Genomic DNA, 112,718 nt, shown 5'->3' with positions numbered 1-112,718 from the left:
CATGCTGGCCACCATCCACCTCAACCACCAGCCCATGCTCCAGGCAGACAAAATCCAGGATGTAAGGACCCAGCGGATGCTGTCTGCGGAACTTGGCGCCCGCCAGCTGGCGGTTGCGCAGGTGGCGCCACTGCAGTTGTTCTGCGGTGGTGGGGGATTGGCGCAGGGCGCGGGCCTGCTGCAGCCTGACATCCGCCCTCACCCCTGCCCTCTCCCGCTTGCGGGAGGGGGGGTTGGAGAGCAGGGCGTTGTTATGCATGCTGGGCCTTAATTGCGGACCGGCTTGCCGGTGTTCAGCATGCCCAGAATGCGCTCCTGGGTTTTTTCCTTCACGATCAGGTCGGTGAAGGCCTTGCGCTCCAGCGCCATCAGGTATTCCTCGTTCACGAGGGTGCCGGCATCCACGTCGCCGCCGCAGACCACATCCGCCATGTGGCTGGCAATCAGCATGTCGTGCTCGCTGATGAAGCCGCCTTCGCGCATGTTGACCAGGGTGCTGCGCAAGGTGGCTGCGCCACTGCGGCCGGCCACCGGGAAAGGCTTGCGCTGCGGTGGGCGCCAGCCCGACTGTGCCATGGCCTTGGCCTGCGTCAGCGCCACAAACAGCAGCTCGTCGCGGTGGGGCACGATGACATCATCGGCCTGCAAGTAGCCAATGGCCTGCGACTCCAGCGCGCTGGTGCCCACGGTGGCCTTGGCCGCTGCGGTAAAGCCGTTCGCCAGGAAGGGCAGCAGATCCGTGCCGGTGGAGTACTGCGCATGGCGCGCGGCCTGGTAGGCCACATTGGTGAGGCCGCCGGCGCCGGGCACCAGGCCCACGCCCATTTCGACCAGGCCGATGTAGCTCTCCATATGGGCCACGCGGCGCGCGCAGTGCAGCAGCAGCTCGCAGCCGCCGCCCAATGCCATGCCATGCACAGCGCCCACCACAGGGATCTGCGCATAGCGCACCGACAGGAAGAGCTGCTGCATCACCTGCTCGATCTGGTCGATGGCCATCGGGCCTTGCAGCGCAAAGGCCGGCATCATCGCCTGCAGATCGGCGCCCACGCTGAAAGGCGCATCGCCCGACCAGATGACCATCGCGTCAAATTCCTTCTCGGCCAGCGCCAGCGCGGCCTGCAGGTCTTCCATCACATCGGGGCTGATGGCGTGCATCTTGGTCTTGATGCTGAAGACCAGCACCTGGTCATCCAGGGTCCAGCTGCGCGAGGCCTTGCTCTCGGCCAGGGTACGGCCTGCCGTGCGCCAGTCCTGCGCGGGTGCGCTGGCCTCGCCGAGCACGCGTTCGGGGAAGAGCTGGCGCGCATACACCGGCAGATCGCGGCGCGGTACAAAGCGGTTCTCGGCCGCGCTCCAGGAGCCCTGCGCGGTATGCACGCCGCCAGCCTGCGCGACGGGGCCTTCAAACACCCACTGCGGCAGCGGCTCGGTGCTGAGCGCCTTGCCCGCGTCAATGTCTTCCTGCACCATCTTGGCCACCTGCAGCCAGCCGGCCTCTTGCCACAGCTCGAAGGGGCCTTGCTGCATGCCAAAGCCCCAGCGCATGGCCAGATCCACATCGCGGGCATTGTCGGCAATGTCCTTCAGGTGCACAGCGGCGTAGTGGAAGCTGTTGCGCAAGATGGCCCAGAGGAACTGGCCTTGCGCACCCTCGCTGTTGCGCAGCAGCTGCAGGCGCTCGCCGGCGGGCTTTTTCAGCATGCGGGTGTAGACATCATTGCCCTTTTCGCCCGAGGGCACATAGGCCTGGTGCTCGGGGTCAAAGCGCTCGATACCCATCTTGGTCTTGCGGTAAAAACCCGCCTTGGTCTTCTGGCCCAGCGCGCCATCGGCGATCAGCTTGGTCAACACCGCCGGCGTGCTGTAGCTGCCATAGAACGAGTCGCTCTGCGCGGTCAGCTGGGTCTGCATCGTCGCGATGACATGGGCCAGGGTGTCCAGGCCCACCACATCGGCAGTGCGGAAGGTGCCCGAGCTGGCACGGCCCAGCTTCTTGCCAGTCAGGTCGTCGACCACGTCGTAGCTCAGGCCAAAGCGATCGGCCTCGGCCATGGTGGACAGCATGCCGGCCACGCCGACACGGTTGGCAACGAAGTTGGGCGTGTCCTTGGCGCGGACGACGCCCTTACCCAGCTGGCTGGTGGCAAAGCTTTCGAGCTGGTCGAGCACCTGGGGCTCGGTCGCTGCGGTCGGGATCAGCTCCACCAACTGCATATAGCGCGGTGGGTTGAAGAAGTGGATGCCGCAGAAGCGGTGGCGCAGCTGTTCGGGCAGCGCCTCGGACAGCGCCGTGATCGACAGTCCCGAGGTGTTGGACGCCAGGATTGCATGGGACGCGACGAACGGCGCGATCTGGTGGTAGAGGTCGCGCTTCCAGTCCATGCGCTCGGCAATCGCCTCGATCACCAGGTCGCAGTCCTTGAGCTGCGCCAGGTGTTCTTCGTAGTTGGCCGGCGTGATCAGATCGGCTTCTGCCGCCACACCCAGCGGCGAGGGCTTGAGCTTTTTCAGGTTGGCAATGGCCTTCTGGGCAATTGCGCTTTTGGGGCCTTCCTTGGCCGGAAGGTCAAACAGCACCACCGGCACGCGCACATTGACGAGGTGGGCCGCAATCTGCGCCCCCATCACCCCGGCGCCGAGCACCGCCACTTTTTTCACCACAAATCGGGACATGGTTACTCCACTTTTGAGAGCCGCCAGCGCTTCTAAATTACAGGCTGGCAGCCAGTTTCAGTCAAACCTATTCGACGCGCGACCAGGTCTGCGTGCGGCCAAAGGGGCCGATCGATCCGCGCACATCGAGCTTGTTGCCGTTGTCGGCAGGCGTGAGCTTGAGGCTGTAGGTGCTGCCGTTTTCGGGGTCGAGGATCTTGCCGTCTTCCCAAACCGCCTTGCCTTGCGCCTGCTTGGCACCCCGGATGATCTCCAGCCCCACCAGCGGCTGGCCCTTGCGGTCATCGGTGCAGCGGTCGCAGACGGCCTGCGGATCAGCGCCCTTGCGCAGCAGCTTTTCCACCTTGCCGCTGAGCACCCCGCCGCTGTCGCTGATGCGCACCTCGGACTTGGGTTCACCGCTTTTCTCGTCAAAGGTGCGCCACAGGCCCACCGGCGACATGTCCGCAGCCAGCGCTGGCAGTGCCACCGCCAAGCTGCCAGCCACCATCAGCACAGGTTTCAGCAAGGTTTGCATCACGGTCTCCTCGGGTCGTTTTCGGCAGCACTGTAGGTGTCAAGCCAGCGCAGCGTCGGTGTTCATCAAGAGCTTGCTGCCGGTGCGCATGGTGCGCACGCGCAGGCCCGCCTCGGGGAACAGGCGCGCAAAGTAAAAGCGCGCGGTCTGCAGCTTGCCTTCATAGAAGGTCTTGTCGGCCACATCACCTTCGGCCAGTGCGCGCAGCGCGGTCTGGGCCATGCGTGCCCACCAGTAGCCCATCACCAGGTGGCCCATCACGCAGAGGTAGTCGGTGGCCGCAGCACCCACTTCGTCGGGGTTCTGCAGTGCCTTGAGGCCCAGCTCGGTGGTGATCCCGGTCATCTGGCCCGCCAGCTGCGCCAGCGGGTTGATGAAGTCGGCCATGCGCTCGTTGACGCCCTCTTCCTCCACGAGGCCCTGCACCAGCTTGCCCAGCGCCTTGAGCGCCGCACCCTGGTCGCCCAGCACCTTGCGGCCCAGCAGGTCCAGCGCCTGGATGCCATTCGTGCCTTCGTAGATCATGTTGATGCGCGCATCGCGCACCAACTGCTCCATGCCGGTTTCGTGGATGTAGCCATGGCCGCCAAACACCTGCTGGCACAGCACGGTCACCTCAAACCCCTTGTCGGTCAGAAAGGCCTTGAGGATGGGGGTGAGCAAGGCGACCTGCGCGGCATGGGCCTTGCGCAAGGCTTCATCGGGGTGGTTCAGCTCTTCGTCGACCAGTGCCGAGGTGGCGATCATCATTGCCCGGCCGCCTTCGCTGTAGGCCTTGGCGGTCAGCAGCATGCGGCGCACATCGGGGTGCACGATGATGGGGTCGGCCGGCAGGTCCTTGGCCTTGGTGCCCGAGAGGCTGCGCATCTGCAGCCGGTCCTTGGCATAGGCCAGTGCATTCTCGTAGGCCACGGCCATCAGGCCCAGCGACTGGTTGGCAACGCCCAGGCGCGCCGCATTCATCATCACGAACATGGCCTGCAGGCCCTTGTTGGCCTGGCCCACCAAGGTGCCCACGGCGCCATCGATGGCGATCTGTGCGGTGGCATTGCCATGGATGCCCATCTTGTGCTCCAGGCCCGAGCAGCTGATGGGGTTGCGCGCCCCCAGCGAGCCATCGGCGTTGACGAGGAACTTGGGTACCAGGAACAGGCTGATGCCCTTGCTGCCCTTGGGCGCATCGGGCAGGCGGGCCAGCACCAGGTGCACGATGTTGTCGGTCATGTCGTGCTCACCGGCGCTGATGAAGATCTTGTTGCCGGTGATCTTGTAGCTGCCATCGGCCTGGGGCTCGGCCTTGGTGCGCAGCAGACCCAGGTCGGTGCCGCAATGGGGCTCGGTCAGGCACATGGTGCCAGTCCACTCGCCGCTGGTGAGCTTGGGCAGGTAGAGCTTTTTCTGCTCGTCCGAGCCATACACATGGAGCGCCTCATAGGCGCCGTGCGACAGGCCGGGGTACATGGCCCAGGCCTGGTTGGCGCTGTTGAGCATTTCATACAGGCACTGGTTCAGCACAAAGGGCAGGCCCTGGCCGCCATAGGCGCTGTCGCAGGACAAGGCCGCCCAGCCGCCTTCCACATACTTGGCATAGGCCTCTTTGAAACCCTTGGGCGTCGTCACGCTCGAATCGGCCGGGTTGCGCGTGCAGCCTTCAGCATCGCCAGACAGGTTGAGCGGCTGCACCACTTCAACCGCGAACTTGCCGGCCTCTTCCAAGATCGCATCCATGGTGCCGCTGTCGACGTCGGCATAGGCGGGCAGCTGCGCAAAACGGGCGGGCAGGCCCAGCACTTCTTGCATGAGGAACTGCATGTCGCGCAGCGGCGGGGTGTACTGAGGCATGGAAAGTCCTTTGGAAAAATGACGAGGTCAAACAGAAACGGAAGCGGGCGCAGCCGCATCGGGCTGCGCCGCCAGGCAGGGGGCGAGCGCGGCATCGATCAAGGCAGCCTCGCGCTCGGGGTGGACGGCATAGCGCAGCAATACGCTACGCAACGCGGTGGCGGCATGCTTTAGCGCCAGCGGGCCGTGTAGAAAACGGGTTTCGTAGTGCAGCGACAAGATGATGCCGTGCAGCTCGAACAGCACCTGGTCGGGCGCTACATCGCTGCGCAGCTGGCCTTCGGTCTGCGACTGCACGATCGCCCGGCGCATCGCATCCATCCAGATGCGCACCGATTCGGACAGCGCATCGCGCACATCGCCAGGCCGGTCGTCGAACTCGACCGCGCCACTGATGTAGAGGCTGCCGTAGAGGCGGCTGGCGTCATTGGGCTGGGCGGTGCTGCCCATCCAGCCGGTGGCCATGTGCAGCAAACGGGCCAGCCCGCGCGGCACCTGCAGCGCCGGCACAAAGATTTCGCGCTCAAAGCGCTCGTGGTACTCGCGCACCACCGAGCACTGCAATTCCTCACGCGAGCCAAAATGGGCAAACACGCCGGACTTGCTCATCCCCATCGCCAGCGCCACCATGCCCAGCGACAGGCCATCGAGCCCCTCTTGCGCGGCCAGGGACAAGGCGGCATCCACAATCGCAGCACGCGTCTGGGCGCCTTTGGCCAGCTTGGCCATCTCGGCGGGAGCCGGTGTAGAGGCAAGGGATTTGGTCATAAATCAAAAATAGCACGGTCGTTCTTTTTTTGATTCTTGCACAAACCCAGTGTGCTGCCAACCGCTGCCGTGCAAAGCAAGGGTAAACCACGGCATGCGCAGACCCGCCATGAAAAAAGCTGCTGGCCCGGGCAGGCACAGCAGCTTTTGCGATGGAGTCAGCCGGCGTCAGTGCGCCATCAACGACAGGCAGCTGTCGAGCTGCTCGGTGGGCAGGCGCCGGAAATCAGAACGCGCAAAACGCTGCAGGCGGCCAATCAGGAACGACATCAGCACGCTGGAGCGCACATTGGCATCCACCGTCGGGGTGGCCGAGGCGTCAGCGCCGGGTACCACGCGCAGGCATTGGCGCAAGGTGGTCTCGATGCGCTCGAAGAACTGCTGCATGCGCTGCTGCAGGCGGGGGTTTTCGGACTGCAGCGCATCGCCGAGCATCACACGCACCATGCCAGGGTTGCGCTCGCCAAACTGCAGCACCATGGCCACCACGCGGTGGGCCTGGGCAATGCCATGCTCCACGGTCTTGGCGGGGTCGGGCACATCGCGGCCGGTGATCTGCACGGCCAGGCTGTAGACGGACTGCTCGATGAACTCGATCAGGCCCTCATACATCTGGGCCTTGCTGGCGAAGTGGCGGTACAGAGCCGCTTCGCTGATCGACATTTGCGCGGCCAGCGCTGCCGTGGTGATCCGGTCTGCGCCGGGCTGCTCCAGCATGGCTGCCAGCGTCTGCAGAATCTGGATTCGACGCTCTCCGGGTTTCGGACGTTTACGGGTAGGTGCCGGGTTAGCGGCTTCTAGCGACGCATCGACAAGGTCGGCGGCGAAAGAAGATTCTTGATCAGACATGCGTTGAATATGAGGCTGCACCCGACGCAGTCTCCCAACACCGCCAGGTATTTTTTATTGATAAAAGTAAGGCACTCGCCTCACAGGTTGCAAGCGCAACCCTGGGCCCTCTGTAACATCTTACTGCAAAAGAACTGCAGAAAAATGATAAAAATCATGTGCATTGCCAGATGCGCAACTCAATTACGCAATCAAATGTATCAATAACTACGAATCATTGTTCCGTAGGCCGTATCGGTCAGAATTTCGAGCAGCATCGCGTGTGGAACGCGGCCATCGACAATATGCACCGCATTGACACCGCTCTTGGCGGCATCAATGGCGCCGGCCAGTTTGGGCAGCATGCCGCCGGAAATGGTGCCGTCATCGATCAGCTCATCGATCTGGCGCGAGGTCAACTCGGTCAGCAACTGGCCTTGCTTGTCGAGCACACCGGGAATGTTGGTCAGCAGCATCAGCTTTTCCGCCTGCAGCACCGTGGCCAGCTTGCTGGCCACAACATCGGCATTGATGTTGTAACTTTCGTTGTTCTCGCCAAAACCGATCGGGCTGACCACCGGGATGAAGGCGTCGTCCTGCAGTGCCTTGACCACGCTGGGGTCGATAGACAGGATATCGCCGACCTGGCCCACATCGTGCTCGACCGATGGATCCTTGTTGTCCTTGAGCTTGAGCTTCTGGGCGCGGATCAGGCCGCCATCCCGGCCGGTCAGACCGACGGCCTTGCCGCCGGCCTGGTTGATCAGGCCCACGATGTCCTGCTGCACTTCGCCGGCCAGCACCCACTCCACCACCTCCATGGTCTCGGAGTCGGTCACGCGCATGCCCTGCACGAACTTGCCTTCCTTGCCCAGGCGCTTCAACGCATTTTCGATCTGCGGGCCGCCACCATGCACCACCACAGGGTTGATGCCCACGAGCTTGAGCAGCACCACGTCTTCGGCAAAGTCGGCCTGCAGTTCGGGGTCGGTCATCGCATTGCCGCCGTACTTGATGACCATGGTCTTGCCATGGAACTTGCGGATGTAGGGCAGCGCCTGCGCCAGAATTTCAGCCTTGTCGCGCGGGGCAATGGAGAGAGAAGGAGTCGTCATGGTTGCAGGCCTTTACAGCAGCGGAGAAGATGCAAAACGCGCATTGTGCCCCAAAGTGCCGCCTGCCTGCTGATCAGCGAATCCAGCCCGGCAGCTTGAAGCGCACGATCACCAGATAGGCAGCGACGTAGGAGACACAGAACAGCGCGCAGAAACCGATCAGGATATAGGTGTTGCGCCAGAACAGGACCGCCGGCACCACGGTGAGCATAGTGAACGCCCACAAATACGGAGCGGTCCGGTTATTGCGCCGCAGCATGCGGCGTGCGGCATTTTCATCGAGCACGCTGCGCACGATACGGCGGTAGATCAGCTGGTGCAGGTGCAGCGCATCGGCCATGCCCGGCGAGTCCCCCCGGGCCAGCTTGCGGTAGATGGAGAACATCGTCTCCCAGACCGGATAGATGAGCAGCAGCATCGGGAACCAGGGTGAGACGATGGGGTGGCGCTGCACCAGGGTGATGCTGCAAAAGGCGATCACGATGCCCCAGACATAGGCGCCGCCATCACCGGCAAACAGCTGGCCCATGGGGTAGTTCCAGAACATGAAGCCCAGGGTGGCCGCTGCGGTGATCACCAGGATCGCCGCCAGCTCCCGGTCGCCCAGCTGCAGCGCCACATGGGTGAGCGCCGCGCAGATGATGACCGCCACCATGCCGGCCAGCCCGTTGTAGCCATCGATGATGTTGAAGGCATGCGGCAGGCCCGCAATCGCCAGCACGGCCAGTGCCATGCCCAGCCAAGGCGCGGCACTCAGTGCCGCGTCCATCCAGACCAGGCCCATGCGCGGCACCGTCATGCCCAGCAGGTAGACGGCCAGCAAGCCGGTCAGCAAGGTCAGGATCAGGCGGTAGCGCACGGTCATGCGCTGGGTCATGTCCTCGGCAATGCCGCCCGCCACGGCGGGCAGCATGGCCATGAAGAAGTAGAGCACCCACTGGTTCCAGTGCAATGCATTGCCGTAGTAGCCCCACCAGTTCTGCACCCCGGCGACGCCGACCGTCAGCACCAGGCTGCTGAACATGGCCAGGCCGCCCAGACGCGGGATATGGCCGACGTGGAAGCGCTGGGGCAAATCCTTGCCATAGCGTTTGGCGTGGCCGCGCATGCGGCGCACGATGAAACCCGCGCCAATCAGCGTACAGAGAAAAGCGACCACTGCCAGGAAAATCATTATTCGGTCATCGTGAGTGCTGCGGTGGGGGTGCGCCGGAGCAAGGCCCGGGCGCGCCAGAAAACTGCCGAGGCCCACAGCCGCAGCAAGCTGCGAATATGCCACAAAGCATGGCGGGCCCGGCGGTGGCTGGCCCGCTGGCCGGCATGGCCCACCACACAATCCGCGCGCGCCAAGGTCCAGCCCGCAAGGCGCAGGCGCAGGCAGAGCTCCACATCCTCGCAGTACATGAAGTACGCGGTATTGAGCCCGCCAATGCCCTGCCAGACTGCGGTAGGTAGCAGCCACATCGCGCCATTGACCCACTCGGCGCGGGTTTCCCGCCGTTTGACTGCATAGCGGCGCAGCAAGGACCAGGGGGTGGGCAGCTCCCGCTCGCTGTCCTGCAGCTGGCCATGTTCATCCACCTGCATCGGGTAGGCCAGGCCCACGCCTTGGCGCTGCAGCGCGCGCACCAGGGCCGGAAAGGGATTGCCGCCGCGCAGGTCCACATCGGGGTTCAGCACGCAGACCAATGGCTCGGCCGCGCCAGCCAAAGCGGCATTGTGGTTGGCGGAAAAACCTTGCGGCACCGTGTTGTGGCGCAGCTCCAGCACAAAGGGCCAGCCGCTGGCAGGCGCCACAGGCGCAGGCTCGGGCAGGTTCAAGGTCAGCACCACACGGCTGACAACTGCGCCGCCCGCGCCATGCACGGCCAAGGCATCGAGCAGCTGCTGCACCATCGTGCCATGGCCATGGCTGACCACGGACAAGGCGATGGGCGGGAGTGGAGAGGTGGGGCTGGCGGACATCAGCGGGCATTATCCATCAGCGGTCAGCCCAGAAATCTGCCCGCCGTCCACGTGTAACAGCGCGCCTCAGTACAAACGCAGCGCCAGCAGCACGCGCAGGATCAGCGTGTCGACTGCGCTCATGCGCCAGTAATAGTGCTGGGCCGAGGCGCGCAGCGCAGTGATCCAGCTGCTGCGCGAGCGGATCAGCATGCGCAGCTGGCGGCGCTGGGCATCGGGCAGGCTGGGGCCATGCAGCCGGTCAAACTCGCTCAGCTGGTCGATCCAGCCTGGGCCGGCCTGGCGCAGCCGGCGCCAAAAGCGCTGCACGCGCGCCCACTGGCCGGCCAGGCCCTGCTTTTGCATGCCGATGGTGTTGCTGCCATGCTGGCGGTAGAGGATGTGGCTCTCGCTGTCGAACACCACCCGGCCAAAGGCCGATACCACCAGGTAGGCCCACCAGTCATGCGCCAGGCAAAAGCCCGGGCGCTGGGACAGCAGGCGCTCGCGCGCCGCACTGTTGAGGGCTATCGTGCAACCGGTCGCAATGTTCTGCACCAGCGCATTGCCCCAGCCGATGGCGCTGCGGTCATAATCGGGCGAGGGGCCGATGGGCTGCAGCTCACGGTCCACATACTGGGTGCGCGAGCAGTACAGTGCCGCGCCCTGCTCCGCGGTCAATAGCGCCAACGCGCGGCTCACCTTGCTGGGCAGCCAGACATCGTCCTGGTCGCAGAAAAAATAGAAATCATAGCCCGCGCCCACGTTTTGCAATAATTCGTAAAAACTAGCTACAAAACCAAGGTTCGGCCCTGCCTGGCAATGGATGTTCGGATGGATGCTGGCATAGCGCCGGACAATGGCCAGGCTCTGGTCGCTCGAGCCATCGTCGCGCACCCAGATATCGCAACCTGCATGGCTCTGCGCCAGCAGGGAATCAAGCTGCGCAGGCAGAAACCGTTCGCCATTGAATGTAGACAATAGAATTGCCACACGATTTTGCTTGTCAGTCATTCATTGTTCACCTGCCTGTGCAGGCCTATCCCGGCAGAATTCCTATCCATTCCCATATCCATGACCCGCGAACACCACGTCTACACCCGCCACATCGATCTCCAGCAACGCAGCTCGCTGTCCGTGCTGGCGAACAAGATACAGCCGGGCGCCCGTGTGCTCGATCTGGGCTGCGGCCCAGGTGTGCTGGGCCAGTACCTGCAGCAGCACAAGGCCTGCATCCTGGATGGGGTGACGTTCAGTGCCGAAGAGGCCGCGCTCGCCAGGCCGTATTATCGCGATCTCGCTGTGGCGGATCTGGAACAGATCAACCTGGCTGAGGCTTTTACGCGGCGTCAGTATGACTATATCGTTTGCGCCGATGTCCTGGAGCACCTGCGCCAGCCCGAGCAATTGCTGGCCGACTGCCGCGATCTGCTGGCCGAGAACGGGGAAATCCTGGTCTCCATCCCCAACGCCGGCTACTGCGGTCTGGTGATGGAGCTGATGCAGGGCGAGCTGCGCTACCGCGAGGAAGGCCTGCTCGACCGCACACATCTGCGCTTTTTCACGCGCCAGTCGCTGCTGCGGCTGATGAAAGAGGGCCAGTGGAGCGTGCAATCGCTGGAGACCGTCGATCGCCCGCTCGACGAATCCGAGTTTGCCCGCACCACCGCCGACAGCCTGCCACCCGCGGTGATGCGCTACCTGCTGGCCCAGCCCGATGCGCTGGCCTACCAGTTCATCTGCAGCATCCGCCCCAGCAGCGATGCCGCCGCCGCCCAGGCCCATGCACTGCTGGCGATCGAGAGCGAGGCCAACACCGCACATGCCAGCTTCACCACCAACCTGTACTGGGCCGATGCCGGCCAGTTCAGCGAGTCGCACAAGCTGATTGCCAAGGGCCAGATCGGCGCGCTGCAGCAGAACATTCGCTTTGCGCTGCCTCGCTTTGAAGGCGCCCAGCCGAGCTTGCGCTGGGACCCGGCCGACCGCCCCGGCTTTTTGCACCTGCACGCGGTGCGCCTGTATGACGCGAGCGGCGCGCTGCGCTGGCGCTGGCAGGCGGACCAGCCCGAAGCCCTGACGCAGGTGCCGCACAGCCAGATCAGCTGGCAGCCGGCCCCCGCCACCGCGCCGGGCAGCACCTTGCTGTTGCTGACCGGCGACGACCCGCACCTGCACCTGCCGATTGCGCCGGCGCTGCTGCAGGACTGCTTGCAGACGGAAGGTGCGGTGCTCGAAGTCAGCCTGGGCTGGCCCATGTCCGCCGACTATGCGGCGCTGGCCGATAGCGCCCAGGAACTGCAGGCCCGCATCCGCCATGCTGACACCGAGGTGTTGCGCGCGCAGCAGGCCCAGGCCGATGCCCACACGCAGCTGCGCCAGTTGCAGGCCCATATGCAGGACCAGCGCCAAAACCTGGAAGAAGCCATTGCCCAGCAGCAGGAGCACATCCAGGGCCAGCAGACGCATATCAACAATCTGCAAACCCATCTGAGCAATATCGAGGCCTCGGAGGCCTACCGCGTCGGCCAGAAACTGGCCAGCGCCAAGGCCCGGCTGCGCGGCCGGCCTGCGCCCGCCCCGCCCGTCGTGCATGTGCCCGAGCCCGAGCCTGTGCAAGCAGTGGAGGCATTCGATGCAGCGGAGGTGAGCGCTGAGACGCAGGATGAGGCGGTGCCCGCCATCGTGGTCGAGGAAGCAAGTCCCTCTGAAACGCTGGCCGAACCCGTGCGCCCGCTGGCAGCAGCCCAGCCCGCGACCATGGTTGACATCATCGTCCCGGTGTACCGGGGCCTGGGCGATACGCAGCGCTGTCTGCAGTCGGTGCTGCAGGCGGCCACGCAAACCAACAGCCAGCTGGTGGTGATCAATGACGCCAGTCCCGAGCCGGAGCTGACCGCCTGGCTGCGCGAACTGGCCCAGCAGGACAGCCGGGTGCACCTGCTGGAAAACGACAGCAACCTGGGCTTTGTGGCCACCGTGAATCGCGGCATGGCGCTGAACCCCAGCCATGATGTGCTGCTGCTCAACAGCGACACGGAGGTGTCCCACGAATGGCTGGACCGCCTGCACCGGGCGGCCTACAGCGCAGAAGATGTGGGCAGCGTCACGCCGCTGTCCAACAACGCGACGATCTGCAGCTACCCGCGCTTTTGCGAAAAGAATGCGTTGCCCGCAGATGCCGACCTGCTGCGCCTGAACCATCTGGCTGCCAGCGCCAATGCCGGGCAGACGGTCGAGGTGCCCACCGGCGTCGGCTTTTGCATGTACATCCGCCGCGACTGCCTGGCGCAGACCGGCCTGTTTGATGTGGCGCATTTCGGCAAGGGCTACGGCGAAGAAAACGACTTCTGCATGCGCGCCCATGACCTGGGCTGGCGCCATCTGCTGGCGCTGGACAGCGTGGTGCTGCACACCGGCGGCGTCAGCTTCGGCGACAGCAAGACGCCGCGCGAGCAGGCCGCCTACCAGACCCTGCTGCAGCTGCATCCCGCTTACGACAGCCTGGTGCAAGCCCACTTGAAAGCCAACCCGGCCCAGGCCGCGCGCAATGCCATCGACAAGGCCCGCCTGCGCCAGCACCCGCTGCCGCGCATTCTGATGGTGTTGCACAACGCCGGCGGCGGCACCCTGCGCCATGTCAAGGAGCTGGCCCACAGCCTGCGTGACCGCGCGGTATCACTGGCCCTGACGCCGCTGGAAGACAACTACATCCGCCTGCAGTGGCTGGATGCGGCCGAGGGCTATGACGAGGAGTTCCACTGGCCCACGCAATCGGAAGCACTGGTAGCGCTGCTGCGTGAGCTGGGCGTGAGCCATATCCACTTCCACCACCTGATGGGCCTGAACCTGGAAGTGATGCGCCTGCCCGAGCTGCTGGGCGTGCGCTATGACTTCACCGCGCACGATTACTACGCCATCTGCCCGCAGATCAACCTGATGGAGCCCACGCACAATGCGCGCTATGCGGCGCTGGGTGTGGCCCAGTGCCCACAATGTTCGGGGGCCGAGCCCGCGCCCACTGGCGAGTACATCGATGCCTGGCGCATGCGGCACCGCCTGTTCCTGAACCAGGCGCGCTATGTGCTGGCCCCGAGCAAGGATGCCGCGCTGCGCATGCACCATTACTTCCCCGATGCGCCGGTGCGCTATGTCACCCACCATGACATCCCCGATCCAGCGACGCTGCCCGTGCCCAAGGGACAACCGCTGGCGCCCCATGCGCATCTGCGCGTTTTCATCCTCGGCGGCGTCAGCCTGGCCAAGGGAGGCGATGTGATGGAAGCGGTGGCACTGGCTGCTGCCCAGAGCGAAGCGCCAGTCGAGCTGCACCTGCTGGGCTACCCGCACCGCCGCATGCGCACCCAGCCCCATGCCAGCCTGACCATACACGGACCCTACGACGATGCCGACCTGCCCGCACTGATGGCGCGCCTGCAGCCCGATGTGGTCTGGTTCCCGGCGCTGTGGCCCGAGACCTATAGCTACACCTTGAGCGCCTGCCTTCAGGCCGGCGTGCCGGTGATCGCGCCCGATATTGGCGCCTTCCCCGAGCGTCTGGCTGGCCGCCCCTGGACCTGGCTGCGTCCCTGGAGCACGTCGGCCGACGAATGGCTGGCGCTGATGCAGGACATTCGCCAGCGCCAGTACATCGAAGGCCAGCCACCGCTGCCTGCGCCGGCGGCTGCGGTCGACCTGAAGGCCCAGCACCTGCAGCCCTGGAGCTACGGACACGATTACCTGACGGGCCTGCGCCAATCCCCCCATTAAATAAAATGGCCCGATAGTGCTTGCAAATCAAGCACCCCTGCTACAAAAACCAAGAGCCGCTCCTTGTCATCCACTCTCTCTACCTTGCGCAAGCTGCCCCACAAGCTGCGCCAGCTGGCCCGCAGCATGTACCTGCTGGCCGCCGATCCCCGCCAACTGGGCAGCAACAGCCGCCGGCTCTGGCGCGCCTGGCGCACCGGTGGCACCCCAATGCTCAAGCACCAGCTGCTGTCCTTGGGCCACCCTGATGCCCCGACTGTACCGGTCGCCCCCACCGATGCCTGGCAGGACTACCAGCAGCGCTTGGCCAGCGAGGTGCTGCCGGTGCTGCGCGCCGAAATTGCAAGCTTGACGCAGCCGGTCAGCATCTCGATCTTGGTGCCCACCTACAACACCGACCCGGCCATGTTGACCGCGATGGTCGATTCGGTGCGCGCCCAGATCTACCCGCACTGGGAACTGTGCATTGCCGACGATGCCTCCACCCAGCCCCATGTGCGCAGCATGCTGCAAGAACTGGCCGCGCAGGAGCCCCGTATCAAGCTGCACCTGGGCGAGCGCAACCATGGCGTATCGCACGCCAGCAACCGGGCGCTGGCGCTGGCCACCTCTCCCTTTGTGGTGCTGCTGGACCATGACGACCTGCTCCAGCCCCAGGCCATCTACCGCGTCGTCCAAAGCGTCATGGCCGATGACCCGGACATGCTGTACTCGGACGAAGTCCTGGTCAGCCCTGATGGCAAGCAGGTGCTGCAGTACTTCCACCGCCCGGCCTTCTCGCCCGAATACCTGCGCAGCCACCCCTATATCGTGCACATGGTGGGCTTTCGCACGGCGTTGCTGCGCAGCCTGGGCGGCTTTGATGAGGCCCTGGGCATTTCGCAGGACTACGATCTGATTCTGAGAGTCAGCGAGGCGGCCAGCCGCATCGTGCACCTGCCTGAACTCCTCTACCAATGGCGTACCCACACCGGCTCGGCCGGCCACGACAAGATGGCCCAGGTGATGGCCACCTCGACTGCGGTGCTGCAACGCCATCTGGACCGCAGCGGCATCGCGGCGCGCTCGGCCGCCGGCGTGTCCTTCAACTTCTTTGAGACGCAGCACCAGATCGCCGATGGCCAGCGTGTGGCCATCATCATCCCGACCAAGAACTACGGCAGCCTGGTGCGCCAGTGCGTGGACAGCATCCGCGCCACCGTGCAGCATGCCGCCTACGACCTGATCGTGATCGACCATGACTCGACCGAGCAGGCCAGCCTGGACTACTTTGCCCAGTTGCAGCAAGAGGGCACTGCCACCGTGCTGCGCTACCAGGGGCCCTTCAATTTCTCGGCCATCAACAACTGGGCCGTGCGCCAGCTGACCCGCCCCTACAGCCACTACCTGTTCTGCAACAACGACATCGAGGCGCTGGAGAGCGGCTGGCTGGAGCACATGCTGTCGCAGTGCCAGGACCCGAGCGTCGGCATGGTGGGCGCGCAGCTGCTCTACCCCGACCGCACGTCGATCCAGCACGCCGGCGTCTGCGTAGGCGCCTTCGGCATTGCCGAGCACTATGGCAAGTTCTTGAAGCTGCCTCCCGACCGCGTCGACATCGCCTTCATGGGCCGCCTGGTCAGCACGCACGAAGTATCTGCCGTGACCGCCGCCTGCCTGCTGATGCGCAAGGATGCGTTTGATGCCATCGACGGCTATGACGAGAAGCTGGCCGTGGGCTTTGGCGATGTGGACCTGTGCCTGCGCACCCTGCAGCTGGGCTGGCGTGTGCTGTACTGCCCGCAAGCCACATTGATCCACCATGAATCCATCACCCGGGGCAAGGCCGAAGGCTATGACCCGCACCCCGAGGATTCGGCATTGTTCGCCAGCCGCTGGCGCGATTTCCTGGACCAGGGCGATCCGTACTTCCACCCCGCTTTTGAAGTGCGCCACACCTGCTGGCTGGTGCGCACCCCTTTGCACTGCCAGCCCTCGATCAACCGCCGCCTCTTCAGCCGCAGCGGCCTGGGCCAGCGCATGCAGCGTTTGAGCTACAGCGCCAGTGTCTCCGAACCGTTGCAGCACGCAGTGGCTGCGGCAGGCAATCAGCCCGCCGCCTGACGTAAAACGGGCCGTGGCCCTCTACGGGCTGCCGGCCCATGATCAAACGGGACGCTGCAGCAGCAAAAAGATCTCGTTGTTGGTCAGTACCTCGCGCGGGTACGGCGCCAGCAAGACCTCGGGCACCGGCTCGGGCTCATAGTGGCGGCGCTCTTCGCGTGCCACCGTAAACCCCGCTTCCTTGGCCAGCGCCACTAGCTCGTCGGCGGTCAGGCGGTTGAGCTCCTGGTATTCCTTGAACACAAAGCGCTTGTAGCCCTCCGGCCCAAAATCGGCAAAGCCAAAGTCCACCTCATCGGGGCTGAGTTCACCGTCATAGGCTGCTATCACCTTCCAGAGCGCATCCTCATCCACCAGCAGGTGGTGCCAGGCAACGCTGTCATAGCGGCGCAGGTGCGAGCCAAAGGCCGAGTAGAACAGCGGCTCGATCTGCAAGAAGAAATGCCCGCCCGGCTTCAGGCAGGCCAGCAGGTCTTTCAGGATGGGCAGCAACTGGTCGCGCTGCACATGCTCAAAGGTGGACCAGCTCATGATGCCGTCGTAGAGCGGCGCCTGGCCCGCCAGCGGCGCGCTGGGCGTGATCGTCTGAAAACTCAGTGCGGCCGGAATGCGTTGCAGGCCCAACTGCTCCTGCGCAATGCGGGGCAGCTTGGCGTATTCCTGCCGCACATCAACGCCGTGGATGGCCGCAGCGCCATGGCGCAGCACCAGGGCCAGATCGGTGATGCCATCGCCGCAGCCAAACTGCAGCAGGCGGGCGGTGCTCACATCCATCACCGGGCTGAGCCACTGCGCCACCACATCGGATGCGTAGTGGAAGTGGGAGCGGAACCACTCGTCAGTGATCCGGCTGTCGTCAAACGCGGGCAGGCCCAGCAGCTTTTCACGCAATTGCGCCAGGCGGCGCATACGGTTTCCGCGGTTCATGAGGGCTTTCGCAGCACGTACACGTCCTGGTGGTTCCAGAACTGCACGGGGGAGAAATATTCGAGCTTGTCGGCGCCCACGGTCTCGGAAATGCGCGCGCGCACAAAGGCTTCCGTCGTAAAGGCCGTGCCGTACTCGTTCGGATCGATGGCGTTCGATTCGCTCGACGGCGCAAAGAAAAAGCCCTCGTCATCGAGCGGCACGCTGTCAAACCGGGCCGCCTTGATGCCGTGCGTGCTGAACACCAGAATGCCACCCGGAGACACCAGGCTGTACAACACCTGCAGCCAACGGCCCCAGGTGCTGCGCGGCAGATGGCTGAACAGCGACAGCACAAAGACCGTGTCGTACTGGCGCGGGGCCACCAGTTGCTCAGGCACGCTGGCCGAAACGAAGCCCTGCACACCAAAGGTGCGCTGCGCGAAGTCCACCGCATCAGGCACCACATCCGACACCGTCACTTTGTCAGGGCCCAGCAGGTGGGCCAGGTGGCGGGTGAAGCGGCCATGGCCGCTGGCAAACTCCAGAAAATGCTGGCTCTGCACCAGCGGCTGACCGACCCGTTCCATCACCGTCATCAGCTCGGCCAGGGTGCGCCAGCCATCGGCCAGATAATCGCGCAGCGGGTTGTTGCTGCTGGGGTGGCCAGCAAAGAAGCCAAAAATATCATCGGCCGTGGAGATGCTGCAGTCCAGCCCCATGATGTTGCGGAACGAGCCGGTCAGCCCATGCTGCTCGATCAGCGCATGCGCTGCCAGCATCACGTCCTTTTCGGCACGGGCACGCAGCAGCAGGCCCGAGGCCGCTTCAAAATTGCCATTGGCCAGCATCAGCTGGGCTTCGGCCAGCAACTGCTGGCCCTGGCTGGTCGCAGAGGGAGAATTCGTGGTCATAAATCTGGGGGCGGTGGGCACGCCAGCGCAGACGCTGGCGCGCTCGTTTCCTGGGGTTCAAGCGGTGCACGCGCTTGCGCGCAGCCTCAGCTCCAATGGTGGGGCAATCGTACCAGTCCAGGCAGCGGCTTGGGGTAGATAAAGCGGAAGACGGTGTACTGGAACCATTGGTCGTAAACCGCCAGACCCGAGCCATCGAACAAAAAGGCGCTGACCACATAGTCACCGCTGTGCAAAGGCAGGTCCGGAAAGCTCAGCACCGACTGCCAGCTGCCATCGGGCAACTGCATGGGCACAGCGCCCTCTTCGTGCGTGGCCAGGCAGGCAATGCCCACGCCCCGGTTCTGCTCGATCATGAAGCCGATATTGGGCCGCTCGGCCCCATTGCCGCGCGCCTTGATGGTGACGACCAGGTCCTGGCCTTGCAACACCGGAGGCTCGCCCGGGCTCAGGTTGGCAATATCCACCGACAGAATGCAGGCGTTGCCAGCCTCTTCGGATTTGGGCAGGTTCGGCGGCTCCACGGCATAGGGCTCGGCCAGCGGATCGACAGGCTCTGTGGCGATCGCCGCTGCAGCCACATCGGCCAGGGCAGCTGGCGCAGCAACTGCCGCGTCATCCCCCCACTGCTGCCGGTCCTTCTCGTCCTGCTTCTGGCGCGTGCGCACATCGTAGGCCGCCAGCACCGCCTCGGTCTCGCCAAACATCTGCACCTGGCCCTGCTCCAGCCACAGCGCAGCATCGCAGAGATGGCGAATATGGTAGGGACTGTGCGAGCAAAAGAGGATGGTGCAGCCCTTCTGGCGAAAGTCCAGAATGCGCTCGATGCATTTCTTCTGAAAGCTCTGGTCACCGACGGCCAGCGCTTCGTCGACGATCAGCACATCGGGCTGCACGGCGGTGACCAGCGCAAAGGCCAGGCGCACATTCATGCCCGAGGAATAGGTTTTGACCGGCCGGTCGATCGCATCCTGCAGCTCGGAGAAGGCAATGATCTCCGGCTCCAGCTTGCGCATCTCCTCATGGCTGATGCCAATCAGGCTGCCGGCAAAATACAGGTTGTCGCGGCCGCTGAAATCAGGGTGGAAACCCGCGCCCAGCTCCAAAATGGCGGTGATGCGGCCGGAGCGCTCAATGGTGCCGGCCGAGGGTTGCATCGTGCCTGCCAGCAATTTGAGCAACGAGCTCTTGCCAGCCCCGTTGTCACCCACTACACCAATGCATTGGCCGCGCGCCAGGCTGAAGCTGACATCGCGCAGCGCCCAGTGGCTGCGGTGCATGGCCCGCCCCGTCAGCAGCGCCTTCACACGCTGGCGTGGGGAGTCATACAGCTTGTATTCCTTGCCCAGGTTCTTGACCACCAGCACGGCCGCGGTCTCTTGCGTCTTCGCCATCTGCACGCCCGTCATAGCCAGTCCACCAGCTGATCGCGGCTGCGCCGCACCAGCACATTCACCACCACGGCAAGCACTGCAATCCACACAGCGCTCACCACCCAGACTTGCAGCTCCGGCCACTGGCCCTGCAGCAGCGCAGACTGGTAGCCCATGACATAAGAGGCCATCGGGTTCAACCACAGCAGCCAGCGCCAGCCCTGCGGAAACATCGTGATCGGAAACAGGATCGGCGTCAGGTAGATACCCACCGACAGCATAAAGCCCACCAGCTGCACGGTATCACGCAAGGCCGCCGCAAAGATTGCCAGCGCATATGACAGCAGCAAGGTCATCAGCAACTGCATGGCCATCAGCGGCAGCAAGGCCAACACCCCCCACTGCATATGGTGCACAGGGATGTAGCACAGTGCCAGCAACAGCATCAGCGGACCAAAGATCCAGGAGCTGGCCAACACCGATCGCACCGGGAACAGCACCGGCGGCAGCGGGTTCTTCTGCAAGATGGATCCTGCCTCCAGCAGGCTGCCCATGCCGCGCGAGACCGCATCGCAAAACGCCATCCAGGGCAGCGCCCCCACAATCAGAAAGGTACCCACCGCATGGCTGGATGCGCCCTCACCCAGGCGCATCGCGAACACGATGTCGAACACGAGGTAATAAGCCGCAACGGACAGCAGCGGCTGGAGATAGGGCCAGATGACGCCCAGCGCAGTGCCCGCATGGCGTGCAGCGACCTCTCGGCGGGTCATCACGCCGACCAGGGCGCGACTGGCGACCAGTTCGCGGGTATTTTTTATCAAGGAATCCAGCATGGATGGGGAGAGCCTATCTGTGAGCGAGCCGAGCCTATCAGGCATGACATAAACAAGTCGAGGAGGCCTGGCCTCCTCTTTTGTTGCTTGCCTTAACAAAGGCTATTATTTTTGCGCCGCGAACTTGGCAGAGAATGCCTCCAGATTGGCGGAGTCGGCCTTGGTCTTCTCGTTGATCTTTTCAATCTCAGCCTTGCGCGCCTGCTGGATCGCCTGCTGGACAAATTGCTTCTCCAGTTGCGGCTTCACCTCTTCCAACGACATCGTACGCGCAGGCTTCTTCTCGATCAGCTTGATGATGTGGTAGCCGAACTGCGTCTTGATTACGGGGCTCAGTTCGCCCGGCTTGCTGAGCGCAAACGCAGCGGTTTCAAATTCAGGAGCGGTTTGACCCCGGGGTATCAGGCCCAGATCACCGCCTTTGAGCGCCGAGCCTGCATCGGAGGAATTGGTCTTGGCGAGTTGGGCGAAATCGGCACCGGAGGCCGCTTCTTGGCGCAGCTTCTCGATCTGTGCCTTGGCCTTTGCATCGTCCTGGTTGGCAATCAAGATATGCGCTACATGCGCCTGCTCAGGCGCTTGGTACTTATCTTTGTTGACCAGGTAAGCTGCGCTCACTTGCGCATCGACCACCTTCTGATCAGGTGTATGGTCCTTGTCGAATTTCACCAGGTATGCGTCTGACAGCACCTTGTCCGTCGCAATTCTGACAGCCGCCGCTGTCTCGGGCTGCTTGTCCATCTGCTCCTGGCTCGCTCGCAAGGCCAACACCCGGCGAACATAGATCGCATCAGCCATCTGGGCCACGCTTTCCTTGCGGGCCAAGAACGAGGCTCGCATTTCTTCCGGCATACGCTTGGCATCGCTCAAGATGTCACTCTCACGAACTGCAACACCATGACCTTCGATCAGCACCGGATCTGCCGCCTGTGCCATGACGGCCACACTGCTGGCTCCGAGTACCGCTGCCGCTCCAAGAGATGTCAACCAACTACGCATCTAGCATTCCTCAGCTCAAAAGAAGCAGCATAGCAAAGCTATGCGAATCATTCATGGATGAACCCCAGCGAAAAGCACGGGCATCCGGCATCATCCAAAAAGAAAAAAAGGACAGAGATCACTCTCTGTCCTTCGGTCTAGGCTAGAACTTTAGCTTATCGCTAGATTTACTGAGCAGCCACTGGCTTGGCGAAACGGTGAGGCCAGGTGATACCGTAGGTACCGCTGAAGCCGTTAGCTGCGCCACCGCTGTTCATCAGCTTGATGAACGAAGAACCCACCACTGGCAGAGCCTTGGTGTAGCTGATAGCGCCCCAACCGTTTTCGTAACCAACTTGCACGTTGGTACGAGCAACGGAAGCACCCAGCACCGAGGTACCAGCTGCGTCGTTGAACGACAGCACGTTCACTTCGCCGCAGAAGTCCAGACCCTTCAGGGTGCTTGGAGAGATCACAGCGCCGTTGCGCTTGGAGGTCTCTTCGCGATCCCAGAAGGTGTACGCGTTGGTGTTTGCGCAGATCAGGCCATTCGCGGTGTTCACGTAGGTGTTTTCTGGCGTGAAGTAACGGGCAGAAGCCAGATCCACCACGCCGGTGTTGAACACACGGTAAGCTGCATCGGTAGGCTTCTTCGTGTAGTCAGCACCCACGCTGTAACGGCGGGTAGGCATCGACAGCACCCAGTCGGTCTTGGCAGCAATCAGCGTGTCCAGCGCGAACTGGTTCGACACACCGTTGTTAGCCACAGCTTGCGTCAGACGCGAAGCTTGGGCTTCTGGGTTGGCAGTGGTAGCCAGGTAAGGGGTCGACAGGTCAGGGAAGTCGAAGTTCACTGGCTTGACGATGTTGCCCTTCAGCAGTGGGTCAGCGGTCAGCGAAGCTGCATTGCCCGAAGTAGCTGCGGAGTTGGTTTCGTCTTGTGGGAACAGCACGAAGTTACCGCGGCCATTGCCACCGGTAGCAGCGATAGCGGTAGCAGCACCGGAGAACGTGGTAGTTTGGTTCACGTTCAGGATGTACCAGTCAGCAGTCAGCTTACCCGATGGGGTATCGAAGCCCAGAGCAGAAGCTGCGGCCACGCTGGTGGTGCTCAGCGGGTTGATGTTCAGAGTTTGGTCCAGAACTTCAGACGTGCAAGGTGCAACGCCGTTCTTGTGCTTGGTAGCAAAGTAGATGGACTTTTCATCAGTGCTAGGCTTGATGTCAGCCATGTTCAGGATTTCAACGTAGCCTTCCTTGGTCTGAGCAGCGGTTGCATCAGATGGCAGACGGTCGGTCACGAATTGAACTTGCTGACCACGGATGTCAGGCAAGGTGCAGCTCTTGTCGTTCGTCAGGAAGGTAGAGCCTTGCTCGTTGCCTTGCACCGAACCAGTCCACACGTCGCCAGGCGACAGGAACACGGTGAAGTCCAAGATATCGTCAGAGTTGGCAGCGCCACGGAAACGAACCTTCAGAGCCTTGCCGTTGACGGTGTCAGTGTTCACCACGTGGAACACGGACATGTTGTCGTTTTGCGAGGTGAAGTAAGGCACCACCAGGATGTGGCCAGCGCCACCTTCGCTCTGCTCCAGAGTGGCAGCGGTAGCGGGGGTCATGCCGGTGTTAGGGAACACTTGAGCAGAAGCGGCGCCTGCAAAACCACCAATCATGGCAGCAATGCTCAGTGCCAGAACATTTTTCTTCATAAACACACTCCAGTTAAAAAAAGTTAGTCAGCGCAACTACCACGATTGTTTACGCTAAGAAATAATAGCATAGCGCTCACGGGGTATGCAAAGCTAGCAGCCTGTTTTTTTTAGTCGATTGTTGAGAATTTACAACAACCAACCATGCACAGTGGCTCGCGCGCACCCCTGTCAGCATCAAGGTGCCTGGTAGAGGTTCCACCGACCGTCTTCGAGCAACCAAGTTTGCTTCGAATACATGTCAATGGTACCCATTTTTCGACCGGGAATCGGAGGATTGACGCTCAAATTCACGCCCACCTCGCACTTTTCAGGTTCACAGGTGGCCTTCTGTACCTTAGCGGCTACAGCAAAAGTCGCCATGTAGTTTCGGGCGAATCGCTTGTCATCCACCGCAAGGCGAAAAGCCTCATTCATATAGCTGCGGGTCTTTTCTGCATCACCTTGAAGCCTTGCATCCCAATAGGCTTGCGCGCGCTTCATAACAGCTTGCTCGGGGGGATCTGGCTGAAAGCTGGCGCAAGCCACCAGTGAAGCGGCAGCACCGATTGCAAACAAAGCTTTCGCGGATTGGATCATCAGGTTAGAAGTCATTTTTCAGTATCTCTACAACATAGTTCTTTACTGCGCTTGCACCGGTTGCACCGGGGCAACACGGGATGCAGGGGCGGGGGCATTGTTGGCACGCATCAGCAGATCATCATCGTTCAAGCCGCGCAGGCGGTCACGCAGCTCCTCACTGACTTCGCGCACATCCACATCAGTACGCACCACACGAGGTGTCATCACGAGCAAAAGTTCCGTGCGTCTTGAGTTTCTGTTGGTGGTGCTGAAGGCTTTTCCGATGATCGGAATGTCTTTCAGCAAAGGAATGCCAGAGTCATTATTTTCAGTACGGTCTCTGATCAAGCCGCCCATCACGATTGATTCACCCGAGCGCACGGCCAGCTTGCTGGTCAATTGGCGGTTGGAGAATTTGGTCTGCTGCGATGCGGCATCGAGACCCGCGTCATCGATCACCGACTGGTCGATCTGCAAACTGACCATATTGCCGGAGTTGACGGAAGGCGTGACATTCAAGATCACCCCGGTGTCCTTGAGCTGGTAGTTGTCTGACAGAAAGCTGGTCGACGTGATGGTGCTGCTGACCTTGACCGGAATTTGCTCGCCCACCGAAATGGAGGCGGGGTGGTTGTCCATCACCATCACCGAAGGGCTGGACAGCATCTTCACTTGCCCCTGCCCCGCGACGGCACTCAAGCGAGCCGCGAGATCACCACCACTGTTGAACAGCGAATAGGTAAAGTTGCCCGCTGCCGCAGCAATAGGGCTAGTGGTCGTGTTGTTCAACGTGCCAAGGCTGCCGGTGCCCGAGAAATTGCGCCCTCCGATGCCGCTGTTACGGAACAACCACTCCACACCGTACGCCAAGTTGTCATTGAGTGTCACCTCAATGATGCTGGCCTCAATCAGCACCTGGATAGGCGCCACATCCAGGCGCTTGAGTGACGCCTCGATCTTTCGGAACTGCGAACCCGTGGACCAAACCAGGATGGTGTTGTTGAACTCGTCTGCCACCACGCGGATATCACCAATCGCAGTGGCAGTGATCGTTGGCGTGCCGCCTTGCTGTTGGGCGGTGCCGGTGTTGCCAAAACGGTTGGAATTATTGTTGCCAAACCCGGAGGAGAAACCGGAGGTGCTGCCAAAACTGTTGAAACCACCACCAAAGCGGTTGTTGTTATTGTTGTTGACGCCGTTCAGCCCGGGCGCTACGCCGGAAGTCATGTTGCCGGCGGCACCTTGCTGGCCACCAAAGATGCCATTGAGCACCTGGGCCAGGTACTTGGCATTGCCGTTCTGTACGCGGTAGACATACAGTTCAGGCTCGCTGCCCCCGTAGCCGGGCACATCGAGGCGGCGAATCCAGCGCTCTGCCTCATCCAGGTAGGAGGCGCGCGGCGTGATCACCATCAGCGCATTGAGGCGCGGGATCGGCAGCACCCGCAAAGCACCGAACAGGGGGTTGGAATCGCCCAGCGAGGTCAGCAGCGCAGCCGCCGCTGCCGCATTGCCACTGAGTTGGTTATTGCCGCTACCGCTGGCAGCAGCACCGGTTGCCTGGCCGGGACGGCGTTGCGCGGCAGCGCTGGCCGCTCCACCCGCAATACCCGCCGACGCTGCAGCGCCCTGCCCTTGCGCCGCCTGGCCGCCGCCACCATTGACCATTTGCAGCGCCGCACTGACTTCTTCGATCGAGGCGTGCTTCAGCGGGTAGATGCCTACCGACATCCCCTTGAGCAGGTCCACGTCAAAAGTCTTGACCATCTCCATCCAGCCTTCGGACTGGGTGCGCGTACCCTGCATGATCAGCACGTTGCGCACGGTATCGACCTTGATCAACGCTTCGGCCGGAATGATGGGCTTGAGGATGTTGGACATCTCGGTGGCGCCAATGTATTGCAGCGGCACCACGATCACACCGTAGCCCGGTGCCATGCTGCCCGGCGCACCAGCGATGCGCACATTGCCGACCAGGCTGCGCAGCACCTCGGGCTTGCCGACCTGGTAGGTGCCGCGGGCATCGCGCACCATCGCCAGACCATTGGCCTGCAGCGCCGCTTCCAGCAGAAAGACGGCCTTGTCCGGATCGATCGGCTTGGGCGTCGTCAAAGTCACCGTGCCCTGCAGCGGCGGGTGCATCACATAGTCGATCTTCAGAATATCGCCCATCACCGTGCGAACCACCTCGGCGACTGGTGCTTCCTCGAAACGGAAGCTGACCGGCGCGCCACCGGTGATAGGTGTGGACTTGTCAATATTCAGCAGCTTATCGGTGCCGCGCATCACACGCGGCTCGGTCGATTGCTCTTCCTCATCACTACCCATCTTGGGGGAGATCAGGATATTGGGCGCCTGCAGCACAGGCGGCTGAGCAGCCACTTGGGCTGCAGGCTGTGCCGCAGGCAGCGGTGCTGCAGTTTGCGCCTGCGCCGGCAGCAGCATGCCGATCTGGCCCAGTGCAACTACCAGCGCCGTGTTGAAAAATACGGGAGACTTCATGGTTCTAACCCTAGGATCTATCTATTTATAGAGATTGCCACGCTCAGGGGCGCTGGGCAGCGGTAGAGCCGCCGAGGCTTGCACGGCGACGCGGTGGGAGTGTATCGGCGCCTGCAGGCGGCTGCCCGATTTGGGCGGGCATAGCTCTTTGCGGCACATTGGTCTCTGTCGCGGGACCGAAGCCTTGCTGCAGCTTGCCTTTTTGCAAGGCAATTTCCTTGGTCACGCCAGCGCGGGTGAAATACACCCGGTTTTCCGCTACCGAACTCAGGGTCCAGCCATCGAGCAAGCCCTGCAATGGCAAGGATTTGTCCTTGCCCTGGAACTTGATAATGATCCCGCCGGTCTTGCCATCCTCGCTGATATAGACACCACTCAGCACCGCGTCCGCCAGATAGTCGGGAGGCGGGGGCGGTGCTTCTGCGGCCGCTACCGGAGGCGGAGGCGGCGGGCGGCGGGTGGGGGAGAACAAGGGACGGTCCAGCATCGCCAAAAACTGGCTGTGATCCATCGGCTGCGCCTTGCCCAAATGGGGCACGATACCATCCAGGTTGGACTTCTGGCCTCGGGGCATCGCCCAATGGGTATTTTTCAACCCGCCACTTGGACTGAGCCACATCCAGACCAAAGCCAGCGCCAACACCATATTGGCAGCTATCAGAATGACACTTATATAGCGCTTCATGGACGCTCCCTCAACACGCTCAAGGTCATCTGGAGACTCAGACGAGGCGCCATCTTGTCATTCATCACTTGCAAAGTGCCCTGGTTTCTGACTTCCACGTCGGCCAGCAACATCACCGGCAGTTGCTCATTCAAGACAGCCAGTGCGCTGTCCACTGCAAGCAGATCCCCTTCGGCCCGTACCGACAACGGAATGCGGTCAAAACCTTTTTCTTCTTTGGCAGGCAGCACCTGGCTGCTCACCACAGTCAACCCTGCCGTGGTCAGAAGGCTACGCACCTTCTGTTGCACCGCGTTGCCCGTCTGTGCCACATCCTGGTTCGCGGGGTAAATATACTCGGCGCGGATCTGCAGGGCACGTTCCAGCGACTGGTCGATCTCCTCGCGCTGCAGATCCAGGCCACGCAGTCGCGCATAACGGGGTTCAAACTCCGATAGGCGGGCCTGCGCCCAAAGGTGCTTGCTGGCGACATAAGTGCCAAGACCGATCAAAGGCAGCAGCACCAGCAATGCAGTGGCGACCAGGATCAGCAGTTCTTTGCGGTTGGGACGGGTCACGATCATGGCTGTTTCCCTCCAGCTTCAGCGGGAGGGGTTACGGATCCTCCCAAACTGGCTCTCGGCTTCGTACTGCCACCCAATGTGGCTCGGGACGCAGGGCGTGGGGCAGAATCCGGGACGGCACCTGCTGCCGGGGCACCGGCGGCGGCAGGAACAGGCGCAGGGGCAACGGGGGCTGGAGGTGCATCCGCGCCAACGGGCGCACCAGCAGCAGGCTCTACAGGCTGCGGTTTAGCGGCAGCTTCCACTACCGTCTTAGGGCCAAAAACCTTGGCATCCAAACCCAGCTCGATGGTGAAACTCTCTTTATTACCGCCACCCATGCGGGTAGCAGCACTGGGTGCACGCACATCCTTGACGCCCTCTTGGTTGCTGAGCTTTTGCATCAGGGCCGAGGCATTCTCAGTCAAGCCGGAGATCGTCACCTTGCTGCCCTGGATACGCGCTGATTGCAAGGCCGTATCGTCAGGCAACACATTGGTCAGCATGCTGAGCACCTGGACCCCATCAATGCGCTCGGCCAACAGCTCTGACAGACCAGCGACCTTGTCGGCACTCTGAATCAGCGTATCGCGTTTGGCGACTACATCGGCGGTCTTAGCGGCCATACCCTCATAGGCATGGGTGGCCTCAATCGCACGCATTCGCAACTGTGCAGTAGGAGTAGCGGCAATCGCAGCGAGCAGCAGCACAGCAAGCGCCACCCCAGCGACATTCCACCACAGCCGCTTGCGACCCAGTGCATAACGGGCTTGCTCACCAAAGCCCTGGAACACCACCGGCCTGCGTTCCGGTGCAAACACCCAGACTTCGGGCTGCTCCAACGACTCGGCCTTGGATTGGCCCTTGAGCGTCTGCAGATGCAGTTGCTGGGCCACCTGCGCCTGCAGATAGGGCTCGGTCTGCGCTCGGGAAGCCAGCACCACCAGCAATTTGACCGCCTTGCTGCTGCGGCTCAACTCGGTATAGCCCCAGAGAAGATCATCGGCAGCAAAAGGGCTGATCGCCTGCACTTCCAATTCAGCAGCGCTGGCGCAATCCTGAGGATCCAGTGCAGGCAGGGCCACTGTCTTGCGCAGCACCATGTGCTCGGGCAGTTCCAACGCCCAAAACACAGGCTCACGCCCAGGTTTAAGCACCGGCTCGCCGCTTTCCCACACCACGGTAGGGACGCCCTCTGCAGGTACCAGCCGCAGCATTTGCGCGGGCCGCAGCCATGACAGCGGCGGCCACTGCGGCGCCCTGCGCCAGGTTTTTAAAATATCGGCCTTGAGCTGGTTCAGATCCAGCCCAAAAAAGCGCGATTCAGTAGAAATTGCCATAAGGGTGCTTTGCTTCGATCAGGATGCTGGCTTCAGCATCTGGCGCGCTTCAAACGTATACCAGGGCAGGCCGTCTCTCGTTCTGGCCCCGAAGTACACACTGCGATCTACAAGAAAAATCCGTCCGTCCGCCATCGGCACCTGGGCCGTTATGCGGTAGCGGCGCTGTGCGCCGCCAGGGCGCGCCAAGTTGGCGTCCAGGCCAGTGGTGTCCAGCCCTGGCTGACCACGCGATGCAGCGATACGGGCTGCAATGCCCTCATCTCCGTTAGCCAGCACCCGCAGCACATCCGGAGGCGACGCCAACGGATTGACCGTGGCGCCTCCTGAGCCGGCGGTCGCCGCCGTGATCAAGGGCGCGAGTCTAGCATAGAGGTCGTAATCGATTCCGGGCACCTGCATCAGGTCTTCTATCGCCTCAAAACGCTCCGGCCGGCGGCCATCGAGCGAAGAGCGCTCCCGGCGATCGAGGACCGCTACCGCAAGCTCCTGGGCGGCGCCTTCCGGCAATCCCCCGCCCACGCTCATCAGCGCCGTCAGCAGCGGCAACGATGCGCCATTGATATTGATCAGGCCGTTGAGCGGCATCACACTGACCGCTACCTGGGTACCCTGGTAATTGACCGAGGTCTCGGTGGTCTCCTGCAAAATGGTGCGATCGGCCGCCAGCTGCTGCAGCACCATGACCACGGCCGCATCGCCCACGGCCTGCGCGGTCACCTTGTCCTTGGCCACGCCAATCATCTTGGCTTCCTGGCGCACGACGCCGCTGACGCCGGTCACCATCAGGCTGAGCGCAGCCACCAACCAGAGCACGGCGATCAAAGCCATGCCTTGTTGCTGAGGTCCGGCCTGCGTACGGTGTTGAAGAGGTGCTCGCATCATCCCAAGGAACCTCCCAGGCTCGCACCACCACCACCGCCGCGTGGGTCGCCAGCAGGCATCACGCGCAACTGCACCACCACCGGTGGCAGCACCGAGGTGTCGGTAGTCATCACCACCTGCACCGCCTGGGGAAGCCGGTCGACCGCCCCCCAGTCGCTGCCCCATTGCGGCGGATCGATCGCGCCATCCAGGTACTGAAAAGACAAACCGGTCGCATGCGTCAGCAGCGGATACGTCTGCGCCGCACCCCAGTCGGGCAGCGTCTGCGCATCGGTCCAGGGCAAATAACTCAGCACAATGGCTGGTGCGCCGTCGTAGCTGCCCATTGCCAGCCGGAAATGGTAGCGGCCACCCACGCCATAACGCGCAGGCATCACCCCTACCCAGGTCATCGACTGGCCAGCGCCTTCAAAGAAAAATGCCGAAGGCGCGGCACTGAGCATGCCCTGCTGCTGCAAGCCCTGCACGCGTTTGGCAGAGATACGGCCCAGCACGGCGCGCAAAAAATCGGTGCTGGCACGCGACTCGTCCATGCGTTCGAGCCGGTTGTCGATACTGGTTTCGGTGCGGCCCATTGTTCCCATGGCGCCGGCCAGACCCAAGACGATCAGCGACAGCAAGGACATGGCCACCAGCATCTCCACCAGCGTGAAGCCGGCGGCCGTGCGGCGTGGGCATGGATTGCCATGCGTCCATAAAGAAGTACGAATGCGGCTCATCCTGCGGGCACCACATTCTCAGCAGGATCGGGTGGCCTGCGCTGTGCACGCAAGGTGGTGAGCTCGAACACACGCGGGCGGTCGCCCTCCGCCCAGTTCACGCTGATATGCACCTCATGGAGCACGGGGATGTTCGGGCTCTCGTCCACCCCGGTCTTGAACGGTGCGCTCTGCACGCTCCATTGGTAGCCATTGCTTTGGCCGGACTCGTTCCAGCCGCTTTCATAGACCGAATCGCGCGAGTCCATGATGGACTGCGCCAGCTGCACCGCATATTGGTAACGATCGAGATCGCCGACGCTGCGCGCATTGCTGCCGGTGGCCCGGTAGATCATGCCCAATGAGATCGCCATGATGGACAGCGCCACCAGAATCTCCAGCAGGGTCATGCCACGCTGGCGCCGGGTCCGCCGGGACAGGGACGACTGCCGCCTCATTGGAACAAAGGCTCCTGGGTGACCCGGCCCGACAGCCAGTCCACCCGCAACCGCGTGCCGGCACCATTCTTGCGCAGAATCTCCACACTGCCGCCGGTCGAGCCGCCCGAGGCCAGGAACACGATCGAGGCCGAACTGTTGGGCACAAACTCGCGATCTGCCACCGTGGTGCGCAGATCCACGGTCTCTGGAATGTCCTTGACCGAGCCCGCATAACCGTAGTGCCGGGTCTGCAGGTCGACGGTAAAGCGCACTGGCTCACCTTGGGACACCGCAACGTACCGGGCCGAACGTAGTTGGCTGATCATTGTGCGCACGGTGTCACGGTACTGCACCCCGTCCTTGAGCCGGTCATAGGCGACCGGCGCCATCGCCACCACCAGGGCCATGATGGCGAACACCACCATCAGCTCGATCAAGGTAAAGCCTTGATGGGCTGCTGGGCGCTTTGCGGCGCGCGGGTGTCGGCTCAGCCATGGCAAGGCAGTCGGCACGGGGAGTTCCTGGTCAAACCTGAGAAGAAACGCAGGCCGGGTTACTGCGCGTTGCGCACATCGGCAGCTTCGCCTTCACCACCAGGCTGACCATCGGCGCCCAGCGACAGGATCTCCACCCGGCCACCGTTGTAGCTGTAACGGTAGGGATTGTTCCAAGGGTCATTGGGAACGCCGCCCGACAGATACGGACCGTTCCAGCCGCGCACATTGCCCGGCTGCTTGGCCAGCGCATCCAGACCTTCTTCGGTGGTCGGGTAGCGGCCGGTGTCCAGCTTGAAGATATCGAGTGCCTTTTGCAGGTCAGCAATCTGCACGCCCGCAGTCTTGGACTTGGCGCCGCCCAACTGGCTCAGCACCTTGGGGCCGACCAGACCGGCCAGCAAGGTCAGGATGGCCAGCACCACCAGCAGTTCGATCAGCGTAAAACCACGGCTCTTGCGTGGCGTCTTTTGGGTGAAAAAGGCCTTCATGGCGGGCTCTCCTTGCAGTATAAAAATTAAGCAGCCAGATCGTTGACGGACAGAATGCCCATCAGGATCGACACAATGATGGAGGCAATCATGATGCCCAGGACGAGGATCAGCACAGGCTCGATCATCGTCAGGGCGCGTTTGATGCCGGTTTCCACCTCGCGGTTCAATATATTCGACAGCTCCAGCATCATCGAGCCCAGGCGCCCGGTCTCTTCACCGACGCGCACCAGGTTCACCGCCAGCGGCTCGAACACCGTCGTGGTGTTCATCGCCTGCACCATCTTTCCGCCTTCCTTGACGATGGGCGGAATCTTGGCCAGCTCCGCCTGGATCAGGCGGTTGCTGACCGTATCGGTCGCAATATGCAGTGCCGTCAGCAACGGCACACCATTGCCCAGCAAGGTACCCAGCGAGCGCGAATACAGGGTCAGCTGGTACTTGAGCGCCAGGCGCCCCAGAATCGGCATGCGCAGCAACACGCCCTGCCACCACAACCGGCCCTTGGGCGAGCGCAGCCAGCTGCGCAGCAGGTAGACCACCGCCGCGCCACCGAGCAACACCACCCAGCCGTTCTTGCGGAACACCTGGCCAATGGTCATCACGATCTTGGTCGGCGTGGGCAGCGCATCACCCATGTCAGTGAACAGTTTCTCGAACTGCGGCACCACAAAGCCCAGCATCGCGATCAGCGACAGAATCGCGACCGCCACCAGAATCATCGGGTAGATGGTGGCCGAGACCACGCTTTCCTTGAGCGCGCGCTGGCGCTCCAGATGCTCTACCAGCCGCTGCAACACGGCCGACATCTGGCCGCTGGCCTCACCCGAGCGCACCATATTGATGTAGAAATCGCCAAACAGCTCCTGGTGCACCATCAGCGCCTTGGACAGCGGCACCCCGCCCTTGACCGCTTCGAGCACGCCGGTCAGCAGCTCGCGCATGCTCTCCTTGAAGGCCATGTCGATCAGCACGCGCAGTGCATTGTCCAGCGCGAGGCCGGCTTTGAGCATGATCGACAGCTCCGAGGTCATCGCCAGCACATCGGCGGCCTTGGCCGGGCCCTTTTGCGACTTGGTCGCCTTGGCCTTGCCAATCGCGCTGGCCGCAGCGGCCGGCTTGGCCCCTGCTGCCTTGGCCCCCGCGGGCATCAGTGCAGCAGCATCTGCCCCGTCGACAATGCGCACCGGCGTGAGCTTTTGCGCACGCAGGTGCTTTTGCACTGCCGCCGCATTGGGCGCTTGGAAAGTGCCGCGAACCTGCTCACCCGCAGCATTGATCGCGTGCCAGGCAAAATCAGCCATCGATCTGGTCCTGGGTGACGCGGGCGACTTCGTCCAACGTGGTCATGCCGGCGGCCACCTTGCGCAGGCCGTCCTCGTGCAGACTCAGCATGCCGGATTTGGCCGCCAGGTTGAACAGCTCGTTCGAATCCTTGCCCGCATTGATGGCATTGCGCATCGGCTCATCGAGCACGAAAAGCTCATGGATGCCGGTACGGCCCTTGTAGCCGGTCTGGCGGCAGGCGTTGCAGCCCACCGCACGGTAGATGGGCTGGCCCACTTCGCTGAAGCGCGCCAGGCCGGAGCGCTTGCGCACCTCCTCGCCAGGCTCGTAGGCCTCCTTGCAATTGCCGCACAAGGTGCGCACCAGGCGCTGGGCCAGCACGCCGTTGACAGAGGAGGTGATCAGGTAGCTCTCCACGCCCATGTCCTGCATACGAGTGATGGCACCGGCAGCGGTGTTGGTGTGCAGGGTAGACAGCACCAGGTGACCCGTCAGCGCGGACTGCACGGCAATCTGCGCCGTTTCACCGTCGCGCATTTCACCGATCATGATGATGTCCGGGTCCTGGCGCAGGATGGAGCGCAGCGCGTTGGCAAAGGTCAGGTTGATCTGGGCATGCACCTGGATCTGGTTGATCCCTTCGAGCTGGTACTCGACCGGGTCCTCCACGGTGATGATCTTGTTTTCCAGCGCATCGATCTTGGACAGCGCCGCATACAAGGTAGTGGTCTTGCCCGAACCCGTGGGCCCGGTCACCAGCAAAATGCCGTGCGGGCGGGCCAGCAGGTCGTTGAACTTGGACAGCGTGTCCTTCGCAAAGCCCATGGTTTCCAGCTGCAACCGCACGCTGGCGCGGTCCAGCACACGCATCACGATGCTCTCGCCATGCACGGTAGGCACGGTGGAGACCCGCAGGTCGAGCTCACGGCCCTTGACGCGCGTCTTGATGCGGCCGTCTTGCGGCAGCCGGCGCTCGGCAATGTCCAGATGCGCCATCAGCTTGACACGCGAGCCTACGGCCGCGGACAGGCGTGGCGGCACCAGTTCACCGGGGTGGATCACGCCATCGACGCGGTAGCGCACATGCAGGCCATCGTCAAAAGGCTCCAGGTGAATGTCAGACGCACGCAGATCGGTCACCTTGCCGATGATGCTGTTGACCAGGCGGATCACCGGCGCCTCGCTGGCCAGGTCCTTCAGATGCTCGACAAAGTCGCCGACATCGGAGCCGTCGCCAAACATGTCATCGCCGTCTTCCTCTTCGGCTTCCGGCTCAGGCTCCTGCAGCGCTTTTTCAATATCGGCCTGCAGTGCCAGATGCGGGCGAATCTGCAGACCGGTCGACATCTGCAGCGCCTTGATGACGAACGGATCCTGGGGCGAAGCCATCGCCACGTCCAGCACACCATCTTGCAGTTGCAACGGAAAGACGTGCTGCGACTGCTGGAACTCGGGCATCAGGCCCGGCACGCTGATCGCCTCGGCCGGAAAATCCGTACCCAAGGTGAAAGGAATCTGCAGCTGGGTGGCCAGCGTCTGCATCAAATCCGGCTCGGAGACCAGGCCCAGCTGGACCAGCACCTGGCCGATGAGGCTGCCCATCTCCTGCTGCGCCTGCAGCGCACGCTCCAGGTCGCGCGGCGACAGCTTGCCGGCCTGCACCAGCATCTCGCCCAGCAAAGGGCGGCGCCCGGACCCAAGGGCCAGGGCTGCGTCGCTGAAATCGTCAATGGTGCTGGTGCTCATGCGTCTATGGTCTCTGAAGCCTATGGCAGGCGTGGTATCCATCCCCTTAGCCTATAGGGCACCCAGTGTAGGGGCCAGGCATGGGAGACATTTGGTAGGAAAGGCAAACTCAGGCAAAAACATCGGCCTCGGCAAAGGCCTTGCCCTGCTGGTCCTTGGCCGACAGCTGTGGCTCCAGGCCGTTCAACTGCCAGTCAATCGACAACTGTGCATCATTCCAGATAATGCAGCGTTCGTGGGCCGGCGCGTAGTAATCTGTTGTTTTGTATAGAAACTCGGCGGTATCACTGACCACCACAAATCCATGTGCAAAACCGGGCGGCACCCACAGCTGGCGCTGGTTGTCTTCGCTCAGCTCGACGGCCACCCAGTGGCCGAAAGTCGCCGAGCTTTTGCGGATATCGACGGCCACATCAATCACCCGGCCTTGCACCACCCGCACCAGCTTGCCCTGCGCTTGCTCCAGCTGGTAGTGCAGGCCACGCAACACACCCCGGCTGCTCTTGCTGTGGTTGTCCTGCACAAAGTCATAGTGCCGGCCCACGGCGGCATCAAAAGCCCGCTGGTTGAAGCTCTCGTAGAAAAAACCGCGCGCATCGCCAAACACCTTGGGCTCGATGATCTTGACGTCCGGCAGTGCCGTATCAATCGCTTGCATGGCTTTACTCCCTGGGCTCCAGCAACAGCCGCTGCAGGTACTGGCCGTAGCCGTTCTTGGCCAAGGGTTTGGCCAGGGCCGCCAGTTGCTCGTCCCCGATATAGCCGCTGCGCCAGGCGATCTCTTCCGGGCAGGCAATCTTCAGGCCTTGGCGGCTTTCCAACGTAGCGATGAACTGGCCTGCATCCAACAGGCTGTCATGCGTGCCGGTATCCAGCCAGGCATAGCCCCGGCCCATGATCTCCACACTCAGCTGCCCCTGCTCCAGGTACAGGCGGTTCAGGTCGGTGATCTCCAGCTCGCCACGAGGCGATGGCTGGAGGCTTTTGGCCAGATCCACCACCTGGCTGTCATAGAAATACAAGCCCGTGACCGCGTAGTTGCTCTTGGGCTTGGCGGGCTTTTCCTCCAGCGACAACACCTTGCCCTGCTTGTCAAAGTCGGCCACGCCATAGCGCTCGGGGTCGGTCACATGGTAGGCAAAGACACTGGCGCCCGTATCACGCTGCATCGCGCTGGCCAGCAGCGTGTGGAAATCATGGCCATAGAATATGTTGTCACCCAGCACCAGCGCGCTCGGCGCACCGGCCAGAAAGTCCTCGCCAATCAGAAAGGCCTGCGCCAGCCCATCAGGGCTGGGCTGCACGGCGTATTCCAAGTGGATGCCCCACTGGCTGCCATCGCCCAGCAGCTGCTCGAAGCGCGGGGTGTCCTGCGGCGTGCTGATGATCAGGATCTCCTTGATCCCCGCCAGCATCAAGGTGGTCAGCGGGTAGTAGATCATCGGCTTGTCGTACACCGGCAGCAGCTGCTTGCTGACCGCCAGGGTGGCCGGGTGCAGGCGGGTGCCGGAGCCGCCCGCCAAAATGATGCCTTTGCGTGCTTGCACTGTCATGTTCAGAGAATCTCCTGCAGCATGCGTTGCACGCCGGTCTGCCAGTCGGGCAAATCCAGCGCAAAGCGCTGCTGCAATTTGTGGGTGTTCAAACGGGAATTGTGGGGGCGGCGCGCGGGGGTCGGGAAGGCCGAGGTGTCGACCGCCTGCACCTCCTGCGCGGTCAAATTGAGCGCCGGGTTGATCTTGCGCGCGGTTTCCAGCACAAAGCGGGCATAGCGGTTCCAGGTGGTTTCGCCACCCGCCACCAGATGGTAGATGCCGCTCAGGTCTTCGCCCGACGCCATGGCCGTGCGCAGCGCATGCGCGGTCACATCAGCGATCAGATCAGCACCGGTAGGCGCTCCCCACTGGTCATCGATGACGGCCAGCTTGTCGCGCTCCTGCGCCAGGCGCAGCATGGTCTTGGCAAAGTTGCCGCCGCGCGCTGCATACACCCAGCTGGTGCGAAAGATCAGATGCTTCACGCCGCTGGCGGCGATCTGTTGCTCGCCTTCGAGCTTGGTCTGGCCGTAGACCGACAGCGGGCCGGTGGCCTGGTCCTCTTGCCAGGACTGGTTGCCACCGCCATCGAAGACATAGTCGGTGCTGTAATGCACCAACCAGGCGCCCAGTGCCTGGGCCTCACGCGCCAGCACGCCCACGGCCTCGGCATTGATGGTACGAGCTGCCCCGGGCTCGCTCTCGGCCTTGTCCACGGCGGTATAGGCAGCCGCATTGACGATCACATCGGGCGCCAGCGCCCGCACGGTCTCGGCCAGTGCCCCGGGGCGCAGCAGGTCACCGCACAGCGGGGTGCTGGCACGGTCCAGCGCCACCACTTCGCCCAGTGGCAGCAGGCTGCGTTGCAGCTCCCAACCGACCTGGCCGTTCTTGCCCAACAACAGTATTTTCATCGCATCGTCCTGTAAGGCGCCCTGGCACGCAGCTGCCCGGCACGCCTGCGTCCCGCCGTCAGGCGTACTGTTTGCTGACCCAGTCCTTGTAGTCACCCGACTGCACCTGGGCCACCCAGTCCTGGTGGTCCAGGTACCACTGCACGGTCTTGCGGATACCGCTGTCAAAGGTTTCTGCAGGCTTCCAGCCCAGCTCCTTTTCCAGCTTGCGCGCATCGATCGCATAGCGGCGGTCATGGCCGGGGCGGTCCTTCACATAGCTGATCTGCTCGGCGTAGGAGCGGCCATCGGCGCGTGGGCGCTGCGCATCGAGCAGGCTGCAGACATGCTTGACGATGTCGATATTGGGCATCTCGTTCCAGCCGCCCACGTTGTAGGTCTCACCCGGACGGCCCGCTTCCAGCACGCGGCGGATGGCGCTGCAGTGGTCCTTGACGTAGAGCCAGTCACGGATCTGCATGCCGTCGCCATAGACCGGCAGGTGCTTGCCGGCCAGCGCATTGACGATCATCAGCGGGATCAGCTTCTCGGGGAAATGGTAGGGGCCGTAGTTGTTCGAGCAGTTGGTGGTCAGCACCGGCAGGCCGTAGGTATGGAACCAGGCGCGCACCAGGTGGTCGCTGGCGGCCTTGCTGGCGCTGTAGGGGCTGTTGGGCTCGTAGTTATGGGTTTCGGTGAAGGCCGGGTCGTCCTTCTCCAGGCTGCCGTAGACCTCGTCGGTCGAGACATGCAGAAAGCGGAAACCGTCCTTGCGTTCACCTTCGAGGCCACTCCAGTAGGCGCGCGCGGCTTCAAGCAGGCGCAGGGTACCGACCACATTGGTCTGGATGAAATCTTCGGGGCCGTGGATCGAGCGGTCCACATGGCTCTCGGCCGCAAAGTGCACGATGGCACGCGGCTGGTGCTCGGCCAGCAGGCGGTCGAGCAGTGCGCGGTCACCGATGTCGCCATGCACAAATTGGTGGCGGCTGTCGCCCTGCAGGCTTGCAAGGTTATGCAGATTACCCGCGTAGGTCAGCTTGTCGAGATTGACCACCGGTTCATCGGAACCCGCCAGCCAGTCCAACACAAAATTCGAGCCGATAAAGCCGGCGCCTCCGGTGACGAGAATCATGGTCAGTACAGGTAGTTCAACAAATAACCGTCCATTATCGCATTGCCCTTCCGCCACACCGCCGGGCCTTGGCCCATCCAGGGGCTATCGCTGTAACCGCATGTGGATAAGTGTCAGGCCGCCGAACCAAAACGGCTGCGGGCAATATGCAGCAGGCCGTCAAAAATCAGGTTCTCGACCAGTTCAAAGGGCCGGGTCATGCTCGGCATCATCTTCCAGCCCGCACCGCCTGTCATCACACAGGCAGGCTCCTGCCCGCAGTGGGCGGTCACATGCTGCACCATGCGTTCGACCGCACCAGCGATCGCATAGGTGCCGCCGCTGGTCAGCGCATCGCTGGTATTGGTGGGGAACGGCCGCACCTCGCCGGTAGGCACATGCAGCCCGGCGGTGCCCGACTCCAGTGCCTTGAGCATGATGCCGTGGCCCGGCAGGATCAAACCGCCCAGAAACTTGCCATCGGCATCAATGGCTTCGACAGTGACCGCCGTACCCACCATGACCACGACCACCGGGCGCTGGCGCCCCTGGGCCAGCACATGGTGCCAGGCGCCCACCATCGCCACCCAGCGGTCCGTGCCCAGGCGGCTGGGGTGGTCGTAGCCATTGGTCAGGCCCGCCTCGGCGTTGGAGGACACCACCCAGTTCGGCGCCAGATCCCAGATGTCCATCTGCGCCTGCACGCGGCGGCGCACCACATCGCCAGCTACCACGCAGCCGAGCATGTGTTGCGGCTCCGGCAACTCGGCCCAGCTGCCCTCGGCCAGACGCTCGATGTTGTCCAAAAACTCCACGCCATGGGCCAGCACAGCGGCGCCAGGTTGTGCTGCGTCATACATCGCCCACTTGAGGCGTGTGTTCCCTACGTCGATGGCCAGAAAATGCATGGGCGGCATTATCGGCCTTTTTAGCCGCCGGCCTTGTTGCCCGTGCAACATCCGCGCGGCGCCAAGGATGAACGGCCTCTGCACTGTGAATTTTTTTCAAGCGGTTCTGTCCGACTTCATACCTTTGCCATTCCCCTATATATTGAACGCTTCCTGTAACCAACCCTCTAGGAGTCACCATGGGACTGTTCAGCTTTATCAAGGAAGCCGGTGAAAAATTGTTTGGCGGCAAAGAAGCTGCTGCTGCGAGCGCACCGCAAGACCTGAACGCGGCGGCAGGCGCGGCCATCGAAAAATACATCGGCACCCAGAACCTGGGCGTCTCCGATGTGAAGGTCGCCTTCGACGCTGGCAAGGTCACCGTGACGGGTGTGGCACCCACCCAGGCTGCCAAGGAAAAGGTCACGCTGTGCTGCGGCAACGTCTCCAGCGTCAGCGACGTGGATAACCAGATGACCGTCACCAACCCCGAGCCAGAAGCCAAGTACTACGATGTGGTCTCGGGCGACACGCTGTCGGGCATCTCGAAGAAGATGTACGGCGATGCCAACAAGTACATGACCATCTTTGAGGCCAACAAGCCGATGCTGAGCGACCCCAACAAGATCTACCCCGGCCAGAAGCTGCGTATTCCTGCGCTGTAATCCAGGCCCAGCCCTGAATCGAAAATCCCGCACACGGCTCGGCCGGTGCGGGATTTTTTTATCCAGGCTAGCAGGTCAGTGGCCCTGCGCCTGCTTGAAACGATCCACCAGCTGCCGCAAATCCTGCTCCGCCTTGTAGATGACGGCCAGGTATTCGTGGTTGTTGATGCCCCAGAGTGAGGAATCCATATCGGTGGTGTGGGCCACCAGGAAAGGCAAGGTAGTGACGACCCGCATCTGCGCGCGGCCCTGCAGGTAGCTGTCGATGGTGTTGGTGTGCGGATCGCGCATCGACGAATCCCACTGCGCCAGTGCCTCCAATGCAGGCTGCGCGTAGATGTTGTGCACCATGCTGGTCATGCGGTCCAGCACCACAAAGGTCTCGCCGTCCTGCTCCTGCACCTCCAGCACCTGGGTACCCGGGTGGATCTTAGCGATCAGGCCGGCAAAGATATCCCACTCGCCAGGATGCGCGTCCAACCAGCCATCAATGCGTGCCCGGCGCTGGGCATAGTCGGGCGGCATCTCGACATCGTCTTCCATGATCTCCAGCTGCGCCACCCCGGTCTGCAAAGCCTTGCGTGCCAGATACTGGTAGCTCATGGCACAGCCCAACCAGCCAGGGCTGTAACGCACGCCGTCAAACACTTTCACCTCCGTCTGCAGGCCCGGCAGGGTCTGCTCGATGAAATGCGCACGGCGGCGCACGGTCTCGGGCATGCTCAGTACCATGCAGCGGCCTGGCAAGGGTTGCGACGAGGTCAGCGCCTCCCACTGTGCGGTGTCAATCCGTCCCAGCGCATAGAGGGCGCGCAGCACCATGAATTCGAACTGCTGGCCGCTGCGGGCAAGCTCGTCTGCCAGCCCACGCTGCACCTGCCCGGGCGCCTGCGCTTGCAGCTGCAGCATCTCCTGCACCGCCTGCACCATCGCCTGGGCATCGCCCACCGGCGTCACCCGCAGCGCGGGGTTGTCCAGCAAGGCCGCATGCTGGTGGATATCGGCACTGCTCTCGGTCACCACCGGCGTGCCCAGGCTCAGGCACTCGTAGACCCGGGTGGTCTCCAGCAGCGCACCTTCGTAGTAGTGGATGTTGACGACCACCCGCGCCTGGCGCACCGCCTGGCGCAAGGCATCGCCAAACAGATTGCCTTCGATGCGCACCGAGAACTGGCGCTGCAGCGCCTGCAGCATCTCCTGGCGGCGCGGGGCGTTGACATCGCCATAGAACAGCACGTCGCAGCCCGGTTCCACCTCCGGCAAAGCCGGCTCGCCGCAGTCCTGCAGCAGCTGCGAATACGCGGCGACGCCACCGATCGGCACCAGGAAGGTGTGCGGGTAACGAATTCCCTTGGTCTCCAGAAAGGCCAGATTGGCCGGCGCATAGTCCCAGGCGGACAGCGAGTTTTCCAAAATCGCCAGGTACTCGTCAGTGAACCAGCGCGGACTCACGCTTTGCTCCATCTGGAAGACGATACGCCTCTCCCCCGGGGGCAGCTGCTTGAACATCTGTGGGCAGACCACGATGTACATGTCCAGCCCAAAGCCTTCGGGGGGCACATCCTGGAACAGGCTCACCTCAAAGCCCGCCTTGCGCAGCACCCGGGCCAGCGCATGCGCGACAAACTGCGTGTGCGCTGTCGCCAAAATGCCGTAATGGCGGTTGCTGCCGGGCAGCAGTGCTACTGCGGGTATAGGCGCGCCACCGGCCTGGCGCATCTTGCGGCGCAGCGCGTGGCGCACACGCCGAACCATGGCGGGCTCATAGGGCGCCAGTTTCTGCTTGATGCGGAACACGGCACGCTTGCATTTGCGCAGCAAATCGGTGAGCCGCCACAGCGGCGACAGCTGGCGCGCCAGCGCCTGCATCTGCTGGGTCTGCTGCTCGATCTGCCACTGCTTCTGGGTGAGGTCCTGCTGCAGTGCCAGCAGCTTGATGTCTTGCTGCTGCTGGCGCGCCGTCAGCCACTGGGCCTGGGCCTGGGCTTGCTCCAGCGCATTCTGGCTGTGCTGGGCCTGGGCCTGGGAGCCCTCCAGATGCGCACGCAGCTGCTCGCGCTCCAGCTCCAGGCTGCGGATATCGCCATCGAGCTTCTCGATCCAGCTGTGGCGCTGCTGGCCGGCCGTTTCCAGCGTCTGGATATGCTGCTGCCGATCACCCAGCGCATGCTGCAGCGCCATCATCTCGGCCTTGACCTCCAGCCGTGCTCCCAGCGCCGCAAACACCCGGCAGACCTCGCGCTGAAACACCGCATCACCGCGGTCACACAGCCGGCGCAGCAACGCAGGCTGCTGCGCGCCCACCAGCAGCACGCCCAGGCCATTGCTGTGCGGAAAGTGCAGGCTCGGGTAACGCCCCTCCAGCTCCGCCCAGAGCTGGTGCACGCCAAAGTCATCACGGTGCACATTGCTGTCGTGAAACAGCACCACGCCGCGCTCGCTCAGCTTGGGCAGCCAGGTCTCGAAATCATGGCGCACTGCCTCGTAAGTGTGCAGGCCATCGATATGCAGCACATCGACACTGCCATCGGCAAAGCTGGGCAGGGCTTCGTCAAAGCGCATGCGCATCAAGGTCGAGAACTGGGTGTAGTGCGGGTCATGGGCCTGGCGCAGGCTGGCATAAATGCGCTCGCCGTAGGCGCCGGCATGCGCATCGCCCTCCCAGGTGTCGACCGCATAGGCGCGCGTCATCAAGCCTTGCTCGGCAATGGCCTGGCAAAAAGCCAGGTAGGAGATGCCGGAATACGCCCCCAACTCCACCAGACTGCGCGGCTGCGCCACCGCCATCAGCCATGCGGCAAACGGAATATGCCCCGCCCAAGGCGCGGGGTGGGTCAGATGGTAGGGCTCCAACAAGGCGGCGGGAAGCAGCCAATCATAGTCGGCGCGTGCCTGCACCGGGAAGTCTGTCATACGGTTCATGGGGAAGAGGTTTCCTGTTGCGCCTGGCCGGCCTGCAGCACGATGGACCGCATCGGAATGCCAAGCAGACCGGTGGCCATGTTCGTGGATTCGGACTTGAAGTGCAGCGCATCCTGGATCCAGTGTTGCTGCACATGGTCGTGCTGCGAGCCATCGGCCAGCGCGACGTCGATCGCGTAATGGCCCACCGGCATCCGGGGCATGTCAAAACTGAACTCGGCCTGCAGGACCTGGCCGCTGCTACAGGCCACGGGCTGGCCCAGATAGCTCAAATAGCTGTTGTCGCCAAAAACCGCCTGGCCGGTGCGGTCCTTGACCACAAAGCCGACGATGGGCGAAGCCAGGGGCTGGTGGCACTGCGCCTGAATGCGCAAGACCACCGGCTCACCCCCCACCACCCAGTGCAAGGGTCGCTGCTGCGTATCCATCAGCCAGGCGCCAGTGATGCGAGCGCCACCCAGGCCGAACGAAGGCGCCTCGGGGTTGAAGCGAAACACCTCAATGTCATTGCGCAGCGGCTCTGCGCGGAAGAAATCGCGCCGCTGGTCATGCCAGGGCAGGCTGGCGTCGAACACAGGTGCTGCTGGTGGCGCTGCTGCCGCCGGGCCACTGCCCTGCTCGGCCTCATAGCAGGCCTGCATGTAGCGGTCGCAGACCTCCTTGGTCGGTCCGATCTGCATCACCTGGCCCTTGTCGATCCAGACCACGCGGTCGCACAGGCTCTTGATGGCAGCCGTATCGTGGCTGACAAAAAGCAAGGTGCCCCGCTCCATGAAGCTGCGCAGAAAACGCATGCACTTCTGGGTGAACACCGCATCGCCCACCGCCAGTGCCTCGTCGACCACCAGGATATCGGCGTCCACATGCGCAATCACCGCAAAGGCCAGCCGCACATACATGCCGCTGGAATAGGTCTTGACCGGCTGGTCGATGAACTCGCCAATATCGGCAAAGGCGGCAATCGAGTCAAAGCGCTCGGCGATCTGTGCATCGCTCAGCCCCAGCAGTGCCGCGTTCATCACCACATTGTCCCGGCCCGAGAACTCGGGGTTGAAGCCGGCGCCCAGCTCCAGCAGCGCGGCGATGCGGCCGTGGGTGGTCACCGCGCCGCAGCTGGGCGCCAAGGTGCCGCAGACCATCTGCAAGAAGGTGGATTTGCCCGAGCCATTGCGGCCGATGATGCCAATGGTCTCACCCCTGGCCACCTGCAGGTCCAGCCCGCGCAGCGCCCAAAACTCCCGGTGGTAGGGCTTGGCCTCACGCCCCAGCAGGCGCGAGAGGCGCGGCATCACAAACTGCCGCAAGCGGTCGCCGGGCGCGTCATAGATATGGAAGCACTTGCCCAGGCCCTGTACGTCCAGTGCCAGAGATTCAGAGGACATCGGCAAATCCCTTGCGCGTCTTCTGGAACCAGGCGAAGCCCAGCCAGGCCACCAGGCTGCAGGCCAGCATGCTGATCGCCCAGCCGGTCCAGTCCGGCATGCGGCCCCAGATCAGCACGGCGCGCGTCTGTTCAATGAAAAAAGTCAGCGGATTGAGCCACATCGCGGTTTGAAAGCTGGCAGGCAGTGCATGCACCGGGAAGAAAATCGGCGAGATGAACATCAGCATGGTCGTCATCACGCCGGTGATCTGCTTGAGATCGCGGGCAAATACACCCAGCGACGCAAAGAACCAGCCCACGCCGACACTGAGCAGCACCAAGGGCATCCAGACCACCGGCAGCAGCACGGCGGTCAGCGGGATCTTGCCATTGAGCACCAAAAGCGCCACCAGCAGTACCGCAAGGCTGGCCAGCGCCTGGAACAGGGCCGAGCAGACGGCCACCACCACCAGAATCTCCAGCGGGAACACCACGCGCTTGACGTAGTTCACATTGGCCAGCACCAGATGGGGCGCGCGGTTGAGCACATCGGAAAACAGTCCGTAGACGATCAGTCCGGCAAACAGCACCATCGCGAACTGGGTCTTGGACTCCGGCCCCTCACCCCAGCGCGCCTTGAACACCACGGAGAACACGAAGGTGTAGATCACCAGCATGGACAGCGGTATCAGCACCGCCCACAGCCATCCGCCTAGCGATCCCTTGAAGCGCTCACTCACTTCACGACGCGTCATCTTGACCACCAGCGGCCAGTGCACACGCACGCTATCCACCAATGCGCGCGCAGAGGCGGCGCTGCCTACACCGACAGTCAATGTGTCACTCCATCCATCATGAGGCGGACAAGTTTACAGGGTCAGCCGTATTCCGACTGCCTCGCAAGCAGCCCGGTTACAAGCAGCGACGATTACGGCGCTCATTGGGACCAGGGCAAACCCTGGTAACGCCAGCCCCCGAGCTGCCCGCGTTGACCTTGGGCATTCGCATCGCCCTCAAAGCCCTGCAGGATGTTGTAGGCCTCCAGCCCCAACTGGCTGGCGCGCTGCGCCGCCGCTACCGAGCGCACCCCGCTGCGGCACAGCAGCACGATCTTGGCGCCCGGCGCCCGCTGGGCCAGTGCCAGCAGTTGGGCATCGAAATCGGGGTTCATCGCCATATCCGGCCACTGCTTCCAGGCAATGGCTACGGCGCCGGGCACCTGCCCGACCCAGGCACGTTCTGCATCCGTGCGCACATCGACCAGCACGGCCTGCTGGTTTTGCACCCAGTGCCAGGCCAGCCGGGCACCAATATCACCGGCATAGCCATTGGCAGGCACGATGGTCTGCTGTTCTGCGGTCAAGCTCATAGACACCTCTTCAATAGTGCGGGTAGGTCCAGCCCCGCTACGCTGCCCGGTCCCAGGGCGGGGCCGGCATGTCCTTCAGTTGCTGGCGCAGCGCGCGGTGGTCAGGCACCACCTCGGCCACGGTGTCCCAAAAACGGGGGCTGTGGTCCATCACCCGCAAATGGGCCAGCTCATGGGCCACCACATAGTCGATGACGGCCGGCGCATAGTGCATCAGCCGCCAGTTCAGCCGGATCGATCCATCGGACTTGGCGCTGCCCCAGCGCGTCTCGGCACTCGACAGGCGCAAGCTGGTGTAGTGCACCCCCAGCAGCGGCGCAAAATGGGCCAGCCGCGCCAGGAAATGCTGACGTGCACTCTGGATGAACCAGGCCTGCACCAGATCACGAATCTGCGTGCGCCCCGCACTGGGAGGCAGCGCCAGGTACAGGCGCGAGGGCGAGCCCGGCACGTCTTCCTCGACCCGCCAGACCGCCCCCGAGCGCGCCACGCGCTGCTCACTGTCCACCACCAGTTGCAGTGGCTGCCCTAGAAACGGCAGGCTGGCGCCGTCTTCCCACTGGATGCTGGCGCTCAGGCTGCTGGCACGCCGCTGCTGCATTTCGGCGATCTTGCGCACAATCCAGCCGGCCTTGTCCTGCAGCGCTTCGTCAATGCCCGGTTGCGTCACCCAGCGCGGCGCACGCACGACCAACCCGTCTTCGCTCACCACAAAGCCAATGCTGCGCCGCTTGGCGCGCTGGAGCAAGTAGGCCACCCGCTGGCCTTGCAACAGAATGCTGCGATTGGCAGCGGGGTGCGCCTGCAAGGAGGCCGGTGCTGCCGGGGCTGCGGGGCGGGCGACCGGTGCGGGAGGCGGCACTGGCAGGCGCAGCGGAGGCGCCGCAGGCGCGGAATCGGGCAGTGACACCGGCCTGGCATCCGCTATCGCCGCGGCCGCTGGAGGCGGTGGCGGCACCGGCGCTGCAGCGGCAGCCGGCTCGCTGCGCTCCCACAGGTCCAGCGCCATCTGCACCAGGCGACGCACATCAACCATGGCCATACCCCGTTCTGCGGCAGAACCTCAGCAAGGCGCGCTCAGCGGCGGACACAGCAGCCATTGTCCTTTAGTGGGCGGCCGCACCCGGCCCGGCAGCTGCGGACGGTGCCGCCGCCACTGCCGTTGCAGGCGCCTGCAGCGCAGGCTTGCCCACATAGGCCTCCGGGTCCAGGCGGCGCATTTCGGACTCGATCCAGTACTCCACCTCCGCCATCAACTCATCATGCTTGCGGCCCTGGCTGTCGATAGGCTTGCCGACGGACACATCGACAATGCCTGGCGTCTTGACAAAAGCCTTGCGCGGCCAGCATTTGGCAGAGGTCACCGCAATCGGCACCACCCGGGCACCGGCCATGATCGCCAGGCGTGTCGCGCCCGTCTTGTACTCGCCGCTTTCACCGCGAGCAATGCGCGTGCCTTCGGGGAACATAATCACCCAGATGCCCAGGCCCAGCAGGCGCTTGCCCTGCTCCACCACCTTGTGGAACGCGCGGCTGCCGTCCTTGCGGTCGATATGGATCATGTCCAGGCTGCCGATGGACCAGCCAAAGAAAGGAATCTTCAGCAACTCCTTTTTGAACACATAGGCCAGCGGCGTCGGCATGATGGCGGGCATCAGAAAGGTCTCAAAGGTCGACTGGTGCTTGCACAGCAGCACCACACCCTTGTCACTGCCGGGCTGGCCGGCGACGGGCAGATTCTCCATGCCCTGGGTGCGCACCCGAATGCCGCAGAACCAGCCAGCGCTGTCTGCCGACAGCTTGAGCCAGCGGCGCGCCACTGCATAACGGGCCCGGCTGCTGGCACCGCACACCCGCAGCAGCAGGATGGTCAGGGTGTAGGGGATCACCGTCAGGCTCATGAAGAGCGTGTGCAGAATCGATCGGATCAGAGACATGGAGCAAGTAGGAAAGCAGGGAGAACGCAAAAAGTCGGGACTTCGGCTGGCAATGTCGGCAGGCCCAACTGCAAGCCAGGAACCGGCGCAGCTGCATCATGCAGCAAGCGCTGGACCGATGCGTTGGCACGTGCATCAGCGGGATCAGGACAGCGGTCGGCCCTGCCCGCCAGGGAACGGCTGTGAATCATATCGGAAGCTGAAGCCCCCGTGCGCTGCAAATGCAGCTGACGCGCAGCGCATGCTTGCGGAAGTTCCCGTTGAAGCACTATTTTTTCCAATGCCATCAAAGAATTGCAGTGGATAACTCAGCTGTTTAACGAGAAATTGTGGATAAGCGCAGCGGGGTCTGGATCCCGCTCAGGCCCGGGCACCGCACCGGAGCAAGCACTTATACACACAATGTGGAAAGCAGGCCCTTTAGCACAATATCCTGCGGCTATCGGGCGCATGCAGCGAACAAAAAATATAACCCAATGAAAGATATATATAAAAAAATTTTGCCAGCGCTTATGCCAAGCCATTGGACAATGTGTGGTAATTCTGATCCAGATCAGACAGCCGATATTTCAACAAAGTTATCCACAGAAATCGAAGCCAGCTATTGATTTCTCTTGTGATTTGCCTTGTGTATAAGTTCTTTGGTTTGTTACCGGGTGGCCGTACCCCCGGGCGCAATCAGGATAAACACCGTACTGGAAGGCTCGGGCACCTGTGTGAACTGGGGCAGTGCCATGCCGGGCCAGTCGCTACACTCGGAGCTCCCCCGCACCACCGATCCTTGCGCCTTGATTCTGCTGTCCATCGCCGTCCACACGCCCGCCTACAGCGCCATCAGCGCGGCCAGTGAACTGCTCACCTACTGCGCCGACCAGCCACTGCCCCCCGGCACCCTGGTGCGGGTGCCCCTGGGCAAGCGGGAAGTGATGGGGGTCGTCTGGGGCATCGACACCGCTTTTGCTGGCGACCCGGAAAAGATCAAGCCCATCACCGCAGTGCTCGAAGCCATCGCCCCCTTGCCCGAAAGTTGGCTGCGTTTAGTGCACTTTGCGGCCCGTTATTACCAACGCAGTTTGGGTGAAATGGCGATTGCAACGCTGCCTCCGGCGTTGCGAGACCTGACCGTGGAGCAATGGGCGCGGCGCCTCAAACGCAAGAAAAAGGCTCCGAGCGGTGATATCGCTGCTGACCAAGCCCTGGCCTTGAGCCAGGAGCAGATGGAAGTTTGTACCCAGATAGATAAAAATACAGGACCTTTTCTGCTTTTTGGCAGCACGGGCAGCGGAAAGACCGAGGTCTATCTGCACCAGGCGCAGGCCTTGTTGCAGCGCGATCCCCGCGCCCAGGTCCTGGTGATGGTGCCGGAAATCAACCTCACGCCGCAACTGGAAGCGCGGTTCCAGGCGCGCTTTTCAGCGACGCTGGGCCCCGACGCGGTCGTCAGCATGCACAGCGGGATGACCGCAGCGCAGCGCCTCAAAAGCTGGCTCGCCGCCCACACCGGCCAGGCCCGCATCGTGCTGGGCACGCGCATGGCCGTGTTTGCCTCCATGCCGCATCTGCAGCTGCTGATCGTCGATGAAGAACATGACGCTAGCTACAAGCAGCAGGAAGGGGCGCGTTACTCGGCACGCGACCTGGCCATCTGGCGCGGCCATGACCTGCAAGCCCAGGTGATCCTCGGCTCGGCCACCCCGTCGCTCGAGAGCTGGTGGGCCAGCCGCCCTGCCAGCGGCAAGGATGCGGGCGGCCGCTACCTGCGGCTGGCCATGCCCAGCCGCATTGGCGCCGGGCAGATGCCCCGGCTGCGCCTCGTCGATATGCGCCAGCAGCCGCGCCAGACACTGTTCTCACCCGCGCTTGTGCAAGCCATCACGCAGCGCGTGGAGCGCGGCGAGCAAGCGCTGGTGCTGCTCAACCGGCGCGGATTTGCGCCCGTGCTGTTCTGCGGTGACTGCGGGTGGAAAAGCGATTGCCCGCACTGCAGCGCGCACCAGGTCTTCCACAAGGTGGACCGTACGCTGCGCTGCCACCACTGCGGTTACAGCCAGCGCGTGCCACTGGCCTGCCCCAGCTGTGGCAACCCGGACATCCTGCCGCTGGGCAAAGGCACCGAGCAGCTCGAAGAAGCACTCGAGCGCCTGCTGCGCAATGTGCAGCGCCCCGACAGCCAGCCGGCCCGCATCGCCCGCATCGATGCCGACACCACCAAGGCAAAAGGCGCGCTGGCAGAAAAAATGGCTGATGTGCATGCCGGCGATGTCGATGTGCTGGTCGGCACGCAAATGGTCGCCAAGGGCCATGATTTCCGGCGCGTGACCCTGGTCGCCGCCGTGCAGCCCGATGATGCGCTGATGTCCAGCGACTTTCGTGCGCCCGAGCGGCTGTTCTCGCTGCTGCTGCAGGCCGCCGGCCGCGCCGGGCGCGATGCCGCCTATGTCGCCGCCCAGGGCAGCGCGGTGGAGATGTGGCTGCAGACGCAGCAGCCCGAGCATGCCGTCTACCAGGCCCTGCGCCAGTGGGACTACAGCGGCTTTGCCGCCCAGCAGCTCCAGGAGCGGCGCGATGCAGCCATGCCCCCGTTTGCCCACCAGGCCATCATCCGCGCTGATGCCCGCTCGCAACAGGAAGCCCAGGCCTTTTTGCGCGCCGCTTCGGAGCTGGCGCAGAGCCAGCAGCTGCTGGAAGGCAGCGAGGTCTTTGTCTACCCGCCGATTCCGCTGTCCATGCAGCGGGTCGCCAACGTGGAGCGGGCCCAGATGCTGATCGAAAGTCCGTCACGCAAGGCCTTGCAGCAGTTCCTGCGTGCCTGGCAGCCCTGCCTGCACTGGTTGCGCGCGCACCCGGAGCACAAGGGTCTGGTGCGCTGGCTGGTCGATGTCGACCCTCAGGCCATCTGAAACGCGGCGCAGCGCCCTCAGACCAGCCAGCTGACCGCCGCCGAAAAGCTGACAAAGGCCAGCGCGGTGCTGACCAGGATGATGTGCGCAATGCGCCCATTGTGGGCGCCATAGCGTCCGGCCAGCAGGGTGACATTGCTGGCGCTCGGCAATGCCGCCACCAGCGCCACGACCAGCAACGCAAAGCGGTTGATCGGCAGCCCTGCGGCGATGGCGGCGTGGCCCAGGCCCAGCACCAGCAGCGGATGCACGAAGAGCTTGACCAGCGCCAGCGGCACATAGCTGGCGGGCGTGGCGTGCTCTTCTTCCACCATCTTGGAGCGGGCCAGCACCGCGCCCACGGCAAACAACGCCACCGGTGTCGCAGCGCTGCCCAGCAGGCCAGCGGTCTGGTCCAGCGCCTGGGGCAGCTTCCACTCCATGAACGAGGCCAGCGCGCCCAGCAAGATGGCCCAGGGCATGGGGTTGGTGAGCACGCCTTTGAGCGCCTTGAGCAACGCTGCCCGCGCATTGCCTGCGGCGCCATCCATGCGCGACAGTGCCAGGCACAGCGAGGTGGTGAACACCATGTCCACCAGCATGGTCACGATCGCCGGGCCGGCTGCCGCTTCGCCCAGCAGCGCCACCAGGAGCGGCAGGCCCATGAAACCGGTATTGGGAAAGGCCGTCACCAGGGCGCCAAAGGCACTGTTGTTCCAGTCCATGCCGCGCAGGCGCGCGCCCGCCACGCAGCCGGCCACCAGCAGCAACTGGCACAGCACATACAGCAGCAGAATGGGCAGGTTCATCAGTTGCGCAAAGGGCAGCGATGAGCCGGCCTTGTACAGCATGCAAGGCAGCGCAAAGTACAGCACAAAGGCATTCACGCCGGCAATCGCTGGCAGCGGGAAGATGCCGCGCCGCGTGGCCGCAAAGCCGCACAGCACCAGCGCAAAGAATGGAAAGGTGACGAGGAAGACGGACAGCACAGCTCGATTGTGCCCAGAATGCGCCAGCGCAGATGTAGCGAGAGGGACCGGCAGCGATGCGCCCGCCCCCTAAAAGAAAAGACCGGCCATACGCAGGGTCGGTCTTGTCAGGCGCTGATCCGGCAGAAAGCCGTATCAGCGCCTGGAACGATCTTAAAACCTAGATCGTCACCAGCTTTTCCACTTCCGCGCATTTGCGCCGGGCCAGTGCCAGGTTGCTGCGCTGCTTGTCCAGCACCAGGTACAGGAACAGGCCTTCCTTCTGCGCTACCGGGCGGATGATGTGGTATTGCGAGCCCAACGTGATCAGGATGTCGTCGATGGAGTCCTGCAGCCCCAGCGATTTCATCGTCTTGAGCTTGGCCCGCACCACCTCGGTGTTGCCCGCCGCTGCCAGCTCCAGATCCAGACCGGATCCCGCACTGCCCAGCAGCATGCCGCTGCCACTGTCGACCAATGCGGCGCACATCGCGCCATCGACCGTCAAAAGTTGCGTCAACGCTTCTTGAACCGATGCCATCTCACTCCCCCTTTGCACACTGGCGGATTATCGTGACCACTGCAGGCGGCCAGTGCGGCGCCCCAGCGGTTATCCACAGCCGGGGCCTGGAACGGCCCCACGCTGTCAGACTTTATTCATCTCGGCGCCCACCTCGGCGGCTGCCCACAGCACACGACCGAGGATCGCATTGGTATCGAGCACCATGCACAGGATGCAAGGAAACTCGGAGGTGACCGACTGGAACACGACCACGCCGGTCTCGGTCTCAAAGGTCAGCCGCTTGCAGCCGGTGTGGTTGATCTCCCGGCCCACGGCACGAGCCATCGCCATCAGAGATCCCGCCATCGCCGACAGGCGATTGAGCTGCAGCTCGCTGTTGGTGCGCAACGACGCAATTTCAAATCCATCGGGCGTACTCAGCAGTGCCACGCGTACACCATCAACAGGGCCAATATACCTATCAAGGGCCTGCTGGCCTGCCTTGACGACCTGGGCAGGGATCAGAGGTTGAGATGCAGTCATGAATTCTCGCTTTGCAGAGACAGCATGGAAACAAGGACGCTCATCGCATCCAGCAGCTGCCCACGGTCGCGTGGATCGGCTTCCAGAACGGGAATCACCCCATGGCCCGCAGAATACACGCCTTGGGCGAATGTTTCAATTTGTTGTGTTGTTGCCGGACGTGCGCTCAGCACCAGCGCAACAGGTGGGCGCGGCAGCTGCCGGATTTCGTCCAGGATGCGGTTGGTCTCGGCCAGACTGTTGGGGCTGTTCACATCGGTCATGATGAACACACCCATCGACACGGACAGCACCCATTGGCGCACAAAGCTGAAACGCTCCTGGCCCGGGCAACCGCAGATCTGCACCACTTCGCCACCGCCCAGATCGATCTCGCCGAACTCGGTGCCGACCGTGGTGAGCTCCTTGCTATGGGCGGCCAGATCCAGGTTGCGGACATCGGAGCTGGACATCAGCGCACCGCACAGTGAGCGCACTGCGGTCGTCTTGCCAATGCCCATGGGCCCGCACAGCGCAATGCGCGGCATCTTGTGCGGCCCTGTTCCGCCTGATTCTTGGTTCATCCCGGCTTACCTCCCCCTCGTATCCATCGCCCTAAACGGCTGAGCAATCCTTTGGAGTGTAGCGGCTCGCGGGGATGGGAGGGGGAAGAAGCGGCGGGAATTGCCGGAAGCGCGACGCCGCGCAGTACGCCGCGGCGGCCCAGCTCCACCAGCAGGCCTCGCGCCACCATCGTATCGAGCCCGCTGTGCAGACACAGCTGGGCAATGGACACGGGTTCACGCGACAGCAGGGCCAGCGCACGGATGCAGGCCCCGGTATTGAAAGGTGCGCCTACGGATACCCAGGATTTGAGCTGGTAGCGGAACTCCTGTGGGGTAGCAGCGGCTGGCTGCGCAGCGGCCTGCTCCGACTCCTTGCGCATGACCTTGTTGCGCGCATCCCAGTCGAGCAGGAAGACTGCCGCACGGTCGAACATGTCGATCAGATCGCTCAAGGTGTAGTTCGCATCGAGCCGGCCCACCCAGGTGGCACCGTCGAGCATCGCGGTCTTGACCTGTCCGATGCAGACGACGCAGGGCGCCTTGCCCAGCGACGAGATCGCATCGGCCATGCCCTGGTCCAGCACAATCAGCTGGGCGCGATCCCGCGGCACTTCCTTCCATGGGAGCACCGATTTGCGCGACGCCACGCCATACAGCTGCTCAAAGCGGTGGCGGCTGTTGGGAGTGAGCAATTCTGCGGAAATACCGGCGGTCTGCATGGCGATTAATTTACACTTTTATTGTCTTAATTTATAAGGTTTGCCACTTGGCAGAAGCAATGCTATCGGCATTCTAGAAGCTTGCTCGTCAGACGCAAGCTTTTCTCCGCAGGTTTTACCATCTGCTCTACATTCATTGACAATTACAGGCCGACTGTGGTTTTTTATGTAAGCAAATCTATGAAAACCAAAGGCCTGAATCTGCAGCCGCGCGCAGTTGCGGCTATTCTTCTGCGCTTTCCTTATTGATCTGCAAAGGTTCTTCCGCCACCATGGCCGCTGGTCTCAATCTCGCTCAATTACAAGCCGTGCATTACACCCAGGGCCCCTGCCTGGTGCTGGCCGGCGCCGGATCGGGCAAGACCCGGGTGATCACGCACAAGATCGCCCGTCTGATCGAGACCGGCATGGCGCCCCGCAAGATTGCCGCGATCACCTTCACGAACAAGGCCGCCTCCGAAATGCGCGAGCGCGCCAAGAGCCTCATCGGCCGCCAGGCCAAGGATGTGCTGGTCTGCACCTTCCACGCGCTAGGGGTGAAGATGGTGCGCGAGGACGGCCATGTGCTGGGGCTCAAGCCGCAGTTCAGCATTCTCGACAGCGACGATGTGGTCGGCATCCTCAAGGACGCGGCCGGCGGCACCGCCGACGTGGCCACCGCACGCCAGTGGCAGTGGACCATCAGCAAGTGGAAGAACATGGGCCTCGACTACAAGGAGGCACTGGCCCAGGCCGCCGATGACAACGAGCGCGCCATTGCCGTGCTGATGCAGCGCTATGACGAGCGGCTGACCGCCTACCAGAGCGTGGACTTTGACGACCTGATCGGCATGCCGCTGCGGCTGCTGCGCGACCACCCCGAGGTCCGAGCCAAATGGCAGACCAACCTGGGCCATGTGCTGGTCGATGAGTACCAGGACACCAATGCCACCCAGTACGAGCTGCTCAAGCTGCTGGTGGGTGAGCGCGGCCACCTCACCGCCGTGGGCGATGACGACCAGAGCATCTACGGCTGGCGCGGCGCGACCCTCGACAACCTCAAGAAGCTGCCGGTCGACTACCCCCAGCTCAAGGTCATCAAGCTCGAGCAGAACTACCGCTCGACCAGCGCCATCCTGCGTGCCGCCAACAATGTGATCCAGCCCAATCCCAAGCTGTTTCCCAAGACCTTGTTTTCCGAGCTGGGCGAGGGAGAGCCGGTGCGCATTGTCGACTGCGACTCGGAAGAACATGAGGCCGAGCGCGCCGTCGCCCGCATCCTGAGCCTGCGCGCTGCGGCCAACCCGCCGCCGGACTGGAAGAATTTCGCCATCCTCTACCGCGCCAACCACCAGGCCAAACCCTTCGAGAAGGCGTTGCGCAAGGCCAATGTGCCCTACAAGGTCTCGGGCGGCACCAGCTTTTTCGACCGCGCCGAGATCCGCGACCTCTGCGCCTGGTTCAGGCTGTGGATCAACAACGACGACGATCCGGCCTTTCTGCGCGCGATCACCAACCCTAAGCGCGGCATCGGCCACACCACCTTGGGCCGCCTGGGCGAGTTCTCCAAGGCCCACCATTGCAGCATGTTTGGTGCGCTGTTCAATGCCATGCTGGAAGACGCGATGCCCGCCAAGGGGCGCGAGAGCCTGCTGGAGTTTGGCCGCTATATCAACGACCTCGAATACCGCGCCCGCCAGACCCGGGGGGCCGAGGAATCACTGGCCTTTCTGCTCGACTGGCTCAAGGAGATCGGCTACGAGCAGCATCTCTATGACGCCGAAGACAGCGAGAAGGTCGCTGCCGCCCGCTGGACCAATGTGCTGGAGTTCTGCGACTGGATGGCCCAGCGCGCCGGTGGCCAGACCACGACGGCGGCCGACACCACGACGGTGAGCGAGTCCAAGAGCTTGCTCGAAGTCTCGCAGACCATCGCGCTGCTGTCGACCATCAGCGAGCGCGAGAAGGAGCAGGACATGGTGATCCTGTCCACCCTGCATGCCAGCAAGGGCCTGGAATGGCCGCATGTGATGCTGATCGGCGTCAACGAAGGGCTGCTGCCCTTCAAGCTCGACGATGATGATGGCCGCCAGCAAAAGGTCAGCGACGACACCGCACAGCGCCTGCAGGAAGAGCGCCGCCTGATGTATGTCGGCATCACGCGCGCCCAGCGCTCGCTGGCGGTGAGCTGGACCAAGCGGCGCAAAAAGGGGCGCGAGCTGGTCTCTGCGCTGCCCAGCCGCTTCATCGCCGAGATGGGACTGGACAGCAGCACCGCCCGCGAAGACCCGCGCGAGAAACTGCGCAAACTGCGCGAAGAGTTCGCCGCGCGCAAGGCCCAGAGCAGCGCCGCCACCAGCCCTGATTCGAACTGAGTATCCATGACCAAGACCCTGATCCTGACCGCTTTCTGCGCTGCACTGGCCAGCGCCTGCACCAGCGCCCCAGCCACCCGCCCCGCCTGTCCTACCGCCATGCAGATGGAGCAGCCCGAGCTGCTGGGCCTCTGGCAGGCCGAACTGCCCGGCCTGCCCGGTCCGGTAACTTTGCAGCTGGCGCCCCACCCCGAATGGAACGGCACCGTCAAAGGCCAGATCCAGCGGCCCGGCGGCACGGCCATCGTCGTCGGAGATGTAGACAAGGGCAAGCTGACGATGGAAGAGTCCGCCGATGGCAAAAAAGTATCGGGCACCTGGCTGGGCGAAGTGGTCGACGGCAGCTGCGGCCGCGAGATCCGGGGCGAATGGTTGGATGCCAACGACAACAGCCACGCATTCGTCATGCGCAAGCCATCGAAAACGCCTCAATCGCCGCAATAATGGACAACCGCGCAGCCGTCCCAGCCACGCGTCCTACCTCTCCTTCCTCGACCATGACAACAACAAAATTTCTGCGCTCGCCAGCCCCGCTGGCGGCGAGCCTGCTGATGGCCGGTCTGCCGCTGGGCAGCTTCGCGCAAACCCCGGCCGCTGCCAGCAGCTCGGCGCCTGCCGCAACCGTGTGGCAGCAGTGCACCGCGCTCAGCGACGGCAACGCCCGCCTGGCCTGCTTTGACCAATGGGCGCAGCAGCAGTCGCAGCAGCCCCTGGCCAGCCCGCAAGGGCAGGCCGTGGCCACTACGCCTGCCGCCTCGGCCAATGCGATGGTCGGCCTGACCCCTCCGGCCAGTGCGCTGGCCGCCGCAGACGCACCCGCGCCCGCGCCCATCGGCGGCTGCCGCAACGACGGCTACACCGAGATGTCGCGCTTCTGGGAACTCGAGGCCGGTACCGACTGCGGCACCTTCAGCTTCCGTGGCTACCGCCCTCTGTCGGTATCGTTTGCCGTCGGCGACAAGGTCAACCGCCAGCCCAGCTCGCTCAACCCCGTCAATTCGGCCACGACCGAGACGGACTACCAGAAGCAGGAGATGCGCATCCAGCTGTCGGTGCGCACCAAGCTGGCGCAAAACCTGCTGACGGACCCCAACGGCAAGCTGCGTGATTCGCTGTGGATTGGCTACACGGGCCTGTCGTACTGGCAGGTGTTCAACTCGGACCTGTCGCGCCCTTTCCGCACCACCGACCACCAGCCCGAGATCTTCTACGTCTACCCGACCACCGCCCAGTTGCCGTTTGGCTGGCGCTGGCGCTACAGCGGCATTGGCCTGGAGCACCAGTCCAATGGCCAGAGCGACCCGCTCTCGCGCAGCTGGAACCGCACCTACCTGATGACCGGTTTCGAACTGGACAACCGCCTGCAGCTGCAGGCCAAGATCTGGCACCGCATCAACGAAAGTGCGGAAGACGACAACAACCCCAATATCCAGAACTACATCGGCCGCAGCGAGCTGAAACTGGGCTGGAACGTGAACCAGCGCAACTGGATGGGTGTGACGGCGCGCGGCTCGCTCAACGGCCACGGCAAGGGCTCCGGCCGCGTGGAATGGATGCATACCTTGGGTGATGGCTGGATGGGCGGCAAGAGCAACCTGCGCCTGCATGCCCAGGTCTTCCACGGCTATGGTGACAGCCTGATCGACTACAACTACAAGCGGACGGTGTTCTCGCTGGGCTTCAGCCTGCTGGACTTCTAAACAGGAAACGTCTGCGCTGCAGACGTTTCCTGTTTCCCAAGAGGATCTTCAGGTAGACAGCCGCCGCAAGCGCTGGCACAGATCCGACTGCGGATCTTCCAGCCCGTGCAGCACCGTGAAATGGTCGCAGCCGGCCAGCGCGGCCTGCTCGGCCACATTGCCCGCTGCCAGCCAGGCGCTGTGCATCAGCATTGACTGGCGTTCAAACTCCGTTTGCTCGCGCCCGCCCCAGACCAGGTGCATGGGGCTGGCGCAGCGCCTGGCCGCAAAAGCGGGCGAGTTACGGGCAATCAGTCCCTCATCGAGCTGGATCATCGGCTGCAGATAGCTGTAACGCAGCGGTGCCAGGTCATAGAGGCCACTGACCAGCAGCGCGCCGCGCAGCGGGTCATCGGGCAGGCCATAGTCGCGCGCCCAGCGTGTTTGCAGGCACATCGCACCCAACTGGCCACCGGCAGAATGCCCGCCCACCACCACCCGCGCCGGGTCGCCGCCATAGGCAGCAATGTGGCGCAGCACCCAGGCCAGGCTGGCGCGGCACTGGCGCACGATTTCATCAATGCTGACCTGCGGGCACAACGCATAGTTCACCACCACGGTGCAAAAACCCAGCGCCTGCGGCCCCAGGGCCACGCAGCTGAACTCTTTGGAGGTATTGGCCCGCCAGTAGCCGCCATGCAGAAACACGAACACCGGCGCGGGTGCCCCGTCCGCTGCAGGGAAGATATCGAGCGTCTCTGCCAAGGTCGGGCCAAACGGCACATCCAGCACGCAGCGCAGTTGCGCACGCGCCTGGGCGCTGCGCTCGGCAAAATGCTGGCGGGCAGCCGCCGGGTCGGCCACCGGCCGCGTGGTGTCGTACTGCGCATCAATCTGCGCCTGCGATTCAAAATCGCGGTACAGCCTGGGTGGCGTGCTGGCAGCCATGGTCTGCTCAGCCGGCATCGGGCACCACGGCGGTGACCTCGATCTCCACCTTGGCCCGGTCCTCGATCAAGGCGACCACCTGCACTGCCGTCATCGCGGCGTTGAAGCTGCCAATCAGCTCGCGGTAGGCCTTGCCGATCTCCGCCTGCTGGGCCATATACGCCTGCTTGTCGGTGATGTACCAGGTCATGCGCACAATGTGCTCGGGCTTGGCACCGCCCTCTTCCAGTACCGCCACAATGTTCTGCAGCGCCTGGCGCACCTGGCCGGCGAGGTCATCGGTGTGGAACACCCCTTGCGCATCCCAGCCAATCATGCCGGCGACAAAAATCTGCCGGCCGCTGACCATCACGCCATTGGCATAGCCCTTGGGCCGGGGCCAACCTGGGGGAAGTAGTACTTGCATTGCGCCTCCTTTAGCGAACAAATCTCAGACGGTGCATTCCGCCGCCATCCAGCGCGCGATGCGGGCCTGGATGGCCGGGGGAATGCGGATGGCTTCATGGCTGTCCAGGCTGGTGAACACCAGCACCTGGTGGGCCAGCGCCCGCACCGCGCCATCATCGCCGGCACAGCGCAGCGCCAGCTGCAGCGAGCGGCTGCCCAGCCGCAGCACGGCCAGCTCCAGTTGCACCGCGTCGCCCATGCGGGCAATGGCCCGAAAATCACAGGCCAGGTGCACGATGGGCAGCCCGGTACGCTCGGGCCCCAGCATCTGGGCATAGGGGTAGTGCAGCGCCTGGTTGAACCAGTCCTCCACCAGCGACTGGAACAGCACCAGGTACTGCGGATAAAACACAATGCCTGCCGGGTCGCACTGCGCAAAGCGGATGCCGGTGGCCACGCGGAAAACGGCGCCGTTCTCGGGCCAGGTCAAGGCTGCCATGTCAGACCCCGATATAGCGCTGCCACAGTGCGGGCTGCGCTTCCAGCTGGGCCGAGCTGCCCTGCCACACCACCTGGCCGCGCTCGATCAAGGTGTGCCGGTCAGCCAGCGCCATCAGCCGCTTGACGTATTTGTCGATCACCAAAATCGCCTGACCATGTGCGCGCAAGGCCGCCAGGCACTGCCAGATCTCCTCGCGGATCAGCGGCGCCAGGCCTTCGGTGGCCTCGTCCAGAATCAGCAGATGCGGGTTGGTCATCAGCGCCCGGCCAATGGCCAGCATCTGCTGCTCACCGCCCGAGAGCCGGTTGCCGGGGTTGCCGGCGCGTTCGGCCAGGCGCGGAAACAGCTGGTAGACGCGGTCGAGCGACCAGGGGTTCTCCGAGGCATTGCGGTTGGCCGCAAAGGCCTGCAGGTTTTCCTGCACCGTCAGGTTGGCAAAGATCTGCCGGCCCTCGGGCACCACCGCCATGCCCATGCGCGCAATGCGGTCCGCGGGCAGGTGCTCGATGCGCTCGCCACGAAACCGCACCGTGCCGGCCGACGCGGGGGTCATGCCCAGCAGGCTGCGCACGGTGGTGGTCTTGCCCATGCCATTGCGGCCCAGCAAGGTCGTCACCTCGCCCGCCGCCATGTGCAGGTGCATGCCAAACAGCACCTGGCTGCTGCCGTAGCAGGTCTCCAAGGCTTCCACTTCCAGCAATGCAGTCATCAGGCGGCCTCCTCTGCAGCCTCGTCGCCCAGGTAGGCGCGGCGCACATCCGGGTTGCGCCGTATCTCGTCGGCTGTGCCGGTGGCAATCACCTTGCCAAACACCAGGGTCGAGATGCGGTCCGCCAGGCGGAAGACCGCATCCATGTCGTGCTCCACCAGCAGGATGGTCGTGTCCTGGCGCAGCTGCAGCAGCAACTGCACCATGCGCTCGGATTCGTCAGGCCCCATGCCTGCCATCGGCTCATCGAGCAGCAGCATGCGCGGCCGCGTGGCCAGCGCCAGCGCCACCTCCAGCTGGCGCTGCTCGCCATGTGCCAGCAAGCCTGCGGTCTGCTGCAGCTGGGCAGCCAGGCCCACGCGCTCGGCCACCTCGGCGGCCTGCGCATAACGTGCGCTCTCACTGCGCGCCGGGCGCCAGAAGCGCCAGCTCGATCCATCGCGTGCCTGCACACCCAGTGCAATGTTCTCCAGCACCGTCAGGCGCTTGAAGATGCTGGTGATCTGGTAGGAACGCACCAGGCCGGCCTGCACCCGCGCAGGCATGGGCTTGCGCTCCACCGCCTCGCCGGCAAACAGGATCTGGCCCGCATCGGGCACCAGCGCGCCCGACAGCTGGTGGATCAGGGTCGTCTTGCCGGCGCCGTTGGGCCCGATCAACGCATGGATATGGCCGCTGTGCACCGCAAAGCTGGCATGGTCGGTAGCGGTGAGGCCACCAAAGCGCTTGACCAGGTTCTGCACCTGCAACAAAGGGCTGGGCATAGAGGACATGCTCATCGCTTGCTCCACATGCCGCGCCGCAGGCTCAGCAAACCATTGGGGGCCACCAGCACCACGATCAGCAGCACGGCGCCCAGCCCCAGCTGCCAGTGCACGGTATAGGCAGCCAGCACTTCTTCCAGCAGCAGGAACACCGCTGCGCCCACCAGCCCGCCATACAGATGGCCGACACCGCCGAGGATGACCATGATCAGCAGAATGCCGGACTGGGTCCACTGCAGCATGCCGGGGCCGACAAAGCTGCCCTGGTTGGCCAGCATCGCGCCGGCCAGCCCGGCAAAGGCGCCGGCGAGTGTGAAGGCCACGAGCTTGTAGCGGTAGACCGGAAAGCCAATGGCCTGCATGCGGGTCTCGTTCTCCTTGATGGCTTGCAGCACATGGCCAAAGCGGGCATTGAGCACCCGCGCCATCAGCAGCAGGCTGGTGCTGACCAGCGCCAGCACCACATAGTAGAAGGTGGCATCCTGCGCCAGATCCAGGCCCAGACCCATCTCCGAGCGGCCGGGCAGCGACATGCCGTCATCGCCACCCAGCGATTTGAACGACATGATCAGGTAGTACAGCATCTGCGCAAAGGCCAGGGTGATCATGATGAAGTACACGCCCTGGGTGCGCAGGCTGATCGCGCCCACCAGCAGCGAAAACGCCGCGCCCATCAGCATGGCCAGCGGCCAGGCCAGCCAGGCGGAGGTCACGCCCTGCTGCATCAGCAGGCCCACGGCATAGGCGCCCAGCCCGACAAAGGCCGCATGGCCAAAACTCACCATGCCGCCAAAGCCGAGGATGAAGTTGAGGCTGGCGGCCGCCAGACCAAACACCAGCACCCGGCTGGCCACGCCGATGTAGAAGTCCTCGCCCATCGCCTGGGCGATCAGCGGAAAGGCGATCAGCAGCGCGAGCAAAGGCAGCACCAGCCGGGGCCGCAGCCGGTGGTCGAAGACGCTGGGCTGCGCCGCTGGCGTGGCCTGGGCCGCAGCGGCCTGGGGGGCGGTGGTGTCAGTCATGGGCGGGGAACAGTCCTTGGGGTTTATAGAACAGCACGGCAGCCATCAGCACATAGATCAGGATCGAGGCCACGGCCGGGCCGGCATTGGCCGCCACCTCGGGGCCCAAGGCCCTGTCAAACAACAAGGGCACCAGGGTGCGGCCGGCGGTATCGACCAGGCCCACCAGCAAGGCGCCCAGCAGCGCGCCGCGGATCGAGCCGATGCCGCCAATCACGATCACCACAAAGGCGAGGATCAGAATGCTCTCGCCCATGCCCACCTGCACCGCCAGCAGCGGCCCCAGCATGCCGCCGGCCACCGCACACAGCGCAGCGCCCAGCGCAAACACCAGGGTGAACAGGCGGCGCACATTGGCACCCATCGCAGTGGCCATCTCGCGGTTCGCCGCCCCAGCGCGTACCTGCATGCCAAAGCGCGTGCGGGTCACCAACAACCACAGCAGCAAGGCCACGGCCAGGCCCACACCGATGATCAGCAGCCGGTAGGCGGGGTAGGAAAAACCATCCATCAACATCACCGGCCCGGCCAGCGCGGCCGGCGGGTTCAGCATCAGCGGCTGCGCGCCCCAGATGATGCGCACGATCTCGTTGCTCATCAGCAGGATCGCAAAGGTGCCCATCACCTGCGACAGGTGGTCGCGGTGGTAGAGGCGGCGCAGGATCGTGTACTCCAGCAGCACGCCCACCACCACGGTAGCCAGCACCCCCAGGCCCAGGCCCAGCCAGAACGAGCCGATGGCCTGGCTGAAGCTGGCCACCAGGTAGGCGCCGATCATGTAGAGCGAGCCATGGGCGAGGTTGATCATGTCCATGATGCCGAACACCAGGGTCAGGCCGGCGGCCAGCAGGAACAGCATCAAGCCGAACTGCAGGCCGTTGAGCAGCTGCTCAAGAATCAGGATGGTGTTCATCGATCAGGACGGCATCTTGCAGTCTTTGACGTAGGCGTCCTGGTGGTTCTTGAACACCGTGCCCACCGTGCGGTTGGTCAGCTTGCCCTGGCTGTCCTTGGTGACCACACGCAGGTAGTAGTCCTGCACCGGGAAATGGTTGCTGTTGAACTTGAAGCTGCCCCGCACCGACTCGAACTTGGCCGCCTCGATGGCCTTGCGCAAGGCCGCCTTGTCATCGAGCTTGCCCTTGACATCGCGCACCGCCGCATCCATCAGGCGCGCAGCGTCATAGCCATGCGATGCATACAGCGATGGCATACGGCCAAATTCCTTCTGGAAGTCGGTGACGAATTTCTTGTTCGCGGCATTGTCCAGGTCATGCGCCCACTGCGAGGTGTTGAAGGTGCCCAGCATCGAGTCGCCCACCGCACGGATCACGTCCTCATCGGCCGAGAAGCCCGGGGCGTACAGGGTGATGTCCTTGGACAGGCCGGCACCGACAAACTGCTTGATGAAGTTCACGCCCAGGCCACCGGGCAGAAAGATGTAGACGCCATCGACCTGGGCCGCGCGCATCTTGGAGATCTCGGCGCCATAGTCCAGCTGGCTCAGCGAGGTATAGGTCTCCATGCCGATCTCGCCCTTGTAGAAGCGCTTGAAGCCGGCGATCGAATCCTTGCCTGCCGGGTAGTTGGGCGCGATCAGCGCCACGCGCTTGAAGCCCTTGTCCTGCATGGTCTGGCCAGCCGCCTCATGCAGCGCATCGTTTTGCTGCGAGACATTGAAGAAATACGGGTTGCACTGGGCGCCTGCATACTGAGACGGCCCGGCATTGGGGCTGATGAAGAAGGTCTTGTTCTGGAACGCGGCCGGGCCCACGGCCAGCATCACATTGGAGAACACCGTGCCGGTCATGAAATCGACCTTGTCGCGCTTGAGCAGGCGCTCGGCCGTCTGCTTGGCCACCTCGGGGTTTTGCTGGTCGTCGACCACGACCACCTCGGCAGGCAGGTTGCCGATCTTGCCGTTCATGTGCTTGACGGCCAGCTGGAAGCCGTCGCGGATATCGGTGCCCAGACCCGCGCCGGGCCCGGACAAGGTGCTGAGCAATCCCACCTTGACCTGGTCGGCCGCACTGGCACTGCTGGCGCACAGCAGCGCGATGGACAGACTCACAAGACTGCGATGCAAAGGATGACGCTTCATGCTGGTTCCCTGGTTGGTGTGCCAAAAAAATCTAACGAGCCGCTACTATGCCGGGCTGTGCAGCCGAAACCGTTGTAGTTTTCCCGTAGCCGTGCGCGGCAGCTGCGCGACAAAATCCATGGCCCGTGGGTATTTGTAGGGCGCGACCGTGCTCTTGACGAAATCCTGCAAGGTCTTGACCATGTCCGCATCGGCCGCAAAGCCCGGCCGCAGCACCACAAAGGCCTTAACGATCTGGCCGCGCTCGCTGTCGGGCAGGCCGATCACTGCGCATTCGGCCACCGCCGCATGCGCGAGCAAGGCGTCTTCGACCTCGGGCGCGGCGATGTTGTAGCCCGAGGAGATGATCATGTCATCGGTGCGGGCCTGGTAAATGAAATAGCCGTCCGCATCCATCACATAGGCGTCACCGGTCAGGTTCCAGCCTGCATGCACATACTGGGTCTGGCGGCTGTCGTTCAGGTAGCGGCAGCCGGTGGGGCCCTGCACGGCCAGCTTGCCCACCGTGCCGGCCGGCACTTCCTGGCCCTGCTCATCGACCACCTTGGCACGGTAGCCGGGCACGGCGCGGCCGGTGGCGCCAGGCCGTGCCTCGTCCTCGCGGTGCGAGATGAAGATGTGCAGCATCTCGGTCGAGCCGATGCCGTCGATGATCTCGATGCCGGTGGCGGCTTTCCACAACGCACGGGTCGAGGCATTCAAGGCCTCACCGGCTGACACGCATTTGCGCAGCCGGGTCTGGCGCAACCGCTCGCCCTGCTGGGCCATCACGCGGTACGAGGTCGGCGCGGTGAACACCACGGTGGCGCCAAATTGTTCGATGCCATCGACCAGCTGCGCCGGTCCCGCCTTCTCCAGCAGCGCCATCGAGGCGCCAATCGCCATCGGGAACAGCACCTGTCCGCCCAGGCCAAAGGTAAAGGCCAGCGGCGGGCTGCCGATGAACACGTCATCGGGTTCGGCCCGCAGCACATGGCGGGGCCAGCAGGCGCAGATGGCCATCACATCGCGGTGAAAGTGCATCGTCGCCTTGGGCACCCCGGTGGTGCCCGAGGTAAAGCCCAGCAGGCAGGTGTCGGTCGCCGCCGTCTGCACCGTGTCAAAATGCGGCGAGGCCTGGGCCATCAGCGGCTCCAGCGCCTGCGCAGCCGGCAGGCCACTGCCATTGAAGTAGCGCACCGCCTGCAAACGCGGGTTGGCCACCTGCGCCGCCTGCACCTCGGCCTGCAAGGCCGCATCGCACAGCGCATGGCTGATCTGGGCGATCTCGATGATGGTTCCCAGCTCCTTGGCGCGCAGCAGCGGCATGGCCGCCACTGCAATACCGCCCGCCTTCACCACGGCAAACCAGCTCGCGACCATCATCGGGTTGTTGGGCGCGCACAGCAGCACGCGGTTGCCGGGTACCAGGCCCATCTGCGCGGTCAACACGTTGGCGATGCGGTTGGCCTGGGCCTGCAGCTCGGCATAGGTCCAGCGCACACCCTGGGCCTGCAGGCACAGGCGCTCGCCCCGGCCTTCGGCCACATGGCGGTCCAGCAGCTCGGTGGCGCAGTTGAGGCGCTCGGGGAACTGCAGCTCGGGCAGGTCAAAGTGGTACTCCGGCTGCAGCTCGGGCGGCGGCAGATGCGTGGCGGCAAAGCGGTCGATATGCGCGGTATAGGGCGTGGCAGACATCTCGCAAACTCCAGGCTGAAAGCAGAAACGCGGAACGGTGTCCAGGTGCTCGGCAAGGGTCAAGGCGCGGTGGGCGCCACTTGTTTGAGCAGCTCGCGGGCGATGATCAGTTGCTGCACCTCGGTCGCCCCTTCGTAGATGCGCAGCGCGCGGATCTCGCGGTACAGGCGCTCGACCGGCTGTTCGCTGACAACGCCCAGGCCGCCCCACATCTGCAGCGCCGCATCGATCACCTGCTGCGCGTTCTCGGTCGCGGTCATCTTGGCCATCGCCGCCTCGCTGGTCACGCTCTGGCCCTGGTCGCGCTGCCAGGCGGCGCGGTAGGTCAGCAGCGCGGCGCTGTCGATCTGCGTGGCCATCTGGGCCAGCTTGGCCTGGGTGAGCTGGAAATCGGCCAGCACGCCCTGGAACATGCGGCGGCTGGTGGCCCGCTGCAAGGCCTCGTCCAGCGCACGGCGGGCAAAGCCCAGCGCTGCGGCCGCCACCGAGGTGCGGAACACATCCAGGGTGCGCATCGCCAGCTTGAAGCCCTCGGCCGCCGCGCCAAGGCGCTGGCCCACCGGCACGCGGCAGCCGCTGAAGCGCAGCCGCGCCAGCGGATGCGGCGCGATCACATCGATGCGCTCGGCAATCTCCAGGCCGGGCGTATCTGCATCCACGATCAGCGCGGAGATGCCGCGCGCGCCCGGTGCCTCACCGGTGCGCACAAACACCACATAGAAGTCGGCAATGCCGCCGTTCGAGATCCAGGTTTTTTCGCCGTCGATGACATAGTGGTCTCCGTTCAAGCGGGCCGTGCAAGCCATCGCTGCGACGTCCGATCCTGCATCGGGCTCGGACAGCGCAAAGGCCGCAATGGCCTCGCCCCGTGCAACCCGGCCCAGGTAGCGCGCCTTCTGCGCCTCCGTGCCTGCCAGGCTGATCGCGCCCGAGCCCAGCCCCTGCATCGCAAACGCAAAATCGGCCAGGCCGTTGTGGCGCGCCAGGGTTTCGCGGATCAGGCAGATGGCGCGGGTGTCGATCTGGGCGGCCGCGTCGCCATGCGCCTCGCCCGCCACTGCATGGCGCAGCCAGCCCGCCTGGCCCAGCGCCTGCACCAACGCGCGGCAATCGCCGTCAGTGTCACCGCTGTGCACATGGGCTACATGCCGGGCGGCCCAGGCATCGAGCGTCTGCGCCAGCGCAGCGTGGCGCGGCTCAAAAAACGGCCACTGCAGGTATCGGGTGTCAGCCATGTCAGTTCCCCTGGAATTGCGGCTTTTGCTTGGCCACAAAGGCCTCGTAGGCGCGCTTGAAGTCTTCGGTCAGCATGCAGATGGCCTGCGCCTGCGCCTCGGCCTCGATCGCCTGGTCAATGGTCATCGCCCATTCCTGGTGCAGCATGGTCTTGGTGATGCCATTGGCAAAGCTGGGGCCAGCGACCAGGTCGGCGGCCATCTTCTGCGCCTGCTCCAGCAGCGCTTCGGGCTCGGCCAGGCGGTTGAAAAAGCCCCAGCGCTCGCCCTCTTCGCCGCCCAGACTGCGGCCGGTGTAGAGCAGCTCGCTGGCGCGCCCCTGGCCGATGATGCGCGGCAGAAAGGCGCAGGCGCCCATGTCGCAGCCGGCCAGGCCCACGCGGTTGAACAGAAACGCCGTCTTGCTGCGCGCCGTGCCCAGCCGCAGGTCCGAGGCCATCGCCATGATCGCGCCGGCGCCGGCACAGATGCCATCGACGGCGGCAATGATGGGTTGCGGGCAGGCGCGCATGGCCTTGATCAGCTCGCCCGTCATGCGGGTGAACATCAGCAGCTCGGGCGCCTTCAGGGCCACCAGCGGGCCGATGATTTCATGCACATCGCCACCCGAGCAGAAGTTGCCACCGGCGCCCACCAGCACCACGGCCTTCACATCCTGCGCCCACTTGAGGCGGTGGAACAGGTCGCGCAGCTCGGCATAGGAATCAAAGGTCAGCGGGTTCTTGCGCTCTGGCCGGTTGAGCGTGATCGTTGCCACGCCGGCATGGACCTGCCACAGAAAATGCTGTGCCTGGTAGCCAGCCAGCTGCTGGTGGTTGCCCGCCACCAGCGCGGGGTCGATTCGGTAGTCACTCATGCCTGTCTCCACAGATTCGGGGTTCACATCACTTCGCCGCCAGCCACCGCAATGGCCTGTCCGGTCATTGCGCCAGCGCCTTTGCCGCAGAGCCAGACGACGGCATCGGCCACCTCCTGCGGCTGCACCAGGCGGCCCTGGGGGTTGTTGCGCACAAATTCGGCCAGGGCCTGCTCGGGGCTGCGGCCGGTCTTGGCCACCACGCGGTCGAGGCTGGTCTTGACCAGATCGGTTTCGGTATAGCCCGGGCACACGGCATTGACGGTGATGCCGCGGCTCGCCACTTCCAGCGCCAGCGCCCGGGTCAGGCCCACGACGCCATGCTTGGCCGCCACATAGGCCGATACATAGGCATAGCCGGTCAGGCCTGCGGTGCTGGCCACGTTGACGATGCGGCCATAGCCCGCCGCCTGCATCGCCGGCAGCACCTGCTGCATGCACAGCATCGTGCCGGTCAGGTTCACCGCCAGCATCCGCGACCAGAGCTGGGCGTCGGTCTTCATGAAGGGCGCGCTCTGCGCCTGGCCGGCGTTGTTCACCAGGATCTGGATAGCGCCAAAGGCGGCCACGGCCTGCGCAAAGGCCGCCACCACCTCGGCCTCCTGCGCCACATCGGCCAGCACCTGCTGGCACTGGCCCGGAAAGGCATCCACCAGTTTTTGCAGCGGCTCAGGCCGGCGGCCCAGCACCGTCACCCGCGCGCCCTGCGCCAGCAGCTGGCGCGCAACGGCCTCGCCAATGCCCTGGCCGGCGCCGGTCACCAGCGCATGTTGTCCTTGCAAGCTGTTCGTCGCCATCTGCGCTGCTCCTCAGTGGCCGGCGGCCGCTTGCTGGGCCTTCTCGCGCTCGAACAGGCTCTCCATCTGGCGCTTGCCGGCAAAGTAGGGCTTGGGCCAGGCGATGGCGGTGTAGCCAATCTTGGCCGCCTCGGTCAAGGTCCAGGCCGGGTTGGCCAGGTGCGGGCGGGCGACGGCACAAAGGTCGGCGCGGCCGGCGGCGATGATGGAGTTGGCATGGTCGGCCTCACTGATCGCCCCGACGGCCATCGTCGCAATGCCCGCCTCCTGGCGGATGCGATCGGCAAACGGGGTCTGGAACATGCGGCCATAGACCGGCTTTTCCTGTTTGCTGACCTGGCCGGACGAACAGTCGATCAGGTCCGCGCCTGCCGCCTTGAAAGCCTTGGCAATCTCTACCGCATCATCGGGGGTGATGCCGCCGGGCACCCAGTCATGGGCGGAGATGCGCACCGACATCGGCCGCTCCTGCGGCCAGACGGCGCGCACGGCCCGGAACACCTCCAGCGGGTAGCGCAGGCGGTTCTCCAGGCTGCCGCCATAGGCATCGTCCCGGTGGTTGGTCAACGGCGAGATAAAGCTGGACAGCAGATAGCCGTGGGCGCAGTGCAGCTCCAGCCAGTCGGCACCCACCTCGGCGGCCATCTGGGCGGCGTGCACAAACTGCTGCTTGACCTCGTCCATCTGGGCCAAGGTCATCGCCTGCGAGATCTGGCTCACGCCTTCGAGGTACTGCTGGGGCGAGGCCGAGATGATCGGCCAGTTGCCCTCGGTCAATGGCAGGTCCGTACCTTCCCAGGCCAGGCGGGTGGAGGCCTTGGCGCCGGCATGGCCGATCTGCATTGCAAACTTGGCATCGGTGTGGTGGTGGATCCAGTCGCTGATGCGCTGCCAGGCCTGCTTTTGTGCCTCGGTGTAGGTGCCCGGGCAGCCGGGGGTGATGCGGCCCTCAGCGCTGACACAGGCCATCTCGGCAAACACCAGGCCGGCGCCGCCCATCGCCCGCGCACCCAGGTGCACCAGGTGGTAGTCGCCCGGCACGCCATCAACGGCCGAGTACTGCGCCATCGGCGAGACGACGATGCGGTTCTTCAAGGTCAGGCCGCGCAAGGTATAGGGCAGGAACATCGGTGGCGGAGCCTTGGCCTCTACCTGCACGCCGTTTTGCGCAGCCAGCCAGGCCTCATAACCGCCGAGCCAGGCGGCATCGCGCAGGCGCAGGTTCTCGTGGCTGATGCGCTGGCTGCGCGTCAGCATCGAGTACATGAACTGCTCGGGCTCCAACTGGTCGCAGTAGCGCTTGCCGCAGACCTCGAACCACTCCATCGCATTCCAGGCGGCGTTCTGGATGCGCAAGGTCTCCACCCGGCGCAGCGCCTGGTAGGCTTCCAGCACCGCAGGGATCTGCGCCTTGCCATCGCCCAGCTGCTGGAACTGCCGCGCCAGCTCGATCGCATCCTCGATCGCCAGCTTGGTACCCGAGCCAATCGCGAAATGCGCCGTGTGTACGGCGTCGCCCATCAGCACCACATGGCTGCCCTTGGCGTTTTGCAGCCACCACTGGTCGCAGACCACGCGCTGGAAATTGATCCAGGCCGAGCCGCGCAGGTGGCGGGCATTGGTCATCAGCCGCGCGCCTTGCAGGTTGTCGGCAAACAGCTTTTCACAGAAGGCAATCGACTGCTCCTGGTCGGCCGTGTCCAGGCCGCAGGCCTTCCAGGTCTCCTCGGTGGTCTCGACGATGAAGGTCGAGGTCTTGTCGTCGAACTGGTAGATATGGGCCTGGAACCAGCCGTGCTCGGTGCGCACAAAGTCAAAGGTGAAGGCCTCATAAACCTTGTTGGCACCCAGCCAGATAAAGCGGTTGGGGCGGGTGACGATATCGGGCTTGAACACCTCGGCGTATTTAGTGCGGATGCGCGAGTTCACGCCATCGCTGGCAATGATGAGGTCGGCATCGGCATAGTCTTCGTCGGACTGCACATCGGTCTCGAACACCAGCTTGACGCCGAGCTGCTCGCAGCGCGCCTGCAGGATGTTGAGCAGGTGCTTGCGGCCGATGCCGACAAAGCCATGGCCGCCCGAGCGGATCTTGCGGCCCTTGAACAGCAGCTCGATGTCGTCCCAGTGGTTGAAGGCCTGCTCGATCTGCATCGCCGTCGCCGGGTCCCACTCGCGCATGTTGTCCATCGTGGCATCGGAGAACACCACCCCCCAGCCAAAGGTGTCATAGGGCTTGTTGCGCTCCACCACGGTCACGTCATGCGCGGGGTCCATCTGCTTCATCAGCAGCGCGAAATACAAGCCGGCGGGGCCACCGCCTATGCAGACAATTTTCATGGCCAGGATCGTCCTGAAAAACACTTTATAACTAAATTATTGATGCATAAATAATTCACTAAAATACGAACTTACCCTATCACTGGAGCCGCCTGCGGTACTGCACCATGGGCGCCATGGCTGACATGCAAACCCTCTGTAATTCCCCCTCCGATACTGGCGGCGGCGTCGCTGGCCGCGAGGCCGGTCTCGCCCATGATGAACACCAGGCCGTGCGCCTGTGGCTGCGGCTGATGACCTGCAGCACCCAGATCGAGCAGGTGATCCGCAGCAAGCTGCGCACCCAGTTCGCCACCACCTTGCCGCGCTTTGACTACCTGGCCCAGCTCAGCCGCTTTCCCAAGGGCCTGCGCATGAAGACCTTGTCCGAGTACCTGATGGTCACCGGCGGCAACATCACGGGCCTGACGGACCAGCTGGTGGCAGAAGGCTGGGTGGAGCGGGTGGCCGATGACGAGGACCGCCGATCGATGACGGTGCGCCTGACGCGCAGCGGAAAAAAGCAGTTTGCTGCCATGGCCAAGGCGCACGAACAGTGGCTGGAGCATTTGCTGGCACCGTTGGGCGCGGATGCCGCGCGCGAGCTGTATGACCAGCTGGGCCTGCTGCGGCAGATCGTGGGCCAGCGCGCGGAGCAGGTGGCCGGCTGACCCCCCCCCATGACAGAGAGCCTGCGGACCGCCCTGGTCCGCAGGCTCTCTTTCCCTCAGCGGGAGTTACATCGCGGTATCGGCCTGGCTGAGGTCGCCATCGGCCTCATCGGTCTCCAGCACCTCGGGCATCTTGACAATCGTGGTCGGCACCCGGCTGTGGCGCGCCACCTCGCGCGAGACCGAACCGATCAGAATGCTGCCCAGCGTGCTCTCGCCAGTGGCGCCGATCACGATCAGGCCACAGCCCTTCTCCTCGGCGATATCCAGCAACGTGGCATGGATGTCGCCCAGCCGGATCTCCACCTCATAGGACACACCGGCCAGACGCAACACATCGAGCGCCGGGGCGACCAGGTCCATGCCGGCCTCCAGGCTGGCGTTGGCGATCAGCTCCGAATCCTGCGTGGCCAGCTCCAGAAAGCTGGCTTCCTTTTGCACATGGGCGACCACGACATGGGCGCGCAGGCCCTGCTGCACCAGTTGCACGCCGTGCTGTACCGCTTGCAGCGAGTTGGGCGAACCGTCGACGGCGATCATGATGTTGAGCATGGGCTTCTCCTTGGCAGTGAAAGATCAACCCAGTGTAGCGACCTGCCGGCGCCCCCTGTGTCAGAGACGGACCTGCGAAACCCGCCGCGCCGTCAACTACCGCACATCTGCGAAAATGACCGGTTATGCTGCAGTTCGACCTCCTCAAAACCGATCCCACCAGCCACGCACGCCGTGGCACGCTCACGCTCAACCATGGCGTGGTGCAGACCCCCATCTTCATGCCGGTAGGCACCTATGGCACCGTCAAGGGCGTGATGCCGCGCAGCCTGGAGGAAATGGGCGCCCAGATCATTCTGGGCAATACCTTCCACCTGTGGATGCGTCCGGGCCTGGATGTGATGAAGAGCTTTGGCGGCCTGCATGGTTTCGAGAAATGGGACAAGCCCATCCTGACCGACTCGGGCGGTTTCCAGGTCTGGTCGCTGGGCGCGATGCGCAAGATCACCGAAGAAGGCGTGCATTTCCAGAGTCCGGTCAATGGCGACAAGCTGTTCATGTCGCCCGAGGTCAGCATGCAGATCCAGACGATTCTGAATTCGGACATCGTCATGCAGCTCGACGAGTGCACGCCGTACGAAACCAACGGCAAGAAGACCACCGAGGCCGAAGCGCGCAAGTCGATGGAGATGAGCCGGCGCTGGGCCAAGCGCTCCAAGGAAGAGTTCGAGCGCCTGGGCAATCCCAACGCGCTGTTCGGCATTGTGCAGGGCGGCATGTTCAAGCACCTGCGCGAGGAGTCGTTGCAAGGCCTGCTGGAGATCGACTTCCCCGGCTACGCGGTGGGCGGTGTCTCGGTGGGTGAGCCCAAGGACGAGATGCTGGACATCATGCAGCACACGCCCCACCTGCTGCCCGCCAACAAGCCGCGCTACCTGATGGGCGTGGGCACACCCGAGGACCTGGTGCAAGGTGTGGCCGACGGCGTGGACATGTTCGACTGCGTGATGCCGACCCGCAATGCGCGCAACGGCACCATCTTCACCCGCTACGGCGACCTGAAGATCCGCAACGCCCGCCACAAGACCGACCACCAGCCCATCGACACCTCGTGCACCTGCCACGCCTGCGCCGGCAAGAGCGGTGTGAGCTGGGACGACGGCGGCCGCGACGGCTTCAGCCGCGCCTACCTGCACCACCTGGACCGCTGCGGTGAGATGCTGGGCCCGATGCTGACCACCATCCACAACCTGCACTACTACCTGAACCTGATGCAGGAAGTGCGCCAGTCGCTCGATGCCGGCAGCTTTGCCCAGTTCCGTGCGCAGTTCAAATCGGACCGGGCCCGCGGTATCTAGGCAGCAGCTTCACCGCGCGAGGCTAGCAAGGCCGCGCGGCCCAAAGCGTGGGAACCACGAGACAGCGGCGTGAAGCGCTTGACAGCCACTGCGTAACCTACAACACCGTACCCTCACCCGCTTCGCGCCTGGCTGCAAGCCGCAGCTGCCTGCAGCCACCGCGCTGCTTGGCAGCTGCGTTTTCTCAAGTGATGCACCTGCTGGCATGGTCTTGTAGCTTCCAATTTGGAAGCAACAGTGATTGACTTAGGTTATTGACTGGGCAAAACGTCGTGAAAGCCTTGCGCCGCAACGGCCCTCGGTCTGCCCGGCAATGCGCGACTCGCCCACAAGGTCGCACCGATATCTGTGCCAATGAGCGGGTATATTTCGCCCATCCCCCTCATTCCCATGCCGACCGCGTCGTCCGTCCACCCCTTGGAGCAACCCTATAGCGGTCGCTTGCTGCTCTGCGCCAGTATGGCCGTGTTTGCGGCAGCGATGGTGGGCATCCTGCTGCGGCCACTGGGCTACCTGTCGGTGTTCTGGCCGGCCAACCAGATCGTGCTGGTGCTGTTGCTGCGCTACCCCCAACTGGTGCGTCCGGTAGCAATAGCGGCGCTTTTCGCCAGCTTCGTGCTGGCCGATCTGATCACCGGCACTGCGCTGTGGCACTCACTGGGCTTTACCACCGCCAACCTCTGCGGCGCCATTTGTGGATGGCTGTTTCTGCGCCGGCAGTCGCAGCGCGATCTGCAGATGGAAGGCCAGTACTCCGCGTTGCTGGTGTTCTTCGCCAGCGGCATGGCGTCGCTGGCATCGGCCCTCATTGGCGGGCCGATCAGCGCCTGGGCCTTTGAGCTGTCGGTCACCCAGGCGGTAGTGATGTGGTGGACCGGCGAATGGATGAATGCCATGGTGCTGCTGCCATTTTTGCTGGCGCTGCCGTCGGCACGCAGCGCGGCCGCCGCGCAGGAGCGCCGCGTCTGGGCCTTGAAAATGCTGCCCGCGCTGGCCGTCGTGGTGCTGGAGACGAGCAGCTACCTGGTGGGCAACAAGGTCGGCTCTCTGGTGTTCTCGCTGCCTGCGCTGCTGTGGTGCGCGCTGTCCTACCGCATCCTGACCACGGCCATCATCACGATGGTGGTGTTTGTGACCAAGGTCATCGTGATATCGAACATTGTGGGGTTCATCCCGGCCAATGTGCTCGATGTCGCCAGCCTGCGCCTGGGCATCACGATGCTGATCCTGGGGCCCCTGTCGGTGGCCGGCTCCCATGCGGCGCGCGCCGAGTTGCTGCACCGCATGCGCTACCAGGCCCACCACGACAGCCTGACCGATGTGCTCAGCCGCAATGGCTTCGTACAGGCCAGCCACGTGCTGCTCAAGCGCCTGACCCATGAAGGCAGCTCGGCAGCAGTGCTGATGCTGGACCTGGACCACTTCAAGCGCGTCAACGACAACCATGGCCACGCCAGCGGCGACCGCCTGCTGCGCGATGTCAGCCGGGTGCTGACCGATTCCCTGCGTCCGCAGGATGTGCTGGGCCGCGTCGGTGGTGAGGAATTCGCCGTGGTGCTGCCCCATATCAGCTTCGACGATGCCACCGCGATCGCCGATCGCCTGTGCCAGACCGTGCGCAGCGGCCACTTTCAGACGGCCCACCACGAGCCGTTGCAGGCCACCCTCAGCATCGGCCTGGCCTACAGCGCAGCACTGCAGCCTGGCGACAGCCTCGAAGACCTGCTGCGCGAGGCGGACCTGGCGCTCTACCAGGCCAAGGCCCGGGGCCGCGATTGCGCGGTCTGGACGGCGCCACGCTAGGCATCCGTGCGGGCTGGCGGGCTCAGCGCAGCAGCACCGGCGCAGATGCCAGCCCGCTGCGCTGCATGAACTGCAAGGCCGAATCCACGGTGGTGGTTTCGATATGGCCGGCAAAGCGCTTCTCGGGCGGGTGGTCGTCAAAGGCGATATTGGCGCGCGTGATGCGGCCGCCCAGCCGTGTCATTGCACCTATGCGCAAATCACTGGGCTGGTAGCCTTGCAGCTGCAACCAGGCCTGCGCCTGGCCCCGGTCCTGCACGGTCTGGGGGGCCATGGCCTGGGCCAGGGTCTCCAGCGCCCACTGGTTGCTTTGCTGGTAACGCTGGCTCCACGGATAGGCCAGCATGCTGTAGCGCGGCTCATGCAGCTGCAGGGGCTGCGCGTTGGCCGACAGCGCCAGCAGCAGTTTTTGCTGCACCGCCGGCGCGGGTACCACCATCACTGCCTGGTAGCGCCACAGGTCGTCCAGAAAGAACTCGCCCAGGCCCTGGCGGTAGACATGGGAGGCGGCCGTGCCACAGTCATTGAGCTTGTGCACCACACGCCAATCGCCGGTGGCCGATTTGTAGGCCCAGCCCATGTGCGAGAACTGCAGCTGGTATTTGCGCAGGTCCTGGCCCTGGCGGCCCAGCAGCACCACCTGCGCGCCACTGGCATCCAGCGTCTGCGCCACGTTTTGCGCCAGGTTCAGGCTCTGGCGCACGCTGTCGAGCGTGGGCTTTTGCGGCTCGCAGCTGCGGCCTGCCTGGGCGGCCGTAGCGGCCAGCAGTGCAGCGGCCACCAAGCTTAAGCGTAAAGAGGTCCACATTGCGCGTCTCCCGTGTTCACAAGCGCTCGTTATAGAGCAGCGCCTTACCCACCTCATTGGGGATAAAGGCAATCACCTCGCCAGCGGCTGACAGCAGCACGCCGGCTCCCACCACGCTGACAAGGATGGCGGTGCCCACACCGGCGGCGCTGGCGCCCAATGCGCCAGCCGACAGCTCAATGCTGGCCGCTGCGCCGTCCGATGCGCTCTCCAGCAACCAGACCGTGCCCTTGGCCGATGCCTGCACGCCCTTGACGATGAGCTGGGCGCCATCGACCGACAGTGCCACTGGAATGGCGACCACGCTGGTCGATGCACCCACCGAGGCCGCAGTGCCGACAACCACCGATGCAATCGGCAGCGCCGAGAGCATCAGCGAGGCATCGCTTTGTGCGTGGGCTGCCGGGGCGGTGGCCAAACCCAGCACCAGGGCGGTGCTGGCCAGGGTGGCAGCAGCGCGGCGCTGCCATTTGCTGAACGTAAGACTGAACATGTGCTGCTCCTGTGTTGGCTGCATCATCCGATGGGCGCTCACACGCGCTCCTGGGGGGTGCCCACGTCCGGTTCGCGGGGCACACTGCGCATGCTGCGAGCACGGTGGATAGCGCTGGCCAGGTCCGATTCATGCTTGTCGCGCAGCATCTTGGCCAATGTGAAGGCGGTGGTGATCATGTACATCCAGCTGACGCCCAGAAAGGCCTTGTAGGTGGGGTTGATGTCCATGCCCAGCAGGCCCCAGCCGGTCAGGCCCATCGCAATCGCAAAACCGCCCCAGACCACGAAGCGCCACATGGGGGTATCGCCGGCCGATTGGCTGCTGTCCGCTTGCTTGTCCCGCACGAACTTGGCCAGCACGAACGCGGCCGAGAGGCAGAACATATAACCCATCACCATGAACGCCTGTTCCAGGTGTTGCCCTGGCAGCCAGGCCAGGCCGATCGCACACATCGAGATCGCAATACCGAACGAGATCCATACCTGGTATTGCCATGCACGGGTGTCACGTTGAACAGGGTGGGAGGATTGAGACATGGGGGGTCGGAGCAACGGGGCCCCGCTTTGGTTGAACACGGCGCCATCATGCAGGCAGGCGGCGGCGCCAGCATCCGCATTTAATGCCGGTAGCATTTTCAAAAGATACGGGTATCAAAAATCAATACTTCACGACCGCTCCTTGTCGCTGGGGTCATGGGCCTGGCCAAGGCTTCCGTGGCATGATCCCAGGCATTCAAACCAAGACCCAGACAGGAGACCGCCGTGCGCCAGCCGCCCCACCACCAGCCCCCCACCCCGCATGCTGACCCGGCCGAACTGGCCGAGTGGTGCGATGCCTTCGACGGACTGTTGGCCGCTTATGGCTCCGCGCAGGGCAAGGAACAGGCGGCTGCACTGCTCGATGCGCTGCTGGCCCACGCCCGCAAGCGCCATGTGGCCTGGAAGCCCTCGGGCAACACGCCCTACGTCAACACCGTCACGGTGGATGAGCAGCCGCCCTACCCCGGCGATGTGGAACTGGAGAAAAAGCTCTCGGCCATCCTGCGCTGGAATGCACTGGCGATGGTCGTGCGTGCCAATGCCGCCCATGGCGAGCTGGGCGGCCATATTGCCAGCTATGCCTCGGCCGCCGATCTGTTCGAGACCGGCTTCAACCATTTCTTCCGCGCCGATGATGGCCACCAGGCCGCCGACCTGGTGTACTTCCAGCCGCACTCGTCGCCAGGCGTCTATGCCCGCGCCTTTCTGGAAGGGCGCCTGGGCGAAGAGAACCTGGCGCACTACCGGCAGGAGCTGGTGGCCGCCAGCCAGGGCATCCAGGGCCTGTGCTCGTACCCGCATCCCTATCTGATGCCCGAGTTCTGGCAGTTCCCCACCGGCTCGATGGGCATCGGCCCGATCAATGCCATCTACCAGGCGCGCTTCATGCGCTACCTGGCCGACCGGGGCCTGGCAGACACCGCGGGCCGCAAGGTCTGGGGCTTTTTTGGCGATGGCGAAATGGACGAGCCCGAATCCATTGCGGCACTGACCCTGGCTGCGCGCGAAGGGCTGGACAACTGCATCTTCGTCATCAACTGCAATTTGCAGCGGCTCGACGGCCCGGTGCGCGGCAACGGCCGCATCATCGATGAGCTGGAGGCGCTGTTCAGCGGCGCGGGCTGGAACGTGGTCAAGTGCCTCTGGGGATCGGAGTGGGATGCGCTGCTGGCGCGCGACCACAGCCATGTGCTGGCCCGCACCTTTGCGCGCACCGTCGATGGCGAGTTCCAGACCCTGTCGGCCAACGATGGCGCCTTCAACCGCGAGCATTTCTTCAACCAGAGCCCCGAACTGGCTGCGCTGGTGGCGCACCTGTCCGACAGTGACATCGACCGCCTGCGCCGGGGCGGGCACGACCCGGTCAAGATCCATGCCGCCTTTGCCTGCGCCGCTGCGCACAGCGGCCAGCCCACGGTGGTGCTGGCCAAGACGATGAAGGGCTACGGCATGGGCAGCATGGGCCAGGGCCGCATGACATCGCACCAGCAAAAAAAGCTCGGCGCCGAGGACCTGCTGGCTTTCCGCGACCGCTTCAACCTGCCGCTGAGCGACGACCAAGCCACCTCGGCTGCCTTCCTCAAACCGGCCGATGGCAGCGCCGAAATGCGCTACCTGCACGCACGGCGCCAGGCCCTGGGCGGCTTTTTGCCGGCGCGCAGAGGCCAGGCCTCGCCGATGGCCGTGCCCGGCCTGGAGGCCACCGCAGGTTTTGCGCTGCAGGCCGATGGCAAGCCGATGAGCACGACGATGGCCTTTGTGCGCCAGCTGGGCAACCTGCTCAAGGACCCGGCCCTGGGGCCGCGCATCGTGCCCATCGTGGCCGATGAGGCGCGCACCTTCGGCATGGCCGGGCTGTTCCGCCAGGTGGGTATCTACGCGCCGTTTGGCCAGCTTTACCAGCCCGAGGACAATGCCTCGATGCTGCTCTACCGCGAAGACAGCAGCGGCCAGATTCTGGAAGAAGGGATCAGCGAAGCGGGCGCGCTGTCGTCCTGGACGGCGGCCGCCACCAGCTACAGCACCCATGGCACGGCCATGCTGCCGTTCTTCATTTTCTACAGCATGTTCGGTTTCCAGCGCGTGGGCGATTTGATCTGGGCGGCCGCCGACCAGCGCGCACGCGGCTTCCTGATCGGCGCCACCTCCGGCCGCACCACGTTGGGCGGCGAAGGGCTGCAGCACCAGGACGGCAGCAGCCTGCTGAGCGCCTCCACGGTGCCCAACTGCAAAAGCTACGACCCCGCCTTTGCCGGCGAGCTGGCCGTCATCATCGACCATGGCATGCAGCGCATGCTGCAAGAGCAGCGCGACGAGTTCTTCTACATCACCGTCACCAACGAAAACGTGGCCAACCCCAGCCTGCCGCACGAGGCCCATGAGGGTGTCATCCGGGGCATGTACCAGCTGCAGAGCGGCCCGGCACAAAGCACGCGCCGCGTACAGCTGCTGGGCAGCGGCGCCATCATGGGCGAGGTGCTCAAGGCCGCCGCTATTCTGGAGCGCGAGCATGGCGTGGCCGCCGATGTCTGGAGTGTCACCAGCTATGCCGAGCTGGCCCGCGATGGCGAGGCCCGGCTGGAGCGCTGGCGCGCCGGTGAGGCCAGCGCACCCAGCTGGTTTGCGCAGCAGCTGGAGGCTTCGCAAGGCCCCATCATTGCCGCCAGCGACTATGTGCGTGCGCTGCCCGAACTGGTGCGCGCCTACCTGCCCACCGATGAGCGTGGCCTGCCGCGCCAGCATTACTACACCTTGGGGACGGACGGCTTTGGCCGCAGCGATTCGCGCGCGGCGCTGCGCCAGCATTTTGCGGTCGATGCCGCCGCCATCGTGCAGACCTACCTGCGCAGCCAGCAGGCCTGAGCCTCATCAAGAACCTGTTCTAAAAAGGGGTGCGCAAAAAAGCCAAGCCAGTGTGCACAAGCGCCCAGACAGGCGTATAGCTCCTGAATTGATAGCTGCCAAGTCTTTCGCACAAGGCTCCAGCAGCTATTTTTATGCCCTCCCTGCGCTCGGGCAGCAGCCGGGCAGCGCGTGGTTGCCCCAATACCGCCCGGCGCTGTGCATGCCAGTATCGGAGCCATGCGGCAGCCGCATGGACACAACACCATAAACATCAGGAGCAACTATGCAACGCACTCGCCTGGCGCAAGCCCTGGCCACCTTCGGACTGCTCGGCCTGACCGCCGCGATGGATACCGCCCATGCGCAGGACAAGGTCAAGATCGGCTACATCTCCGACATGTCCAGCCTCTATGCCGACGTCGAAGGCAAGGGCGGCGCCACCGCCATCCAGATGGCCATTGACGACTTTGGCGGCAAGGTGCTGGGCAAGCCGATCGAAATGCTGGTGGTGGACCACCAGAACAAGGCCGACATCGCTGCCAGCAAGGCCCGCGAATGGATCGACACCCAGAACCTGACAATGATCTTCAGCGGCACCAACTCGGGCACCGCACTGGCGCTGGCCAAGGTGGCTGATGAGAAAAAGCGCGTGATGATCAACAACGGCGCCGGCACCTCGGCGCTGACCAATGAGGCCTGCACGCCATACACCATCCATTACGCCTATGACACCGTGGCGCTGTCCAAGGGTGCGGCGGGCGCCATTGTCGAGGGCGGTGGCAAGAACTGGTTCTTTCTGACGGCCGACTATGCCTTTGGCCATGCGATGGAAGCCGATGCCACCAAGGTCATCAAGGCCAAGGGCGGCGCGGTGGCTGCAGCCGTGCGCCACCCGCTCAATGCCTCCGACTTCTCGTCCTTCCTGCTGCAGGCGCAAAGCTCCAAGGCCCAGGTGCTGGCGCTGGCCAATGCCGGTGGCGACACCATCAACGCCATCAAGGCCGCCAAGGAATTCGGCATCGACAAGACGATGAAGATCGCGCCGCTGCTCGTCTTCTACAGCGACATCCACAGCCTGGGCCTGAAGAATACCGCCGGCATGCAGTTCGTCACCAGCTGGTACTGGGACATGAATGACGCATCGCGCAAGTTTGCTGACGCCTACATGAAGAAGACCCAGCGCCGCCCCACCGAAATCCAGGCCGCCGACTACTCGGCCACGATGAACTACCTCAAGGCCGTGCAAGCCGCCGGCACCACCGATGCCGACAAGGTAATGGAGGCCTGGCGCGGCATGAAGATGGACGACTTCTTTGGCTCGGGCACCCTGCGCGCCGACGGCAGCTACATCCACGACATGTACCTGGTCCAGGTCAAGACGCCGCAGGAATCCAAGGGCACCTGGGACTACTACAAGATCGTCAAGAAGCTTCCCGGTGACGAGGTATTTACGACCAAGGAAGAAACCAAGTGTGCGCTGTGGAAGTGATCTGACCCCAGCCTCCACCACCACGATGCCTGGCCATGCCAGGCATTTTTCTTGCATGAACACGGCGGCCCCAAGGCACTAGAAGCCTTGTCACAGGCTGTATTTTGTCGTCCCCCATAATGGGCCTGCCATCCGTAGAAAAGGAAATCCTATGTCCCAGACTCCCAATGCCGATTTCGACTCCCTTCTCCCGGGCCGCGCCACCTTGGCCGGCAGCACCCGCCGCAGCGCCCTGCAAATGGCGCTGGGGGTGGGCTACGCTGCAGCGGCCGTGCCGGTGATGGCGCAGACGGCCATCAAGACCCCCGATGCCGGGCTGACGGCGGGCACCATCCAGTACACGGTCGATGGCTTCCAGGTCAGCGCCTACCGCGCAGCGCCCGCCGGCAAGACCAACCTGCCGGTGGTGCTGGTGATCCAGGAAATCTTTGGCGTGCACGACTACATCGCCGACACCTGCCGGCGCCTCGCCCAGCTGGGCTACCTGGCGATTGCGCCCGAACTGTTCGCGCGCCAGGGCGATCCGCGCAAGTACACCGAGATCAGCCAGCTGCAAAGCGAGCTGGTCAGCAAGGTGCCCGATGCCCAGGTCATCAAGGACCTGGACGCCGCGCTGGCCTGGGCCAAGGACAACGGTGGCGACACCAGCCGCGCCGGCATCACCGGTTTTTGCTGGGGCGGGCGCATCACCTGGCTGTATGCCGCGACCGGCAAGGTCAAGGCCGGTGTCGCCTGGTACGGCCGCCTGCAAGGCGCTGCCAATGACCTGCAGCCCAAGCACCCCATCGACCTCAGCAGCGCACTCAAGGCGCCGGTGCTGGGCCTCTATGGCGGCAAGGACCAGGGCATTCCGCTGGAATCGGTCGAAGCGATGAAGCAAAGCCTGCAGCAGGCTGGCGCTGCCGGCAATGCCGCTGCGGCGGCCTCCAGCTTCCATGTCTATGCTGACGCGGGCCACGCCTTCCATGCCGACTACCGCCCCAGCTACCGCAAGGATGCAGCCGAGGACGGCTGGAAGCGCATGCAGGACTGGTTCAAGACGCATGGCGTGATCTAAAGTCTGGTCAGCAGCTCAGCAAGACAAAACCCCTGCCAGCGCGGCATGTGCTGGCAGGGGTTTTTTGCGTTGTACCGCAGCCCGTCGTGGGCTTTAGTTCGAGGGGTTGTCGCGCCAGAACAGGTCCCAGGGGTCCATTTCCTTGCCGTCGGGGAAGCGGCACAAGGTGTTCTTGCCCTTGGGCGTATTGAGGATGGCGCCGCCCATCTGCACACAGTAGGCCGAGGCGGGGCTGCGCGGGCCGGCATAGACGGTGGCGCGTGTGAAAGCCTCCTTCTCTTCAGGGTCATGCAGCGGCTTCAGGCCCGACGTACTGGTGCAAGCGGCCAGGGCGGACATGGCCACCAGGGCTGCCACGCTTTTGTACAGAATCGTTAGAGAGGTCATCACAAAGCCATTCGTTGTCCAGCCTGCATTATCCCAAAGCGGGCGAACCGCTGCCATGGCCGCCCTCCTGGTCCAGCAGTTCGCCTACGCGCTGGCGCAGCTGCTCGGCCGAGCATTCGGCGGCCGGGCTGGCCGCACCGATGCGCAAGCTCACGCGGTTGAAGAAGCCACGGCGGAACGGCCGGGTCATCGCGCCCTTGGGCTCGATGCGGCTGAAGAACGAGCCCCAGAGGTTGGACAAGGCCATCGGCACGACGGGCACATCCAGCCCATCGGCACGCGCCTGCTCCAGGATCTTCATCACACCGCCCTTGAATACCTGCAACTCGCCATCGCGGGTGATGCCGCCTTCGGGGAAGATGGCCAGCAAATCGCCCTCGCGCAGCACCTGCGCGGCCCTGGCAAAAGCGGCTTCGTAAACGGCAGGGTCTTCGCTGCGGGGCGCCACCGGAATGGCCTTGCAGAGGCGGAACAACCAGCCCAGCAAGGGCGTGCGGAAGATGCGGTAGTCCATCACAAAGTAGATCGGGCGCGGGCTGGCGGCCATCATCAGGATGGGGTCGACAAAGCTGACATGGTTGCAGGTCAGCAGCGCCGGCCCGCTGGTGGGAATGTGGTGGGCACCCTGCACCCGAAAGCGGTAGACGACGTTCGTAATCAGCCAGGCAATGCAGCGCAGCAGGTATTCGGGCACCAGCAGGAAGATGTAGGTGGCGACGATGGCATTGGCAATGCCGGTGAACAGGAAGATCTGCGGCACGGTAAATCCCGCCCCCAGCAAGGCACCGGCGATGACCGAGCTGGCGATCATGAACAGCGCATTGAGAATATTGTTGGCCGCAATGATGCGGGCGCGGTGCGTGGGCTGGCTGCGCAGCTGGATCAGCGCATACATGGGCACGCTGTACAGCCCGGCAAACAGCGACAGCAAGGCCAGATCGGCCATCACGCGCCAGTGCGCCGGCTGGCTGATGAAGGCCAGCGCCGTCCAGGCCTGGGCCGGCTGCGCCAGCCCGCGCGATGCAAAGTACAGATCAATCGCAAACACGCTCATGCCGATGGTGCCGATGGGCACCAGGCCAATCTCCACCTGGCGGCGCGAGAGCACCTCGCACAGCAGCGAGCCCAGGCCGATGCCGATGGAAAACACCACCAGCAGCAGCGAGGCCACATGCTCATTGCCATGCAGCACCTCCTTGGCAAAGCTGGGGAACTGGCTCAGGAACACCGCACCGAAGAACCACATCCAGCTGATACCCAGCAGCGAGCGGAACACAACCACATTGCCATGGGCCAGCTTCAGGTTGCGCCAGGTTTCGCTCACCGGGTTCCAGTTGATGCGCAGGCCCGGGTCGGTGGCCGGTACCACCGGCACGCCCTGGGCCGTCAAACGCCCCACTACCGCCAAGCTAAAGCAGGCCACCGCGACCGAGGCATGGCCGATCTCAGGCAAGGCCACCAGCAGGCCACCCACCACATTGCCCAGCAAGATGGCGACAAAGGTGCCCATCTCGACCATGCCATTGCCGCCGGTCAGCTCATCGTCGCGCAGCACCTGGGGCAGGTAGGCAAACTTGACGGGCCCGAACAACGTGGAATGCAGGCCCATCAAAAACACACAGCCCAGCAGCAGCGCCGGGCTTTCGATCCAGAAGCCCAGGCCGGCGATCAGCATCACGCCAATCTCCAGGTCCTTGACGAAGCGGATCATGCGGTGCTTTTCATACTTGTCGGTCAGCTGACCCGAGGTGGCGGAGAACAGCAGAAACGGCAGGATGAACAGTGCGCCGATCACCAGGCCCGCCATCGCGGGCGGCATCCAGGCCACCTGCAGCTGGTAGGTCACCATCACCGTGAACGCGAACTTGAACAGGTTGTCGTTGGCAGCCCCGGCAAACTGGGTCCAGAAGAAGGGGGCAAAGCGGCGCTGGCCCAGCAACGCAAACTGGTTGGGATGGTCTGGCGCCTCAGCGGCGGGCACAGACGGGGCATGTGGACGGTTCATGGAACAAGCATCTCCTGGCGGATCTAGGGCGGTAGGTGGTCGGTACCGGGCATTCAGCGCAAACGCCCTGCCCCCAACGCGCCGCCCCCGATTGTGCCTGCGGACGCGCTGTTTGCGTGCGCCCGGTGGCGCAGTTGCTGCAAGCTGCGCAGCAAAGGCAGCACCGCCAGCGCAGCAGCCAGGTGCTTGAGCGCATGGCCGGCCACCAGATGGCCGCTGCCCGCCCAGACGGCGGCATCGCCCAGCTCAAACAGCTTGGCCAGCGCATACCAGGCCACGATGGCGGCCAGGGGCCAGCGGATGAGCTGCGCGGCCGGCGGGCTGCGCTGCTGCCACACGGCCAGTACCACGAGCAGCACCATGCCCGCGCCCTGCAACACGGCCCAGGGCAGCAGCTGCCCCGTCTGCAACCAGATCCACAGCGCCAGCGGCCCGCCCAGCAGCACGCACAGCGCCGTCAGCCAGGCAGCGCGGGCGTTGAGCAGCGACTGCAGCGCCAGGCCCAGCACGCCGGCAAACACTGGCACCATGCCCATGCGGTCCCAGAAGACGCGCACATCGCCGGGCAGCAGGTGGTAGTAGGACGAGCCCAGGGCTGTCAGGACCAGGCCGCCAAAGACCAGCAGCAGCCAGGGCGTCGCCCTTTGGGTGCGCAGCGTCTCTGCAGGCGTTTTGAACGTGGCCAGCAAGCCCCAGACACCGAGCAGCAAGAACGGCAGATTGCTCAGCACATCGGCCGCATTGACCAGGCCCAGCAGCGGGCGCTGGTCGGCAAAGTCATGGTAATGGGCCGCCTGCGGCACATAGGGCCCCAGGCAGGCCAAGGCCAGCATGGCGGCATAGAAGGCATACAGCGCGTATTCCGCAGCCGGGCTGCGGGGGCTTGGGGGGTGGGTGGTATCAGTCATGGCCTGCACTGTGCCGCCGCGGCGCCAGAGCGTCTCGGAATGCCGGCGCGATCCCCTATGATGGCACCCAAAGTATGACAGGACGATACCCATGAGCACCACCGCCGATCTGGTACTGGCATTGAAGAAAGAGCTGAAAGCCGCGCAGATGACCTATGCCGACCTGGCCGAGGCGCTGGGCATGGCGGAGTCCAGCGTCAAGCGGATGCTGGCCAAGGGTGACATGCCGCTGTCGCGCATCGATGCCATCTGCCACGTGCTGCGCCTGGATTTTGCCGACCTGGCGCGCCGTGTGGCCGACAACCAGCCGCTGATCAAGGAGCTGACGCAGCAGCAGGAGCAAGCGGTGGTGGCCGACAAGAAGCTGCTGCTGATGGCCATCTGCGTGCTCAGCCAGTGGACCCTGGAGCAGGTGCTAACCACCTACCGCTTGAGCGAGGCCGAGGGCATCAAGTACCTGGCGCAGCTCGACCGCATCGGCATCATCGAGCTGCGCCCGATGAACCGCTACCGGCTAAAGCTGGCCAAGACCTTTCGCTGGCGCCCGCATGGCCCGGTGATGGAGTACTTCCGCGAGAACGCCGTGCACGACTATTTCTCGGGCACCTTCGACAAATCGGGCGAGGGTTTGATGCTCGTGCACGGCGCCATCAGCCGCACCCTGGCACCGGCCTTTTTGGAGCGCCTGCAGCGTGTGGCCCAGGACTTTGCCCAGCAGCACCTGACCGACCAGCGCCTGCCCGAGAAGGAGCGCGAGGGCTATACCCTGCTGCTGGCCATGCGCAGCTGGGAGCTGTCGGTGTTCACCGAGATGCGCCGCCTGCAGCCGGGGGGCAACCGCTAAGAACCAGCCCTCTCGAACGCATGCCGATGGCAATGCCACGCGGCTGCGTGGAGACTGCAGGCAGCTGCTAGGCCGCCTGGGTAAACAGCATCAGTGCACCGGCATAGCGGTGCAGCTGCTGACCGGCAATCTCGCCCTGGCTGAAGAAACCTACCAGCGGGATGTCCCCCAGCACATGGTGGATCAGTTCCAGCTCGGCACCGGGCGCGCCGAAATAGGGACTTGCCCGCTCCGCACAGCTGATGTAGACCGCACCGGCGATGCTGCGGCCGGCCCCGGCCCCGGCATCACCCAGCACGCTGTCGCCCAGCGGCAGGCCGGTCTGTGCCTCGGCGGGCGCCAGCGATTCCCGCAGCTCGGCACACATGCGCAGCAGATCGGCGCGGGCAGCCGACAGGTTGCGCTGGCAAAAGCACAGGTACTGCTGGGGCTGGGCCGGCTCTGGCAGCACAATGCCCCGGCTGGCCATGTCCACGCCCACCAATGGCACCACGCGCGCCTCGGGGCCCAACTGGCCGGCGTGCACCGGCGATTCGGGTGCATGCGGCTCCAGCGCAGCATGGATATGGCGCAATGTGCGGGTGGCCCGCTCGGGGTCGGTATCCAGCCGTACCGGCATCAGCTCTTCCAGCACATCCAGCGCCGGCCGGCCGTCGAGGGCCAGCACCACATGGCCCTGCATCGCAGTGATGCGCATGCGCGTGCCCATTACCTGGCAGCCCTGGGTCAGCTCCTGCACCACACCGGCTTCCGCAGAAAAAGCCATGCCCGACAGCCCGCCGCGCAGCACGCCACTGTGGCTGGGGCCCAAAGCCTTGCTCCACGCCAGCTGCAGCGGCGCCACCGCCCCGGAGCTGAGGCCGCCGAGCACACTGCCGGCGCGGGTGCGGGCCGCCAGCTCTTCGAGCAGCTCGGCAAAATCGGGCAGATCGGCATCGGCATGCAGCAATGCACGCTCCCAGGGGGATGTGGACGCCACCGGCAGCGGTGCAATGCCGGAAAACAGGCGGTAGGAATGGGCAGGCAGCTCCAGCAGCATGACCGACAGCGCCGGCTCGTTCAGGTATTCCGCATGCGAAGCCATCACGCCCGTGCCCACCGCGCCGCTCCAGTCGCCAATCTGTGGGAACTCATCCTGCAAAGCCTCCAGCAGTTGCGGCGCATGGCGCGCATAGGCATCGGTGAAATACACCAGGCCGAGAGTGGGCGCGCTGGCATAACCCGCCTGGGCCATGCGTCCGCGCAGTTGCGCCACCACCAGCGCCACGGCCATCCGCCAGTCGGGATGGGTCACATGGCCATAGGGAAAAAGCTTTGTGCCTGCCATTGTCAAAAAACCTGCTGCTGCGGGACTGCCAGCCCAGTCCCGCACTCAAAAATCACGATCGCTCAAAGGGGGAGCCCGACTCAGCGCTGGCCGGGAGCCGAGGGCTTGCGAGAGCCAGCCTGACGCGGCCCGGCTTGACGCGGCGCGGCCTGACGCGGCCCGGCTTGACCTGAGGCGGCGGGGCGGGAACCACGGTTGCCGGCACCGGCGCCTTTGGTTGATGCCGCCTTGCGCGCCATTGGCTGCTTGCCAGTGTTGTTCTGTGCACTGCGCGGGCTACTCTCGGGCTGGCGGGCAGATGGCTTGGCAGCGTTTGCATCGCCTGCAGAAGCGGCACTGCGTTTGGCCGCGCTCTGCCGGCCCATCGCGGCTTGGGCCGCAGTCTTGCCCGCTTCCGCCATCCCTTCTGCCGTGCTGCGCACGGCCTCTGCTGCCGAGGCCGCTGCCTGCTGGGTGCTGGCGGCATGCGCCATCGCCTGCTCGGTGACATCCTGCACGGCCTGCTGCGCGATATGCTGGAACTGCTGTGTCAGCGCGCCCCACCATTGCATCGGGTCGGTCACTGGAGAGGCTTTGGCTTGCCCGGCTTGTTCCGGCGGTTCTGTGGCAGCCTCAGGTGCCGGCGAGGCTGCGGGCGGCGGTGTCGATGCCGCTGCAGGGGCGGGGCTGGGGGCTGCCGGGGGCTTCGCAGCCGCCTGGGGCGCGGCAGTCTCGGCCGCGTCTTGCGCCTGAGCTGCCGCGTTCTGGGCAAACTGCTGCCAGCTTTGCACCATCGTGCTGGCCCAGTTCTCCACTGGCACGTTCATCGTCTGCAGCGCCGACAAAGTCATTTTCTGCACTTCCATCGCCTGGATGGTGGCCTCCAGCGCCCGCTGGTTTTGCTCCAGCCAGAACAGCACGGTCTTGAGCTCCTGGATGCGTTTTTCCAGATCCGGCACGCTCATCGTCGGCGCCACCCATTCCTGCCATTGCGCAAAGGCCGCAGCGGGCTTGGACGTGCTGCCTGCCGCAAGCTTTTGCAGAAAATCGAAACCAGGGGCGAAAGGGTTGAAAGTCTGGGCGGCGTCCTGCATGGTGGTGTCTCCAGTGGTGGGGGCCGTTGGCCGCGCGAGCAATGCCACGGTGTATGCTGCACAGCTTAGCGGATTGTGCAGGCCCTGCCTATGTGATAAATCGCATGCAGCGGTGTACGATCCCTCTTGCAACCCGCCTTTTGAGCCCGCCACCATGCAGAGCCTTTTCCATCTCGCCTTCCATGTGCACGACCTGGATGCTGCACGCCACTTCTACCGCGACACGCTCGGCTGCGCCGAGGGCCGCAGCACCGACAGCTGGGTGGATTTTGATTTCTTTGGCCACCAGATCTCCTGCCACCTGGGCAAACCTTTCGAGACCAGCAATACTGGCTTGGTGGGAAACCAAAAGGTACCCATGCCGCATTTTGGCCTGGTGCTGAAACTGGAGGACTGGAAGCAGCTGGCCGAGCGCCTGCGCGCTGCCAACACCCGCTTTGTGCTGGAGCCCCAGGTGCGCTTTGAAGGTGAGCCCGGCGAGCAGTGGACGATGTTCTTCTATGACCCCAGCGGCAACCCGATCGAGGTCAAAGGCTTTCGCTCGCTGGAGCAGTTGTACGCGCATTGATCGTGCGCGGCGGCCACGCCAAAGGCCCTCGGAGGTGGAGCAAGTGCTGTCTCCGCCCGGCCGCTGGGCCGATACCGCGCCCATCCCGCGCTGTTTAGGCCAACACCAGTGAAGCGGACACAAAAAAGCCAGCTCGAAAGCTGGCTTTTGGTGTTCTGGTTGCGCGAGAAGGATTTGAACCTCCGACCTTTGGGTTATGAGCCCAACGAGCTACCAGACTGCTCCATCGCGCACCGCAATTATAGCGCGACTTTGGGGCTGCATTTTGGCGGAGCGCGCTTTTAGCGCATATTTTTCGCGCTTCGACTTTTATAGCAATCTTGGCTGGCTCGAACCCGCAGCCATCGGGGGCCGCCTTGCAGGCTGGCCCGGCTGCTCCAGCAGCGCTGTGCCCGGCACCCGGCCACAAAAAAGCCAGCTCGAAAGCTGGCTTTTGGTGTTCTGGTTGCGCGAGAAGGATTTGAACCTCCGACCTTTGGGTTATGAGCCCAACGAGCTACCAGACTGCTCCATCGCGCACTAGCATTATAGCGCGGGTTTTCCTTAATACGAAGCGCTTTGTCATCATTTGGAAAACTATTTGTGCCATCTGGCCTGGAGAGGGGTGGTGCAACGCCGGCCAAGGCCTCGCGAGCATAGAAAAAGCCCACCGAAGTGGGCTTTCTCAACGTGAACCTGCAGAGGGCTTATTCAGCTGCGGCATCACCGGCTTCTTCAGCGCGGTCCACCAGTTCAACATAGGCCATAGGCGCGTTGTCGCCCACGCGGAAACCCATCTTCAGGATACGGGTGTAGCCGCCAGGACGGTTGGCCGAGCGAGGACCCAGCACATTGAACAGCTTGGTCACGCTGTCGCGGCTGCGCAGACGGTCGAATGCCAGACGGCGGTTGGCAACGGTGTCCACCTTGGCCAGCGTGATCATGGGCTCGATCACCTTGCGCAGTTCCTTGGCTTTAGGAACAGTGGTCTTGATGGCTTCGTGCTCGATGAGCGAATTCATCATGTTTTGCAGCATCGCCTTACGGTGAGACGAGGTGCGGTTCAGTTTGCGGAGGCCGTGTCCGTGACGCATGGTGCTTTTCCTTTTAGATTGGTTCAATCAAACAGCCGTATCAGGTACTGTTCGACGCACTACGATTGAGCTCCCCCACCATTGGGAGAGCTCTCCATTATAACTTAACGCTTTTCCAAACCGGCTGGTGGCCAGTTTTCAAGCTTCATACCCAGGGTCAGACCACGGGAAGCCAGAACTTCCTTGATCTCGTTGAGCGACTTGCGACCCAGATTCGGGGTCTTGAGCAACTCATTTTCGGTGCGCTGGATCAGGTCACCGATGTAGTAGATGTTTTCGGCCTTCAGGCAGTTGGCAGAACGCACGGTCAACTCCAGCTCGTCCACAGGACGCAGCAGGATCGGGTCGAACGTGGCGTTGTTGCGCGCCTGGCCGCCTGGCTGGTCGAACACATCCAATGCGCCGCCTTCGAGCTGCGCAAACACGGCGAGCTGTTCCACCAGGATCTTGGCCGACGAGCGCACTGCATCTTCTGCAGCGATGGCGCCGTTGGTTTCAATCTCGAGAACCAGCTTGTCCAGATCGGTACGCTGCTCCACACGGGCGGATTCGACCGTGTAGCTGACGCGCTTGATCGGCGAGAACGATGCGTCCAGCACAATGCGGCCGATCGACTTGGTCGACTCGTCACCGTAGCGGCGCACGTTACCGGGCACATAGCCACGGCCTTTTTCCACCTTGATCTGCATGTCCAGCTTGCCGCCTTGCGACAGGTTGGCGATGACATGATCAGGGTTGATGATTTCTACATCGTGAGGCGTCTGAATGTCAGCTGCCGTCACCACGCCTTCGCCATCCTTGCGCAGGCTCAGCGTCACTTCGTCACGGTTGTGGAGCTTGAACACCACGCCCTTGAGGTTCAGCAAGATGTTGACCACATCTTCCTGGACGCCGTCGATAGACGAGTACTCGTGCAGCACACCTGCAATGGTCACTTCCGTCGCTGCATAACCCACCATCGAGGACAGCAGAACACGACGCAGCGCATTGCCCAGCGTGTGCCCGTAGCCGCGTTCAAACGGCTCCAGCTCTACCTTGGCGCGATTGTGGCCCAGCTGTTCTACGTTAATTGTCTTGGGTTTCAGCAAATTGGTCTGCATGCAAACTTCCTCTCAATACCCCCGGCTCGTTACACCGGTAAGGCTGGTGAAGCACCAGAACCGCGATGCCTCGCGGTTCTGGGACGGATACACTTTCGCAGTCGAAAACGACCGGGAAATTAACGAGAATACAATTCGACGATCAGCGATTCGTTGATGTCAGCACCGAATTCATCGCGGTCTGGAGACTTCTTGAAGACGCCTTCAGCCTTGTCAGCCGACACGTCCACCCAAGCGGGGAAACCCACTTGACCGGCCAGTTGCAGCGACTCGATGATACGGGCTTGCTTCTTCGACTTTTCGCGCACAGCAACCACGTCGCCCTCCTTCACGGAGTACGAAGGGATGTTGACGGATTGGCCGTTCACGGTGATGGCCTTGTGGGACACCAGCTGACGCGCTTCGGAGCGGGTCGAGCCAAAGCCCATGCGGTACACCACGTTGTCCAGACGGCTTTCCAGCAGGCTCAGCAGGTTCGCGCCGGTGTTGCCACGGCGACGATCGGCTTCAGCGAAGTAGCGGCGGAATTGCTTCTCCAGCACACCGTAGGTGCGCTTGACCTTTTGCTTTTCACGCAGTTGCAGACCGTAGTCCGAGGTACGCGTGCCGGAAGTACGGCCGTGTTGACCTGGCTTGGTGTCCAGCTTGACCTTGTCCGCGATCGAGCGACGTGCGCTCTTGAGGAACAGGTCTACGCCTTCGCGGCGGGAAAGTTTGCCCTTAGGGCCAATAAAACGTGCCACTTGAATATCCTTTTTTCAGCTACCGCAAAAATGCGGGAGCCGCCAGAGCACCATGCACTGGCGGCGGTGGGCTTATGGTGAGTTAGATGCGACGACGCTTTTGAGGGCGGCAGCCGTTGTGCGGGACAGGCGTCACGTCGGAGATCGACGTGATGCGGATGCCCAATGCACCCAGAGCACGCACCGAAGACTCGCGACCTGGGCCTGGGCCCTTGATCTCGACGTCCAGGTTCTTGATGCCCTGTTCCATGGCAGCACGGCCGGCCACTTCGGAAGCAACCTGGGCTGCGAAAGGCGTCGACTTGCGCGAGCCCTTGAAACCCTGGCCACCCGACGAAGCCCAAGACAGGGAATTGCCTTGGCGGTCGGTGATCGTGATGATGGTGTTGTTGAACGAAGCGTGAACGTGTGCAATGCCGTCAGAAATGTTCTTGCGAACTTTCTTACGTACACGTGCAGCTGCATTGTTCTGAGACTTAGCCATTGTGTACCTTCAATCTCTTTATTTCTTCAAAGCCGCTGCGCCTTTGCGCGGACCCTTGCGGGTACGGGCATTAGTGCGGGTACGCTGACCACGCATGGGCAGACCACGACGATGACGGAAACCGCGGTAGCAGCCGATGTCCATCAAACGCTTGATGTTCATCGTGGTTTCACGGCGCAGGTCACCTTCCAGGGTCAGGTGAGCGATGGCGTCGCGGATCTTTTCCAGATCAGCGTCCGAGAAATCCTTGACTTTCTTGGCGTAGTCGATACCAGCAGCTTCGCAGATCTTGCGAGCGGTGGTGCGACCGATGCCATAGATAGCGGTCAGGCCGATCTCCGCATGCTTGTGCGGAGGGATGTTAATACCAGCAATACGTGCCATTTGTGTCCTCTAATACTTTAGATTAACCTTGGCGCTGCTTATGGCGCTGGTCGGTGCAGATCACGCGTACGACACCCTTGCGACGGATGATCTTGCAGTTACGGCAAATCTTCTTTACCGAAGCTGAAACTCTCATTTCATTCTCCTAAAACTTCCATCCGCTCCAGTCTGTGACGGCATTTCAAATATTTAGCCCGAACAGACTGGAGGGCACACTTTCCTGTCGATCTCAGTTTTTGGCTGAGGCCTTGAAGTTCGCCTTCTTCAGAAGCGACTCATACTGCTGAGACATCATGTAATTCTGGACCTGGGACATGAAGTCCATGGTCACCACCACGATGATCAACAAGGAAGTGCCACCGAAATAGAACGGAACGTTGTACTTCAGGATCAAGAACTCTGGCAGCAGACACACGAAGGTGATGTAAACAGCACCCGCAAGCGTCAAACGCACCAAAATCTTATCAATATAACGTGCTGTCTGATCCCCTGGTCGAATCCCGGGAATAAAGGCACCACTCTTCTTCAGGTTATCGGCCGTCTCGCGGCTGTTGAAAACCAAGGCCGTATAGAAGAAGCAGAAAAAGATGATCGCTGCGGCATAGAACATCACATAGATCGGCTGACCGGGGGTCAACGTGCTAGCAATGTCCCTGAGCCAACGCATCGATTCGCCAGCGCTGAACCAGTTCACAACAGTGGCAGGCAGCAAGATGATCGACGAAGCGAAGATGGGAGGAATCACACCAGCCATGTTCAGCTTCAGTGGCAAGTGCGAAGACTGACCACCATACACCTTGTTTCCAACCTGACGGCGCGCATAGTTCACCAGGATCTTGCGCTGTCCACGCTCGACAAACACGACGAAGTACGTCACGGCTGCCACTACGAGAACAATGAAGATCGCGGCAATGATGCTCATCGCACCAGTACGCACCAATTCGAGCAATCCACCGATGGAGCTGGGGAGACCCGCAGCGATACCGGCGAAGATCAGGATCGAGATCCCGTTGCCCAAACCACGCTCGGTGATCTGTTCACCCAGCCACATCAGGAACATCGTACCGGCGGTCAGGCTGACCACAGCGGTAAGACGGAACCCGAAACCAGGGCTGAGGACCAAACCGGCAGTGCCTTCCAGTGCCACGGCAATGCCGAGCGACTGAAACAGCGCAAGCGCCAGGGCACCGTAACGGGTGTACTGGGTAATCTTGCGACGGCCGGCTTCGCCCTCTTTCTTCATCTGTTCGAATGTCGGGACGACGTAGGTCATCAATTGCATGATGATCGATGCCGAGATGTACGGCATGATCCCCAGTGCGAACACCGTGAAGCGCGAGAGCGCCCCACCCGAGAACATGTTGAACAGATTGAGAATGCCGCCCTGCTGGCCATTGAACAGCTGCTGCAGCTGCGCTGGATCGATGCCCGGCACGGGGATATGAGCCCCGATCCGGTAAACGACCAGCGCGAGCAACAGAAAAACCAGACGGCGGCGAAGATCGCCGAATTTTCCGGTTTTTGCAATTTGAGCTGCGCTAGTAGCCACGGATGTCTTCTTTCAGATCATTAATCAGGCGATGCTGCCACCGGCAGCTTCGATGGCAGCCTTGGCGCCGGCGGTAGCGCCGATGCCGTTGAGCTTGACAGCCTTGCTGATTTCACCGCTCTTGATGATCTTGACCACCTTTGCGATTTCACCAACCAGACCGGCTTGCTTCAGAGCTGCCAGATCGACTTCGGCCAGGCCCAGCTGTTCCAGAGCGGACAGGGTCACTTCTGCATTGAACTTCAGCAGATGCGACTTGAAGCCACGCTTGGGCAGACGGCGCTGCAGAGGCATTTGACCGCCTTCGAAGCCCACCTTGTGGTAGCCACCCGAACGCGACTTCTGACCCTTGTGACCACGGCCGGCAGTCTTGCCCAGGCCGGAGCCGATGCCGCGACCGACACGGCGCTTGGCGTGCTTGGAGCCCTCTGCAGGCTTGATGCTATTGAGTTCCATCATCAATCCTTTCAGAGAACTTTGACCAGGTAGCTGATCTTGTTGATCATGCCGCGCACGGCAGGCGTGTCCTGCAGTTCGCTGATGCTGTTCAGCTTGCGCAGGCCCAGGCCACGGACGGTGGCGCGGTGCGATTCCTTGGTGCCAATGGGGCTGCGCACCAGTTGCACCTTCACGGTTTGTTGCGTTGTCATGTGATTGACTCCGATCAGGCGGTGAAGATGTCTTCAACCGACTTGCCGCGCTTGGCTGCCACTTCCGAAGGGGTCGTGGAGTGCTTCAGAGCGTCAAAAGTCGCGCGGACCATGTTGTAGGGATTCGACGAACCATGGCTCTTGGCCACGATGTCGGTGATGCCCAGCACTTCGAAAACGGCGCGCATCGGGCCGCCGGCGATGATGCCGGTACCCTTGGGAGCGGGGTTCAGCATCACGGATGCTGCGCCATGCTGACCCATCACGGTGTGATGGATCGTGCCGTGCTTCAAAGACACCTTGATCATGTTGCGACGGGATTCTTCCATCGCCTTTTGCACGGCTGCAGGCACTTCCTTCGACTTGCCCTTGCCCATGCCAACGCGGCCATCACCATCGCCAACCACGGTCAGTGCAGCGAAGCCGAGGATACGACCGCCCTTCACAACCTTGGTGACGCGGTTCACCGCGATCATTTTTTCGCGCAGACCGTCGTCACGACCTTCGTCTTGCACCTTGGGAGAAAACTTTGCCATTTCTATCCGCTCCGCTTAGAACTGCAGGCCGGCTTCACGAGCGGCTTCTGCCAAAGCCTTCACGCGGCCGTGGTATGCGAAACCAGCGCGATCGAAAGCCACTTTCTCCACGCCGGCAGCCTTCGCCTTCTCGGCAATGCGCTTGCCAATCAGCGTAGCGGCAGCCACGTTGCCACCCTTGCCGATGGCGCCCAGTTGGGTGCGCACTTCGGCTTCGGCGGTGGAGGCCGAAGCCAGCACCTTGGTGCCGTCTTCCGACACCACGCTTGCGTAGATGTGGAGGTTCGTACGGTTCACGCTCAGACGTGCCACGCCTTGCTGTGCAATGCGGATGCGGGTCTGGCGGGCACGACGGAGACGCTGCTCTTTCTTGGTCAACATAATGCAGCTCCTTACTTCTTCTTGGTCTCTTTGATCACGACCTTCTCATCCGAGTAACGGATGCCCTTGCCCTTGTAGGGCTCGGGAGGACGAACGGCACGGATCTCAGCAGCCATTTGGCCAACGGCCTGGCGGTCAGCACCCTTGACCAAGATTTCGGTCGGTGTGGGGGTGGTGACAGTGATGCCGGCCGGCATTTCGAAGTTCACCGGGTGCGAAAAGCCGATCGCCAGGTTCAGCTTGGAGCCCGAGGCCGAAGCCTTGAAACCCACGCCAACCAGCGACAGCTTCTTCTCGAAGCCCTTGCTCACGCCCACCACCATGTTGTTCACCAGCTGACGCATGGTGCCGCTCATGGCGTTGGCTTCGCGCGAGTCATTGACGGGCTCGAAAGACAGCTTGCCTTCGTTGTTGGAGATCTTCACCAGAACGTTCTGGGCTTGCGACAGCGTGCCGCCGGTGCCCTTCACATTGATCTGGTCGTCTTTGATGGACACATCCACGCCTGCGGGGATGGCCACGGGAGTCTTTGCTACGCGAGACATTTCAGTATTTCTCCTTAATGTCCGTTAGGCCACGTAGCACAGCACTTCGCCGCCCACGCCAGTGGCGCGTGCCTTGCGATCCGTCATCACGCCCTTGGGAGTGGTGACGATGGCAACGCCCATACCGTTCATGACCTGGGGGATTGCGTCACGGCCCTTGTACACGCGCAGGCCGGGACGGCTCACGCGCTCGATGCGCTCGATCACCGGACGGCCGGCGTAGTACTTCAGGGTAATTTCGAGTTCGGACTTGCCAGCGTCGGTCTTCACTTGGAAGCCGTCGATGTAGCCTTCATCCTTCAGCACCTGGGCGATGGCAACCTTGACCTTGGAGGAAGGAGCCGTCACGGTGGTCTTGGAGACCATTTGTGCATTGCGGATGCGGGTCAGCAAGTCAGCGATGGGATCACTCATGCTCATGTTTAATCTCTCCTGCTTGCTTACCAGCTGGCCTTGGTGACACCGGGGATGTCGCCAGCGAAGGCCAGTTCACGGATCTTGGCGCGGCCCAGACCGAATTGACGGAAGGTGCCACGGGGACGACCCGTGATCTCGCAGCGGTTGCGCTGGCGAGTGGGGTTCGCGTTACGGGGCAGCTTCTGCAGGCCCAGGCGAGCGGCGTCGCGCTCTTCGTCGCTGCGCTTTGCGTCAGCGGCGATTGCCTTCAGTTCTGCGTATTTGGCAGCGTACTTGGCTGCCAGCTTTTCGCGCTTGAGTTCGCGCTGGATCAATGCAACTTTAGCCATGCGCCACCTCAGTTCTTGAAGGGGAAACGGAAAGCGGCGAGCAGTGCCTTGCACTCATCGTCGGTCCGAGCTGTCGTCGTGATGCTGATGTTCAGACCACGCAGAGCGTCCACCTTGTCGTACTCGATTTCGGGGAAGATGATCTGTTCCTTGACGCCGACGTTGTAGTTGCCGCGACCGTCGAAAGAACGGCCGGAGATACCACGGAAGTCACGCACGCGGGGCAGAGCCACGGTGACGAAACGGTCCAGGAATTCATACATCTGAACGCCACGCAGGGTCACCATGCAGCCAATGGCCTGGCCTTCACGGATCTTGAAGCCGGCGATAGCCTTCTTGGCCTTGGTCACCACGGGCTTCTGACCAGCAATCTTGGTCAGGTCAGCCACGGCGTTGTCCATCACCTTCTTGTCGGCCACGGCTTCGCTCACACCCATGTTCAGGGTGATCTTGGTCAGACGGGGCACTTCCATGGAGGAGGTGTAGCCGAACTTTTCCTTGAGTTCAGCCGCGATCTTTTCGCGATACAGTTTTTGCAGTCGTGCCATGTGTTACCCCTTAGGCCGCCTTGATTTCGGCGCCGCTGGACTTGAACACGCGAACGCGTGTGCCGTCGGCCTGCACCTTGATGCCCACGCGATCAGCCTTGCCGGTCGCTGCATTGAAGATGGCCACGTTGGATTGGTGGATAGGCATAGCCTTTTCCACGATACCGCCGGTGGTGCCCTTCATGGGGTTCGGCTTGACGTGCTTCTTCACCATGTTGATGCCATCGATCAACAGGTGGGAGTCGTCCTTACGAGCCGAGACCACGCCTTGCTTGCCCTTGTCACGGCCGGTCAGCACGATGATTTGGTCGCCCTTGCGAATCTTGTTCATGGTGCTTCCTTTAGAGAACTTCAGGTGCCAGGGACACGATCTTCATGAACTTTTCGTTGCGCAGTTCACGAGTCACGGGGCCAAAGATGCGGGTGCCGATAGGCTCCAGCTTGGCGTTCAGCAGAACGGCGGCGTTGCCGTCGAACTTGACGAGCGAGCCATCAGCACGGCGAATACCCTTCGCCGTACGCACCACGACCGCGCTGTAGACCTCGCCTTTTTTGACGCGTCCACGCGGTGCAGCTTCCTTGATGGTCACCTTGATGATGTCACCAACACTCGCATAGCGACGATGAGAACCGCCCAGCACTTTGATGCACTGAACAGACTTCGCGCCGGTGTTGTCGGCAACCTCTAACCGAGATTCTGTTTGGATCATTTCAATATTCCCAACTTGCTCCAGCAAACACTCGACAGCCCCAGAGTCTTCTCAAGGGCCGCGAGCAGCCAGTCAGTCTTGGGCCCGTCGTCCACGCCGAAAACCATTTCTCGGCGCTTCCACTGGGCAGATAACTTCACGATTTTCACGTGAAGCATGGGATTGTCCCAGAAATTCCTTTGCGCGTCAAACCCTTAGCCGCCTTTTCCACCCCTGGCCGGCAGCGTTGCGCAACCCCCACAAGAGCGCTATCAACCCAGGAGCAAGCTGGGCCTGCCGATGGCCGCACCCCATCGGAAACGCCCATAAAAAAGCCGAGCCTGGCGGGCTCGGCAAAGGGTGGCAGACTCAACGCAATCGTCTGCTGCGGGCTGGTCGCGCGTGCTACGGCGGCGCAGACATCGCAGCGGCTTGGGGCCACCGCGTTGGGCCCGGGCACGGCCCTTGCCCTGCGGAAAACGGACTTTCAAGCGCTTTCTTCATCATTCCCCCTCCCTCGTCAGCCTTGTGCTGGCTGCTGTTCGCCGGCACCGTTACGAGATGCCATGGGCAGCATTCTGATTCATAAAAACAATCAAAGATAGATATCAATCAATTTTGACAATCTTTCCTTGGCTTGCATCTGCCTCCAAAAGCAAAACGCCCTGCAGTGCAGGGCGTTTTGCTTGAGAGGGACTTCAGCCGCAATCAGGCCGGCAGGTACTGGGCCGCCAGCGGCATGAAGTCCGCCAGGCCGGCGTCCTGCCCCAGCTCCTCCTGGAGGATGGCTGCCACGCGCGGCGCCACCTCGGCGGCCTTGCGCGCATCAAGGAACAGCAGGCGGCTGCGGCGCGCCAGCACGTCTTCCACGGTGCGCGCGTATTCGAAGCGCGCGGCAAAGCGCACCATGGCTTCGTTCAGGCCGTCTGCCAGCCATTCGTCGTTGCCCGGCAACGCCTCCACTGCCGAGGCTTCCGTGCCATAGGAGTGCAGGCCCTGGACCTGGTTCATGCGGTGGTGCACGGCGGATTCGGCCGGGGCGCCGGCCAGCGGCAGGCGGGCCGTGACGCCACCGGGGCGGTGCGGCAGGCGGCCGATGGCAAAGCACTCGGAGAGCACGTCTTCGGCCATGGCGCGGTAGGTGGTCCATTTGCCGCCCGTGACGGTGACCAGGCCGGTGCGGCTGGACATGACCGTGTGCTCGCGGCTGATCTTCTTGGTGTTCTCGCCGTCGTCGTCCTGGGGCTTGACCAGCGGGCGCAGGCCGACCCACATGCTGCGCACGTCGGCCAGCGTGGGCTGGCGCGTGAGATAGCGTCCGGCCTCGGTGAGGATGAAGTCCAGCTCCTCGGGGAACGGCAGGGGCTCGCGTGCCAGGTCGTTGCGCGGGGTGTCGGTGGTGCCCAGGATGACCTTGCCCAGCCAGGGCACGGCAAAGAGCACGCGGCCATCGGCCGTCTTGGGCACGAGCAGGGCGTGGTCGCTGGGCAGGAAGTCGCGGTCCACGACCACGTGCACGCCCTGGCTGGGCGCGACCATGGGCTTGACGGGACGGCCCTGGGCCTCGGCGTCCTGCTGGCGGAACAGGTCCACCCAGGGGCCGGTGGCGTTGACCACGCACTTGGCGCGCAGCGTGAAGCGCCGGCCCGATTCCGTGTCTTCGCAGACCAGGCCGGCGACCTTGCCGCCTTCATGCAGCAGTTCAAGCGCGGGGCAGTAGTTGACCAGCAGCGCGCCCTTGGCGGCGGCCGTGCGGGCCAGCGCCAGCGCCAGGCGGGCATCGTCGAACTGGCCGTCCCAGTATTTGACGCCGCCCTTGAGGCCTTGCTGGCGCACGGTGGGCAAACACTTGACAGTGCTGGAGCGCGAGAGGAATTCGGTGGCGCCCAGGCCTGCCTTGCCGGCCAGCGCGTCATACATCTTGAGGCCGATGCCGTAGAACGGCGTGTCCAGCAGCTTGTAGGACGGCATGACAAAGGCCAGCGGCTGCGCCAGATGGGGCGCGTTGTGCAGCAGCGTGGTGCGCTCGTGCAGCGCTTCGCGCACCAGGGCGATGTTGCCCTGGGCCAAGTAACGCACGCCACCATGGACCAGCTTGGTGGCACGCGAGGACGTGCCCTTGGCGAAGTCATGCGACTCCACCAGCACGACCTTGAACCCGCGCGCCGCCGCGTCCAGGGCCACGCCCAGGCCGGTGGCACCGCCGCCGATGATGGCCAGATCGTAGGTTTCAGGCTGGGCCAGGCGTTCCAGCAGGGCGGCGCGGCCGGTGGGCAGAGGGGAAGCAGCGAGGGACATGGATCTTCGACGAAGGAATGTGGGGCAAGTTAACAGGGCGCCATGTAGCCGCCATGTCAGCACCCGGGACGCCACGCCTGCGCCCAATGCGAAGGGGACGGAATCGGGTTTTCCGCTATTTTCGCTCGTTTTTGTATTTTTTTCTTCGCTATCTTTCGTTTCGTGTTTTGGCGACCCAGGACGCCCAACGATGGACTGTGGTGCCAGCGCAGGGTATTGCGCCCAAAGCCGACGCGGCCCAACTCAGGGACGCCGAGCAAGAGCCGCCTCGCGGCGAGGGCGTCGTCCCCCTCCCCCGCGAAGCGGGTAGAGAGGCGCCGTGCCACGGGGGGAAGCCGCGCAGCGGCTCAGGGGGTGTTACCTCACCTTTCCGTTTTTCCAGGCATTGAGCAGCGTGTCATACGCAATCGTCTCGCCCTTGGGCTTTTCATTGGCCAGCTTCTTCCACGGCGCCTGCTTGTCGCTGAGCCACTTGGCCGGGTCGCCCTTGGGGTTGAGCTTGGGAGCGCAGTGCGCCATGCCGGCACGCTGCAGGCGGGACATGACCTGATCCATTTCCTCGGCCAGGTTGTCCATGGCGCCCTGGGGCGTCTTCTCGCCGGTGACGGCCTGGGCCACGTTCTTCCACCACAGCTGGGCCAGCTTGGGGTAGTCGGGCACGTTGTTGCCGGTGGGCGTCCAGGCCACGCGGGCGGGGCTGCGGTAGAACTCGACCAGGCCGCCGAGCTTGGGCGCCATGTCGGTCATGGCCTTGGAACGGATGTCGCTCTCGCGGATGGGCGTCAGGCCGACGATGGTCTTCTTGAGGCTGGTGGTCTTGGCGGTGACGAACTGCGCGTATAGCCAGGCGGCGGCCGTGCGGTTGGCGTCATGATCCTTGAAGAAGGTCCAGCTGCCCACGTCCTGGTAGCCGTTTTGCATGCCGTCCTTCCAGTAGGGGCCGTTGGGGCCGGGCGCCATGCGCCATTTGGGCGTGCCGTCGGCATTGACCACGGGCAGGCCGGGCTTGGTCATGTCGGCCGTGAAGGCGGTGTACCAGAAGATCTGCTGCGCGATATGGCCCTGGGCTGGCACGGGGCCGGACTCGCCGAAGGTCATGCCCATGGCTTCCTTGGGCGCGTATTTCTTCATCCAGTCCACGTACTTGGTGAGCGCGAACACGGCGGCCGGCGAGTTGGTGGCGCCCCCGCGCGAGACCGAAGCGCCCACGGGCGTGCACTTGTCGTCGGCCACGCGGATGCCCCATTCATCGACGGGCATGCCGTTGGGAATGCCCTTGTCAGCCGCGCCGGCCATGGACAGCCAGGCATCGGTGAAGCGCCAGCCCAGCGACGGGTCCTTCTTGCCGTAGTCCATGTGGCCGTAGATGGGCTTGCCGTCGATCTGCTTGACGTCGTTGGTGAAGAACTCGGCGATGTCCTCGTAGGCGCTCCAGTTCAGCGGCACGCCCAGCTCGTAGCCGTACTTGGCCTTGAACTTGTCCTTGAGGTCCTTGCGCTCGAAGAGGTCGGCGCGGAACCAGTAGAGGTTGGCGAACTGCTGGTCGGGCAGCTGGTAGAGCTTGCCGTCGGGCGCGGTGGTGAAGCTGGTGCCGATGAAGTCCTTGATATCCAGGCCCGGATTGGTGAAGTCCTTGCCCGCGCCGGCCATGTAGTCGGTCAGGCTCATGATGCGGCCGTAGCGGTAGTGCGTGCCGATCAGGTCGGAGTCGGAGATCCAGCCGTCATAGATGGACTTGCCCGACTGCATCGAGGTCTGCAGCTTCTCGACCACGTCGCCTTCCTGGATCAGGTCGTGCTTGACGGTGATGCCCGTGATCTCGGTGAAGGCCTTGGCCAGCGTCTTGCTCTCGTACTCGTGCGTGGTGATGGTCTCGGAGACCACGGCGATCTCCTTGACGCCCTTGGCCTGCAGCTTCTTGGCCGCCTCGATGAACCACTTCATCTCGGCCATCTGCTGGTCCTTGGACAGCGTGCTGGGCTGGAACTCCGCGTCGATCCACTTCTTGGCTTCCGTCTCTCCGGCCCAGGACGCCTGCCCCGCCGCCAGCAGGGCCGCCGCGAGGGCGATGGTATGAAGTCGTTGTTTCATCTGCCGTCTCCTAGATTCTTGCTGTCTCCCCGACATGCACATGCACCAGCGGGCCCCGGGGGAGCTTCGGACCCGGCTGTCGATAAATGGAATGAAGTGATCAGCCTTTGCGCATGACCACGGCCAGCACGAGCATGGACAGCACCAGGCTGATCCACACCGAAGGCTCGGCCTCCAGCGAGAACCACTGCACCATCCTCTCGCCCAGGCCCACCCAGGCCAGATTGACATAGGCCGCCAGCAGCAGCCCGATGAACAGCCGGTCCCCGCGCGTCGTCGCCATCGGCAGCCAGCCCTTGCGCATCACGGTCGGGCTGCGCAACTCCCACAGCGTCATGCCCACCAGCATCAGCACGATGCAACTGAAGAACACCGCCACCGGCAGCGTCCAGGCCATCCAGGAAAACATTGACGAGTCCTTTCAGAAATCCAGCATCAATCCCGCAGCTTCTCGAAACCGGCAGAGCCCAGCCCAGGGACACCGAGGAAGGGCCTACGCCGGCCGCGCCGCCCCGCCCCGAAGGTGTCGTCCCCCTCCCCCGCGGAAGCGGGTAGAGAGGGGGAAGCGGCGTAAGCCGCTCAGGGGGTGCCTCAAACCCTTCCCATGGCGAACCCCTTGGCGATGTAATGCCGCACAAACCAGATCACGATGGCGCCCGGCACGATGGTCAGCACGCCGGCCGCCGCCAGCGTCGCCCAGTCCATGCCCGAGGCCGAGACGGTGCGCGTCATGGTCGCCACGATGGGCTTGGCGTTCACGCTAGTCAGCGTGCGCGCCAGCAGCAGCTCCACCCAGCTGAACATGAAGCAGAAGAAGGCCGCCACGCCCACGCCGGCCTTGATCAGCGGCAGGAAGATGGTGAGGAAAAAGCGCGGGAAGGAGTAGCCGTCGATATAGGCCGTCTCGTCGATCTCGCGCGGGATGCCGCTCATGAAGCCCTCCAGGATCCAGACGGCCAGCGGCACGTTGAACAGCAGGTGGGCCAGGGCCACGGCGATGTGCGTGTCCATCAGGCCCACCGTGGTGTAGAGCTGGAAGAAGGGCAGCAGGAAGACGGCCGGCGGCGTCATGCGGTTGGTCAGCAGCCAGAAGAACACATGTTTGTCGCCCAGGAACTGGTAGCGCGAGAACGCATAGGCCGCCGGCAGCGCCACCGTCAGCGAGATCACGGTGTTGATGGCCACGTAGATCAGGCTGTTGATGTAGCCCGAGTACCAGGAGGCGTCGGTGAAGATGGTTTGGTAGTTGGCCCAGGTGAAATGCTGGGGCCACAGCGAGAAGCTCGACAGGATCTCCTCGTTGGTCTTGAAGCTCATGTTGACCATCCAGTAGATGGGCAGCACGGCGAACAGCAGGTAGGCGACGAGGAACAGCGTGCGCTTGTGGAAACGGCGGTCTTCAGTCATGTCCGGCCTCCCGCAGGGCCACCCCAAGGGAGGCCGAGCCCCCTCGGGGGGCAGTGAACGAAGGGAGCGTGGTGATCATTCTTTTGCCCCTTCCTTGTCTGCCGTGCCCACGCGCTGCATCCAGTTGTAGAGGATGAAGCACAGCAGCAAGATGATGAGGAAATAGATCAGCGAGAAGGCAGCCGCCGGCCCGAGGTCGAACTGGCCCACGGCCTTTTGCGTGAGGTACTGCGACAGGAAGGTGGTCGCATTGCCGGGCCCGCCGCCCGTGAGCACGAAGGGCTCGGTGTAGATCATGAAGCTGTCCATGAAGCGCAGCAGCACGGCGATCATCAGCACGCCGCGCATCTTGGGCAGCTGGATGTAGCGGAACACCGCGAACTTGCTGGCGCCGTCGATGCGCGCGGCCTGGTAGTAGGCGTCGGGAATGGAGCGCAGGCCCGCGTAGCACAGCAGGGCCACCAGCGGCGTCCAGTGCCAGACATCCATGACCAGCACAGTGAGCCAGGCATGGGTGGCATTGCCCGTGTAGTTGTAGTCCACGCCCAGCGCGTTGAGCGCCGCGCCCAGCAGTCCGATATCGGCGCGGCCGTAGATCTGCCAGATGGTGCCGACCACGTTCCACGGAATCAGCAGCGACAGCGAGACCACGACCAGCACGGCCGAGGCCTTCCAGCCCTGGGCCGGCATGGACAGGGCCAGGGCGATGCCCAGCGGGATCTCCACCAGCAGCACGGCCAGCGAAAAACCGATCTGGCGCAGCAGGGCCGAGTGCAGTTCCTCGTCGCGCATGACTTGGGCAAACCATTCCGTGCCCACGAACACGCGCCGGTCGGGACTGATGATGTCCTGCACCGAGTAGTTCACCACCGTCATCAGCGGGATGATGGCCGAGAAGGCCACGCAGATGATGACCGGCAGGATCAGCAGCCAGGCCTTCTGGTTGACGGGCTTGACGGTCTGGCTCATGCCTGCAGCTCCTCGTTGACGTAGTAGCAGGTGTGGGGACCCTGCAATTGCACCCAGACGGTCTGCCCTGCGGCAGGCAGGAAAGCATCGGCACCGCAGCGCAGCTTGAGCAGCCGCTCGCCCAGGCGCGCCACCAGCAACTGGTGCGTGCCCACGTCCTGCACGCGCTCCACCGTGCAGGCCACGGCGCCGGGCGCGTCGGCCGAGGCCAGTGCCAGGTACTCGGGGCGTATGCCCAGGCTCAGCGGCAGGCCGGGCGCCACACCGGCCAGCGCTTCGGGCAGGGGCAGGTACTGGCCCTCGGCCAGCAGCCGGCCGCCGTCCTGCTGCAGCGGCACGAAGTTCATGCCCGGCGAGCCGATGAAGTGGCCGACGAAGGCGTGGCTGGGCCGCTCGAAAAGCTGGGCGGGCGTGCCCACCTGCACGGCGCGCCCACGCGTCATGACCACAACGTGCTCGGCAAAGGTCAGGGCCTCCACCTGGTCGTGCGTCACATAGATCAGCGTGAGCCGCAGTTCATGATGGATCTGCTTGAGCTTGCGGCGCAGCTGCCACTTGAGCTGGGGGTCGATCACCGTGAGCGGCTCGTCGAACAGCACGGCCGACACATCGGGCCGCACCAGGCCCCGGCCCAGCGAGATCTTCTGCTTGGCATCGGCCGACAGGCCGGCCGCGCGCTGGTCGAGCTGGCCGCTCATCTCCAGCATCTCGGCGATCTGGCCGACCCGCGCGCGGATGCGCTCCTCGGGCATTCGGCGGTTCTTCAGCGGAAAGGCCAGGTTCTCGGCCACGGTCATGGTGTCGTAGATCACCGGGAACTGGAACACCTGGGCGATGTTGCGTTCCTGGGGCGTGGCGCGCGTCATGTCGCGGCCGTCGAACAGCACCTTGCCCTGCGAGGGGACCAGCAGGCCCGACATGATATTGAGCATGGTGGTCTTGCCGCAGCCCGAGGGGCCGAGCAGCGCATAGGCGCCGCCGTCCTCGAAGACCATGCTCAGCGGCAGCAGCGCGTAGTCGCTGTCCTGCTGCGGGTTCGGCTTGTAGGAGTGGGCCAGATCAAGTTCTATGCGGGCCATCTCATCGTCCTCCCGGCCGCGCCGGCGCCAGCAGCAGCGCGCCGTCCGTGCCGAACACATAGGCATGGGCCGGGTCCAGGTGCAGCGTGATCGCGCTGCCCAGGTCCAGGTGGTGCACGCCCGTGACCTGGGCCACCAGCTCGCCCCAGGGCGTGGTGGCATGCACGAAGGTGTCGGAGCCCGAAATCTCGGCCAGTTCCACCACGCCCTGCAGCGCCAGATCGCCGGGCCGGGACTGCAGGCGCAGGGCGCTGGCGCGCAGGCCCAGGGTCAGTTGGCCGGACACGGCCAGGTCCGCAGGCAGCGCCACGGGCAGCCGCGCGCCGCCCGGCAGTTGCAGCCCGCCTTCCACGGCACTGGCCACGATCAGGTTCATGGGCGGATCGCTGAAGGCGCGCGCCACGCGCAGCGAATTCGGTTGATGGAAGACCTCGGCCGTGGGGCCGTACTGCAGCAGTTCGCCCTCATGCAGCACCGCCGTGTAGCCACCCAGCAGCAGGGCCTCGCCGGGCTCGGTGGTGGCATAGACCACGGTGGAGTCGCCTGTGGCGAACAGCTGGGTCAGTTCCTCGCGCAGTTCCTCGCGCAGCTTGTAGTCGAGGTTGACCAGGGGCTCGTCCAGCAGCATCAGCGGAGCGCCCTTGGCCAGGGCGCGCGCCAGCGCCACGCGCTGCTGCTGGCCGCCCGACAGCTCGGCCGGGTAGCGGTCCAGGAACATCTCGATGTGCAGCCGCTCGGCCAGGGCGCGCACGCGCTGCGCCACGTCGCGGTCGCCGCGCAGCTTGAGCGGCGAGGCGATGTTGTCCGCCACCGTGAGCGAGGGATAGTTGATGAACTGCTGGTAGACCATGGCCACGTTGCGCTCGCGCACGGGCATGCCGGTCACATCGACGCCATCGGCGCGCACACGGCCTTCGGTGGGCACGTCCAGGCCGGCCATGATGCGCATCAGGCTGGTCTTGCCGGCCTGCGTGGCACCCAGCAGCACGGTCACCGCGCCGCTTTCCAGTTCAAGGTGCATGGGGTGCAGCCAGGTCTGGCCGCCCACGCGTTTGCTGATTCTCTCCAACACCAGTTCCACGACCGCCCTCACTGACGAGGCCGCCTCGGGGGCAGCGATTGAACAAGGAGAAACATCTCGCTCAAGGCGGCGATTGCGCGCCATCCGAAAGCAAGAACGTGATCATTTTTGTTCTTTCCAGATCGCAGCCCATCAACACATACCCTAGGTGCTGTTCTTTTTTCTTCGTTTTAAAGTTCCCCAACCCACGGCCGACCAGGGGCAAATGCGCTATAACCCGGTCGCCCCGCCTTGTTTGCCTGAGAACGCACCAGATCTGGAATAGCCGCCGTGAACACCAATCCCCGACAACTACAGCTGCTCGACGAAGTGCGCAGCCGCCAGTCCACTTCGGTGGAGCAGCTGGCCGAGATCCTGGGCGTGACCCTGCAGACCGTGCGCCGCGACATACAGAAGCTGGCCGATGCGGGCCTGATGGTGCGCTTTCACGGCGGCGTGCGCGTGCCCAGCGCCACGGTGGAGAACCTGGGCCACACCCAGCGCCAGGTGCTGCATGCCGAAGGCAAGTCGCGCATTGCGCGTGCCGTGGCCGAGGCCATTCCCAACGGCTGCTCGCTGATCCTGAACATCGGTACCACCACCGAGGCCGTGGCCCAGGCCCTGCTCAAGCACCGGGGCCTGCGCGTGATCACCAACAACCTCAACGTGGCGGCCATCCTCAGCTCCAACGCCGACTGCGAAGTCATCGTGGCCGGCGGCGTGGTGCGCACGCGCGACCGGGGCATCGTGGGCGAGGCGGCCGTGGACTTCATCCGCCAGTTCAAGGTGGACATCGCCCTGATCGGCATCTCGGCCATCGAGCCCGATGGCAGCCTGCGCGACTTCGACATGCGCGAAGTCAAGGTGGCCCAGACCATCATTGCCCAGTCGCGCGAGGTCTGGCTGGCCGCCGACCACAGCAAGTTCCACCGCCAGGCCATGGTGGAGCTGGCACGCCTGGACCAGATCGACCGCCTGTTCACCGATACCGCGCCCCCCGCTCCGTTCGATGCCCTTCTGCGCGAAGCCGAAGTGCAATGCGTGGTGGCGCAATAAGTTTTCCGCAGCCGCTGCGCCACCGCCCGCACAGGACACGCGCACCGGCCCTGCTTTTCCTGGATACCGCACCATGACCTATCTGCTTGCCCTGGACCAGGGCACCTCCAGTTCGCGCAGCATCGTCTTCGACACCCAGGGCCGCATCGTGGCCTCGGCCCAGCTGGAGCTGCCGCAGATCTATCCCCGGCCCGGCTGGGTCGAGCACGATCCGCGCGAGATCTGGCGCACCCAGCTGGCCACGGCGCGCGAGGCCCTGGCCAAGGCCGGGCTGGCGGCGGCCGACATCCGCGCCCTGGGCATCACCAACCAGCGCGAGACCACCGTGGTCTGGAACCGCGCCACGGGCCAGCCCATACACCACGCCATCGTCTGGCAGGACCGCCGCGCCGAGCCGCTGTGCGCCCAGCTGCGCGAGGCCGGCCATGCCGACACCATCCAGCGCAAGACCGGCCTGCTGATCGACGCCTATTTCTCGGGCACCAAGCTGCGCTGGATTCTGGACAACGTCAACGGCGCGCGCGCCGCCGCCGAGCGCGGCGAGCTGGCCTTCGGCACCGTGGACAGCTGGCTGATCTGGCAGCTCACGGGCGGACGCCGCCATGTGACCGATGTCTCCAACGCCAGCCGCACCATGCTGTTCAACGTCCACACCAACCAGTGGGACGACGATCTGCTGGCGCTGCTGGAGATTCCGCGCGCGCTGATGCCCGAGGTGCTGCCTTCCGCCGCCGATTTCGGCCGCACGGCAGCCGAGGTGCTGGGCGGCGAGATCGCCATCGGCGGCGTGGCCGGCGACCAGCAAAGCGCCCTCTTCGGCCAGGCCTGCTTTTCGGCCGGCATGGCCAAGAACACCTATGGCACGGGCTGCTTCATGCTCATGCACACGGGCGGCGTGTTCCAGACCTCCGCCAACGGCCTGCTGACCACCGCTGCGGCACAGCCCACCGCTGCGCCGGCCTATGCGCTGGAAGGCAGCGTCTTCGTGGGCGGCGCCGTGGTCCAGTGGCTGCGCGACGGGCTGCGCGCCATCGAGCACAGCGGCCAGGTGCAGCAACTGGCCGAGAGCGTGCCCGATTCGGGCGGCGTGATGATGGTGCCGGCCTTCACGGGCCTGGGCGCACCGTACTGGAAGCCCGATGCGCGCGGCACCATCACGGGCCTGACGCGCGGCACCACCATCGCCCACATCGCGCGGGCAGCGCTTGAATCCATCGCCTTCCAGAGCGCCGCCCTGCTGCTGGCCATGAGCCGCGACGCGGTGGCCAGCGGCGGCGCGCCGGTGAGCGAACTGCGCGTGGACGGCGGCGCCTGCGTCAACAACCTGCTCATGCAGTTCCAGGCCGACCTGCTGGGCATTCCCGTCGTGCGCCCGGCCTGCGTGGAGACCACGGCCCTGGGCGCTGCCTACCTGGCGGGCCTGTCCTCGGGCGTGTACCAGAGCACCGAGGAACTGTCGGCGCTGTGGAAGGCCGAGCGCCGCTTCGTGCCCACGCTGGACAAGCACCGCGCCGACGAGCTGATGGCGCGCTGGGAGCATGCGGTGGCCCAGACCGCGCTGGCGGCCTGACAACGGGCTCACGGCCTTGTTCAGGGCGGCCAGCCTGGTGCTTTCCGGCCTGCTGCTGGCCGGCTGCGCCGCGCCGCCCCAGGCCCTGCCGGCCCCGCAGCCCACGGCATGCGCGCGCCTGCAATGGCTGGGCAGCACCTCGATTGCGCGCGAGGAGCCCATCCATGGCGCCACCACCGGCGGCATCTCGGGCCTGGACTATGACGCGCGGCGCGGCGACTTCGTGGCCATCAGCGATGACCGCTCGGCGCGCGGCCCCGCGCGCTGGATGCGCCTGCGCATAGAGCCGCTGGACGCGGGCCAGCGCGCCGGCCCCAACCCCTGGCAGGCGCAGGTCACCGAAGTGCATCCGCTGCTGGATGCCGAGGGCCGCTGGCTGCGCCCGCGCCATGCCGCGCCCGCCACCCAGCCCGTGCCCGACCCCGAAGCCATCCGCCTGCTGCCGGACGGCGGCCTGCTGTGGACCGATGAAGGCGACCCGGGCCGGGGCTTTGGCACCTCGCTGGTGAGGACCGACGCCACGGGCCGCCAGATCGCGCGGTGGTTCTACGCATTCAAGGACGAGGCCGGCGTGCCGGGCCTGCGCTCGAATTTCGGCTTCGAAGGGCTGGCCGTGACGCCGGACGGCCAACAGGCCTGGCTGGCCCTGGAGGCGCCGCTGCGCCAGGACGGCCCGCGCGCCAGCGCCGCCACGGCAGGCTCGCCCGTGCGCATCAGCCTGGTCAGCCTGGACGACGGCCGGCTGCTGCGCCAGATCGCCTACCAGCCCGATGCCGTGCCGGCCGCCAGCTGGGCCCTGCCCCAGCGCGAGGTCAACGGCATCAGCGAGATCCTGCTGGACGGCCCCGGCCACCTGCTGGTGCTGGAGCGCTCCTACAGTCCAGGCCACGGCTTTGGCGCGCGGCTGTACCGCATCGACCTGCAAGCGCCCGATACGCTGGCCATGGACAGCTTCATGCGCAACCCGCCGCAGGTGGCAGCCAAGCAGCTGATTGCCGACCTGTCCACGGTTCAGCCCGGCCGGCTGGACAACATGGAAGCCATGTCCTGGGGCCCGCCGCTGCCCGATGGCACGCGCGTGCTGGTGTTCGCCAGTGACGACAACTTCAACCCGGCGCAGGCCAACCAGATCCTGATCACCGCCTACCGGCCCTCGCCGCCCTGCGCACCCTGAAGGCGCTTCAGGGCGTGGCCTGCACCTGCTCCTGCGGCAGGTAGATGCGCGTCAGCCCGCGCGCAATGGCCTCCACGATCTGCTCGCGCCGCAGGCCGATGTGCTCGGCCATCAGGCGTTCGCTGGCTTGGGCGTCGCGCGCACGCAGGGCCTGCAGGATTTCCAGGTGCTCGTGCTGGGTGGAGGCGCGCCCCACGCTCTCCATGTCGATCCAGCGGATGAAGCGGATGCGCTCGTTCAGGCTCGCCAGCATGCGCCGCAGCTCGGCGTTGCCGGCCATGTCGGCAATGCGCAGATGGAATCCCTCGTCCAGGTCCACCAGCTGCCGGATCGGCGTGTCGGAGGCCACGCGCTGGCTCTGCTCCAGGTAGGCCAGGGCCTCGTCGAGCTGGGCATCGGTGGCGCGCTCCACGGCCAGCCGCACGCATTCGCGCTCCACGGCCACGCGGGCCTCGTACAGGTCCAGCGACTCCTTCACGTCCAGTTCGCGCCGCATGTAGCCGCGGCTGGCCGGCAGCAAAAAGCCATCGGCCACCAGCCGCGTCAGCGCCTCGCGCACGGGCGTGCGGCTCACGCCCAGGCGCAGCGCCAGTTCGCTCTCGCTCAGGCGCTCGCCTGGCTTGAACTCGTAGGAGATGGCCATGTCACGCAGCGTGCTGTAGACGCTGGAGCCCCGTTCATGGCGGATGTTGGAGATTTTCATGGCGCCATTGTGCCCTTTGGCGCTGCGCATTCTTTTAAGTATACTGAAATGGATTCTTAAAAATCCCGTCACC

The 112,718-nt window shown here is 63.8% G+C and carries 110 protein-coding genes and 2 tRNA genes (1 of these 112 running past the window's edge); 18 read left to right on the top strand and 94 right to left on the bottom strand.

The window, feature by feature from the left end; all coding sequences use genetic code 11:
• The 10 genes from ACHWUQ_RS05560 to ACHWUQ_RS05515 form a co-directional block, all read right to left on the bottom strand.
• Positions 1–259, bottom strand: partial view of an endonuclease domain-containing protein gene (locus ACHWUQ_RS05560; protein WP_394680555.1) — the 5' portion only. It extends 191 nt beyond the left edge of the window; only the first 259 of its 450 coding nucleotides appear in the window; it begins with the start codon at positions 257–259; its stop codon lies off the left edge, out of view.
• Positions 260–267: 8 nt separating this feature from the next.
• Positions 268–2,676, bottom strand: a complete 2,409-nt coding sequence (locus ACHWUQ_RS05555) for a 3-hydroxyacyl-CoA dehydrogenase/enoyl-CoA hydratase family protein (protein ID WP_394680554.1) — start codon at positions 2,674–2,676, stop codon at positions 268–270.
• A gap of 67 nt (positions 2,677–2,743) precedes the next feature.
• The gene (locus ACHWUQ_RS05550; protein ID WP_394680553.1) at positions 2,744–3,193 is read right to left on the bottom strand and encodes a DUF2147 domain-containing protein; all 450 of its coding nucleotides are present in this window, start codon (positions 3,191–3,193) and stop codon (positions 2,744–2,746) included.
• A 39-nt stretch (positions 3,194–3,232) separates the two neighbouring features.
• Positions 3,233–5,035 carry an acyl-CoA dehydrogenase C-terminal domain-containing protein gene (locus tag ACHWUQ_RS05545; RefSeq protein WP_394680552.1) on the bottom strand — a complete coding sequence of 601 codons (1,803 nt, stop codon included), beginning with the start codon at positions 5,033–5,035 and terminating at the stop codon, positions 3,233–3,235.
• Positions 5,036–5,062: 27 nt separating this feature from the next.
• Positions 5,063–5,803, bottom strand: a complete 741-nt coding sequence (locus ACHWUQ_RS05540; protein WP_312528890.1) for a TetR/AcrR family transcriptional regulator — start codon at positions 5,801–5,803, stop codon at positions 5,063–5,065.
• Between the two features lie 168 nt (positions 5,804–5,971).
• Positions 5,972–6,652 (bottom strand): nucleoid occlusion factor SlmA, encoded by a 681-nt coding sequence (gene slmA / locus ACHWUQ_RS05535; protein ID WP_239810591.1) that lies wholly within the window; start codon positions 6,650–6,652, stop codon positions 5,972–5,974.
• Positions 6,653–6,852: 200 nt separating this feature from the next.
• Complete coding sequence (gene argB / locus ACHWUQ_RS05530) at positions 6,853–7,746, bottom strand: acetylglutamate kinase (protein WP_239810590.1); 894 nt, start codon at positions 7,744–7,746, stop codon at positions 6,853–6,855.
• 73 nt (positions 7,747–7,819) lie between these two features.
• Positions 7,820–8,920: a glycosyltransferase gene (locus tag ACHWUQ_RS05525; RefSeq protein ID WP_312528888.1), complete on the bottom strand. Its 1,101-nt coding sequence runs from the start codon at positions 8,918–8,920 to the stop codon at positions 7,820–7,822.
• Entirely contained in the window at positions 8,920–9,711 is a 792-nt protein-coding gene (locus tag ACHWUQ_RS05520; RefSeq protein WP_394680551.1) for a glycosyltransferase family 2 protein, read from the bottom strand. The genes ACHWUQ_RS05525 and ACHWUQ_RS05520 overlap by 1 nt, the downstream gene beginning before the upstream one ends.
• 66 nt (positions 9,712–9,777) lie before the next feature.
• Entirely contained in the window at positions 9,778–10,683 is a 906-nt protein-coding gene (locus ACHWUQ_RS05515; protein WP_394680550.1) for a glycosyltransferase family 2 protein, read from the bottom strand.
• A gap of 81 nt (positions 10,684–10,764) precedes the next feature.
• On the opposite strand from ACHWUQ_RS05515, the gene ACHWUQ_RS05510 reads away from it, so the two are divergent.
• Both ACHWUQ_RS05510 and ACHWUQ_RS05505 read left to right on the top strand, forming a co-directional pair.
• Positions 10,765–14,460 carry a methyltransferase domain-containing protein gene (locus tag ACHWUQ_RS05510; protein ID WP_394680549.1) on the top strand — a complete coding sequence of 1,232 codons (3,696 nt, stop codon included), beginning with the start codon at positions 10,765–10,767 and terminating at the stop codon, positions 14,458–14,460.
• A gap of 63 nt (positions 14,461–14,523) precedes the next feature.
• Complete coding sequence (locus tag ACHWUQ_RS05505; RefSeq protein ID WP_394680548.1) at positions 14,524–16,563, top strand: glycosyltransferase family 2 protein; 2,040 nt, start codon at positions 14,524–14,526, stop codon at positions 16,561–16,563.
• A gap of 42 nt (positions 16,564–16,605) precedes the next feature.
• On the opposite strand, the gene ACHWUQ_RS05500 is transcribed toward ACHWUQ_RS05505, so the two are convergent.
• The 23 genes from ACHWUQ_RS05500 to ACHWUQ_RS05390 all read right to left on the bottom strand — a co-directional run bounded on the left by ACHWUQ_RS05500 (position 16,606) and on the right by ACHWUQ_RS05390 (position 39,400).
• Positions 16,606–17,490 (bottom strand): class I SAM-dependent methyltransferase, encoded by an 885-nt coding sequence (locus tag ACHWUQ_RS05500; protein ID WP_394680547.1) that lies wholly within the window; start codon positions 17,488–17,490, stop codon positions 16,606–16,608.
• Positions 17,487–18,383, bottom strand: a complete 897-nt coding sequence (locus tag ACHWUQ_RS05495) for a class I SAM-dependent methyltransferase (protein WP_394680546.1) — start codon at positions 18,381–18,383, stop codon at positions 17,487–17,489. The genes ACHWUQ_RS05500 and ACHWUQ_RS05495 overlap by 4 nt, the downstream gene beginning before the upstream one ends.
• A gap of 86 nt (positions 18,384–18,469) precedes the next feature.
• A complete protein-coding gene (locus tag ACHWUQ_RS05490) occupies positions 18,470–19,792 on the bottom strand; it encodes an ABC transporter ATP-binding protein (RefSeq protein ID WP_394680545.1) in 1,323 nt (440 codons plus the stop codon).
• Complete coding sequence (locus ACHWUQ_RS05485; RefSeq protein ID WP_182325625.1) at positions 19,789–20,592, bottom strand: ABC transporter permease; 804 nt, start codon at positions 20,590–20,592, stop codon at positions 19,789–19,791. Before ACHWUQ_RS05485 ends, ACHWUQ_RS05490 begins: the two co-directional genes overlap by 4 nt.
• 105 nt (positions 20,593–20,697) lie before the next feature.
• Complete coding sequence (locus tag ACHWUQ_RS05480) at positions 20,698–21,591, bottom strand: peptidylprolyl isomerase (protein WP_239810581.1); 894 nt, start codon at positions 21,589–21,591, stop codon at positions 20,698–20,700.
• A gap of 167 nt (positions 21,592–21,758) precedes the next feature.
• Positions 21,759–23,279, bottom strand: a complete 1,521-nt coding sequence (locus tag ACHWUQ_RS05475; protein ID WP_239810580.1) for a cell surface protein — start codon at positions 23,277–23,279, stop codon at positions 21,759–21,761.
• Positions 23,280–23,456: 177 nt separating this feature from the next.
• Entirely contained in the window at positions 23,457–23,873 is a 417-nt protein-coding gene (locus ACHWUQ_RS05470; protein WP_394680544.1) for a hypothetical protein, read from the bottom strand.
• A gap of 27 nt (positions 23,874–23,900) precedes the next feature.
• Positions 23,901–26,342 (bottom strand): type II secretion system secretin GspD, encoded by a 2,442-nt coding sequence (gspD, locus tag ACHWUQ_RS05465; RefSeq protein WP_394680543.1) that lies wholly within the window; start codon positions 26,340–26,342, stop codon positions 23,901–23,903.
• Positions 26,343–26,385: 43 nt separating this feature from the next.
• Positions 26,386–27,027 carry a hypothetical protein gene (locus ACHWUQ_RS05460; RefSeq protein ID WP_394680542.1) on the bottom strand — a complete coding sequence of 214 codons (642 nt, stop codon included), beginning with the start codon at positions 27,025–27,027 and terminating at the stop codon, positions 26,386–26,388.
• Positions 27,024–27,590 carry a type II secretion system protein GspM gene (gene gspM, locus ACHWUQ_RS05455; protein WP_239810576.1) on the bottom strand — a complete coding sequence of 189 codons (567 nt, stop codon included), beginning with the start codon at positions 27,588–27,590 and terminating at the stop codon, positions 27,024–27,026. The genes ACHWUQ_RS05460 and gspM overlap by 4 nt, the downstream gene beginning before the upstream one ends.
• Complete coding sequence (locus ACHWUQ_RS05450; RefSeq protein ID WP_394680541.1) at positions 27,587–28,909, bottom strand: PilN domain-containing protein; 1,323 nt, start codon at positions 28,907–28,909, stop codon at positions 27,587–27,589. The genes gspM and ACHWUQ_RS05450 overlap by 4 nt, the downstream gene beginning before the upstream one ends.
• 18 nt (positions 28,910–28,927) lie before the next feature.
• The gene (locus ACHWUQ_RS05445) at positions 28,928–29,740 is read right to left on the bottom strand and encodes a general secretion pathway protein GspK (RefSeq protein ID WP_239810574.1); all 813 of its coding nucleotides are present in this window, start codon (positions 29,738–29,740) and stop codon (positions 28,928–28,930) included.
• Positions 29,741–29,790: 50 nt separating this feature from the next.
• Complete coding sequence (locus ACHWUQ_RS05440; RefSeq protein WP_239810573.1) at positions 29,791–30,513, bottom strand: prepilin-type N-terminal cleavage/methylation domain-containing protein; 723 nt, start codon at positions 30,511–30,513, stop codon at positions 29,791–29,793.
• On the bottom strand, positions 30,510–30,950 hold the full coding sequence (locus tag ACHWUQ_RS05435; protein WP_394680540.1) for a prepilin-type N-terminal cleavage/methylation domain-containing protein: 441 nt from the start codon (positions 30,948–30,950) through the stop codon (positions 30,510–30,512). Before ACHWUQ_RS05435 ends, ACHWUQ_RS05440 begins: the two co-directional genes overlap by 4 nt.
• Positions 30,947–31,444, bottom strand: a complete 498-nt coding sequence (locus ACHWUQ_RS05430; RefSeq protein WP_239810571.1) for a GspH/FimT family pseudopilin — start codon at positions 31,442–31,444, stop codon at positions 30,947–30,949. Before ACHWUQ_RS05430 ends, ACHWUQ_RS05435 begins: the two co-directional genes overlap by 4 nt.
• A 41-nt stretch (positions 31,445–31,485) precedes the next feature.
• Entirely contained in the window at positions 31,486–31,917 is a 432-nt protein-coding gene (gene gspG, locus ACHWUQ_RS05425; protein ID WP_239810570.1) for a type II secretion system major pseudopilin GspG, read from the bottom strand.
• 26 nt (positions 31,918–31,943) lie between these two features.
• On the bottom strand, positions 31,944–33,221 hold the full coding sequence (locus ACHWUQ_RS05420; RefSeq protein ID WP_394680539.1) for a type II secretion system F family protein: 1,278 nt from the start codon (positions 33,219–33,221) through the stop codon (positions 31,944–31,946).
• Positions 33,214–34,872, bottom strand: a complete 1,659-nt coding sequence (gspE, locus tag ACHWUQ_RS05415; RefSeq protein WP_373450656.1) for a type II secretion system ATPase GspE — start codon at positions 34,870–34,872, stop codon at positions 33,214–33,216. The genes ACHWUQ_RS05420 and gspE overlap by 8 nt, the downstream gene beginning before the upstream one ends.
• A 187-nt stretch (positions 34,873–35,059) precedes the next feature.
• Positions 35,060–35,608, bottom strand: coding sequence for a dTDP-4-dehydrorhamnose 3,5-epimerase (gene rfbC, locus ACHWUQ_RS05410; protein WP_239810567.1), 549 nt, complete (start codon positions 35,606–35,608; stop codon positions 35,060–35,062).
• A 4-nt stretch (positions 35,609–35,612) separates the two neighbouring features.
• Positions 35,613–36,503, bottom strand: a complete 891-nt coding sequence (rfbA, locus tag ACHWUQ_RS05405) for a glucose-1-phosphate thymidylyltransferase RfbA (RefSeq protein ID WP_394680538.1) — start codon at positions 36,501–36,503, stop codon at positions 35,613–35,615.
• A gap of 2 nt (positions 36,504–36,505) precedes the next feature.
• Positions 36,506–37,495: a dTDP-4-dehydrorhamnose reductase gene (rfbD, locus tag ACHWUQ_RS05400; RefSeq protein WP_394680537.1), complete on the bottom strand. Its 990-nt coding sequence runs from the start codon at positions 37,493–37,495 to the stop codon at positions 36,506–36,508.
• Positions 37,458–38,513 carry a dTDP-glucose 4,6-dehydratase gene (gene rfbB, locus ACHWUQ_RS05395; protein WP_394680536.1) on the bottom strand — a complete coding sequence of 352 codons (1,056 nt, stop codon included), beginning with the start codon at positions 38,511–38,513 and terminating at the stop codon, positions 37,458–37,460. The genes rfbD and rfbB overlap by 38 nt, the downstream gene beginning before the upstream one ends.
• A gap of 113 nt (positions 38,514–38,626) precedes the next feature.
• Positions 38,627–39,400: a type III pantothenate kinase gene (locus tag ACHWUQ_RS05390; protein WP_239810563.1), complete on the bottom strand. Its 774-nt coding sequence runs from the start codon at positions 39,398–39,400 to the stop codon at positions 38,627–38,629.
• 179 nt (positions 39,401–39,579) lie between these two features.
• On the opposite strand from ACHWUQ_RS05390, the gene lysM reads away from it, so the two are divergent.
• Positions 39,580–40,044, top strand: coding sequence for a peptidoglycan-binding protein LysM (gene lysM / locus ACHWUQ_RS05385; protein ID WP_239810562.1), 465 nt, complete (start codon positions 39,580–39,582; stop codon positions 40,042–40,044).
• Positions 40,045–40,119: 75 nt separating this feature from the next.
• Here the strand turns inward: lysM and ACHWUQ_RS05380 are convergent, their stop codons facing one another.
• The 6 genes from ACHWUQ_RS05380 to ACHWUQ_RS05355 all read right to left on the bottom strand — a co-directional run bounded on the left by ACHWUQ_RS05380 (position 40,120) and on the right by ACHWUQ_RS05355 (position 47,635).
• On the bottom strand, positions 40,120–42,966 hold the full coding sequence (locus tag ACHWUQ_RS05380; RefSeq protein ID WP_394680535.1) for a class I SAM-dependent methyltransferase: 2,847 nt from the start codon (positions 42,964–42,966) through the stop codon (positions 40,120–40,122).
• Positions 42,963–44,348 carry an ABC transporter ATP-binding protein gene (locus tag ACHWUQ_RS05375; RefSeq protein WP_394680534.1) on the bottom strand — a complete coding sequence of 462 codons (1,386 nt, stop codon included), beginning with the start codon at positions 44,346–44,348 and terminating at the stop codon, positions 42,963–42,965. The genes ACHWUQ_RS05380 and ACHWUQ_RS05375 overlap by 4 nt, the downstream gene beginning before the upstream one ends.
• Positions 44,338–45,084, bottom strand: a complete 747-nt coding sequence (locus ACHWUQ_RS05370; protein ID WP_373450657.1) for an ABC transporter permease — start codon at positions 45,082–45,084, stop codon at positions 44,338–44,340. The genes ACHWUQ_RS05375 and ACHWUQ_RS05370 overlap by 11 nt, the downstream gene beginning before the upstream one ends.
• A 182-nt stretch (positions 45,085–45,266) precedes the next feature.
• Entirely contained in the window at positions 45,267–45,698 is a 432-nt protein-coding gene (locus ACHWUQ_RS05365) for a rhodanese-like domain-containing protein (RefSeq protein WP_239810558.1), read from the bottom strand.
• A 37-nt stretch (positions 45,699–45,735) separates the two neighbouring features.
• Positions 45,736–46,725 carry a M48 family metallopeptidase gene (locus ACHWUQ_RS05360; protein ID WP_373450658.1) on the bottom strand — a complete coding sequence of 330 codons (990 nt, stop codon included), beginning with the start codon at positions 46,723–46,725 and terminating at the stop codon, positions 45,736–45,738.
• Between the two features lie 79 nt (positions 46,726–46,804).
• A complete protein-coding gene (locus tag ACHWUQ_RS05355; RefSeq protein ID WP_394680533.1) occupies positions 46,805–47,635 on the bottom strand; it encodes a lysophospholipid acyltransferase family protein in 831 nt (276 codons plus the stop codon).
• Positions 47,636–48,369: 734 nt separating this feature from the next.
• Between ACHWUQ_RS05355 and priA the strand changes: the two genes are divergently transcribed.
• On the top strand, positions 48,370–50,535 hold the full coding sequence (priA, locus tag ACHWUQ_RS05350) for a primosomal protein N' (protein WP_394680562.1): 2,166 nt from the start codon (positions 48,370–48,372) through the stop codon (positions 50,533–50,535).
• 17 nt (positions 50,536–50,552) lie between these two features.
• Here priA and ACHWUQ_RS05345 read toward each other — a convergent pair whose 3' ends face one another.
• The 5 genes from ACHWUQ_RS05345 to ACHWUQ_RS05325 all read right to left on the bottom strand — a co-directional run bounded on the left by ACHWUQ_RS05345 (position 50,553) and on the right by ACHWUQ_RS05325 (position 53,764).
• On the bottom strand, positions 50,553–51,503 hold the full coding sequence (locus tag ACHWUQ_RS05345) for an AEC family transporter (RefSeq protein WP_394680532.1): 951 nt from the start codon (positions 51,501–51,503) through the stop codon (positions 50,553–50,555).
• A 160-nt stretch (positions 51,504–51,663) separates the two neighbouring features.
• Positions 51,664–52,023: a hypothetical protein gene (locus tag ACHWUQ_RS05340; protein WP_239810554.1), complete on the bottom strand. Its 360-nt coding sequence runs from the start codon at positions 52,021–52,023 to the stop codon at positions 51,664–51,666.
• A 105-nt stretch (positions 52,024–52,128) separates the two neighbouring features.
• A complete protein-coding gene (locus ACHWUQ_RS05335) occupies positions 52,129–52,527 on the bottom strand; it encodes a roadblock/LC7 domain-containing protein (RefSeq protein WP_239810553.1) in 399 nt (132 codons plus the stop codon).
• The gene (locus tag ACHWUQ_RS05330; RefSeq protein WP_312417031.1) at positions 52,524–53,090 is read right to left on the bottom strand and encodes a GTPase; all 567 of its coding nucleotides are present in this window, start codon (positions 53,088–53,090) and stop codon (positions 52,524–52,526) included. The genes ACHWUQ_RS05335 and ACHWUQ_RS05330 overlap by 4 nt, the downstream gene beginning before the upstream one ends.
• Positions 53,087–53,764 (bottom strand): hypothetical protein, encoded by a 678-nt coding sequence (locus ACHWUQ_RS05325; protein WP_394680531.1) that lies wholly within the window; start codon positions 53,762–53,764, stop codon positions 53,087–53,089. The genes ACHWUQ_RS05330 and ACHWUQ_RS05325 overlap by 4 nt, the downstream gene beginning before the upstream one ends.
• A gap of 299 nt (positions 53,765–54,063) precedes the next feature.
• On the opposite strand from ACHWUQ_RS05325, the gene ACHWUQ_RS05320 reads away from it, so the two are divergent.
• Genes ACHWUQ_RS05320 through ACHWUQ_RS05310 form a run of 3 tightly spaced genes read left to right on the top strand, consistent with a single transcriptional unit; the run spans position 54,064 to position 57,845 of the window.
• Positions 54,064–56,145 (top strand): ATP-dependent helicase, encoded by a 2,082-nt coding sequence (locus ACHWUQ_RS05320; protein WP_394680530.1) that lies wholly within the window; start codon positions 54,064–54,066, stop codon positions 56,143–56,145.
• A gap of 6 nt (positions 56,146–56,151) precedes the next feature.
• The gene (locus tag ACHWUQ_RS05315) at positions 56,152–56,589 is read left to right on the top strand and encodes a hypothetical protein (protein WP_394680529.1); all 438 of its coding nucleotides are present in this window, start codon (positions 56,152–56,154) and stop codon (positions 56,587–56,589) included.
• A 53-nt stretch (positions 56,590–56,642) separates the two neighbouring features.
• Complete coding sequence (locus tag ACHWUQ_RS05310) at positions 56,643–57,845, top strand: phospholipase A (protein WP_312835695.1); 1,203 nt, start codon at positions 56,643–56,645, stop codon at positions 57,843–57,845.
• Positions 57,846–57,893: 48 nt separating this feature from the next.
• Here ACHWUQ_RS05310 and ACHWUQ_RS05305 read toward each other — a convergent pair whose 3' ends face one another.
• Genes ACHWUQ_RS05305 through ACHWUQ_RS05245 form a run of 13 tightly spaced genes read right to left on the bottom strand, consistent with a single transcriptional unit; the run spans position 57,894 to position 71,162 of the window.
• Positions 57,894–58,772, bottom strand: coding sequence for an alpha/beta hydrolase (locus ACHWUQ_RS05305; RefSeq protein ID WP_394680528.1), 879 nt, complete (start codon positions 58,770–58,772; stop codon positions 57,894–57,896).
• 7 nt (positions 58,773–58,779) lie between these two features.
• Positions 58,780–59,178, bottom strand: a complete 399-nt coding sequence (locus ACHWUQ_RS05300; protein WP_239810546.1) for a RidA family protein — start codon at positions 59,176–59,178, stop codon at positions 58,780–58,782.
• A gap of 24 nt (positions 59,179–59,202) precedes the next feature.
• Complete coding sequence (locus tag ACHWUQ_RS05295) at positions 59,203–59,658, bottom strand: acyl-CoA thioesterase (protein ID WP_369460884.1); 456 nt, start codon at positions 59,656–59,658, stop codon at positions 59,203–59,205.
• A gap of 1 nt (position 59,659) precedes the next feature.
• Positions 59,660–60,370, bottom strand: a complete 711-nt coding sequence (locus tag ACHWUQ_RS05290) for an ABC transporter ATP-binding protein (protein WP_394680527.1) — start codon at positions 60,368–60,370, stop codon at positions 59,660–59,662.
• The gene (locus tag ACHWUQ_RS05285; protein ID WP_394680526.1) at positions 60,370–61,149 is read right to left on the bottom strand and encodes an ABC transporter ATP-binding protein; all 780 of its coding nucleotides are present in this window, start codon (positions 61,147–61,149) and stop codon (positions 60,370–60,372) included. The genes ACHWUQ_RS05290 and ACHWUQ_RS05285 overlap by 1 nt, the downstream gene beginning before the upstream one ends.
• On the bottom strand, positions 61,146–62,156 hold the full coding sequence (locus tag ACHWUQ_RS05280; protein WP_394680525.1) for a branched-chain amino acid ABC transporter permease: 1,011 nt from the start codon (positions 62,154–62,156) through the stop codon (positions 61,146–61,148). Before ACHWUQ_RS05280 ends, ACHWUQ_RS05285 begins: the two co-directional genes overlap by 4 nt.
• A complete protein-coding gene (locus tag ACHWUQ_RS05275; protein WP_312417005.1) occupies positions 62,149–63,069 on the bottom strand; it encodes a branched-chain amino acid ABC transporter permease in 921 nt (306 codons plus the stop codon). Before ACHWUQ_RS05275 ends, ACHWUQ_RS05280 begins: the two co-directional genes overlap by 8 nt.
• 3 nt (positions 63,070–63,072) lie before the next feature.
• Positions 63,073–64,257, bottom strand: a complete 1,185-nt coding sequence (locus ACHWUQ_RS05270; RefSeq protein WP_239810540.1) for an ABC transporter substrate-binding protein — start codon at positions 64,255–64,257, stop codon at positions 63,073–63,075.
• A 45-nt stretch (positions 64,258–64,302) separates the two neighbouring features.
• Positions 64,303–65,934, bottom strand: a complete 1,632-nt coding sequence (locus ACHWUQ_RS05265; RefSeq protein WP_394680524.1) for a benzoate-CoA ligase family protein — start codon at positions 65,932–65,934, stop codon at positions 64,303–64,305.
• 59 nt (positions 65,935–65,993) lie between these two features.
• Positions 65,994–67,169, bottom strand: a complete 1,176-nt coding sequence (locus tag ACHWUQ_RS05260; protein ID WP_394680523.1) for an acyl-CoA dehydrogenase family protein — start codon at positions 67,167–67,169, stop codon at positions 65,994–65,996.
• Position 67,170: 1 nt separating this feature from the next.
• The gene (locus tag ACHWUQ_RS05255; protein ID WP_239810537.1) at positions 67,171–68,025 is read right to left on the bottom strand and encodes an enoyl-CoA hydratase family protein; all 855 of its coding nucleotides are present in this window, start codon (positions 68,023–68,025) and stop codon (positions 67,171–67,173) included.
• Positions 68,026–68,048: 23 nt separating this feature from the next.
• Positions 68,049–68,822 carry an SDR family NAD(P)-dependent oxidoreductase gene (locus ACHWUQ_RS05250; protein WP_394680522.1) on the bottom strand — a complete coding sequence of 258 codons (774 nt, stop codon included), beginning with the start codon at positions 68,820–68,822 and terminating at the stop codon, positions 68,049–68,051.
• Positions 68,823–68,834: 12 nt separating this feature from the next.
• A complete protein-coding gene (locus ACHWUQ_RS05245) occupies positions 68,835–71,162 on the bottom strand; it encodes a bifunctional salicylyl-CoA 5-hydroxylase/oxidoreductase (RefSeq protein ID WP_394680521.1) in 2,328 nt (775 codons plus the stop codon).
• 116 nt (positions 71,163–71,278) lie between these two features.
• Here ACHWUQ_RS05245 and ACHWUQ_RS05240 point away from each other — a divergent pair, with 116 nt between their 5' ends.
• Positions 71,279–71,812 (top strand): MarR family winged helix-turn-helix transcriptional regulator, encoded by a 534-nt coding sequence (locus ACHWUQ_RS05240; protein ID WP_394680520.1) that lies wholly within the window; start codon positions 71,279–71,281, stop codon positions 71,810–71,812.
• 66 nt (positions 71,813–71,878) lie between these two features.
• On the opposite strand, the gene ACHWUQ_RS05235 is transcribed toward ACHWUQ_RS05240, so the two are convergent.
• On the bottom strand, positions 71,879–72,364 hold the full coding sequence (locus tag ACHWUQ_RS05235) for a universal stress protein (RefSeq protein WP_312416980.1): 486 nt from the start codon (positions 72,362–72,364) through the stop codon (positions 71,879–71,881).
• 125 nt (positions 72,365–72,489) lie between these two features.
• Here ACHWUQ_RS05235 and tgt point away from each other — a divergent pair, with 125 nt between their 5' ends.
• Positions 72,490–73,662, top strand: coding sequence for a tRNA guanosine(34) transglycosylase Tgt (gene tgt, locus ACHWUQ_RS05230; protein WP_239810532.1), 1,173 nt, complete (start codon positions 72,490–72,492; stop codon positions 73,660–73,662).
• A gap of 390 nt (positions 73,663–74,052) precedes the next feature.
• Positions 74,053–75,465, top strand: a complete 1,413-nt coding sequence (locus ACHWUQ_RS05225; RefSeq protein WP_312528805.1) for a diguanylate cyclase — start codon at positions 74,053–74,055, stop codon at positions 75,463–75,465.
• Positions 75,466–75,487: 22 nt separating this feature from the next.
• Here ACHWUQ_RS05225 and ACHWUQ_RS05220 read toward each other — a convergent pair whose 3' ends face one another.
• Genes ACHWUQ_RS05220 through ACHWUQ_RS05210 form a run of 3 tightly spaced genes read right to left on the bottom strand, consistent with a single transcriptional unit; the run spans position 75,488 to position 77,305 of the window.
• A complete protein-coding gene (locus tag ACHWUQ_RS05220; RefSeq protein WP_394680519.1) occupies positions 75,488–76,273 on the bottom strand; it encodes a DUF2145 domain-containing protein in 786 nt (261 codons plus the stop codon).
• 16 nt (positions 76,274–76,289) lie between these two features.
• Complete coding sequence (locus tag ACHWUQ_RS05215) at positions 76,290–76,766, bottom strand: hypothetical protein (protein ID WP_394680518.1); 477 nt, start codon at positions 76,764–76,766, stop codon at positions 76,290–76,292.
• A 38-nt stretch (positions 76,767–76,804) separates the two neighbouring features.
• Positions 76,805–77,305, bottom strand: a complete 501-nt coding sequence (locus ACHWUQ_RS05210) for a YiaA/YiaB family inner membrane protein (RefSeq protein ID WP_394680517.1) — start codon at positions 77,303–77,305, stop codon at positions 76,805–76,807.
• Between the two features lie 225 nt (positions 77,306–77,530).
• Between ACHWUQ_RS05210 and mdeB the strand changes: the two genes are divergently transcribed.
• From mdeB to ACHWUQ_RS05195, 3 genes are all read left to right on the top strand, one after another.
• The gene (mdeB, locus tag ACHWUQ_RS05205; RefSeq protein ID WP_394680516.1) at positions 77,531–80,170 is read left to right on the top strand and encodes an alpha-ketoglutarate dehydrogenase; all 2,640 of its coding nucleotides are present in this window, start codon (positions 77,531–77,533) and stop codon (positions 80,168–80,170) included.
• 265 nt (positions 80,171–80,435) lie between these two features.
• A complete protein-coding gene (locus tag ACHWUQ_RS05200; RefSeq protein WP_394680515.1) occupies positions 80,436–81,641 on the top strand; it encodes an ABC transporter substrate-binding protein in 1,206 nt (401 codons plus the stop codon).
• Between the two features lie 151 nt (positions 81,642–81,792).
• Positions 81,793–82,698, top strand: coding sequence for a dienelactone hydrolase family protein (locus ACHWUQ_RS05195; RefSeq protein ID WP_394680514.1), 906 nt, complete (start codon positions 81,793–81,795; stop codon positions 82,696–82,698).
• Positions 82,699–82,791: 93 nt separating this feature from the next.
• Here the strand turns inward: ACHWUQ_RS05195 and ACHWUQ_RS05190 are convergent, their stop codons facing one another.
• From ACHWUQ_RS05190 to ACHWUQ_RS05180, 3 genes are read right to left on the bottom strand one after another with little or no spacing between them, the layout of a single operon-like run.
• Positions 82,792–83,085: a DUF333 domain-containing protein gene (locus tag ACHWUQ_RS05190; RefSeq protein ID WP_230778588.1), complete on the bottom strand. Its 294-nt coding sequence runs from the start codon at positions 83,083–83,085 to the stop codon at positions 82,792–82,794.
• A 28-nt stretch (positions 83,086–83,113) separates the two neighbouring features.
• Positions 83,114–85,090, bottom strand: a complete 1,977-nt coding sequence (locus ACHWUQ_RS05185) for an MFS transporter (RefSeq protein ID WP_394680513.1) — start codon at positions 85,088–85,090, stop codon at positions 83,114–83,116.
• A gap of 53 nt (positions 85,091–85,143) precedes the next feature.
• Positions 85,144–85,998 (bottom strand): hypothetical protein, encoded by an 855-nt coding sequence (locus ACHWUQ_RS05180; RefSeq protein WP_394680512.1) that lies wholly within the window; start codon positions 85,996–85,998, stop codon positions 85,144–85,146.
• 91 nt (positions 85,999–86,089) lie between these two features.
• Here ACHWUQ_RS05180 and ACHWUQ_RS05175 point away from each other — a divergent pair, with 91 nt between their 5' ends.
• Positions 86,090–86,842 carry a helix-turn-helix transcriptional regulator gene (locus ACHWUQ_RS05175; protein ID WP_239810523.1) on the top strand — a complete coding sequence of 251 codons (753 nt, stop codon included), beginning with the start codon at positions 86,090–86,092 and terminating at the stop codon, positions 86,840–86,842.
• A 67-nt stretch (positions 86,843–86,909) separates the two neighbouring features.
• On the opposite strand, the gene ACHWUQ_RS05170 is transcribed toward ACHWUQ_RS05175, so the two are convergent.
• The gene (locus tag ACHWUQ_RS05170) at positions 86,910–88,169 is read right to left on the bottom strand and encodes an FIST N-terminal domain-containing protein (protein WP_394680511.1); all 1,260 of its coding nucleotides are present in this window, start codon (positions 88,167–88,169) and stop codon (positions 86,910–86,912) included.
• Positions 88,170–88,249: 80 nt separating this feature from the next.
• Positions 88,250–89,242, bottom strand: a complete 993-nt coding sequence (locus tag ACHWUQ_RS05165) for a PhaM family polyhydroxyalkanoate granule multifunctional regulatory protein (protein ID WP_394680510.1) — start codon at positions 89,240–89,242, stop codon at positions 88,250–88,252.
• A 154-nt stretch (positions 89,243–89,396) separates the two neighbouring features.
• On the opposite strand from ACHWUQ_RS05165, the gene ACHWUQ_RS05160 reads away from it, so the two are divergent.
• Positions 89,397–89,810, top strand: a complete 414-nt coding sequence (locus ACHWUQ_RS05160) for a VOC family protein (protein WP_312528783.1) — start codon at positions 89,397–89,399, stop codon at positions 89,808–89,810.
• A 156-nt stretch (positions 89,811–89,966) separates the two neighbouring features.
• Here ACHWUQ_RS05160 and ACHWUQ_RS05155 read toward each other — a convergent pair.
• The 27 genes from ACHWUQ_RS05155 to ACHWUQ_RS05025 all read right to left on the bottom strand — a co-directional run bounded on the left by ACHWUQ_RS05155 (position 89,967) and on the right by ACHWUQ_RS05025 (position 108,163).
• A tRNA-Met gene (locus ACHWUQ_RS05155) sits at positions 89,967–90,043 on the bottom strand.
• Between the two features lie 209 nt (positions 90,044–90,252).
• Positions 90,253–90,329 (bottom strand) — tRNA-Met (locus ACHWUQ_RS05150).
• A 167-nt stretch (positions 90,330–90,496) separates the two neighbouring features.
• The gene (rplQ, locus tag ACHWUQ_RS05145) at positions 90,497–90,883 is read right to left on the bottom strand and encodes a 50S ribosomal protein L17 (protein WP_021028321.1); all 387 of its coding nucleotides are present in this window, start codon (positions 90,881–90,883) and stop codon (positions 90,497–90,499) included.
• A 104-nt stretch (positions 90,884–90,987) separates the two neighbouring features.
• Positions 90,988–91,983: a DNA-directed RNA polymerase subunit alpha gene (locus ACHWUQ_RS05140; protein WP_021028320.1), complete on the bottom strand. Its 996-nt coding sequence runs from the start codon at positions 91,981–91,983 to the stop codon at positions 90,988–90,990.
• Between the two features lie 119 nt (positions 91,984–92,102).
• Positions 92,103–92,726 carry a 30S ribosomal protein S4 gene (gene rpsD, locus ACHWUQ_RS05135; protein WP_133855831.1) on the bottom strand — a complete coding sequence of 208 codons (624 nt, stop codon included), beginning with the start codon at positions 92,724–92,726 and terminating at the stop codon, positions 92,103–92,105.
• An 82-nt stretch (positions 92,727–92,808) separates the two neighbouring features.
• A complete protein-coding gene (rpsK, locus tag ACHWUQ_RS05130; RefSeq protein ID WP_021028318.1) occupies positions 92,809–93,210 on the bottom strand; it encodes a 30S ribosomal protein S11 in 402 nt (133 codons plus the stop codon).
• An 18-nt stretch (positions 93,211–93,228) separates the two neighbouring features.
• Entirely contained in the window at positions 93,229–93,594 is a 366-nt protein-coding gene (gene rpsM / locus ACHWUQ_RS05125; protein WP_239810520.1) for a 30S ribosomal protein S13, read from the bottom strand.
• Positions 93,595–93,616: 22 nt separating this feature from the next.
• Positions 93,617–93,730 (bottom strand): 50S ribosomal protein L36, encoded by a 114-nt coding sequence (rpmJ, locus tag ACHWUQ_RS05120; protein WP_003050535.1) that lies wholly within the window; start codon positions 93,728–93,730, stop codon positions 93,617–93,619.
• Positions 93,731–93,823: 93 nt separating this feature from the next.
• Positions 93,824–95,143: a preprotein translocase subunit SecY gene (gene secY / locus ACHWUQ_RS05115; protein ID WP_394680509.1), complete on the bottom strand. Its 1,320-nt coding sequence runs from the start codon at positions 95,141–95,143 to the stop codon at positions 93,824–93,826.
• 24 nt (positions 95,144–95,167) lie between these two features.
• Complete coding sequence (rplO, locus tag ACHWUQ_RS05110; protein ID WP_012202973.1) at positions 95,168–95,599, bottom strand: 50S ribosomal protein L15; 432 nt, start codon at positions 95,597–95,599, stop codon at positions 95,168–95,170.
• An 11-nt stretch (positions 95,600–95,610) separates the two neighbouring features.
• Positions 95,611–95,793 carry a 50S ribosomal protein L30 gene (rpmD, locus tag ACHWUQ_RS05105; RefSeq protein ID WP_012202972.1) on the bottom strand — a complete coding sequence of 61 codons (183 nt, stop codon included), beginning with the start codon at positions 95,791–95,793 and terminating at the stop codon, positions 95,611–95,613.
• 14 nt (positions 95,794–95,807) lie between these two features.
• Complete coding sequence (rpsE, locus tag ACHWUQ_RS05100) at positions 95,808–96,329, bottom strand: 30S ribosomal protein S5 (RefSeq protein WP_012202971.1); 522 nt, start codon at positions 96,327–96,329, stop codon at positions 95,808–95,810.
• A gap of 15 nt (positions 96,330–96,344) precedes the next feature.
• Positions 96,345–96,710, bottom strand: a complete 366-nt coding sequence (rplR, locus tag ACHWUQ_RS05095; protein WP_012202970.1) for a 50S ribosomal protein L18 — start codon at positions 96,708–96,710, stop codon at positions 96,345–96,347.
• An 11-nt stretch (positions 96,711–96,721) separates the two neighbouring features.
• Entirely contained in the window at positions 96,722–97,255 is a 534-nt protein-coding gene (gene rplF, locus ACHWUQ_RS05090; protein WP_013804444.1) for a 50S ribosomal protein L6, read from the bottom strand.
• Between the two features lie 24 nt (positions 97,256–97,279).
• Positions 97,280–97,675, bottom strand: coding sequence for a 30S ribosomal protein S8 (gene rpsH, locus ACHWUQ_RS05085; RefSeq protein ID WP_012202968.1), 396 nt, complete (start codon positions 97,673–97,675; stop codon positions 97,280–97,282).
• Positions 97,676–97,695: 20 nt separating this feature from the next.
• Entirely contained in the window at positions 97,696–98,001 is a 306-nt protein-coding gene (rpsN, locus tag ACHWUQ_RS05080) for a 30S ribosomal protein S14 (protein ID WP_012202967.1), read from the bottom strand.
• An 8-nt stretch (positions 98,002–98,009) separates the two neighbouring features.
• Positions 98,010–98,549, bottom strand: coding sequence for a 50S ribosomal protein L5 (gene rplE, locus ACHWUQ_RS05075; protein ID WP_012202966.1), 540 nt, complete (start codon positions 98,547–98,549; stop codon positions 98,010–98,012).
• A 10-nt stretch (positions 98,550–98,559) separates the two neighbouring features.
• Positions 98,560–98,880 carry a 50S ribosomal protein L24 gene (rplX, locus tag ACHWUQ_RS05070; RefSeq protein ID WP_012202965.1) on the bottom strand — a complete coding sequence of 107 codons (321 nt, stop codon included), beginning with the start codon at positions 98,878–98,880 and terminating at the stop codon, positions 98,560–98,562.
• A 10-nt stretch (positions 98,881–98,890) separates the two neighbouring features.
• Complete coding sequence (rplN, locus tag ACHWUQ_RS05065) at positions 98,891–99,259, bottom strand: 50S ribosomal protein L14 (RefSeq protein ID WP_012202964.1); 369 nt, start codon at positions 99,257–99,259, stop codon at positions 98,891–98,893.
• Complete coding sequence (locus tag ACHWUQ_RS05060; RefSeq protein ID WP_013804445.1) at positions 99,256–99,417, bottom strand: hypothetical protein; 162 nt, start codon at positions 99,415–99,417, stop codon at positions 99,256–99,258. Before ACHWUQ_RS05060 ends, rplN begins: the two co-directional genes overlap by 4 nt.
• 529 nt (positions 99,418–99,946) lie before the next feature.
• Positions 99,947–101,536 carry a glycerol-3-phosphate dehydrogenase/oxidase gene (locus tag ACHWUQ_RS05055; protein WP_012202963.1) on the bottom strand — a complete coding sequence of 530 codons (1,590 nt, stop codon included), beginning with the start codon at positions 101,534–101,536 and terminating at the stop codon, positions 99,947–99,949.
• A gap of 357 nt (positions 101,537–101,893) precedes the next feature.
• On the bottom strand, positions 101,894–103,627 hold the full coding sequence (locus tag ACHWUQ_RS05050) for an ABC transporter substrate-binding protein (protein ID WP_394680508.1): 1,734 nt from the start codon (positions 103,625–103,627) through the stop codon (positions 101,894–101,896).
• A gap of 100 nt (positions 103,628–103,727) precedes the next feature.
• Positions 103,728–104,036 carry a DUF2160 domain-containing protein gene (locus ACHWUQ_RS05045; RefSeq protein WP_043820414.1) on the bottom strand — a complete coding sequence of 103 codons (309 nt, stop codon included), beginning with the start codon at positions 104,034–104,036 and terminating at the stop codon, positions 103,728–103,730.
• Positions 104,037–104,218: 182 nt separating this feature from the next.
• Positions 104,219–105,034 carry a carbohydrate ABC transporter permease gene (locus tag ACHWUQ_RS05040; RefSeq protein WP_013804448.1) on the bottom strand — a complete coding sequence of 272 codons (816 nt, stop codon included), beginning with the start codon at positions 105,032–105,034 and terminating at the stop codon, positions 104,219–104,221.
• 75 nt (positions 105,035–105,109) lie between these two features.
• Positions 105,110–106,003 (bottom strand): carbohydrate ABC transporter permease, encoded by an 894-nt coding sequence (locus ACHWUQ_RS05035; RefSeq protein WP_013804449.1) that lies wholly within the window; start codon positions 106,001–106,003, stop codon positions 105,110–105,112.
• Positions 106,000–107,082: an ABC transporter ATP-binding protein gene (locus ACHWUQ_RS05030; RefSeq protein WP_394680507.1), complete on the bottom strand. Its 1,083-nt coding sequence runs from the start codon at positions 107,080–107,082 to the stop codon at positions 106,000–106,002. The genes ACHWUQ_RS05035 and ACHWUQ_RS05030 overlap by 4 nt, the downstream gene beginning before the upstream one ends.
• 1 nt (position 107,083) lies before the next feature.
• Positions 107,084–108,163: an ABC transporter ATP-binding protein gene (locus tag ACHWUQ_RS05025; protein WP_394680506.1), complete on the bottom strand. Its 1,080-nt coding sequence runs from the start codon at positions 108,161–108,163 to the stop codon at positions 107,084–107,086.
• Positions 108,164–108,433: 270 nt separating this feature from the next.
• Between ACHWUQ_RS05025 and ACHWUQ_RS05020 the strand changes: the two genes are divergently transcribed.
• The 3 genes from ACHWUQ_RS05020 (at position 108,434) to ACHWUQ_RS05010 (ending at position 111,942) form a co-directional block, all read left to right on the top strand.
• Entirely contained in the window at positions 108,434–109,198 is a 765-nt protein-coding gene (locus ACHWUQ_RS05020) for a DeoR/GlpR family DNA-binding transcription regulator (protein ID WP_012202956.1), read from the top strand.
• Positions 109,199–109,271: 73 nt separating this feature from the next.
• Positions 109,272–110,768: a glycerol kinase GlpK gene (glpK, locus tag ACHWUQ_RS05015; protein ID WP_012202955.1), complete on the top strand. Its 1,497-nt coding sequence runs from the start codon at positions 109,272–109,274 to the stop codon at positions 110,766–110,768.
• Complete coding sequence (locus tag ACHWUQ_RS05010; RefSeq protein WP_394680505.1) at positions 110,737–111,942, top strand: esterase-like activity of phytase family protein; 1,206 nt, start codon at positions 110,737–110,739, stop codon at positions 111,940–111,942. The genes glpK and ACHWUQ_RS05010 overlap by 32 nt, the downstream gene beginning before the upstream one ends.
• 7 nt (positions 111,943–111,949) lie before the next feature.
• Here the strand turns inward: ACHWUQ_RS05010 and ACHWUQ_RS05005 are convergent, their stop codons facing one another.
• Entirely contained in the window at positions 111,950–112,645 is a 696-nt protein-coding gene (locus ACHWUQ_RS05005) for a GntR family transcriptional regulator (protein WP_065345993.1), read from the bottom strand.
• Positions 112,646–112,718: the final 73 nt, after the last annotated feature.

The sequence above is a fragment of the uncultured Comamonas sp. genome, from assembly GCF_964277875.1.
GTDB classification, from domain to species: Bacteria; Pseudomonadota; Gammaproteobacteria; order Burkholderiales; family Burkholderiaceae_C; genus Comamonas; species Comamonas sediminis.
The sequence above is the reverse complement of the archived record's forward strand: the minus strand, read 5'-3'. Positions and strand labels throughout refer to the sequence as shown.

Coding starts and splice junctions, on each gene's coding strand:
- ACHWUQ_RS05555 (WP_394680554.1), bottom strand. CDS start 2,676: ATGTCCCGATTTGTGGTGAAAAAAGTGGCGGTGCTCGGCGCCGGGGTG.
- ACHWUQ_RS05550 (WP_394680553.1), bottom strand. CDS start 3,193: ATGCAAACCTTGCTGAAACCTGTGCTGATGGTGGCTGGCAGCTTGGCG.
- ACHWUQ_RS05545 (WP_394680552.1), bottom strand. CDS start 5,035: ATGCCTCAGTACACCCCGCCGCTGCGCGACATGCAGTTCCTCATGCAA.
- ACHWUQ_RS05540 (WP_312528890.1), bottom strand. CDS start 5,803: ATGACCAAATCCCTTGCCTCTACACCGGCTCCCGCCGAGATGGCCAAG.
- slmA (WP_239810591.1), bottom strand. CDS start 6,652: ATGTCTGATCAAGAATCTTCTTTCGCCGCCGACCTTGTCGATGCGTCG.
- argB (WP_239810590.1), bottom strand. CDS start 7,746: ATGACGACTCCTTCTCTCTCCATTGCCCCGCGCGACAAGGCTGAAATT.
- ACHWUQ_RS05525 (WP_312528888.1), bottom strand. CDS start 8,920: ATGATTTTCCTGGCAGTGGTCGCTTTTCTCTGTACGCTGATTGGCGCG.
- ACHWUQ_RS05520 (WP_394680551.1), bottom strand. CDS start 9,711: ATGTCCGCCAGCCCCACCTCTCCACTCCCGCCCATCGCCTTGTCCGTG.
- ACHWUQ_RS05510 (WP_394680549.1), top strand. CDS start 10,765: ATGACCCGCGAACACCACGTCTACACCCGCCACATCGATCTCCAGCAA.
- ACHWUQ_RS05500 (WP_394680547.1), bottom strand. CDS start 17,490: ATGAACCGCGGAAACCGTATGCGCCGCCTGGCGCAATTGCGTGAAAAG.
- ACHWUQ_RS05495 (WP_394680546.1), bottom strand. CDS start 18,383: ATGACCACGAATTCTCCCTCTGCGACCAGCCAGGGCCAGCAGTTGCTG.
- ACHWUQ_RS05490 (WP_394680545.1), bottom strand. CDS start 19,792: ATGACGGGCGTGCAGATGGCGAAGACGCAAGAGACCGCGGCCGTGCTG.
- ACHWUQ_RS05485 (WP_182325625.1), bottom strand. CDS start 20,592: ATGCTGGATTCCTTGATAAAAAATACCCGCGAACTGGTCGCCAGTCGC.
- ACHWUQ_RS05480 (WP_239810581.1), bottom strand. CDS start 21,591: ATGCGTAGTTGGTTGACATCTCTTGGAGCGGCAGCGGTACTCGGAGCC.
- ACHWUQ_RS05475 (WP_239810580.1), bottom strand. CDS start 23,279: ATGAAGAAAAATGTTCTGGCACTGAGCATTGCTGCCATGATTGGTGGT.
- ACHWUQ_RS05470 (WP_394680544.1), bottom strand. CDS start 23,873: ATGACTTCTAACCTGATGATCCAATCCGCGAAAGCTTTGTTTGCAATC.
- gspD (WP_394680543.1), bottom strand. CDS start 26,342: ATGAAGTCTCCCGTATTTTTCAACACGGCGCTGGTAGTTGCACTGGGC.
- ACHWUQ_RS05460 (WP_394680542.1), bottom strand. CDS start 27,027: ATGAAGCGCTATATAAGTGTCATTCTGATAGCTGCCAATATGGTGTTG.
- gspM (WP_239810576.1), bottom strand. CDS start 27,590: ATGATCGTGACCCGTCCCAACCGCAAAGAACTGCTGATCCTGGTCGCC.
- ACHWUQ_RS05450 (WP_394680541.1), bottom strand. CDS start 28,909: ATGGCAATTTCTACTGAATCGCGCTTTTTTGGGCTGGATCTGAACCAG.
- ACHWUQ_RS05445 (WP_239810574.1), bottom strand. CDS start 29,740: ATGGCTTTGATCGCCGTGCTCTGGTTGGTGGCTGCGCTCAGCCTGATG.
- ACHWUQ_RS05440 (WP_239810573.1), bottom strand. CDS start 30,513: ATGAGCCGCATTCGTACTTCTTTATGGACGCATGGCAATCCATGCCCA.
- ACHWUQ_RS05435 (WP_394680540.1), bottom strand. CDS start 30,950: ATGAGGCGGCAGTCGTCCCTGTCCCGGCGGACCCGGCGCCAGCGTGGC.
- gspG (WP_239810570.1), bottom strand. CDS start 31,917: ATGAAGGCCTTTTTCACCCAAAAGACGCCACGCAAGAGCCGTGGTTTT.
- ACHWUQ_RS05420 (WP_394680539.1), bottom strand. CDS start 33,221: ATGGCTGATTTTGCCTGGCACGCGATCAATGCTGCGGGTGAGCAGGTT.
- gspE (WP_373450656.1), bottom strand. CDS start 34,872: ATGCTGGTGCAGGCCGGCAAGCTGTCGCCGCGCGACCTGGAGCGTGCG.
- rfbC (WP_239810567.1), bottom strand. CDS start 35,608: ATGCAAGCGATTGATACGGCACTGCCGGACGTCAAGATCATCGAGCCC.
- rfbA (WP_394680538.1), bottom strand. CDS start 36,503: ATGACAGTGCAAGCACGCAAAGGCATCATTTTGGCGGGCGGCTCCGGC.
- rfbB (WP_394680536.1), bottom strand. CDS start 38,513: ATGATTCTCGTCACCGGAGGCGCCGGCTTTATCGGCTCGAATTTTGTG.
- ACHWUQ_RS05390 (WP_239810563.1), bottom strand. CDS start 39,400: ATGCATTTTCTGGCCATCGACGTAGGGAACACACGCCTCAAGTGGGCG.
- lysM (WP_239810562.1), top strand. CDS start 39,580: ATGGGACTGTTCAGCTTTATCAAGGAAGCCGGTGAAAAATTGTTTGGC.
- ACHWUQ_RS05380 (WP_394680535.1), bottom strand. CDS start 42,966: ATGAACCGTATGACAGACTTCCCGGTGCAGGCACGCGCCGACTATGAT.
- ACHWUQ_RS05375 (WP_394680534.1), bottom strand. CDS start 44,348: ATGTCCTCTGAATCTCTGGCACTGGACGTACAGGGCCTGGGCAAGTGC.
- ACHWUQ_RS05370 (WP_373450657.1), bottom strand. CDS start 45,084: ATGACGCGTCGTGAAGTGAGTGAGCGCTTCAAGGGATCGCTAGGCGGA.
- ACHWUQ_RS05365 (WP_239810558.1), bottom strand. CDS start 45,698: ATGAGCTTGACCGCAGAACAGCAGACCATCGTGCCTGCCAATGGCTAT.
- ACHWUQ_RS05355 (WP_394680533.1), bottom strand. CDS start 47,635: ATGTCTCTGATCCGATCGATTCTGCACACGCTCTTCATGAGCCTGACG.
- priA (WP_394680562.1), top strand. CDS start 48,370: ATGCCGGGCCAGTCGCTACACTCGGAGCTCCCCCGCACCACCGATCCT.
- ACHWUQ_RS05340 (WP_239810554.1), bottom strand. CDS start 52,023: ATGGCATCGGTTCAAGAAGCGTTGACGCAACTTTTGACGGTCGATGGC.
- ACHWUQ_RS05335 (WP_239810553.1), bottom strand. CDS start 52,527: ATGACTGCATCTCAACCTCTGATCCCTGCCCAGGTCGTCAAGGCAGGC.
- ACHWUQ_RS05330 (WP_312417031.1), bottom strand. CDS start 53,090: ATGAACCAAGAATCAGGCGGAACAGGGCCGCACAAGATGCCGCGCATT.
- ACHWUQ_RS05320 (WP_394680530.1), top strand. CDS start 54,064: ATGGCCGCTGGTCTCAATCTCGCTCAATTACAAGCCGTGCATTACACC.
- ACHWUQ_RS05315 (WP_394680529.1), top strand. CDS start 56,152: ATGACCAAGACCCTGATCCTGACCGCTTTCTGCGCTGCACTGGCCAGC.
- ACHWUQ_RS05310 (WP_312835695.1), top strand. CDS start 56,643: ATGACAACAACAAAATTTCTGCGCTCGCCAGCCCCGCTGGCGGCGAGC.
- ACHWUQ_RS05305 (WP_394680528.1), bottom strand. CDS start 58,772: ATGGCTGCCAGCACGCCACCCAGGCTGTACCGCGATTTTGAATCGCAG.
- ACHWUQ_RS05300 (WP_239810546.1), bottom strand. CDS start 59,178: ATGCAAGTACTACTTCCCCCAGGTTGGCCCCGGCCCAAGGGCTATGCC.
- ACHWUQ_RS05295 (WP_369460884.1), bottom strand. CDS start 59,658: ATGGCAGCCTTGACCTGGCCCGAGAACGGCGCCGTTTTCCGCGTGGCC.
- ACHWUQ_RS05290 (WP_394680527.1), bottom strand. CDS start 60,370: ATGACTGCATTGCTGGAAGTGGAAGCCTTGGAGACCTGCTACGGCAGC.
- ACHWUQ_RS05285 (WP_394680526.1), bottom strand. CDS start 61,149: ATGAGCATGTCCTCTATGCCCAGCCCTTTGTTGCAGGTGCAGAACCTG.
- ACHWUQ_RS05280 (WP_394680525.1), bottom strand. CDS start 62,156: ATGACTGACACCACCGCCCCCCAGGCCGCTGCGGCCCAGGCCACGCCA.
- ACHWUQ_RS05275 (WP_312417005.1), bottom strand. CDS start 63,069: ATGAACACCATCCTGATTCTTGAGCAGCTGCTCAACGGCCTGCAGTTC.
- ACHWUQ_RS05270 (WP_239810540.1), bottom strand. CDS start 64,257: ATGAAGCGTCATCCTTTGCATCGCAGTCTTGTGAGTCTGTCCATCGCG.
- ACHWUQ_RS05265 (WP_394680524.1), bottom strand. CDS start 65,934: ATGTCTGCCACGCCCTATACCGCGCATATCGACCGCTTTGCCGCCACG.
- ACHWUQ_RS05260 (WP_394680523.1), bottom strand. CDS start 67,169: ATGGCTGACACCCGATACCTGCAGTGGCCGTTTTTTGAGCCGCGCCAC.
- ACHWUQ_RS05255 (WP_239810537.1), bottom strand. CDS start 68,025: ATGAGTGACTACCGAATCGACCCCGCGCTGGTGGCGGGCAACCACCAG.
- ACHWUQ_RS05250 (WP_394680522.1), bottom strand. CDS start 68,822: ATGGCGACGAACAGCTTGCAAGGACAACATGCGCTGGTGACCGGCGCC.
- ACHWUQ_RS05245 (WP_394680521.1), bottom strand. CDS start 71,162: ATGAAAATTGTCTGCATAGGCGGTGGCCCCGCCGGCTTGTATTTCGCG.
- ACHWUQ_RS05240 (WP_394680520.1), top strand. CDS start 71,279: ATGGCTGACATGCAAACCCTCTGTAATTCCCCCTCCGATACTGGCGGC.
- ACHWUQ_RS05235 (WP_312416980.1), bottom strand. CDS start 72,364: ATGCTCAACATCATGATCGCCGTCGACGGTTCGCCCAACTCGCTGCAA.
- tgt (WP_239810532.1), top strand. CDS start 72,490: ATGCTGCAGTTCGACCTCCTCAAAACCGATCCCACCAGCCACGCACGC.
- ACHWUQ_RS05225 (WP_312528805.1), top strand. CDS start 74,053: ATGCCGACCGCGTCGTCCGTCCACCCCTTGGAGCAACCCTATAGCGGT.
- ACHWUQ_RS05220 (WP_394680519.1), bottom strand. CDS start 76,273: ATGTGGACCTCTTTACGCTTAAGCTTGGTGGCCGCTGCACTGCTGGCC.
- ACHWUQ_RS05215 (WP_394680518.1), bottom strand. CDS start 76,766: ATGTTCAGTCTTACGTTCAGCAAATGGCAGCGCCGCGCTGCTGCCACC.
- ACHWUQ_RS05210 (WP_394680517.1), bottom strand. CDS start 77,305: ATGTCTCAATCCTCCCACCCTGTTCAACGTGACACCCGTGCATGGCAA.
- ACHWUQ_RS05200 (WP_394680515.1), top strand. CDS start 80,436: ATGCAACGCACTCGCCTGGCGCAAGCCCTGGCCACCTTCGGACTGCTC.
- ACHWUQ_RS05195 (WP_394680514.1), top strand. CDS start 81,793: ATGTCCCAGACTCCCAATGCCGATTTCGACTCCCTTCTCCCGGGCCGC.
- ACHWUQ_RS05190 (WP_230778588.1), bottom strand. CDS start 83,085: ATGACCTCTCTAACGATTCTGTACAAAAGCGTGGCAGCCCTGGTGGCC.
- ACHWUQ_RS05185 (WP_394680513.1), bottom strand. CDS start 85,090: ATGAACCGTCCACATGCCCCGTCTGTGCCCGCCGCTGAGGCGCCAGAC.
- ACHWUQ_RS05180 (WP_394680512.1), bottom strand. CDS start 85,998: ATGACTGATACCACCCACCCCCCAAGCCCCCGCAGCCCGGCTGCGGAA.
- ACHWUQ_RS05175 (WP_239810523.1), top strand. CDS start 86,090: ATGAGCACCACCGCCGATCTGGTACTGGCATTGAAGAAAGAGCTGAAA.
- ACHWUQ_RS05170 (WP_394680511.1), bottom strand. CDS start 88,169: ATGGCAGGCACAAAGCTTTTTCCCTATGGCCATGTGACCCATCCCGAC.
- ACHWUQ_RS05165 (WP_394680510.1), bottom strand. CDS start 89,242: ATGCAGGACGCCGCCCAGACTTTCAACCCTTTCGCCCCTGGTTTCGAT.
- ACHWUQ_RS05160 (WP_312528783.1), top strand. CDS start 89,397: ATGCAGAGCCTTTTCCATCTCGCCTTCCATGTGCACGACCTGGATGCT.
- rplQ (WP_021028321.1), bottom strand. CDS start 90,883: ATGCGTCACGGACACGGCCTCCGCAAACTGAACCGCACCTCGTCTCAC.
- ACHWUQ_RS05140 (WP_021028320.1), bottom strand. CDS start 91,983: ATGCAGACCAATTTGCTGAAACCCAAGACAATTAACGTAGAACAGCTG.
- rpsK (WP_021028318.1), bottom strand. CDS start 93,210: ATGGCTAAGTCTCAGAACAATGCAGCTGCACGTGTACGTAAGAAAGTT.
- rpsM (WP_239810520.1), bottom strand. CDS start 93,594: ATGGCACGTATTGCTGGTATTAACATCCCTCCGCACAAGCATGCGGAG.
- rpmJ (WP_003050535.1), bottom strand. CDS start 93,730: ATGAGAGTTTCAGCTTCGGTAAAGAAGATTTGCCGTAACTGCAAGATC.
- rplO (WP_012202973.1), bottom strand. CDS start 95,599: ATGGAACTCAATAGCATCAAGCCTGCAGAGGGCTCCAAGCACGCCAAG.
- rpmD (WP_012202972.1), bottom strand. CDS start 95,793: ATGACAACGCAACAAACCGTGAAGGTGCAACTGGTGCGCAGCCCCATT.
- rpsE (WP_012202971.1), bottom strand. CDS start 96,329: ATGGCAAAGTTTTCTCCCAAGGTGCAAGACGAAGGTCGTGACGACGGT.
- rplR (WP_012202970.1), bottom strand. CDS start 96,710: ATGTTGACCAAGAAAGAGCAGCGTCTCCGTCGTGCCCGCCAGACCCGC.
- rplF (WP_013804444.1), bottom strand. CDS start 97,255: ATGTCTCGCGTAGCAAAGACTCCCGTGGCCATCCCCGCAGGCGTGGAT.
- rpsH (WP_012202968.1), bottom strand. CDS start 97,675: ATGAGCATGAGTGATCCCATCGCTGACTTGCTGACCCGCATCCGCAAT.
- rpsN (WP_012202967.1), bottom strand. CDS start 98,001: ATGGCTAAAGTTGCATTGATCCAGCGCGAACTCAAGCGCGAAAAGCTG.
- rplE (WP_012202966.1), bottom strand. CDS start 98,549: ATGGCACGACTGCAAAAACTGTATCGCGAAAAGATCGCGGCTGAACTC.
- rplX (WP_012202965.1), bottom strand. CDS start 98,880: ATGAACAAGATTCGCAAGGGCGACCAAATCATCGTGCTGACCGGCCGT.
- rplN (WP_012202964.1), bottom strand. CDS start 99,259: ATGATCCAAACAGAATCTCGGTTAGAGGTTGCCGACAACACCGGCGCG.
- ACHWUQ_RS05060 (WP_013804445.1), bottom strand. CDS start 99,417: ATGCTTCACGTGAAAATCGTGAAGTTATCTGCCCAGTGGAAGCGCCGA.
- ACHWUQ_RS05055 (WP_012202963.1), bottom strand. CDS start 101,536: ATGTCCCTCGCTGCTTCCCCTCTGCCCACCGGCCGCGCCGCCCTGCTG.
- ACHWUQ_RS05050 (WP_394680508.1), bottom strand. CDS start 103,627: ATGAAACAACGACTTCATACCATCGCCCTCGCGGCGGCCCTGCTGGCG.
- ACHWUQ_RS05045 (WP_043820414.1), bottom strand. CDS start 104,036: ATGTTTTCCTGGATGGCCTGGACGCTGCCGGTGGCGGTGTTCTTCAGT.
- ACHWUQ_RS05040 (WP_013804448.1), bottom strand. CDS start 105,034: ATGACTGAAGACCGCCGTTTCCACAAGCGCACGCTGTTCCTCGTCGCC.
- ACHWUQ_RS05035 (WP_013804449.1), bottom strand. CDS start 106,003: ATGAGCCAGACCGTCAAGCCCGTCAACCAGAAGGCCTGGCTGCTGATC.
- ACHWUQ_RS05030 (WP_394680507.1), bottom strand. CDS start 107,082: ATGGCCCGCATAGAACTTGATCTGGCCCACTCCTACAAGCCGAACCCG.
- glpK (WP_012202955.1), top strand. CDS start 109,272: ATGACCTATCTGCTTGCCCTGGACCAGGGCACCTCCAGTTCGCGCAGC.
- ACHWUQ_RS05010 (WP_394680505.1), top strand. CDS start 110,737: ATGCGGTGGCCCAGACCGCGCTGGCGGCCTGACAACGGGCTCACGGCC.
- ACHWUQ_RS05005 (WP_065345993.1), bottom strand. CDS start 112,645: ATGAAAATCTCCAACATCCGCCATGAACGGGGCTCCAGCGTCTACAGC.